This window comes from Cupriavidus neocaledonicus, assembly GCF_000372525.1.
Taxonomy (GTDB): domain Bacteria; phylum Pseudomonadota; class Gammaproteobacteria; order Burkholderiales; family Burkholderiaceae; genus Cupriavidus; species Cupriavidus neocaledonicus.
Window position 1 is genome coordinate 1 of the sequence record NZ_AQUR01000084.1, and the last position, 102,535, is coordinate 102,535.

A 102,535-nucleotide genomic window follows, 5' to 3' on the forward strand; every position below is an offset into this window, starting at 1 on the left:
GTGGACGCCGAGTTCGGTCGTCCAGATCCTCTCGATTCAACCACTTATAACCGGTCTTCCGACTGATGCAGAAGCGGCGGCAAAGCTCCGCAATGTTGGCGTCCGCCTGGCGTGCCAGGCGGACGAACTCTTCTCTTTGCTGCTTCACGGTGGTTTGGCTCCAGGGCAACGTTATCCTCCCGCTGACTAAGCGGGAAAAGTGTTACCCATGTCCTGGCACACCTGTTACCTATGTCCCCGGTCTATACAGCACGCGGGAGAGGGGAGCTACACCGTCAGATTGTGAAAGGCCTCAGCTCGCGAACGGCCTCAGCCATCGTCCACCTCACCTCCGCGCCTATACCGCAACCATGTCGAAATCCGCTTTCGCCATGCCGCAGTCCGGGCAGCTCCATTCCGCCGGGACCGCGCCCCACGGTGTGCCGGGCGCGATGCCGTGCTCGGGCATGCCGAGCGCTTCTTCATAGACGAATCCACAGATGCGGCACTGCCAGATGGTCATGCCGTCCCCCGCAGCGAAGGTGCGCGGGTGGAGACGCCGGCGGCGCGCGCGGTGTCTTCGATCTCCCGCACCAGCGGATCGATGCGAGCCAGCTCGGCACGGTTGTCGTCATCCCACGGATGGAAGCCGGGACGGAAGTAGCTGAGCCACTCCGGAATCATGCGCGGCAGCGCGCCGGGCGATGCCCACAAAAAGCGCAGCGCGGTGCCAAACCCGCTCAGCTTGTTGCGGCAGCCCTTGTCGCCCATCACCAGCGCGATATGGAACACGAACACCATGGCCCAGAACGTCACCGTGGTGGTCAGCATGGTGAAGGTGCGCACGAAATAGCGATAGGGGCCCGGCTTCATCACGGTGTTCCAGACGTCGTAGGCCACCGCCTTGTGCTCGGTTTCCTCCAGCGCGTGCCAGGTCCACACCTGCCGGTAGCCGTCCTGCGAGTCCGCGCCCAGGTGGCGCACGTCCTTCAGCACGCCGCCGGCCAGCATCGCGGTGTAGTGCTCCAGCGCGATGGTGTGCGCCAGCTGCCATGACTTGGGCAGGATCTTGCGCAGCACGTCCAGCAGCTTCCACACCGCGCGGTCCAGCGCCGCGGCGGGCAGGCCGGCGTCTTCCATCAGCCGGTTGTAGAGGATGTGCTCGCGCGTGTGCATCGCTTCCTGGCCGATAAAGCCGGCGATGGCGCGGCTCAGCTCGGGGTCCTTCACCTGGTCGCGGTAGTTGCGCACGCTGTCCATGAAGAAGCGCTCGCCGGCGGGGAAGAAGATCGACAGCGTGTTGAGGAAATGGGTAACGTGGCGGCCCCGCTCGTGCCAGTCGCTGATGCGCTCCGGCGGCAGGTGGGGATGCACGTCGCGGCGGACTGGCATCATGGCGGTCTCCTTGGATGGCAAGCTCATTGCGCTAAAAAGGGCAGCAGGTCTGCGGCCACGCGTTGCGGGTCTTCTTCCATCGGCACGTGGCCCAGCCCCGCGTAGCGGCGCAGCTGCGCGCCGGGGATGCGCCCGGCGAAGGCCTGCGCGTGCGCGGGCGGGATCCAGCGGTCGCGCTCGCCCCACAGCACCAGCGTGGGCGCCCGCACGCTGCCGAGCAGGTGGGTGTCGAGCTGGGCGAAGTCGAGCTTCGGCACCATCTTGCCGACGGCCTCGCGGCTGCCTTCGGCATAGAAGAAGTCCACGTAGCGGCGGAAGGTGGCTTCGGGCACGCGCGAGGCGTCGCCGTAGACGTCGCGCGTGGCGGCGCGGATGATGCACTCGGGCAGCAGCCACGGCGCCGACCAGCGCACCGGCGCATGGCGGAACAGGTCGATATAGACCGGCAGCTTCATCGGGAAGCCGGCGGCGTCGATCAGCACCAGCTTGTCGACCGCGCCCGGCCGGCGCACCGCGAGGTCCCACGCGATCAGCCCGCCCAGCGAGTTGCCGATGACGCTGGCGCGGCGCACGTCCACCGCGGCGAGGAAGGCATCGATGAAGTCGCGGTAGCGGTGCACGTCCATGGTCTCGATGCGCCCGCGCGCATCGCGCAGCGGTCCGGTCAGTCCGAACGGGGCCAGGTCCAGCCGCAGCACGCGATAGCGTTGCGCCAGCGCCGGCACCAGCCCCTGCCACGTATGCAGCGACGCGCCGAAGCCGTGGATCAGCACCACGGTCTCTCCGTCGGCGGGTCCTTCGTCGGTGTAGTGCACCATCGCGTCGCGCACGCGCACCCAGCGCGAGGCCGGCAGCGCATGGCGCTGAGCCAGCGTCGCGCGCGACAGGCTGAACAGCCCCACGCGGCCCTGCCCGAACCAGCGCGTCAGCGTGCCCGGCGGCGCCAGCAGCGCGGCGTCCGCTTCCATCGCGAGGCGGCTCACGGGCGCTCTCCCTGGCCCACCGGGGCGGGCGTGGCCACGTTGCCGAGATCGCGCTTGCGGCGCGTCTCGCGCACCACCAGCGCCTGGTAGGCGGCGGGCAGCAGCCGCGCCATGGCGTCGGCGGCGTAGGCATCGGGCCCGATCAGCACGCGCCGGCGGTTGCGCCGCACGCCTTCCAGGATCACGCGCGCGGCCTTGTCGGGCGAGGTGATGAAGAATTTCTCGAACTCGTCCTTGCCGTGCTGTGCGTCGCGCACCAGGAAGCCGTTGACGCTGGCCGAGACCCGGCTGGCCTGCGCGATATTGGTCTTGATGCCGCCGGGGTGCACGGTGGTGGCCGACACGCCGCAGTCCATCAGGTCCAGCTCCTGCCGCAGCGATTCGGTGAAGCCGCGCACCGCGTACTTGCTGGCGTTGTAGGCGCCCATGCCGGGCTGGGCGAAGATGCCGAAGATGCTCGAGGTATTGACCACGTGGCCCTCGCCGCTGGCCTTCAGGTACGGCAGGAAGGCCTTGGTGCCGTACACCACGCCCCAGAAGTTGATGCCGATGATCCATTCCAGGTCGTCGTAGCTCATGCCCTCGACCGTGCTCGACAGCGCCACGCCGGCGTTGTTGAAGATCAGGTTGACGCGGCCGTGCGCGTCGGCGGCGGCCGCGGCCCACGCGTAGACCGCGGCGCGGTCGGCAACGTCGACGGTGTGCTCGGTGATGCGGGCATACGGTGCCGCGGCCATGGCCTGCGCCACGGTCTGCGCCAGCCCGGCCTCGTTGCGGTCCGACAGCGCCAGCTGGCAGCCCTCGCGCGCCAGCGCCAGCGCCAGCGCGCGGCCGATGCCAGAGCCGGCGCCGGTGATCGCGGCAACCTTGTTGCGGAAGTCCTTCATGTCCGGTCTCCTTCCGGTGTGTGTCGTTGTTCTGGGTGTAAGCAGGGGAAAGGCGCCGGGCCTCATGCACCGGCGGCGCTGGCGAGGTCCGCTTGCCGCGCGGCCTCGTCCGGCACGGCGCGGCGCACCGGGTACAGGTCGTAGTCGGTCATGCGGAAGCTGGCGGTGGCGCGGCGGAACTGCCAGGTGAAACCTGGCCACAGCGTGGTGTTGCGGCCGCTGCGCGGGTCGATGTACCAGCTGGCGCAGCCACCGGCCGACCAGATCGCATGGCCCAGCCGCGCCTGCAGCCGTTCGTTGAAGCGGCGCTGCACCGGCTCGCGCACGTCCACCGCCTGCGCGCCGTCGCGGCGCATCTGGCGCAGCGCGTCGGCGATATAGGCGACCTGCGACTCGATCATGAACACCATCGAGCTGTGGCCCAGGCCGGTGTTGGGGCCGACCACGAAGAAAAGGTTCGGAAACCCCGACACCGTGGTGCCAAGGTAGGCCTGCGCACCGTCGCGCCAGGCATCGACCAGGTCGACGCCGCCGATGCCGGCGATCACGCCGCGCGGCAGCGGGTCGGTGGCATGGAAGCCGGTGCCGAGGATGATGCAGTCCGCCGGCCGGCGCGTGCCGTCGCGCAGCACCACTGCGTCATGCTCGACCCGAGCGATGCCGGTGGTGACCACGTCGACGTTGTCGCGCGTCAGCGCCGGGTAGTAGTCGTTGGAGATCAGCACGCGCTTGCAGCCGATGGTGTAGTCCGGCGTCAGCGTCGCGCGCAGCGCAGGGTCGCGCACCTGCCGCGCCAGGTGGCGGCGCGCGACGCGCTCGACCACCTTCATGATCTTCGGATGCAGCACGAAGCCCAGCACGCGCGACTCCAGCATCCAGTAGATGCCGGTGCGCACCAGCGTCTGCGTGAACGGCAGGCGGCGGAACAGCCAGCGCTCGGCGGCGCTGACCTCGCGGTCGGGCTTGGGCATGATCCACGGCGGGGTGCGCTGGTACAGGTCCAGCTGCGCCACCTGCGGCGCGATCTGCGGCACGAACTGGATCGCGCTGGCGCCGGTGCCGATCACGGCGACGCGCTTGCCGCCCAGCGCATAGGCGTGGTTCCAGTGCTGCGAGTGGAAGCATTCGCCTTCGAATGTGTCCAGCCCCGGGATGTCGGGATACGACGGCCGGCTCAGCCCGCCCATGCCCGACACCAGCACGCGTGCCCGCACCACCTTGCCGTCGGCCATCTGCAGCCGCCACAGCTGCGCGGACTCGTCCCAGGCCGCGTGGCGCAGCTCATGGTGCAGCCGCAGGTGCGGACGCAGGCCGAAGCGGTCGGTGCAGTCCTCCAGGTAGGCGCGGATTTCCGGCTGGGTCGAGAACATGCGCGACCAGTCCGGGTTCGGCGCGAAGGAAAAGGAATACAGGTGCGACTGCACATCGCAGGCGCAGCCGGGGTAATGGTTGTCGCGCCAGGTGCCGCCGACCGAGCCGGCCTTCTCGAACACCAGGAAATCGTGCTCGCCGCGCTCGCGCAGCCGGATCGCCATGCCCAGGCCGGCAAAGCCGCTGCCGATGATGGCAATGTCGGTGTGCTCGGGGGCAGGCGGTGCCTGTGGTGGCCACTGCGGCGACAACGCCGGCGGCAACTCCGCGGGTGCATTCATGCGCGCTCCTCACCTTTACGACAGTGTTTATTGTGACATTGATGGATGTCATCGTAGGAAGCGCGGCGGGGGTGGTCAATGCCGTGAATCGAAGGATGGTTCTAATTTTTGTGGTTTGCCAGCGGCGCCCGGCGCACATCAAACGGCGACAGCGGGCGCCATCGCCCCTCGCAAGGGCAATGGCTACGTGCGTTTGAAACCACAGGATTTTTTTTGGGCTTCGCCGATGACGAAGGCGCCCCCGCCACAGACAGGTCGGGCTAGGAAGTCCGGCCCTTGCGCCAGCCCTGCGGCGTTTCACCGGTCCAGCGCTTGAACGCGTGCGTGAAGGCGCTCTGTTCGGAATAGCCCAGCCGCATCGCGCACTGCGCCAGGCTCAGGTTGGGTTCGGTCAGGTATTGCCGGGCCAGCGCCTGCCGCACGTTATCCACAAGCTGTGAATAACTGATGCCCTGCGCCTGCAGCCGCCGCTGCAGCGTGCGCACCGGCAGGCCCAGGTGCGCGGCGACGTCGGCGATCGGCACGTCGCCCTGCGGCAGCCGCGCGCGGATGCAGGCACGCGCCTGCGCCAGCGCGTCGGCGCCCGCGGGCACGATCCGCTGCAGCTGCGAATCAGCGATGCGCGTCATCTGCGCCTGCATGCCGGCATCGGCCTGCAGCGACGGCAGGTCCAGCAGGGCACGGTCGATATGCATGGCATGGCGCGCGGCGTTGAAGACCACGGGACAGCCGAACACCTCGGCATGCAAACGGGTATCGGCGGGCGCGGCGTGCGGGAATTCGACCTGCGTCGCCACATGCTGGCTGCCGATCAGCCAGCGCGCGAACACCACCCAGGTGGCCATATGCAGCTCATGCGCATGGCGCGACAGCGGCCCATGCCGCGCTTGCCACGTCATGCACGCGGCCTGCGGCGTTTCGATCAGGCGGGTGCCGCCGATGTCGTTGGCCAGCACTTCATAGCGGATGCCCTGCAGGATGGCATCGCGCACGGTGGGCGTGGTCAGCACCACGTAGCCCATCTCGGCATAGTGGCGCGGCGCAAAGGCGGCGCCGGCGCGCAGGCCGACATCGGCATCGCCGGTGGCCTGCTCTAGCCAGTCCAGCAGCGCGAGATAGGCCGCACCGGGAATGCGCGTGGCGGTTTGCGCCTGCGCCCCTGCGTCCAGCAACGCCGGCGGCACGCCGACGGCGCGCAGCTGCTCGGCCGGGGCAATGCCCTGGCGCTCGCCGTGGTCGAGCACGGCGCGAAGGTAGGCGAGCGAGACGGTGCCGGATGTGGTGTCAGACCCGGTGCCGGCCTGTGTACCACCGGCACTGGCACCGCCATCGGGCGGAGTGGCGCGTGGCATCAAATCACCTGTCATGCGGGATCAAGACCGGGCACCGATCTTTATCCAAACTCCGGACAGCGTCAATGCGGGCCTGCCCGCCCGCACAGCGAAGACAAGAGACTGACGCAAGGAGACCCGATGCGCCCCAACCCTCACCACCGCCGCCACGCGGCCGATGCCGATGCGCTGCACGCGCTGACGCGGCGCGGCTTCCTCAAGGTGGGCCTTGGCTTCTCGGCCGCGCTGGCGTGTTCCGCGCTGGTACCGTCGCTGGCCGGCTGCTCGTTCACCGATCCCGCCCCGCAGGCGGGCATGTCGTTCCTGCGCCCGGACGACGTGGCGATGTTCCGCGCGCTGCTGCCGGCCATCGTCACCGAACTGGCCGAAGCGCCGCCGCCGCGCCAGGCCGCGCTGGCGCAAGACGCGCTGCGCAATATCGACGCCACTTGCGCGGCGATGGGCGCGGGCGCGCAGGCCGAGCTGCGCAAGCTGTTCGGCCTGCTCGCCAGCACGCCGCTGCGCTGGGCGCTGGCCGGCATCCGCCAGGACTGGAGCGCCGCCACGCCGGCGCAGGTGCAGGCCTTCCTGGCGCGCTGGCGCGCCAGCCGCCTGGCCACGCTCAATGCCGGCGCGGTGGTGCTGGTCAAGCTCGCCAGCGTGGGCTACTACGCGCTGCCGGCCGCCTGGGCCGGCTGCGGCTATCCCGGCCCAGAAGCGGCCATCTACCGGGCGCTGCACGCCTGACCCCGACATGGCCATCGACAATCTCTACGATGCCGGCATCGCCGCCGGCTGGAAGGTACTGGACGCCTCCACCTTCACCACCACGCGCACGCTCGATGCCGACGTCGTCATCGTCGGCAGCGGCGCGGGCGGCGGCATCAGCGCCGAAGCCCTCAGCCGCGCCGGCCTGCGCGTGGTGCTGCTCGAAGAAGGCGCGCTGCGCACCTCGGACAGCTTCCGCGACATGGACGAGAACCGCGCCTACCGCGAGCTGTACCAGGAAGCCGCGGCGCGCACCACCGCCGACGGCGCCATCGCCATCCTGCAGGGCCGCGCGGTCGGCGGCAGCACCACGGTCAACTGGTCGTCCAGCTTCCGCACGCCGCCGCAGACGCTGGCGCACTGGGCCACGCACCACGCCGTCACCGGCCACGGCGAGGCCGAGATGGCGCCGTGGTTCCGGCAGGTGGAGGCGCGCCTTGGCATCGCGCCGTGGGCGCTGGCGCCCAATCCCAACAACGACGTGCTGCGGCGCGGCTGCGAGACGCTGGGCTGGGAATGGCATGTGATCCCGCGCAACGTGAAGGGCTGCTGGAATTCGGGCTATTGCGGCTTCGGCTGCCCGGTCAACGCCAAGCAGTCGATGCTGGTGTCGACCATTCCCGCCGCGCTGGCCAGCGGCGCCACGCTGGTGCACCGCGTGCGGGTGCGGACGCTGGACCATGACGGCCAACGCGTGCGCTCGGTCACCGGTGAGGCGCTGGGCGCCGACGGGTATACGCCCACGGGGATCGCCGTGGTCGTGCGCGCGCGGCACGTGGTCGCCGCCGGCGGCGCCATCAACACGCCGGCATTGTTGCTGCGCTCGCGCGTACCGGACCCGCATCAGCGGCTGGGCATAAGAACGTTTATCCATCCGGTGAATATCAGCATCGCCAAGATGCCAGAGCGCATTGATCCCTATTATGGCGCGCCGCAGTCTGTCGCCTCTGACCACTTCCAGTGGCAGCACGGCGCGACCGGGCCGATGGGCTACAAGCTGGAGGTGCCGCCGATGTTCCCCGGCATCAGCGCGGGCGTGGTCAATGGCGTGGGCGAGGCACTGCGCCGCGACATGGCACAGCTGCCCAACACCAACGCCATGCTGGCGCTGCTGCGCGACGGCTTCGTGCCGGAAAGTCCGGGCGGACGCGTGCGCCTGGCGCCCGACGGCAGCCCGCTGCTGGACTACGACATGACCGACTACGCCTGGGACGGCGTGCGGCGCGCGTGGCTGAGCATGGCGCAGGCGCAGTTCGCCGCTGGCGCCGAACGCGTGCGGCCCGCGCACGTCGACGCCGCCGAGTACCGCAGCTGGCCCGAGGCCCGCGCGGCCATCGCGCGGCTGCCGCTCAAGCCGTTCCGCACCGCGCTGTTTACCGCGCACCTGATGGGCGGCTGCGGCATGAGCGACGACCCGCGCGGCGGCGTGGTCGACAGTCGCGGCCGCCATCACCAGCTGGCCAACCTGTCGGTGTTCGACGGCTCGGTGTTCCCGACCAGCGTGGGCGCGAATCCGCAGTTGTCGGTGTTCGCGCTGAGCGCGCAGAACGCCGACGCGCTGGCGCAAAACCTCACGTCATGATGCATTCGCGCGCGACCGGCACGACCTTGTCTGGCTGTGCAGGCATGCGGCCAGCATGCCCGCTGCATGGTGCGGCGGACAATGCCGTGCGATGGCGCACACAACATCGGTTTTTAGAATGTCCATTCCAATTCAGCGCTTGTGAAACGCCCGAAGCGGTGGATAGGCTTCGTACAGCTGTTTCAAGCATCCGTATGCCGCCAGAGCAGGGAGCGGACAGCGCAGCAACTTGCAAAGGGGTTTATCGCGGTACAGAAGAGAGAAGCGCCCCCATGAAGACCGGCAAAAGCTCGGCAGGAGACACCAAGGCCCGGATTCTCGACGCCACGGAAAAGCTGTTCACCGAGGTTGGCTACGAAGCCACCTCGCTCAGGCAGGTCACGTCGCGCGCCATCGTCAACCTGGCCGCCGTGAACTACCACTTCCGCAGCAAGGACATCATGATGCACGCCGTGCTGAGCCGGCGCCTGGACCCGCTCAACGCGCGGCGCCTGGCGCTGCTCGATGCCTGCGAAGCGCGCTGGCCCGGCCACGCGATCCGCTGCGAGCACGTGATGGGCGCGCTGTTCGTGCCCGCGCTGCAGATGGCGCGCGACCCGTCGGTGGGCGGGCCGTCATTCCTGCGGCTGCTGGGGCGCGTGTATTCGGATACCTCGCCGTTCATCCAGCAATACCTGCTGGAGCACTACGCGCCGGTGTACGGCCGCTTCTTCGATGCCTTCGCGCGCGCCATCCCGGCGCTGCCGCGGCACGAGCTGGGCTGGCGCCTGCAGTTCGCGCTCAAGGCGCTGGCCGGCGTGCTCGCCGGCGAGGAACTGACCAGCCTGCTGCCCGCCTTCACACAGGGCCGGCAGATGAGCGATGCGCACGTGCTGGCCCAGCTCACCGCGATGGTCGAGGCCGTGCTGAACGTGGCGCAGCCCGGCGCGGACCAGCTCTCGGCGCTGCAGTCGGTGTTCGAGCTGGGCGAGGCGCAGCCGCACGCTGGGCAGCGCGCCGGCAGCCTTGCGGCGCAGTCCGCCAATGATCCGGATGCCAGCGTGGCCGCGATCGCGGCCCCCATGGACGAGGCGGCCAGCCATGCCGCCGCCGCCCTCGGCAAGGCCCGCACCGGCGCACGCATCGTGCGCAATGCGGGCACCAAGCGTGCCGCCGTGACCAGCGTGCCGGTGCGCGCGCGCGAGCACACCGTGAGCTTCCCCAGCAACCCGCTGGATGACTGGATGCGAATGCGCACCAGGACATAGCGGCACGCGCCGCCGCCGGTTACCGCCGGCACGGCGCCGCCGCGCTCACGCAACCTGAACCGTCGATCCACCCGGCGAGGCCGCGCCGCGGCCCCGGTGAACCCGCGCGCCCGCGGCATGCCGCCCGCGCTGCGGTGACCTGTTCGCTTTGCCCGTCTTGAGGAGGAAGCTGCCGTGTCAATCCATGCGCCGATCCGACCATCCAGTCGACCATCCAACCGACCACCGAAAAACCTGCGCCGCCTTGCCGCCATCAGCGGCGCCATCATCGGCCTGCTGGGCGCGCCGCTGGCGTTTCCGCCTGTCGCCATGGCCCAGCCAGCCAGCGCTGCCGCTGTAGCGGGCACGGCCTATGACGGCCTGCCATCGGCGCAGCAGGCCGCGCTGTTCTCGCGCCAGGTCGCCAGCGGCGAGCTCGCGCGCCTGTCCGATGCGCAGGTGCTGGCGGTGTTCCAGGCGCTGCAGCCCGATGCGCTGCTGAAATGGGCACGCGCCGAGATGAACCGCTACCCCGAGTACGAATACTGGATGTCGCGCCAGGAACGGCTCAACGGCCAGTGGCAGGAGCAGCCCGCGAAGATGCAGATCCGCTACCGCCATGCGCCGCGCCAGCTCTATGCCAGGTGGCTGCCCGGCGGCGCGCAGGCGGGCCAGGAAATCCTGTATGACGAGACCCGCCGCAAGGACGAGATGTACGGCCACCTGGGCGGCGTGCTGGGCTTTACCTCGATGTGGATCGCGCTGGACGGCTCGCTGGCGCGTTCGCAGTCCAACCATACCGTGCGCGACCTGGGCTTCCAGTACGTGCTGTCGATGCTCGAGCGCGACGCGAAATCGCTGCGCGCCGCCGGCCTGTCCGAGAAATACGGCAAGGCCGAGATCGTGCAGGAGCAGGGCGTGCGCATGGTGGCGCTGACCTGGGACTTGCCGGCCGGCGCGCCGCAGTACTACGCCAAGCGCGTGCAGCTGATGCTGGACCTGAAGCATCCGTATATCCGCGTCGAAACCGCGTGGGATGCCGACGGCAACATGGTCGAGAAGATCGTGTTCGACAAGCTGGTGCGCAAGACCTTCGAGGCCGCGGCGTTCGACCCGGCCAATCCCGAGTATCGCTTCTGACGCGGCACGCGCCGCGCGCGGCCGCGCCCGTTTGGAACGGCCGCTCTATTGACGCTGAAACCCGTGCGCGGCGACAGTCGCCGCTCACGACAGGATCCGGACGCAGAGCCGGACCACCGATCCGGCAACAGGGGTCGCAGGAAAAACAGGAGACAGGCCATGACCATGTCGAGGCTTTGGCGCAGCACCTTGGTGGTGACAGGAGTGAGCGTGGCCGCCGCGCTGGCCGGCTGCGGTGGCGGCGGCGGCGGCGAAGACACGCCGCGCGCCGGCACGCAGGCGCCGCCGCAGTGCGCGGACACCGGCACGTGCCCGGCGCAGGGGCCGGTCACCATCGGCGGCCCGCCCGGATCGCTGTGCCCGGCGGCGCTGGACTACGGCACCACCTTCACCGGCGGCTCCGGCGCGGGCGAGCTGGTCAGGCTGCGCTTCGATACCACGGCGCGCACGTACCAGCTGGAAATCATCGAGTCGCCGGTGCCGAAGCAGCCCGGCAGCGTCAGCCCGACGCGCGCGGGCGTGACCTTCACCGGCACCTTCGCCAACCTGACCTCGCTGCCCACCGCCGAGCAGAACCGCTGCGCGGTGGCGCTGCAGACCGCCACGGCGTCGGACGGCGTCTCGCAGGCGAATATCGACAGCGCAAAACCGCCGGTGATCTTCCTCGGCAACGGCGTTGCCGGCGGCGGCATCCCGGGCGCCACCATCTCCTATCCGGGCGTGCTCGGACTGGGCGCGATCCCGGCGACCACCTTCCCGTTCTACCCGGTGCTGGCGTTCGCGCAGACCGAGACCGATTTCGCCAGGGTGGCCGGCACCTACAACCTGCTGGGCTACCACCAGGTGCCGTCCGGCGGCACGCTGACCGCCTCGAGCCACTTCACGCCCGCCACCGCGCAGACCACCGAGACGTTGCATGCCGACGGCAGCTGCACCACGGCGAGCGGCAGCTGCCGCAGCACCGGCAACAACTGGAAGCTGCGCAGCGCCGACGGCGCATTCGAAAGCAGCAATGCCGACGGCAGCCGCCGCTATCCCTCGTTCCACAACCAGGCCATCACTGCCAACAACGCCAGCCGCGCCAAGGGGCTGATGGTGGTAGGCAAGCTCAATGGCGCGCTGGTGCCGCTGCTGGTGCGCACCGGCTACGCGCAAATCTCGCTGTTGCCGCTGACGGTCAATGTCGACGATGAATCGGGACTCGCGCTGATGGCGCCGGCCATCACTGTCGCCAGCGGCCGGCTCGACGGCGGCTATATCGGCTCGGGCAGCGACTTTGCCTACACCGCGTCGCTGGTCAGGGGCACGCGCGTCGACCTGCTCGAGCCGATGACGATGAATCAGACCGGCGGCTTCCAGCTCGACTTCACGCAGGCCGCGGCGGGCATGGTGACCACCACCGACAACAGCGGCATCACCGGCGCGCTGATCGCCAGCGGCCGTGTGTTCAGCCACTTGTCAGGCACCAGCGGCAGCAGCCCGACCTTCCGCGTGGGCGTGCTCGCGGCACCCTGAGCGCAGCGCAGACAAAACAACGAGGAGACCAAGCCATGCATCAGATCATCCTTCCGCGCCCATCGACCGCGCCGGCGCGCGCGCTGGCCGTGGCCGCCACCGCCATGCTTGCCGCCTGCGGCGGTGGTGGCGGCGGCGACGACGCCCCCGCCACGCCCACGGCCGCGCAGACGCGGCTGTGCCCGGCCTCGCTGGACTACAACACCACCTTCACCGGCGGCACCGGCTCGGGCGAGCTGGTCAAGGTGCAGATCGACACCACCCGCATGACCTGGCAGGTGACCTTCCTCGATTCCTCGGTGCCGCGCCAGACCGGCACCGTGCAGCCCACGCGCAGCGATCCCACCAATGGCCTGAACGTGATGCGCGGCACGCTCAAGGCCGAGACCGGCCTGCCCACCGAGAAGCTGAACCAGTGCGCGTTCGAGCTGAGCGGCGCCAGCCTCGATCCAAACCGCCCGGCCAAGCTCTTCGTCGGCGAAGGCGTGGCGGGCGGCACCATCCCCGGCGCGCGCATCCAGTTCAACGGCGTGCTCGGCGCCGGGGCGGTGCCCGATACCACCTTCCCGTATTTCCAGTTCATCGGCTTCGCGCAGACCGAGACCGACCTGTCGAAGATCGCCGGCCAATACAACGGCACCGGCTTCCACGAGGTGCCGTCCAAGCAGTTCCAGCTGGTGGCGCAGGACTACCGCATGGCGCTCGCCGCCGACGGCTCGTTCACGGTCTGCGACAACGCCACTGGCACCTGCGAGCGCAAGGGCAACAACTTCGTGCCGCAGCCCAGCGGCGCGCTGCTGTCCACCAACTACAAGGCCGAGAGCCAGCCGCCCACGCTGGGCAGCACGCTGGGCAAGGCCTATCTGATCGTGGGCAAGCTGCGTGGCCAGCTGGTGCCGATCATGATCCGCGTCGGCTATGCCAACGACTCGCTCGCCAATGGGCCCCTGGGCGCCGACGACGAGATCGGCATCGGCATGATGGCCCCCGCCGTGGCGATCACCGAGGGCACGGTCAATGGCGAATACGTCGGCGTCGACAGCAACTTCAACTACCGCGTGACGGCGCTGGTGGGCGCCGCCGCGACCATGATGGACCCGTTCCGGCCGTCCGATGCGTCGCTGGCGATCCCGTACCGGCTGGACTTCGCGCAGCAGGTGCCGGGCGTGGTGCGCACCTCGCGCCGCGAGGCGCCGGCGGGCTCGGCGCCGACCGGCAAGCTGATGTTCACCGGCGGCGTGTTCGGCTTCCTGGAGCAGCGCGACGGCGGCCCGTACTTCACCGTCGGCGCGTTCGTGCAATAAGCCGGCCCCAGGCCCGGGGCCATCGCAGCCCCGGCGCCTTTACCGATGCATCTACCAGTGACTTCACTGCCCCGGGGGACACAACATGAAGACCTTGCACCTCACGCTCGCGCTGGTGCTGGCCGCGCTGGCCAGCATCGCCCTGCCTGCCCACGCCCAGAAGAAGGGCGACAACGTAGTCTCGGCCGGCTGGTTCCATATCCGGACCCACGGCCAGAGCGACCCGCTCACTACCTCGCTGCTGGACGTGCCGATCAACTACCCGCTCGGGCTGCCGTCGACCTTCACCGCGCCGGGCAGCAGCATCTCGTCGTCCAACGCCAATACGCTGGGGCTGACCTTCAGCCACTTCGTCACCGACCATATCGCCATCACCGCGGTGGGCGGCATCCCGCCCGAGTTCAAGCTCTATGGCCATGGCGAGCTGATCCCGCCCGGCCCGGCCGGCGCGCTCGGCCGCCAGAGCCTGGGCGACCCGGCGCTGAACCCGATCATCACCAAGGCGCGCCAGTGGAGCCCGGCGGCGATGGTGCAGTACCACTTCCTGGAGCCGGGCACGCGCTTCCGGCCATTCCTGGGGCTCGGCGTCTCGTACAACTTCTTTACCAACATCGAAGTCAATCCGGCCTTCGCCAGCTCGGTCAACAACAACCTCGGCGCCATCCTGGCCGCCGGCGCGGGCATTCCGGGACCGACCTCGGTCAGCGCCGATGCGTCGTCGTCGTGGGCGCCGGTCTTCAATATCGGCGGCACCTACAACTTCGACGAGCACTGGGGGCTGACCGCGGCGGTGACCTACATCCCGCTGAAGACCACCTCGACGATGACGATCAAGGCGGCCAACGGCACGGTACTGTCGACCTCGAAGACCAGGCTGGAGCCGAATCCGCTGGTGTTTTTTGTGGCGGCTTCGTATAAGTTCTGAGGACGAAAAAAAGCCAGTGGCAAACCACTGGCTTTTGTCGCATGAACCGCTGCCGATGTACTCCCTCTCCCGCTTGCGGGAGAGGGCTGGGGTGAGGGCAGGAGCCTCCACGAAGTACGGCCGTCGCAATTGCCAGCGCCGGCCTTCACCCCCGCCCCTCTCCCGCAAGCGGTAGAGGGGAGCAAACCCGCGAAAAAAAAACGACGCGCCAGGGCGCGTCGTTTTTCGTTACGGCAATAGTCAGGCATGAGCCCTTACTGCGTCACCGTCCCCTGCTGCGCCGGCGTACCCTGCTGCGCTACCGCGCTGTTCTCCTGCAAGCCGCCGCCCAGCGACCGGTACAGGTCGATCGCATTGTTCAGGCGCAGCTGCCGCGCCTGCACCAGCGCCTGCTCCGCGGTGAACAGCTGGCGCTGTGCATCGAGCTCGTCCAGGTAGCTGGCCACGCCGCTGCGGAAGCGCAGGCGCGACAGCTCGTAGCGAGCGGCTTCGGCATTGCGCGCCTGTTCCTGGCCCGCGACCTGGTCTTCCAGCGTGCCGCGCGCCACCAGCGCGTCCGCCACTTCCGCGAAGGCCGTCTGGATGGTCTTCTCGTAGTTGGCGATCTGGATGTTCTTGCGCACGTTGGCCAGGTCCAGGTTCGACAGGTTGCGGCCATAGTCGAAGATCGGCAGCACCAGTTGCGGCGCGAACGACCAGGCGCGCGTGCCGGCATCGAACAGCCCGGAGAACGTCGGGCTGATGGTGCCGCCGCTGGCCGTCAGCGTGATGCGCGGAAAGAACGCCGCGCGCGCCGCGCCGATATTGGCGTTGGCCGACAGCAGCAGCTGCTCGGCCTGGCGGATATCGGGACGCTGCTCGAGCAGGTCCGAAGGCAGCCCCGGCGGGATATCGCTGATGATGCGCTCGTCCGACAGGCGCATCGGCTCGGGCAGGTTCTCGATGGTGCCGATGGGCTTGCCCACCAGCACTTCGAGCGCGTTATGCGCCTGCGCGCGCTGGCGCGCCAGCTGCGCCGCGGCGACGCGGGCCTGCGCCACCAGCGACTCGTTGTCGCGCAGGTCCAGCGCCGAAGTGGCGCCGGCCTCGAAGCGCTGTTTGGCCAACCCGTAGGTGCTTTCGCGCGCCTTCAGGGAGTCGCGCGCCAGTTCGTACTGCTCGGCGTAGGCGCGCTCGGCCAGGTAGGCCTTGGCGACTTCCGAGACCAGCGAGATATGCGCCGAGCGGCGCGCCTCTTCGGTGGCGAAGTACTGCGCCAGCGCGGCATTGGACAGGCTGCGCACGCGCCCGAAGAAATCGAGCTCGTACGACGAGATGCCCAGGCCGACCTGGTACACCTCGGTCACGCCCGGCTGGCCGAGCACCGTCGCCGACTGTGCGGCGGTAGTGCGGGCACGGGTGTAGCTGCCGTTGACGTTTACCGTGGGCAGCAGGTCGGCGCGCTGCACCTGGTACAGCGCGCGCGCTTCCTCGATGCGCAGCGCCGCGGTGCGCAGGTCGCGGTTGTTTTCGAGCGAGGTCGCGATCAGCGCCTGCAGGCGCGGGTCGCGGAAAAACTCGCGCCAGCCGATGTCGGCGGCGCGGCGGGTTTCGCCGCTCTTCACCTCGGCCGTGGCATAGCCTTCGGGCGCGGTCGGGAAGCTGTCTGCCACCGGCGGGGCAGGGCGGTCATAGTGGGGCGCCAGCGTGCACCCCGTCAGAACGCCGGCCACCAGCAGCAGTGTGGTCAGAGTCTTGGTCATGTTCAGATTTCCTCTTGGGGGTCGTGCCACTTCTGGTCCAGCATGCGCTGGCGGGGACTGCCCTTGAAGCGCTTGCGCACCACCACGAAGAACACCGGCACCAGGAAGATCGCCAGCACCGTGGCCGTGATCATCCCGCCCATCACGCCGGTACCGATGGCGCGCTGGCTGCCCGAGCCCGCGCCGGTGGCGATTGCCAGCGGCAGCACGCCCAGGATGAACGCCATCGACGTCATCAGGATCGGACGGAAGCGCAGGTGCACCGCCTCCAGCGTGGCTTCGATCAGGCCCTTGCCCTGCGCCTGCAGGTCCTTGGCGAATTCCACGATCAGGATGGCGTTCTTGGCCGACAGGCCGATGGTGGCGATCAGGCCCACCTTGAAGTACACGTCGTTGGGCATGCCGCGCAGCGTCACGCCCAGCAGCGCGCCGAGCACGCCCAGCGGCACCACCAGCAGCACCGAGAACGGGATCGACCAGCTTTCATACAGCGCGGCCAGGCACAGGAACACGATGATCAGCGACAGCGTGTACAGGATCGGTTCCTGCGAGCCGGCGAGACGCTCTTCGTACGACTGGCCCGACCACTCGAAGCCGAAGCCCGGCGGCAGCTTGGCGAAGTTCTCCTCCATCACGCGCATGGCTTCGCCGGTACTGCGGCCCGGCGCGGCCTGGCCCGCCAGCTTCACCGCCGGCATGCCGTTGTAGCGCTCCAGGCGCGGCGAGCCCATCACCCACTTCGAGGTTGCGAACGCCGCGAACGCCACCATGTCGCCGTTGCTGTTGCGCACGCGCAGCTTGGTCAGGTCGTCCGGCAGCCGGCGATCGGCGCCATCGGCCTGCACGATCACCTTGCGCACGCGGCCTTCGTAGATGAAGTCGTTGACGTAGTTGGAGCCGAAGGCGATCGACAGCGTCGAGTTGATGCTCGCCACCGAGACGCCGAGCGCCTTGGCCTTCTCGCGGTCGATGTCGATCTGCAGCTGCGGCGCGTCTTCCTGGCCTTCGGGGCGCACGCCCATCAGCACCGGGCTCTGCGCGGCCATGCCGAGCATCATGTTGCGCGCTTCCATCAGCTTGGCGTGGCCCTGGCCGGTGCGGTCCTGCAGGCGGAAGTCAAAGCCCGAGGAGTTGCCCAGCTCGGAAATCGCCGGCGGATTGAGCGGGAAGATGATCGCGTCCTTGATGAACGACAGCGCGCCGAAGGCACGGCCGACCAGCGCCTGCGCGGTCTCGCCGTCGCCGGTGCGCTCCTTCCAGTCCTTCAGGCGCACGAACGCGATACCGCCGTTCTGGCCGCGGCCGAAGAAGGAGAAGCCCGCCACCGTGATCATCTTGTCCACCACCTTGCTTTCCTTCTGCAGGTAGTAGTCCTCGATCTGCTTGAGCACGCCGATGGTACGGTCCTGGGTCGCGCCGTTGGGCAGCTGCACCACGGTGATCATGTAGCCCTGGTCTTCATCGGGCAGGAACGACGACGGCAGGCGCTTGAACAGCACCACCACGCCGGCGATGATCAGCGCGTAGATGATCAGGTAGCGGCCGGTGCGCTTGAGGATGCGCGCGACCACGCCCTGGTAGCCCGTCGACGCCGTGGCGAAGGTACGGTTGAACCAGCCGAAGAAGCCCTTCTTCTCATGATGGTGGCCGGCCTGCACCGGCTTGAGCAGCGTCGCGCACAGGGCCGGGGTCAGCGTCAGCGCCAGCAGCGCCGAGAACGCCATCGAGGCGATCAGCGACAGCGAGAACTGGCGGTAGATGTTGCCGACCGAGCCCGAGAAGAACGCCATCGGGATGAACACCGCGGTCAGCACCAGCGTGATGCCGACGATGGCGCCGGTGATCTGGCCCATGGCCTTGCGCGTCGCTTCGCGCGGCGACAGGCCTTCCTCGCTCATGATCCGCTCGACGTTCTCGACCACCACGATGGCATCGTCGACCAGGATACCGATCGCCAGCACCATGCCGAACATGGTCAGCACGTTGATCGAGAAGCCGAACGCCAGCAGCGCGCCGAAGGTGCCCAGCAGCGCGATCGGCACCACCAGCGTCGGGATGATGGTGGCGCGGAAGTTCTGCAGGAACAGGTACATCACCAGGAACACCAGCACCACGGCTTCGAGCAGGGTCTTGATCACTTCCTCGATCGAGATCTTGACGAAGGCCGAGGTGTCGTACGGCACCGAGTACTCGTAGTCCGCCGGGAAGTTCTTCGACAGCTCTTCCATCTTGGCGCGCACCGCGGTGGCGGTGGCGAGCGCGTTGCCGGTCGGGGCCAGCTTGATGGCGATGGCCGCCGACGGCTTGCCGTTGGTGCGGGCCTGGGTCGAGTAGTCGGCGCCGCCCAGTTCCACGCGGCCGACGTCCTTGATGCGCACCGACGACCCGTCCGGGTTGGTGCGCAGCAGGATGTTGCCGAACTGCTCCGGCGTGGTCAGCCGGCTTTCGGTGGTGACGGTGGCGTTGAGCTCGGTGCCCTTGGGCGAGGGCGTGCCGCCCAGCTCGCCCACGGCGACCTGTATGTTCTGCTCGCCCACCGCGGCGGTGACGTCGGTCGGGGTCAGGTTGAAGCCGGTCAGCTTGGCCGGGTCCAGCCAGATCCGCATGGCGTACTCGGTGCCGAACAGGTCGGCCTGGCCCACGCCCGGCACGCGCCGGATCGAGTCGATCACCTGCGCCGAGACGTAGTTGCCGAGCTGGATCGCGCTGGCCGTGCCGGACTTGGACGACACGGTCAGGAACATCATGTAGTTGTTCCCGGCCTTGTCGACGCGCACGCCCTGCTGGCGCACTTCCGCCGGCAGGCGCGCTTCCACGCGCTTGAGGCGGTTCTGCACCTCGACCGAGTTCAGGTCGACGTTCGAACCCGGCGCAAAGGCGATGGTGATGCTGGCCAGGCCGGACGACTCGCTGGTCGAGCTGTAGTAGAGCAGGTTGGGGGCGCCGTTAAGCTCCTGCTCGATCACCGAAGTGACGGAATCCTCCAGCGTCTTGGCCGACGCACCCGGATAGGTGGCGGTGACCGAGATCGTCGGCGGGGCGATGTTCGGATATTGCGCGATCGGCAACTGCAGGATCGACAATATGCCGCCCAGCACGATGATCAGCGCGAGCACCCACGCGAACACCGGCCGGTCGATAAAAAACTTGGCCATAAGACTGGCTCCCTCTTTGTCTAGCCCTGGGTGCCGCGGCGGCTGGCGTCAGCTGCCACGGCCCGGCGGTGTTCAGCCTTGCTTGCCCGCGGCGCTGGCTTGCTGCTTCGCTTCGGTCTTGGGCGCCGAGGCGGGAGCGGCGGAAGCCGCGGCCGGGGTCGCGGCCGGTGCCGAGGCACCGGCCTGCACGAACGGCACTGGCTTGGCGGGCGCGCCCACCTTGACCTTCTGCAGGCCCTCGACGATCACCTTCTCGCCGCCCTTGAGGCCTTCGGTGACGATCCAGCGGTCACCGATCGCCTGCGGCGCCTTGACCGGCACCGCCGCGACGTTGCCGTCGGCACCCACCACCATCACGCTGGCGCCCTGGGCGCCGCGGATCAGCGCGCGCTGCGGCACGGTCAGGGCGTTCTCATCCACGCCCTGCTCGATCTTCACGCGCACGAAGGTGCCCGACAGCAGCTCGCGGTCCGGGTTGGGGAACTGCGCCCGCAGCGTGATCGCGCCGGTGGTCGGGTCGACCGTCATGTCGGAGAACAGCAGCTTGCCGGTCTGCGCATACTCGCGCCCGTCCTCGACGAACAGGTGCACGCGGGCGCCGCCGTTCATGCCCTTGACCGCGCCGGACTCGATGGCACGGCGCAGGCGCGTGACTTCGGAGGCCGGCTGGGTGAAGGTGACCCACATCGGGTCGACCTGCTCCACCAGCGCCAGCTTGGTCGCCTCGCCCTTGCCCACCAGCGCGCCCTCGGTCACCAGCGCGCGGCCGGCGCGGCCGCTGATCGGTGCGGTCACGGTGGTGTAGCCCAGGTTGATCTGGGCGGTGCGCACCGCCGCCTTGGCCGAGGCCACGTCGGCGTTGGCCTGGCCGGCGGCGGCGACGGCGTCGTCGTACTCCTGCTTGCTGACCGCGTTGACCGCCACCAGCGGCTTGTAGCGGTCGGCCTTCAGGCGCGCCGACACGGCGTTGGCTTCGGCGCGCTGCAGCGCGGCCTGGGCCGAGGCCAGCTCGGCCTGGTAGGGCGCGGGGTCGATGCGGAACATGACCTGGCCGGCCTTCACTTCGCCGCCTTCGGTGTAGTTGCGCGACAGCACGATGCCTTCGACGCGCGCCCGCACTTCGGCCGTGCGCACGCCTTCCAGGCGGCCCGGCAATTCATTGACGACGGCGACCGGCGACGGCGTCACGGTGACCACGCCCACTTCAGGCGGCGGCGGGGCGCCGCCCGCGGCCTTCTTGTCGCCGCAGGCGGACAGCGCCACGGCCGACAGTGCCGCTAGTGCGTAGGCTGCAACGCAACGGATACGTTGGGACTTCCTCATCGATAACCCCATGATGGCAATTTGAGATCCGCCGTGCCGCCCTGGCCTGTCATCGGACAAGCGGGAACGACACGGCGCGCCGCTGCTTTGCGGCGGGCAAAAGCGTGATGCTAGCCACAAATCGCGGCGTCGCGGTGACGATTGCGACGAACGGTGGCTTTTGTATGACGACTGGAAACACTGACCGGCTGGCCTGCGGCAGGATTGCCCGTCGTGCTGGGTAGGTCACGGCGGGCGGCTGGCCGGATGCCGGGCAAGCGCGTATTATATATACATTCAAGCATGTATGTTAAGTTGATGTTGCGAAGGGGCCTTTCAGCGCACAACCTGCGCGAAAAGGCACAACGAGACGCAAGACCATGCCGCTCCAACGATCGGATCGGTACGAAATGCGTCCAATCCTCCCAGGATCGCGGCGCAAACCGCCGGCTCGGGTTAGGATGCGCGCCGTCGTGTCGGCTCGCAAGCTCGGCAATGCCATTCAATGTGATGACAACGACCCGCCGGGGGCCCACACCGCCGGCATGTGCGGCTGCCATGGCAGCCGCATCAGGGAGAACGAAACCATGCCGGCCATGCGCGCGCGATCGCGCCATGCCGCCGGCACCAGAGACAATCATGGTCAGACGCACCAAGGAAGAGGCGCTCGAAACGCGCCACCGGATACTCGACGCGGCCGAGGCCGTGTTCCACGCCCGCGGCGTGGCACGCCCGTCGCTGGCCGACATTGCCGAGGCGGCGGGGGTGACCCGCGGCGCGATCTACTGGCACTTCAAGAACAAGAGCGATGTGTTCGCCGCCATGTGCGACCGCGTCCATTTGCCGGTGGAAGCGCTGATCGAGCCGGAGCGGCTGGCGCGCCAGGAAGACCCGCTCGGCGGCATCCGCGACATCTGCGCCTACGTCATGCGCCAGACCGTGATCAACCCGCGCTGGCGCCGGGTCTTCGAGATCATCTTCCACAAGTGCGAAATGGTGCAGGACAACGGCGCCATCTTCGAGCGCCAGCGCCAGTCGCACCAGGAGGGCCTGGTCAAGATGCGCGAGCACCTGCGCCTGGCGGTGGAGCGCGGCCAGCTGCCCGCCGAGCTGGACCTGGACCTGGCCGTCAATGCCTTCCATGCCGCGGTGGGCGGGGTGCTGGCGCACTGGCTGTTCTCGCCGCAGGACTTCAACCTCGACGCCAATGCCGAGCGCCTGTCCGACGCCTTCATCGATACCCTGAAGTTTTCCCCGGCGCTGCGCCACGGCTACGTGCCGCGCCCGATGGCCGAGCTGGACCAGGAGCTGTCCACGCTGTGCCGGCAGGCCTGCGCGGGCGCGCAGAACGGCGGCCTCGATACCCCGGACCTGGTGCCCTGAGCCCCGCTGATTGCGGGCGCCGCGCTAGCCGCGCATGGCCTCGCGCCAGCGCGCCAGGAACGCACGCTTGCGCATCGCGTCCTGCGCCGCCAGCAGGCCCGGGCCGACGCTGATCGGCTTGAGCGCGTAGCCGAGCCGCTCCGACAGCGCCGCGGCCGTGTGCACGCTGTCGGTGTCGGTGCGGATGGTATAGAGCTGCGAGGTCGACTTGGCCAGCAGCGCCTGGCCCTCGCGCGACAGCAGGTAGTCCAGCCACAGCCGCGCCGCATTGGGCCGCGGCGCGCGCCGCGCGATAAAGGCGACGCGCGACATCACCAGGGTGTAGTCGCTCGGGGCGATCACGTCGATGGCCGCGCCGCGCTGCATCAGCGACAGGGCATAGGACCCCAGCAGGTTGTAGCCCATCACCAGCTCGCCGCTGGCGATGCGCTCGATCATCTCAGCGGTCGACGCCGACAGCTGCACCCCGGCCCGGCCAAGCGCCTGCGCCAGGTACCAGAACTCGCTGCCCATGCGCGCGTCCTGCTGCGCCAGCAGGTAGCCGACCCCGGACCGCTCGACGTCGTAGGTCACCACCTTGCCGTGCCAGCGCGGCGCGTGCTCCTGCAGCAACCGCGCCAGCCCGCTGCGGCTGCGCGGCGGGCGCATGCCGGCCAGGTGGTGACGGTTGTAGACGATCACCGCGGGCTCGAAGGTGGTGCCCCAGGCCTCGTCGCGCCACACCGCCCAGCCCGGCAGGCCGGCGCGCTCGGGCGAGGCGTAGCGCTGCGCATGGCCGTCGTTGACCAGCTTGATCTGCAGGTCCATGGCGGTGCTCCACAGCACATCGGCAAAGATGGCCCGCGGCCCCGGCGGCTGGCCGGAGAGCGCCGCGGTCTCGGCCAGGAAGCGCTGGTTGAGCTCGACCGTGTTGAGATCCTGGTAATGCACGCGGATGCCGGGATAGCGCGCTTCGAACGCGGCAATCAGCGGCCGCGCTACCTCCAGGTCGGTCGACGCGTACACCGTGACCATGCCTTCGCGCAGCGCGCCGGCAATGGTGGCGTCATACCCCGACGGATACCCCGGCGGCGCAGCCGGCGGCCTAGACTGGGCATGGAGGGGCCATGCCGCGGGCAGCGCGGCGCCACCCAGCAGCGCGGCGCCCAGCAGGCGGCGGCGCTGTCCCGAAGCGGGCGAAGCGCAGGCGGACCGGCACGGCCGGGAAGGTTGGAACGGCTGGGACGAACGCGGGGACACGGTGCTCGGGACGGAGGGTCTGCCGGTGGTGCCGGGGAAAGCGGCAAGCGCGCCGGGAGCGGCGGGGCGAGGGTATTATAGGCGCCCGCGGCGGGCGCGCTCCATCGGTGCTGCCCCCGGTTTTGCGGGCGCTTGCCATGCCTTGTCCCGGGTGTGCGCGCCGCGACCAACATAAACAACCGGCACAGGAGGAGACCGGCATGCGCATCCTGCTGGTGGAGGATGAAGTCGAACTGGCACGCTGGGTCGCCCGGGCGCTGGAGCAGGGCGGCTTCGTGATCGAGCACGTCGCCGACGGCCTGCAGGCCGAGGCCCGGCTGCAGGCCGAGGAATACGACGCCGTGCTGCTCGACCTGCGGCTGCCCGGCAAGGACGGGCTGGCCGTGCTCAAGTCCATGCGCGGGCGCGACGACCGCACCCCGGTGCTGATCCTGACCGCGCAGGACACCCTGGACGAGCGCGTGCGCGGCCTGAACCTGGGCGCCGACGACTACCTGCCCAAGCCCTTTGCCATTGCCGAGCTGGAAGCGCGCCTGCTGGCGCTGATCCGCCGCAGCCGCGGGCGCGCGCATCCGCGCCTGCAGTGCGGCACGCTGGTGTTCGACGGCGAGACCCGCAGCTTCACGCTGGGCGGCGCGCCGCTGGCGCTGACGCCGCGCGAATCGACCCTGCTGGGCGCGCTGCTGGCGCGCAGCGGCCAGCCGCTGACCAAGGCGCAGCTGCTCGACAAGGTGTTCTCGCTCGACGCCGACGTGTCGCCCGATGCGATCGAGGTGCTGGTCTACCGGCTGCGCAAGAAGCTGGCCGGTCACGGGGTCACCATCGTCACGCTGCGCGGCTTCGGCTACCTGCTGGAGCCGGAGGCGAAGGGCTGAGATGCGGCACCCGGTGCTGCTGTGGCGCCGCGGCAGCCTGCGCCGGCAGCTGCTGTTGCTGCTGCTGCCGGCGCTGGCGGCGATGATGGCGCTCGACACCTGGCTCACCTACGGCACCCTGCGCGACGCCGCCAACACCGCCTACGACCGCTCGCTCTACGGCTCGATCCGCGCCATCGACAATGCCATCGGCATGGCCGGCGACAACGTCCAGCTGACGTTGCCCGACGCCGCCATGGAGATCTTCGAGACCGCGGCGCAGACCCATGTGTTCTACCGCGTCTCGACCGAGCGCGCCGGCCAGGTCGAGACCGTGACCGGCTACAGCGACCTGCCGCTGCCGCGCGGCCCGCTGGTCAACAACCAGCCACGCTTCTACGACGCCGAATACCTGGGCGAGGCGGTGCGCATCGCCGCGATGGCACGCCCGGTGTACCGGCCCGACGCGCGCATGCGCGTGATCATCCAGGTGGCCGAGACCGCCGAGCCGCGCAGCGCGCTGATCGGCTCGGTGTGGCGCAGCGCGCTGGCGCGCGACCTGCTGCTGATCCTGCTGAGCGCCGCCATCCTGGTGGGCGGCGTCACCTACGTGCTGCGCCCGCTGGCGCGCGTGCGCGACGACGTCGAGGCGCGCTCGCCCGAGGACCTGACCCCGCTCGTGTTCGAGCGCGTGCCGGCCGAGGTGCGCCCGCTGGTCGACGCGGTCAACCTGCATGTATCGCGCTCGGCCGCGATGGCGCAGTCGCAGGCGCAGTTCATCGCCGACGCCGCGCACCAGCTGCGCACGCCGCTGGCCATCCTCAAGACCCAGGCCGAGTACGCCCAGCGCCAGCTGAATGCCGCCGACCCCGCCGCCGACCCTGAAGCCGCGCGCGCCGCCGCCGGCGAAGCCGTGGGCGGCATCGTCACCCAGCTGGAGCAGGCCGCGCGCCTGACCAACCAGCTGCTGGCGCTGGCGCGGGTACGCCAGCACCGCGCCGACGCCGCGCAGCAGGGTGAGCCAGGCGAAGGCATCGACGTCATCGATGCCGTCACCGTGGCCGAGCAGGTGGCGCTGGACTACCTGCCGCTGGCGCGCGGCAAGCAGCAGGACTTCGGCTGGGAGCCGGTGCCCGGGCTGGCGCTGCCGGTCCGCGCCGATCCCGCGCTGCTGCGCGAGGCCCTGGCCAACCTGGTCCACAACGCCATCCAGTATTCCCCGCGCGGCAGCCGCATCACGCTGTCGGCAACGCGCTCGGGCGGTCACGCCTGCCTGGTGGTAGAGGACGACGGTCCCGGCATTCCGGCCGAGGAACGCGAGAAGGTATTCGCGCGGTTCTACCGGCGCGTGGGGAATGCCGAGCCGGGCTCCGGGCTGGGGCTGGCGATTTCGCGTGAGATGGCGGCGCGGTTTGGCGGGACGGTGGAACTGGGGGAAGGGGGCAGGGGACTGGGGTGCGGGCGGTGTTGAGGTTGCCGGTGGAAGGTAGCTAGGTTGACGGCGGGGTCCGGGCGGGTGTGGATTGGTCCGACTTCGTGGATGCACCGGCCCTCACCCCCGCCCCTCTCCCGCAGGCGGGAGAGGGAGCAAACCAGCGGCAGGGCAGGTTCGGTAGCCAGGCGAGCGCAGCGATGCGTCCCGTGCCGCGTCCTACGATACTGACCGCGCGCAGCGCAGCCGTAGGCGTTCCAACGACAACGCCCGCAGCAGGGACCACTCCGCGCTCTGGGCTCGTTCAACCATCATTCCAACGCCCCTCCCACGGTGGTGCCCCCTGCGGCAGGCAGTCCGGCTATGTGAGGAAGCCCAGCCCCGTACGAAAGCGCCCGGGCACACTACGATAAGACATGCCGCCCGCAGGGCAGTAAACGCGCTTTTTGGTTACTTTTTGGCGCTCGGCCAAAAAGTGACCCGCCCAGCAGGGCGGAACCACGCGGCTCAACAGCCAACAGCATGTCACCAACATCGACGCACCCAATAACCAAGACCGCCAGCCCTATCCCGGCATGCTGAAAACTATCCAAACAACTCCTCCGCCACCGTAGGATGCACCTGCACCGTCGTCTGCAAATGCGACTCCCGCACCCCCAGCCTTAATGCCACCGCCAGCGCCTGCACGATCTCCGGCGCCGCGTTGTCCATCAGATGCACCCCCAGCACGCGCCCGCTGCGCGCATTGAGCACCAGCTTGAACACCGACTGATGCGGCGTGCCGGCAAAGCGATGCTCCAGCGAGACGAAACGCTTGACCACGGTACGGATGCGCTCGGGCTTGCCGGCAGCCTCGATGGCCTGGGCTTCGGTCAATCCCACCGCGCCGATGGCGGGCTCGCAGAACACCGCGGTGGGCACGAAGTCGAAATCGGCGCGTTCGCCGCGCCGCCCGAACAGCCGGTCGGCCAGCCAGCGGCCCTGGGCGGTGGCCACCGGGGTCAGGTGCAGGCCGTCGATGGCATCGCCCAGCGCATAGACGCTGCGCACGCTGCTGCGGAACTGGCGATCGACGCGGATGCCGCCCCGCTCGCCAAAGTCCACGCCCAGCGCTTCCAGCCCCAGGCCCTGCACATTGGACACGCGCCCGATCGCCGCCAGCGCGGCCTGCGCGCGCACGGCTTCGGTCTGGCCGGCGCGGCTGGGGTCATTGGTAGGCTGGTAGCAGACTTCGACCGCGCCGTTGGCCTGGCTCAACAGGTGCACGCGCGCATTCAGGTGCAGCCGCACGCCGCGCGCGGTGAGCGCGTCGGCCAGCGCCGCGCCGATGTCGTGGTCGAAATGCGGCAGCAAGCGGTCGCCGGCGACGACCAGCTCGACCTTGACGCCGTAGCGCGACAGGATCGAGGCCTGTTCCACGCCGATATAGCCGCCGCCGATCACGGCGACGGACGCGGGCAGGCTCTGCCAGGTAAAGACGTCGTCGGAGCTCGCGGCCAGGTCGCCGCCGGGCACGTCGAGCGTGCGCGGGCGCGCGCCGGTAGCGATCAGGATGCGGCGCGCGTGGATCACCTCGTCGCCGACGCAGACTTCCTCCGGCCCGGTGACGCGCGCCTCGCCGTGCAGCACCTCCACGCCGGAATCGGTCAGGCGCTGGGTGTAGCCCACGTTCAGCCGCGCGACCTCGGCGTTGACGCGCACGATGGCATCGCGCCAGTCCTCGTGCCCGCCGGTGTGCGACAGGCAGCCCGACAGGATCGCCGACCACGATGCGCCGTAGGACAGCATCTTCTTGGGCACGCAGCCGCGGTTGACGCAGGTGCCGCCGATGGCGTCGCGCTCGACCAGGATCACGCGCGCGCCGTGCGCCGCCGCGCGCCGCGCGCACGCCACGCCGGCCGAGCCGCCGCCGATCACCACCAGGTCGGCCGCGCGCGCCTTGTCGTGGCGACGGTTGCGGCGGCTGCCGCCGCTGCGCGCGCGCGGCACCTGCTGCACCGGTGGCGCCGCGCTGACCTCGCGGGCGCGCCGCGGCACGTTGGCCTCTTGCGCGGTGGAAAGCGGTGTCTGGCGTTTGGTCATCCATGTCTCCTGTCGCGGCACGCGGGCCGCATCGACAATCATCAGGCCAGCGCCGGCAACACGGAAACTAGGCAGCGGGCCGCAGTTCGGTATTCAGGATCGACGGCCACTCGCGCAGGAAAGTTTCCCCGTCGCGGCGGCCCAGTTCATAGGCGTGCGTCATGGCGTCGGGCCGGGTGTAGTCCCAGCTCGAGATCGGCACGCGCTGCGAAGGCTGCAGGTACAGGCGGCGCTGGCCGCCTTGCTCCAGCACGAAGCGGCGCGGGCGCGGGTACAGCCGGGTCACCAGCACCAGCACATTGCCGGGCGCGGCATCGAGCGCGTCGACCGGCACGTTGTCGACCAGCCCGCCGTCCAGCACCGGGCGCCCGTCGCGGCGCAGCACGGGCGTGAACGGCGGCGTCGACGCCGACTGCAGCAGCAGGTCGGCCAGCTGCTCGGGCGAGGCGCAGTCCTGCGCGCGCACGAACTCGGGCCGGAAGCCCAGCTTGCGCCCCAGCCGCGGGTGCAGCGTCTTGAGCACGTGCTTGTCGATGTTGTAGGCCAGCAGCCCGGCCGCCACCGCCAGGCGCGGGCCGCTCCAGCGCGGGATATGCGCCACGCCGATGCGAATCTCCGGCGCCTGCCGCAGGTGCGCCAGGCGGCCGTCGGCAAAGATGCTCAGCAGCGCGGTGCGGTAGATGCCGTAATGCGGGAACACGCGCTCGTTGCGCAGCAGGTTGCCCCAGTAGGCATTGCGCCGGTTGTCGGCCAGCACCGCGCGGTAGTAGTCCATGGTCTGGTGCGAGTCATGCGCATAGACCATGCAGGCGGTGGCGGCGCCGGCCGAGATCGCGGCGATCACGCGCGGGCGCAGCTGCAGTTCCGGCGCGACCGTGTCCCACCAGCCCGCCTGCCACCAGCAGCGGTTGCCGCCGCCGGCAAAGACGACCTGGTCGAAGGGAGTGGCGTCGCCGGAAAGCATCGGAGCTCCGCAGCGCGTCAGAGCAGCGCGTAGGTGGTGGTGGCCTGCACCGCGAGCTTGCCGTCGGTGCCGGTCAGCTCGATCTCGCCGAACACCACGGTCTTGCCCAGGCGCAGCACGTTGGCGCGCACCAGCACGTCGCCGTCGATCACCGGGCGCATGAAGTTGGTGGTCAGCGACACCGTGGTCATGGGCCGGAACGCGCCCAGCGCGCTGGCCACGGCGACGATCATGGCGGTATCGGCGGCGGACATCAGCACCTGGCCGCAGACCACGCCGCCCGCATGGCGGAACGATTCGCTGAACGGCAGGCGCAGCGTCACGCCGCGCCCGTCGACGGCTTCGGCGCGCAGGCCGAGCTGGCGTACCCACGGCGCCAGCACGCGCTCGAGCGTGGCGTCGATGTCGGCAAGGGTCAGGGCTTCGGGCATGGTGCTCCTTGTTCTGTCTGGCCGCGCCATGGCGATCCTGTGGCGGACCGCTATTCTGTCTCCTCCGGCGCGACGCGATGTTTGAGGCAATGATACAGGGGCCCGGTAGCCAGCACCACGAACGCCATCCGGATCACGTGGAAGGCGGTCACCAGCGGCACCCCGACCTCGAGCACCTTGGCGGTGATGCACATCTCGGCGATGCCGCCCGGGGTGGTACCCAGGATCACCGTGGCCGGGTGCGCGCCCGACAGCGCCGACAGCCCCCAGCCGAACAGCGCCGACACCACCAGCGCCAGTACGGTGTACAGCGCCACGCCCGACAGGAAGCGCGGCGCGGTATGCAGGAACTCGCGCGAAAACCGCACCCCCAGCGACACCCCGATCAGCAGCTGGCCGGCCCGGCTCATCCAGGTGGGGATGGCCGACAGCTCGATGCCGCAGGCGGTCAGCACCGCCGCCGCCAGCAGCGTGCCGATCACGAACGGGTTGGGCATGTTCAGCCGCTTCACCAGCAAAGCCACGCCCAGCGTGATCGCCACCAGCGCCACCAGCCCCGGCGCGCTGACCACGCGCGGGCCCGGGACATACGGATCGAGCCCGTGGATGCCGCCGTACTGGAAGATCGCCGGCACCGTCACCACCACCATCAGCACGCGCAGCGAATGCGCGGCCGCGACCTGGTCGATGCGCGCGCCGTTGCGCTCGGCCAGGTTGGCCATCTCCGAGGCGCCGCCGATCGCGGTGGAGAAGAACGCGGTCTTGAAGGCGACGCCGGTGGTCCGCCGCAGCAGCAGCGCGCCGCCCGCGCCCAGCGCCAGCGCGAACAGCGAGCCGGCGACGATGTACGGCAGGTACTCCACCAGCCGCGCCACCACGTCAGGCGTGAAGTACAGGCCGAGCGAGGCGCCGATGACCCATTGGCCGGCATTGCGCGCCTGCGCCGGCGCGCGCAGGTCGGCACCCGCCATGCGCGCGGCGGCCACCGCCAGCAGCGGCCCGATCATCCACGGCAGCGGTGTATGCAGGAGGGTGCAGAGCAGGGCGGCGGCCAGCCCGAGCGCCAGCGTGGGCAGCGCGGACAGCCAGCGGTTGGCAGCAAGCGGCATCGGTCAGCGGCCTGGCGCGGGGGCGCCGGCGCTTGTTGTTGTGACGAGAAAAAAACGAAGAGGCCCGCACGCCATGGCGCCGGGCCCCGCAGAGGCTATCGCATGCTAACGCGAATCACGCCGCGTTGTCTGCCTGCGCATGCGCGCTGCCGCGGCTGGCGTGCCAGCGCAGCAGGCGCGGGATCACCACCACCGCCACGGTCAGCGCCAGGATCGAGGCCGAGATCGGCTGGCGCAGGAACAGGCTCCAGTCGCCCTGGCCGATCGACAGCGCATTGCGCAGCTGCTTCTCCGCCATCGGTCCGAGGATCATGCCGACGATCACCGGCGCGGTGGGAAAATCGAAGCGGCGCATCACCATGCCGAGCAGGCCGATCACGAACAGCAGCAGCAGGTCGAACCACGACTGGCGGATGCCGTACGCGCCCAGCCCGGCGAAGATCAGGATGCCGCCGTACAGCAGCGGCGTCGGCACGCGCAGCATGCGCACCCACAGGCCGATCGCCGGCAGGTTCAGCACCAGCAGCATGACGTTGCCGATATACAGCGACGCCAGCAGGCCCCACACCAGGTCGCCCGAGGTCTGGAACAGCATCGGCCCCGGCTGCAGGTTGTAGTTCTGGAACGCGGCCAGCAGGATCGCGGTGGTGTTGGAAGTGGGAATGCCCAGCGTCAGCAGCGGCGCCAGCGTCGCGGTCACGGCCGAGTTGTTGGCGGCCTCGGGCCCGGCCACGCCTTCGATCGCGCCGACCTTGCCGAACTCTTCCTTGTGGTCCGACAGCTTCTTCTCGGTCGCGTACGACAGGAAGGTCGGGATCTCGGCGCCGCCCGCCGGGATCAGGCCGAACGGGAAGCCGATGAAGGTGCCGCGGATCCACGCCGGCAGCGAGCGCTTCCAGTCCGACCGGTTCATGTGGGTCGAGCTGAGCTTGTTGTAGGTGCTGGGCGGCTGCGGGAAGAAGGCGTTGAACAGCGCCTCGCCCACCGCGAACAGGCCCACGGCGACCACCACGATGTCGATGCCGTCATACAGCTCCTGCACGTTCATCGAATAGCGGGTCTGGCCCGACAGCGAATCCATGCCGATCAGGCCGATGCCCAGGCCCAGGAACAGCGCTGTCATGCCGCGCAGCAGCGACGAGCCCAGCACCGCCGAGACCGTGGTGAAGGCCAGCAGCATGATCATGAAGTACTCGCCCGGGCCGAACTGCAGCGCCACGTCGGCCGCCACCGGCGCGAACAGCGACAGCATCACGGTGGCGATGGTGCCGGCCACGAACGAGCCGATCGCCGCGGTCGCCAGCGCCGGGCCGGCGCGACCGTTCTTGGCCATCAGGTTGCCTTCCATGGCGGTGACCATGGTGGAGGACTCGCCCGGCGTGTTCATCAGGATCGAGGTGGTCGAGCCGCCGTACATCGCGCCGTAGTAGATGCCGGCAAACATGATCAGCGCCGCGGTGGGCTCGACCTTGGCGGTCAGCGGCAGCAGCATCGCCACCGTCAGCGCGGGGCCGATGCCGGGCAGCACGCCGATGGCGGTGCCGAGGAAGCAGCCCACCAGGGCCCACATCAGGTTGATCGGCGTGATCGCGACGGCAAAGCCGTGCATCAGCTGGTTCAGGGTATCCATGCGAAGACTCCTTGCGGGACGGGCGGGCTCAGAAGCCGGCGATGGGCAGCAGCGGCAGGTTGATGCCGAGCAGGAACTCGAACAGCGCCCACATCGGCACCGTGATGCACAGCCCGACGATGGCGTCGCGCACGAGGCGGCGGCTGCCGTAGCCGCGCGCCACGCAGACCATCAGCAGCGTCGACGACAACACGAAGCCGAGCGTGCCGATCAGCGCCATGTTCAGCACCAGGCCCGCGGCGACCCAGACGAAGCCGCCGAAGTTGTGCGGCGCGTTGGGCAGCTCGGCGTCCTCTTCCGGCATGTTGCGGAAACCGCCGCGCACGCCCTGCCAGGTCAGCAGCGCGCCGCACACCGCCAGGCCGATCGCCACCAGCGTGGGCACGAAGCGCGGCGACAGGCCGGCATAGCCCTCGTCGCCGGTGATGCCGGACAGCCCGAGGAAGAAGAACAGCGAGATCGCCAGCACGGCGATGCCGATGGCGAGGTGCGAGGGTTTCATGGAGACTCCTTGGCCATGGTCGCCGCGCCGCGGAGGCTGGCATGCGCGACTCTGGCGGATGCTGCCCGCGCGGCGGCGGGGCCCAGTGACAGATGTTGTTGTCTTCGGTATCGCAGGTGGACACCGGGCCCCGCGCCGTGTTTCCGGCCGCCGGGATCACCGGCGGCGTCGGCAGGCACGACAGGTAAAGCGAGAGAGATGCGTTATGGCGACGTTGCAGGGCGCGCTTGCAGGGCGCTGCGTCCCGGCGCGCCAGGACCGTGTTACTTGGCCACGCCCAGTTCACGCAGCGTCGCGCCCAGGCGGGTCGATTCGCTGTCGACGAACTTGCCGAACTCGTCGCCGGTCAGCAGGAACGGGGTCCAGTCGTTCTTCTGCAGCGTCTCCTTCCAGGTCTTGCTCTCGGTGGCCTTGACCACCGCGTCGATCATGGCCTTGCGCTGCTCCGGCGTGATGCCCGGCGCGCCGTACACGCCGCGCCAGTTATAGATCTCGACGTTGACGCCCTGCTCCTTGAGCGTCGGGATATCGGCAACACGGTCCTTGGACGTGACTGCCAGCGCGCGCATCTTGCCGCTCTTGATAAAGGGCAGGAACTCCGACACGCCGGCGATGCCCACCGTCACGTGACCGCCCATGATCGAGGCCGAGGCTTCGCCGCCGCCCTGGAACGGCACGTAGTTGACCTTCTTCGGATCGACGCCGCTTTCCTTGGCGATCAGGCCGGCCAGGATATGGTCGATCGAGCCCTTGGAGCCGCCGCCCCAGCTGACGCTGCCCGGGTTGGCCTTCAGTTGCGTGGTCAGGTCCTTGACCGACTTGATCGGCGAGCTGGCCGGCACGGTGATGACCATGGTGTCGGCGAACAGGCGCGCGATCGGGGTGGCGTTCTTGAGCGTGACCGGCGGCTTGTTGGTCTCGATCGCGCCGACCATCACCGCGCCCACCACCATCAGCGCATTGGGGTTGCCCTTGTCGGTGTTGACGAACTGGGTCAGGGCGATGGTGCCGCCGGCGCCGCCCTTGTTGTCGTACGAAGCGGCCTTGGCCTGGCCTGCGGCGATCATCGCCGCGCCCAGCGAGCGGCCGGTCTGGTCGAAGCCGCCGCCGGGGTTGGCGCCGATCATGACCTTGACGTTGTCCATCGCGAAGGCGGGCGCGGCCGCGGCAGCTGCGGCAAGGGTGGCGGATGCCATCACGGCATGGGCGAAGCGGAAATAGGTACGGCGCATGGCGGTCTCCTTGGTAATACCGGTGATCGCTTGCCAGTCGATGGCGGCCGCGATCCGACCCGGGGGTTCCGGCGGCCACGGCGTTGCGGGACGGGATGCGGGCCGGTGGCGCGCGCAGCAGCGCGGCACCGGGCTTGTCTCCTGTCCGGCGCGGCGAAGGCTGGCCGGGACTGTTCTTGGATTTTGGTGAACATCAGACCGGAACTTCCGGCCTTGGGGCGGATTCTAGGCGGGGGAAACTGTCAAAAGGCTGTCAAATGGGCGGAGATGGGGTTGGGGTTTACGTGGATGGAGGAGGGGTGGGCAGGTGGCAGGACGGCACTTGGTGGAGACGCCGGCCCTGAAACACCACCTCACCCGGCCGGCTTCGCCTGCGGGCAAGGATCCTTGCGCTCGACCGCAGGCACCAGCACCGCCATATCGAACTCGCCCTTGTCCGGCGCGTTTTCCACATAGCCGATGCTCAGCGCCTGCCCCGCTTCACCGCCCAGCCAGCGCGGCACCCCCACATCGCGCCGCACGTGCCCGTTGCCCGCGATCAGCACCGCGCCGCGCCCGGCATAGGGCCGCAACGCCTGCGCCATCACCGCGTCGCGCGCGGCCTGTGCCGCCAGCATGCCGGGCAGCATCGCCCTGGGGAAATTGCCGCAATGCCCGCGGTCGAGCGCCGCGGTCTGCGCGGCCACCAGGTCCGGCGGCAACGCGCCGGTCAGGCCGAGCTGCTGCTGCTCGTCCGCGGAAAACAGCCCGTCCAGCCCGCCGCGCACGATCTTGCCCGCGTCGGCGCGCGACAGGTTGGCGGCGACCAGCGGCAAGTCGTAGTGCAGCGCCAGCGCCACCACGGGCTGGTACAACGGCCACTGCCACGCGCCGCCGCCGGCCTGCGCGATCAGGTAATCAGCGTCGCGCGGGCGCTCGCGCCGGGCCCGCTCGATGTCGGCCTGGCGCTCGCGGTCGAACTGCTCCATGGCGATGGCCGGGCGCCAGCCTTGCGCGACCGCGCGGGTCAGTGCGTCGAGCCGCTGCTGCTGGCCGATGGCGTTGTCGTGGACCTCGCCCAGCAGCACGTAGGGCCTGCCGGCGAAGGCGGCGCCGAGCGCGGCTGGCGCGGGCCCAGGGGCCGCACAGCCGGCGCCCAGCACGGCAGCGGCCAGCATGGCCGCGGCGCGCAGGCGGAATGAGGTCACGCGGTTTCCTTTATCAGTCACCTCGGGGAGCGGTTTCCACCCAACGCCGTCAGTGCTGTCGCACCGCCTCCCCGGGCACCGACTGCGGCAGCTTGTTGCCGTCCGCGTCGATCTGCAGCGGCCCGGTGCCGGAGAACCGGTCCAGCGCCAGGTAGATCACCGGCGTGATGAACAGCGTGATCACCTGCGAGAACAGCAGCCCGCCAACCACCGCCAGGCCCAGCGGCTGGCGCAGCTCGGCGCCGGCGCCCAGGCCCAGTGCCAGCGGCAGCGCGCCCATCACCGCGGCGAAGGTGGTCATCATGATCGGCCGGAAGCGCAGCAGGCACGCCTGCCGGATCGCACGGGCCGGCGTCATCCCCTGCTCGCGCTGCGCCGCCAGCGCGAAGTCGATCATCATGATCGCGTTCTTCTTGACGATGCCGATCAGCATCAGCACGCCGATCACCGCGATCAGCGACAGCTCGACGTTGAAGATGAACAGCGTCAGCAACGCCCCCACCGCCGCCGACGGCAGGCCTGCCAGGATCGTGAGCGGGTGGATGTAGCTTTCGTACAGCACCCCCAGCAGCGTATAGATCACCGCGATCGCCGCCACCAGCAGCACGATCTGGGTCGCCTGCGACGACTGGAACACCGCCGCGTCGCCGCCCCAGCTGGTGAAGATCGAGGTCGGCATGGCGATCTCCTGCTTGTAGCGGTCGATGCGCGCGGAAGCATCGCCCAGCGCCGCACCCGGGGCCAGGTTGAACGACACCGTCACCGACGGCAGCTGCCCCTGGTGGTTGACCGCGATCGGCCCGACCCGGCGCTCGGTGGTGGCGAAGGCGGACACCGGCACCATCTGCCCGGTCTTGCTGCGCACGTAGAGCTTGGAGAACGCGGTTTCGTCGGTGCGGTCGACGTCGGCCGCCTGCAGGATCACGTAGTAGTTGTCGATCGGCGTGTAGATGGTCGATACCTGCCGCTCGCCGAAGGCCGAATAGAGCGCCGTGCGCACGTCCTGCATCTGCACGCCCAGCGCATTGGCCTTGTCGCGGTCGATGGTCAGGTGCGCTTCCAGGCCGGATTGCTGCGAGTCGCTGGTGACGTCGCGGAACAGGCTGTCGGCGCGCATCTTCGCCATCAGCTGGTCGGAGTAGTCCTGCAGCTTCCCGGCCTTCACGCTCTGCAGCGTGTACTGGTAGCGGCTCTTGCTCTGGCGCCCGCCCAGCTGCAGGTTCTGCACCGGCGAGAAATAGACCGCCAGGCCCGGCACACCGGAGACATCGCGCCGCAATGACTCGATCACCTTCGGCATCGCGTCGCGCTCGCCGCGCGGCTTCAGTTCGACGAACATGCGCCCGGTAGTGATCGCCGGCGACGGGCCGCCGCCGATGGCCACCACGATGCTCTTGACCGCCGGGTTGGCGCGCATGCGCTCGGCCGCGTCGCGCAGGCGTTCCGACATGGCGTCGAACGAAATATCCTGCGGCCCTTCGGCATTGACGCGGATCTGGCCGATGTCCTCTTCGGGGAAGAAGCCCTTGGGAATGGCCACGAACAGCACTGCGGTCAGCACGAAGGTCAAACCCGCGGCCACCAGCACCGTGCGCCGGTGCGCCAGGCACCAGTCCAGCCCGCGCGCATAGCGGTGCAGCGTGAATTCGAACAGGTTCTCGAACCACTGCGTCGAGCGCATGCCCAGGGTCTGCCGCTGCGCCACGGCGGGCTGCGCCACCGGCTGGTCGCCATAGGCGTGGTGCGATTCGTCCACCGGCACGTTCTCGGCCGACAGGAAGCGCGCGCACAGCATCGGGATCAGCGTCAGCGACACCAGCGCCGACACCAGGATCGACAGCGACACCACCGCGGCGAATTCGTGGAACAGCAGGCCGATCACGCCCGGCATGAAGAAGATCGGGATGAACACCGCCACCAGCGAGATCGAGATCGACAGGATGGTGAAGCCCATCTCGCGCGAGCCCGCCAGCGCGGCCTTCAGCGGCGCCGCCCCGTCCTCGATATGGCGCACGATGTTCTCGAGCATGACGATGGCATCGTCGACCACCAGCCCCACCGCGAGCGTGATCGCCAGCAGCGAGACGTTGTCCAGGCTGTAGCCGAACGCCTTCATCAGCGCCACCGTGCCGATCAGCGAGATCGGCAGCGACACGGTCGGGATCAGCGTGGCCGCGGCGCGGCGCAGGAACAGGAAGATCACCATCACCACCAGCGCCACCGTCAGCGCCAGCGTGAACTGCACGTCGTGGATCGATTCGCGGATCGAGCGCGAGCGGTCGTTGACCACCGACACGTTGATCGAGCCCGGCATCTGCTGGATCAGGCGGGGCAGGGCGGCATGGACCGCGTCGACCACCGCAACGGTGTTGGCGTCGGGCTGGCGCAGCACCGCCAGCACGATCGAGCGCTCGTTGTTGAGCCAGCTGCCGGTCTTGATGGTCTCGACGCTGTCCTCGACCTCGGCCACGTCGGACAGCCGCACCAGCGCGCCGTTGGGCTGGCTGGCGACGATGATATTGCGGAAGGCATCGGCACTGGTCAGCTGCCGGTTGGCCTGGATCGTCAGGGTCTGGCGCGCGCTGTCGAGCGTGCCCACCGGCGTATTGGCGTTGGCGCGGTTCAGCGCGGTGGCCAGCTCGTCCAGCGTCAGCCCGCGCGCGGCGAGCGCATCGGGGTGGGCGCGCACGCGCACCGCGAAGCGCTTCTGCCCGAAGATCTGCACCTGCGCCACGCCCGGCAGCGTCGCCAGCGTCGGCGAGATCAGGTTGTCGCCGAAGGCGTTCAGGTCGGCCAGGCTCATCGCCGGGGAATTGATCGCCAGCAGCAGCACCGGCGCATCGGCCGGGTTGACCTTGCGGTATGACGGCGGCGTCGTCATCTCGATAGGCAGCGAGCGCTGCGCGCGGAACAGCGCCGCCTGCACGTCGACGGCCGCGTCGTCGATATCGCGGTCGTTGTTGAACTCGATGGTGATGCTGGAGTTGCCGAGCGTGTTCGACGAGCTGATCACCGACACGCCCGGAATCGTCGCGAACTGTTTCTCCAGCTGCGTTGCCACCGACGCGGCCATGGTTTCGGGGCTGGCGCCGGGCAGGGTCGCGGTGACCTGGATCACCGGCGAGTTGAAGCTGGGCAGCGCGGCAATGGGAATGGTCGGATACAGCACGATGCCGCTGACGACCACGGCCAGGCACAGCAGCACCGTCATCACCGGACGGCGGATGCAGAGTTCCGAAAGCGTCATGGCTCAGTGCCCCGCGCTGGCAGGGCGGGCGGCGGCGGCGCCGGAAGCGCCGCGGGCCGCGGCCTCGCGCACCAGCGCGCCGGGGCGCAGGTTCTGCGTGCCTTCCACCACCACGCGGGCACCGGGCTGCACGCCCTCGACCACGGCCGCGGCGGCGGTGGTGGTCACCACCCGCACCGGCACGCGCGCCACCTTGCTGTCGGGCTGCACCACATAGACAAAGCGGCCTTCGGGGCCAGTCACCACCGCCTGCGGCGGCACCGACAGCGCGTCCTTCAGGGTCTGCACCACGGCGCTGACGGTGGCGTAGGTGCCAGGCCACAGCCGCTGCTCGTCATTGTCGAACTGGGCCTTGACGCGGATGGTGCCGTACTGCGGATCGACGGTGTTATCCACAAAGCTGATGCGGCCGGTCACCGGCGCCTGGTTGCCGTCGTTGGGCTGCGCGGTGACCTGCACCGGGCCGGCGCGCAGCGCCTCGCGCAGCGCCGCGAGCTGGCGTTCGGGCAGGCTGAAGGTGACGGCGATCGGCTGCACCTGGGCGATGGTGACCATCGGCTGGGTGCTGTTGGGCAGCACCAGCGAACCCGGGAAGGCGTTGATCACGCCGGTGCGGCCGCTGATGGTGGCGCGGATGGCACCGTAGCTGACCGCAACGCGGCTGGCCTCGATCGCGGCCTGGTCGGCGCGCACGGTGGCGGCCAGGCCGTCGGCCCGGGCCTGCGCGGTATCGACCGCGCTCTTCGAGATGAAATTGCGCTGCAGCAGCTCCTGGCTGCGCGCCAGGGCGCGGCGGGCATCGGCCAGGTCGGCCTGGTCGCGCAGCAACTGCGCCTGCGCCTTGGCCAGGTTGGCCTCGTCCATGCGGGTATCGAGCGAGAACAGCAGGTCGCCGGGCTTGACGGTCTGGCCTTCCTTGATATGGACGGTGCGCACGGTGCTGGACACCTGCGGGCGCACCTCCACCGTGGACAGCGCCGTGACATTGCCGTTGGCCGAAACCTGCAGCGGCACGTCGCCCTGCTGCACCGGCGCGGTCGACACCACCGCCGCCGCAGGCGGCTTGGGCGCGGGCCTGGGTGCCAGCCAGGTGCGCCACGCCAACCAGCCCAGGCCGGCGACGGCCAGCACCACCACCACCGCCAGCCACGGCGACACGCGGCCGCGACCGGTCCCGGCGGCCGCCCTCCAGTTGCTGTCGACAAAGCCCTTGGGCTGGTCGATCCTGTCAGATTTCATGTTATGTGGACCCTTGCCCTGCGTTTTCAGCGCCACTCCCCGTGTATCGCCCGGCATGTTGTACGCAGATGTTGCCGGTGCGTGTCGCGCAAAGACTCTACTAGTACCGCGCTTCGCCCGCCGGAGCCAGCGCCGCGTATTACAGTCCGTTACAGGGGTGCAAGGGTCTGGTAATGCCCGGCGCCGGCAAACGCCGCCCGGGCCACAGGGGAGGCCGGTGATGTGTTTAGCGGGGCGCTTGTATGGTTAGACAAACATTATCAGAAAAGCTGCCGCCGGCCATCGCGGCGCCACTGATTTACGCTGTCGACCGACAATTCCCGTGGTCCGGCCTGCACAATCACGGCATCGCCGGCACGCACTTCGCCCTTCAGCACCACGCTGAGATAGACCCCGGAGTAGCCGCTCTGCACCATGTCGCGCACCGCGTGGCGGTAGCCCAGCGCGGCGTTGAACTTGTAGCAGGGCTGGCGCGGGGCTTCCACCCGCAACAGCGCGGTGCCGACCCGCACCAGGTCGCCGATCCATAGCGCGGACTCCAGCAAACCCTCCAGCGTCAGGTTTTCCCCCATCGCGCCGTAGGGCAGCGGCGGACCGGAGTCCGGCTGGGCGCAGGCGCGGCGGCGGGCGTTCCACCAGGCGTAGTGCTCCGAGGGGTAGGCGTAGACCGCCTTGTCGAGTCCGCCGTGCACGGTCAGGTCGCCCTGTTCGTCGCCCGCCAGGCCCAGTTGCTGCACCTGGACACGCAAGGGGTGCAGCAGCGTGCTGACCGGATGCTTGCGGATGCCCGACAGCACCACCGCCTCGGTGCCCGCGCCCGCCACCACCAGCGGGATGGCCTTGCCCAGGCTGACCGCCAGCACGCGCGCAAGGCCCGGCCAAGGTCTCGAATCGCTCACGTGCGCCCCCGCTTCGTGGTTGTGGAAAGGGATGTGGATAAGCTGCGGATATCCCTGAGGATAACGGGGCGGATAAGGCTGTGGACAAGTGCTTGGTGCGGTCCCTCACAAGGCGCCGGCGCGGGGCCGCGGCGCCCGTTTCAGACCGGAATCAGAGCTGCCGGGCCGCTGGCGCGGGCTGCCGGCGGCAGCCCAGCAGACGCGCCCGCTGCGACACCGCCAGCGCCGCCAGCATCAGCGCCGCCGCGCCCCAGTGCAGCGTGCCGGGACCGGCCAGGGTATAGATTGCCGCGCCGGCCATGGCGCCGGCGGCCTGGCCCAGGTAGATGGAAGAAGAGTTCAGCGAGATCGACACCGAAGCCCGCTCCGGCGCCAGCAGCACCAGCCGTGCCTGCTGGGCGCTGTTGGTGGCAAAGCCGCCCACGCCCCACAGCATGAACAGCGCCACCAGCGCCACGCTGCCGAGCCCGGCCAGCGGCCACAGCACCATTGCCGTGATCGACGTCAACAAGGTCACCTGCACGATCCGGCTGGGCGTGACCCGGTCCATGCGCGACGCCGCCATGGCATTGCCGAACACCCCGCAGGCACCGTAGGCGAGGAACATCAGGCTGAGCGCGCCGCCGCTGATGCCATAGACGTCGCGCATCAGCGGCGCGATATACGTAAACAGCGTAAACATGCCCGCCGACGAGATCATGGTGGTCAGCACCACCAGCATCACCGGCTTGTGGCGCAGCACCGCGCCCCAGGCCTCGCGCCCGGCCGGCGGCACCATCAGCCCGCGCGGCAGCGCGCGCCATACCGCCGCCGCCACCAGCAGCGCCATCCCGCCCACCAGCGCCATGCTGACGCGCCAGCCGAGCGTGCTGGAAATCCATGTGCCCAGCGGCACGCCTACCACGCTGGCAATGCTCCAGCCCAGGAACACGAAGCTGATGGCGCGCCCGCGGGTCTGCGCATTGACCAGCAGCGGCAGCGTGGCCGCGGTCTGCGGCGTATAGATGGCCGCCCCGATCGCGGTCAGGAAGCGGATCGCCATCAGCGCCGCAAAGCTCGGCGCCAGCGCCGCGGCCACGTGCATCACCCCATAGACCAGCAGCGAGCCCGCCAGCAGCAGCCGGCGATCGAGGCGCGAGCCCAGCGTGGCGAACAGCGGCGCGCCCACGCAGGTGGCGAGCGCGAACACCGAGATCAGCTGCCCCGCGCTGGCCGCGCCCAGCGCGAAATCGCCGGCAATGTCGTTCAACATGCCGGTGACGATCATCGCGCCGGTGCCGATGACGAAATTGCCGACGCAGAGCGTCACGAGCCTGGGGTCCATGCCGGCCTTGCGCAGAGGGATCGGCGCGGAGGGCGCCTTGTTGTTGTCAGGGCTGCCGCGGGCCATGGCAGGCCGGGCGGTAAGGGAAGTCCCGAGTGTAGCGGTTTCGGGAAATTCGCGTTCGCGGGGGGATGGACAGCCGCCAGCCGCAGCCGACACCGTCCGAACAACGCTCCCCTCGCCCGCTTGCGGGAGAGGGGAGAATACCGGCGGGCGCCGAAGCGCCTCAGAGCCTCAGCGCGTCAGCGCGTCAGCACCGGCGCCAGCGCCTTCGGGTTGACGATGCAATCATGCTTGCCGTCCAGCACGTCCAGGATGTTCTGGAACGCCGTGCGGAAATACAGCTCGTAGCTGTCGCGCTCCACGTAGCCCAGGTGCGGCGTGCAGATGCAGTTTTCCATGCGCAGCAGGGCGTGGCCCTGCAGGATCGGCTCGGATTCGAAGACGTCGACCGCCGCCATGCCCGGGCGGCCGCGATTCAGCGCGGTGACCAGGGCGTTCTCTTCCAGCAGCTCGGCGCGGCTGGTGTTGACGAACAGCGCGGTCGGCTTCATCGCGGTCAGGTCGGCCTGCTTGACGATGCCGCGGGTGTCGTCGTTCAGGCGCAGGTGCAGCGACAGCACATCGCTGTCGACGAACAGTTGTTCCTTGGATGCCGCCACCTCCAGGCCGTCGGCGCGCGCGGCTTGCTGTGACGCCTCGCGGCCCCAGACCAGCACCTTCATGCCGAAGGCGCGGCCATAGCCGGCCAGCAGCCGGCCGATCTTGCCATAGCCCCAGATCCCCAGGGTCTGGCCGCGCAGCACCTGGCCCAGGCCGAAGTTGGGCGGCATCGTGGTCGATTTCAGCCCCGACTGCTGCCACGCGCCATGCTTCAGGCTGGCCACGTACTGCGGAATGCGGCGCTGGGCGGCCATGATCAGGGCCCAGGTCAGCTCGGCCGGCGCCACCGGCGAGCCCACGCCTTCCAGCACGGCCACGCCGCGGTCGGTGGCGGCATCCAGGTCGATGTGGCTGCCGGGACCCGCGCCGACCCGGCCGGTCTGGCTGATCAGCTTGAGCTTGGGCAATTTTTCCAGCAGTTGGCGGGTGATGCGGGTGCGTTCGCGGATCAGCACCACGGCTTCCACGTCCGACAGGCGCGCCGCCAGCTGGCCCACGCCCTTGACGGTGTTGTTGAACACCTTGACGTCATGCCCCTCCAGCAGGCTGAAGCAAGGCAGCTTGCGCACGGCATCCTGGTAATCGTCGAGTACGGCAATCTTCATCGGCAACCCTGGTTATCTTCGGGAGGTTGTGCCAGTTGGTGCGCGCGCCCACCGAGGCGCGCGCCGGCCAACAGTATTGTTGTGAAACGTTTGCGAACCCGCACCGGCGTGCCGCCACCCCGTCGTCGCGCGGTGCAAATACCACGCCGGCCGGCGCCGGCAATTGTTGCGCAGCAAAAAACAGGGGGGTGCGCCAGTGGTATCCTTGCCCGCTCCGGTGCCGCCGCGGATTGTCGGTCGAGCGTTGCTCCCGTCACGCGGCTGCTTCCGGACAAAGCCCGGCCGGCATCCGCAGGCCACCCAGCGCGGGCGAAGCGCCACTGTAGCGCAGCCGCGGCGACCGCCGCGACCTTTTGCGCAAACCGGGCCGCCGCGGAGTTGTAACGGGATGTGACGCTCCTGCGGCGGCACCTGCGGTGGCCAGCGCCAGTGGCGGCTACGGCGCCCGGCGCGCCTGATCACCGCCGGCCAGGCTTGGTACGGATTCCTTCCCTTCCTTCCCTTTACAAACCTGGAGTTTGCAGTATGAACCACCCCTCGATGCAAGGTACGGCAGCCGTCAATGCGCCGGCCTGGGTCAAGCACCCCAAGCTGATCGCCTGGGTCGCGGAAATCGCCGCGCTGACCAAGCCCGACCAAATCTACTGGTGCGACGGCTCGCAGGAAGAATATGACCGCCTGTGCGAACAGATGGTCGCCGCCGGCACCATGAAGCGGCTGAACCCGGCCAAGCGCAAGAACTCCTTCCTGGCACTGTCGGACCCGTCGGACGTGGCCCGCGTCGAAGACCGTACCTTCATCTGCTCCGAGAAGCAGGAAGATGCCGGCCCGACCAACAACTGGACCCCGCCGGCCGAGATGCGCCAGACCCTGGCCGGCCTGTTCGACGGCTGCATGCGCGGCCGCACCCTGTATGTGGTGCCGTTCTCGATGGGGCCGCTGGGTTCGCCGATCGCCCATATCGGCGTGGAACTGTCCGATTCGCCGTACGTGGCGGTCAACATGCGCATCATGACCCGCATGGGCAAGGCCGTGTACGAGGTGCTGGGCAGCGACGGCGCCTTCGTGCCGTGCGTGCACACCGTGGGCAAGCCGCTGGCCGCCGGCGAGCAGGACGCGGCGTGGCCGTGCAACCCGACCAAGTACATCGTGCATTTCCCGGAAACGCGCGAGATCTGGTCGTTCGGCTCGGGCTACGGCGGCAATGCGCTGCTGGGCAAGAAGTGCTTTGCGCTGCGTATTGCCTCGACCATGGGCCGCGACGAAGGCTGGCTCGCCGAGCACATGCTGATCCTCGGCGTGACCTCGCCCGAAGGCAAGAAATACCATGTCGCCGCCGCCTTCCCGTCGGCCTGCGGCAAGACCAACTTCGCCATGCTGATCCCGCCCAAGGGCTTCGAGGGCTGGAAGGTCACCACCATCGGCGACGACATCGCCTGGATCAAGCCGGGCAAGGACGGCCGCCTGTACGCGATCAACCCGGAAGCCGGCTACTTCGGCGTGGCGCCGGGCACCAGCGAGAAGACCAACTACAACGCGATGGCGACGCTCAAGGAGAACGTCATCTTCACCAACGTGGCGCTGACCGACGATGGCGACGTGTGGTGGGAAGGCATGACCAGGGAAGCGCCCGCGCACCTGATCGACTGGCAGGGCAAGGACTGGACCCCGGAGCTTGCCAAGGCCACCGGCGCCAAGGCCGCGCACCCGAACGCGCGCTTCACCGCGCCCGCGTCGCAATGCCCGTCGATCGACGACAACTGGGACAACCCGGCCGGCGTACCCATCGATGCGTTCATCTTCGGCGGCCGCCGCTCGACCACGGTGCCGCTGGTGACCGAGGCACGCGACTGGACCGAAGGCGTGTACATGGCCGCCACCATGGGCTCGGAAACCACCGCGGCGGCCGCCGGCCAGCAAGGCGTGGTGCGCCGCGACCCGTTCGCCATGCTGCCGTTCTGCGGCTACAACATGAGCGACTACTTCGGCCACTGGCTCGAACTGGGCAAGAAGCTCGAAGCCGCGGGGGCGAAGCTGCCGAAGATCTACTGCGTCAACTGGTTCCGCAAGGATGCCGACGGCAACTTCGTGTGGCCGGGCTTTGGCGAGAACATGCGCGTGCTGTCGTGGATGATCGACCGCGTCGAAGGCAAGGGGCAGGGCGCCGAGCATGTGTTCGGCACCTCGCCGCGCTACCAGGACCTGAACTGGAACGGCGTCGAGTTCTCGCCGGCGCAGTTCGAGCAGGTGACCTCGATCGACCGTGACGCCTGGCAGAAGGAACTGGCGCTGCACGACGAGCTGTTCACGCAGCTGAAGCACCACCTGCCGCAGGCCCTGGCGCAGACGCGCGCGGCGCTCGGCAAGCGACTGGACGGCTAAACAGGCCGCATCGCGCCGGTTTGCTCCCCTCCCGCGCGCGGGAGAGGGGCCGGGGTGAGGGCAGGAGCGTCAAAGACTGAGGCCTGCGGGTTTTAACCGTTGGCTCCGCTTGATGTGGTTCCTTGTCAGACCACCCCTCACCCCGGTCCCTCTCCCCATGAGGGGAGAGGGAGAACACCTTGCTTAGGCAAGTTCAGGCGGTTTGGGAGCACCCAAAACCGCTCTCCTCGTTTGCGTCGTGGCGTCCTCAGCCGCCCTCGCTGTCCCCCAGCGTCTCCACCGCATACTTCACCAGCCCGGCGCGCCCCTCGATCCCCAGCTTGCGCTTCAGGTTCAGCCGGTGGGTCTCGACGGTGCGCACCGACACCCCCAGCTGCGCCGCGATCTCCTTGTTGGCCAGGCCGCGGCCGATGCCGCGCAGGATATCGCGCTCGCGCGGCGTGAGCGCGTCGAGCGGGCCCGCCGCGGGGCTTTGCTCGGCGATGCCGCGCGCGATGCGGGCACTGTAGAACACGCGCCCCGCCAGCACCGAGCGGATCGCCGCGATCAGTTCGTCGGCCGGGGCGTCCTTGAGCACATAGCCGCGTGCGCCGGCGCGCACGGCCTGGCGCACGTACTCGAGGTTGTCGTGCATCGACACGATCAGCACCGCCAGTTCGGGATAGCGGTCATGCAGCGCCGCCGCCAGTGCAATGCCGCCCATGCCGCGCATGCCGATATCGGTGATCACCAGGTCCGGCATCTCGGCCGCGCCGGCGCGCTCCAGCCACGCCAGCGCGGCTTCGCCGTCGTCGGCTTCGCCGACCACGCGCAGCCCGGGCTGCAGCGCCAGGTGCATGCGCATGCCGTCGCGCACCAGCGCGTGGTCGTCGATCAGCAGCACGCGCGCGGGTGCTTCGTTGGCTTCGCTATCTTGGGCAAGAAACTGGATCATGACTGCGAGGGTCCTGCGGAAACAGCTTCGCGCGCGGCGGCCGCGGGGCTGGCCAGCGGCAGCGAGGCGATGATCTGGGTGCCGCCCAGGCCGGAACGGATGTCGAACTGCCCGCACAGCGCGGCGATGCGCTCGCGCAGGTTGCGCAGGCCAATGCCGCGCTGCGGGTCGGCCTGCATGCGCGCGACGTCGAAGCCGTGGCCGTCGTCGCGCACGGCCAGGCGCGTGGCATCGGCATCGAAGGCGAGCGACACCGACACGCGCTGCGCGCCGGCGTGGCGCTCGACGTTGGTCAGCGCTTCCTGGGCAATGCGGAACAGCGCCGTGGCCTGCTCGTCGGGCAGTTCGCGCGGGGTGCCGCTTTGCGTCACCATGATCTCGAGGCCGCTGCCGCCCTGCATCTCGCGCGCCAGGTGCTGGAGCGCGGCGAACAGCCCCAGGTCGTCGAGCAGCGCCGGGCGCAGGTTGCGCGCCACGCGCCGCACTTCATTGAAGACCGTGTCGAGCCGGTTCAGCGCCATGCCCAGCACCGGCGCCACCGCCGCGCCTTCGGCCGGGGCCAGGCGCAGCCGGTTGGCGGCGGTTTCCAGCACCAGCTTGACCGAGACCAGCAACTGGCTGATGCCGTCGTGCAGCTCGCGCGACAGCCGCGCGCGCTCTTCTTCCTGCGACTGCACCACGCGCTGCGCCAGCTGGCGCAGCTTGGCGTCGGCCTCGCGGTGTTCGCTGACGTTCAGCGCCAGGCCGCTGGCCGCCACCAGCAGGATGCTGATGCCGGCGATCACGCCGATCCACGCCATGGTCTCGCGGATATCGGTCTCGGCGCGCGCGTCGAGCTGGCGCAGCGTGCTTTCGACGTCATCCAGGTAGATGCCGGTGCCGAGCATCCAGCCCCATTCGGGCACCGCCACCACGTAGCCGAGCTTGGGCGCCAGCTGCTGCGACGAGGGCTTGCGCCACTGGTAGCGCACCGCGCCGCCCCCGCCCCTGGCCGCGGCGATCAGCTGCTGGATGGTGGGCGCGCCCTGCGGGTCGCGCAGCGCCCACAGATCCTGGCCCACCAGCTCGGGCTGGCGCGGATGCATCAGGTTGCGGCCCTGCAGGTCGTACAGGAAGAAGTAGCCGTCGGGGCCGTAGTCGAGCCGGGCCAGCGCTTGCATCGCCGCCTGGCGCGTGGCGTCGTCGTTGCGGCCGGAGCGCACCAGCGGCGCGATCGCGCTCTGCGCCAGTTCCACGTAGTGGCGCAGCTCGGTCTCCTTGCTCTGCAGGTAGGCGGCCTCGACCAGCGCCCGTTCATGCTGCGCCAGCTGGGTGGCCTGGAAGCGCACCGCCAGCGCGATGCCGAGCATCGCCACCGCGAGCGGCGCCACGGCGAGCAACAGGATTTTCTGGCGGAGTTTCATACAGGACCGGGGAACGGGGGTAAACACCGATGCCGCGCAGGCGGCATGCCACCGTCGACTTGCGTAGTACTACGCAGAAGTGCTGCGTAGTTACGCGCTTGTGCCGGGTTTGGCGGCTGTCAATACTACACGCCGGACGCGCAAGCCGCCCCAACATGCGGCGCGGGTCCACGCAGTTGGTGCACCGCCTACCCGGTTGGTGCATCGCCTGCCTGCCAGACGAGACCCGGAAACGACACGAACCGGGCGCGCAGCAATTCATTCCAGCAGCCCAGGAGACCCCTCACCGCCGGATTGCCGTCGCTGCCCGCCTCAGGCGCCCGCCGCCGACCCGCCCGTTGCCAGTTGCCAGTCCTTCGCCGCCGCAGGCTTTCCAAATCCCGGTCTGAGGAGACCTTCACTATGAATCGCATCGGAGAACACCTGGTGTGGCTGGCCGTCGCCATCCTTGGCGCGTTTGCCTTCGGCACCGTCGCGCTCGCGCGCGGCGAAGCCGTCAGCGCGCTGTGGATCGTGGTTGCCGCGCTCTGCATCTACCTGATCGCCTATCGGTACTACAGCCGCTTCATCGCCGACAAGGTGATGCAGCTCGATCCCAAGCGCATGACGCCCGCGTGGCGCCATAACGATGGCCTGGACTACGTGCCGACCAACAAGGCGGTGCTGTTCGGCCACCACTTCGCCGCGATTGCCGGCGCCGGCCCGCTGGTGGGCCCGGTGCTGGCCGCGCAGATGGGCTATATGCCCGGCATGCTGTGGCTGCTGGCCGGCGTGGTGTTCGCCGGTGCGGTGCAGGACTTCATGGTGCTGTTCATCTCGACGCGCCGCGACGGCCGCTCGCTGGGCGACCTGGTCAAGTCCGAGATGGGCACGGTGCCGGGCATGATCGCGCTGTTCGGGTGCTTCATGATCATGATCATCATCCTGGCGGTGCTGGCGCTGATCGTGGTGAAGGCCCTGGCGGACTCGCCGTGGGGCACCTTCACCGTGGCGGTGACCATCCCCATCGCCATCTTCATGGGCATCTATACCCGCTATATCCGCCCGGGCCGCATCGGCGAGGTCTCGGTGATCGGCTTCGTGCTGCTGATGCTGGCCATCATCGGCGGCCAGTACGTGCATGAAAGCGCGACCCTGGCGCCGCTGTTCACCTACGACGGCAAGGCGCTGACCTGGATGCTGATCATCTACGGCTTTGTCGCCGCGGTGCTGCCGGTGTGGCTGCTGCTGGCCCCGCGCGACTACCTGTCGACCTTCCTGAAGATCGGCACCATCATCGCGCTCGCGGTAGGCATCCTGATCGTCGCGCCGGAACTGAAGATGCCGGCCTTCACGCAGTTCGCCGCGGGCGGCGGGCCGGTGTGGTCGGGCAACCTGTTCCCGTTCCTGTTCATCACCATCGCCTGCGGCGCGGTGTCGGGCTTCCACGCGCTGATCTCGTCGGGCACCACGCCCAAGCTGCTCGAGAACGAGACCCACGCGCGCTTCATCGGCTACGGCGCGATGCTGGCCGAGTCCTTCGTCGCCATCATGGCGCTGGTGGCCGCCGCGGTGATCGAGCCGGGCGTGTACTTCGCCATGAACAGCCCCGCGGCCGTGATCGGCACCACGCCGGAAGCGGTGGCGCAGGCGGTCTCGACCTGGGGCTTCGTGATCACGCCGGACGTGCTGGTGCAGACCGCCAGGGACGTCGGCGAGAACACCATCATCTCGCGCGCCGGCGGCGCCCCGACGCTGGCCGTCGGCATCGCCCACATCCTGCACCAGGTGGTCGGCGGCCAGGCCATGATGGCGTTCTGGTACCACTTCGCCATCCTGTTCGAGGCGCTCTTCATCCTGACCGCCGTCGACGCGGGCACCCGCGCCGGCCGCTTCATGCTGCAGGACCTGCTGGGCAGCTTCGTGCCGTCGATGAAGCGCACCGACTCGCTGCCGGCCAACCTGATCGCCACCGCGCTGACGGTGGCCGCGTGGGGCTACTTCCTGTACCAGGGCGTGGTCGATCCGCTCGGCGGCATCAACACGCTGTGGCCGCTGTTCGGTATCTCCAACCAGATGCTGGCCGCGGTGGCGCTGGTGCTGGGCACCTGCGTGCTGGTCAAGATGAAGCGCGGCCAGTACGCCTGGGTCACGCTGGTCCCGACGGTCTGGCTGCTGATCTGCACGCTGACCGCCGGCTGGCAGAAGCTGTTCCACGCGGACCCGAAGGTCAGCTTCCTGACCCATGCCGCCAAGTTCAGCGCAGCCATCGCCGAAGGCAAGGTGCTGGCACCCGCCAAGTCGATGGAGCAGATGCACCGCATCGTCTTCAACGACTACCTGGACGCCGGCCTGTGCGCGCTGTTCATGGTGGTGGTGCTGTCGATCGTGTGCTACGGCTTCAAGACCGCGCTGCAGGCGCGCGCCGTGAACCGCCCGACCGACAAGGAAACGCCGTTCGAGCCGCTGCCCGGCGCCGCGTCGGCCCAGTCCTGACTCTCCCCTCGACAAGGAGCCGCCATGCTGGAACAACTAGGCACCATGGGCCGGTACCTCGGGCAATCGCTGCGGCTGATGGTCGGGCTGCCCGACTACCAGACCTACGTGGCGCATATGGAAAGCACGCACCCCGACCGTGCGCCGATGAGCTACGAGGAATTTTTCCGCGAGCGCCAGGAAGCGCGCTACGGCGGCGGCCAGGGCAAGTGCTGCTGAGGCCCCGTTGAGCCGCGCCGCCGGACCTTGCCCGGCGGCAGACAATGCAGACAGGCGATCACATGATCGCCTGTCTTTTTATTAAGTGTTGTATTTTCACCGCGCCGTTGTCATGGCCCGATACCGTTTCTGCAGGGGGTTACAGGGCTTTACAGGTGGTTACAGCAAGGCTGCGGCACCTTATCTACACTTGCGACACATCATGGCAATTCGAGGAAAAAACATATGACTCGCCATCCCGTTCGCAACCTGACCGTTGCCCTTGCCCTGGCGGCCTGCGCGCTGCCGGCCATCGCGGGCGACATGAACAATGCCCTCGGCGGGGCGCTCGGCGGTGTCGCCGGTGCCGCTGTCGGCGGCGCGCTGGGCGGCAGCACCGGCGCGGTGATCGGCGGTGCGGTGGGTGGCGGCGCGGGTGGCGCGGTCACGTCCAACCGCCGCGAGCGCACCGGCGCCATTATCGGCGGCGCGCTCGGCGGTGGTGCCGGCACCGCGGCCGGCAACGCCATGGGCGGGCGCACCGGCGGCCTGATCGGCGCCGGCCTGGGCGGCGGCGCGGGCGCGGCGCTGGGCGGGAATATCTCGCGCAACAACTCGTACGACGACGATCGCCGCTACTACAACAACAGCCATTACAAGCGCAAGAAGCACAAGCACCATCATCGCCACCACTACGACGATTAAGTCGCAGCGGGGTCAGCAAAACGGGCCATGATGGCCCGTTTTTCTTTGGGCTTCGGCGCCCCGCCCGAACCGCGTTGCATTGCGGCGTCTGGCATAATCGACCACAGTCCGAGCCCGCTGCGCCGGCGCCAGAAACAAAGAAGCCCGCTACCGGTGCCGGTAGCGGGCTTCTTCCCAATAAAGCGGGAGAGGCGCGGGGCGCTCTCCTAAAGACCTGTGGAGACCAGGTGCAAGCGGGCGGATCGCGCTGGCTCAGAGCGGCGCGCGATCGGTCGTGGTGTCGTACTTCGCGCCTTCCGAGAAGGTGTCGAACTTGCCAGTGCGTGCGCCGCCGGTGAAGGTGTCGAACTTGCCGGCCTTGGCACCGTCCGTGTACGGGTCGAACTTGCCGGCCCGGGCGCCATCGGCATAGACGTCGAAGCCGGCTACCTTGGCGCCGTCGGTGAAGACGTCGAACTGGCCGTTCTTGGCAAAGGCGGGCGCGGCGCAGAGGGCGGCAGCGACAGTGGCGACAGCGATGAGGGCGTAACGGTTGCTTTTCATGATTCAGGCCTTTCCTATAGCGTGGATGCCTGATCCGGCACCTTCAGAGAAGGGGCATGTTGCATTGCGGCATCCGATGGCTAGATATTAGGCATTTCCCTCATATCAATAAATATCAGGATCCACAATGATTAGTTTTGATTCGGACAATAAAATAAGCTGATTGCGTAAGAATTCAGCAAAGAAACCGGAGACTATGTCATGGATCGCTTGCAGTCGATGCGTGTGTTTTCCAAAGTGGTGGAACTCGGCAGCTTCGCGCGTGCAGCGCAGCAGCTGGAAATGTCCAACGCGGTGGTCACGCGCTACGTGGCCGATCTGGAAAGCCACCTCGGCACGCGCCTGCTCAACCGCACCACGCGCAGCCTCTCGCTGACCGATGCCGGCGAGACCTACCTGCAGCGCTGCCAGCAGATCCTGGAAGACGTGGAGGAAGCCGAAAGCGTGGTCACGGCCCGCAGCCAGTCGCTGTCCGGCACGCTGCGCCTGGTGACGCCGGTAATGTTCGGCCTGCACCTGCTGCCCGAGTTGCTGTCGCGCTTCCAGCAGCTTTATCCCGAGGTGGTATTCGACGTAATCCTGTCGGACCGCAATGTCGACATCGTCGAGGAAGGCCGCGACGTGGCGGTGATGCTGTCGGACCTGGGACTGGGCTCGCACCTGGTGGCGCGGCCGCTGCTGTCGGCCGAGGTGATCCTGTGCGCCTCGCCCGGCTATGTCGCCGCGCATGCGCCGATCCGCCATGCCCATGAGCTCAGCCACCATCGCTGCATCGCCATGCGCCTGCCCAACGCCGAGCACGAATGGACGCTGCTCGGGCCCGAAGGCGAGGTGACCGTGCCGATCCGCCCGGGCCTGCTGTGCAGCAACGCCGAGCTGGCGCACCAGGCCGCGCTGGCCGACATGGGCGTGGCCATGCTTTCGTCCTACCTGGCGCGGCCCAATATCGAAGCGGGCCGGCTGGTGCACGTGCTGCCGCAGTACCAGCTGCCGCGGCGCGATGTCAGCGTGGTCTATCCGAGCCGCAAGTTCCTGCCCACCAAGGTGCGCGCCTTTATCGACTTCCTGCTGGAAGAAGGGCACGTGCGGGGCAAGGAAGAGCGGTCCGCCGTCAGCCTGGGCACCCACGCCTTGCGTACCTGAACCAGCGCACGGGGGCGTCCCCGGAAAGCCAATCGCCCGGCGATGCCGGGCGTTTGGCATGGGGCGAGCGCGCTTACTCGCCCGCCGCTGCCGCGCGCGTCTTCTTTGCCGCAGCGGTCTTGGCGGGTGCCTTCTTTGCCGCGGCCTTCTTCGCCGGCGCCTTGGCAGCGGCGGTCTTGGTCGCAGCCTTGGTCGCCGGCGCCGCCTCGGCTTCCGCCGTGCCGCGCGATGCCGCCTTGGCCGGGGCCTTGGCAGCGGTCTTGGCGCCCGCCTTGGGCTCGCGCGCCTCGAACTCGAAGCCGATCTTGCCGTCCGGCTGCTTGACCAGGAAGGCCTTGAAGTTGCGGCCGGTGCGCGACGATTTGAAGCCGGTCAGCAGATCGGTCTTGCCTTCGTTGAGCAGCTTGCCGATCTGCTCGCGGCTGATTTCCTGCTGCAGGATGATCTTGCCGGTGGTGAAGTCGCAGCTCTTGGGGCTGGTCGTGCTGTTCTCGCAGACGTACTTCATGCCGTGCTCGAACACCGAACCGCCACACTTCGGGCAGGTTCCCACCGGCTCCTGGCCGCTGAAGTCGACCGGCTCGCCGTCGTTGTCGTCGTCATTCTGGCCGAAATCGAACTCCATCTTGTAATGGCCTTCGTCGTCCTTGCCCAGCTTGAGGATGGCGGCGAACGGACGGCCCATCTTGCTGCGGAAACCCTGCAGCGGGCCGATCTCTTTCTTCTGCAGCAGTTCCTCGACTTCCTCGATCTCGAACTGCCGGCCACCCGGGATCTTGCTGATCGAGAATTCGCACGCGGTGCAGGCAAAGCGGCGGTAGTTCTCCTTGACCTGGCCGCCGCACTGCGGGCACGGCGTGTCCAGCGTGGCGTAGTCGCCCGGGATGGTGTCGCTGTCGTATTCCTTGGCGCGCTTGACGATCTGCTGCGTCATCTGCGCGATCTCGCGCATGAACTCGTCGCGCTTGAGGCGGCCGCGCTCGATCTGTGACAGCTTGTGCTCCCACTCGCCGGTCAGTTCCGCCTGGGTCAGTTCCTGCACGCCCAGGCCGCGCAGCAGCGTCATCAGCTGGAACGCCTTGGCGGTGGGGATCAGCTCGCGGCCTTCGCGCACCAGGTATTTCTCGGTCAGCAGCCCTTCGATGATGGCCGCGCGCGTGGCCGGCGTGCCCAGGCCCTTGCCGGCCATGGCTTCGCGCAGCGCGTCGTCGTCGACCAGCTTGCCGGCGCCTTCCATCGCCGACAGCAGCGTGGCTTCGTTGTAGCGCGCCGGCGGCTTGGTGGTCAGGCCGACGCCCTCGACCTTGTCGGTCTTGACCTTCTCGTCCTTGGCCACCGGCACCAGGTTGGCGGCATCCTTGTCGCCCTGCGCTTCGCGACCGTAGATCACCAGCCAGCCCGGGTTGACCAGCACCTTGCCTTCGGTCTTGAAGTGGTGGCCGGCGACTTCGGTAATGCGCGTGGTGACCTGGAATTCGGCCGCCGGGAAGAACACCGCCAGGAAGCGGCGCACCACCAGGTCGTACAGCTTCTGCTCCGGCTCCGACAGGTTCTTGGGCGCCTGCAGCGTCGGGATGATGGCGAAGTGGTCGCTGATCTTGCTGTTGTCGAAGATCCGCTTGTTCGGCTTGACCCAGCCCTGCGCCAGGATTTTCTTGGCGTGCGGCAGGTAGTTGGGCGAGCTGTCGGCGAGCATGTCCATGGTCTGCCTGACCGTGTCCATGTAGTCCTCAGGCAGCGCGCGCGCATCGGTACGCGGGTAGGTCAGGACCTTGTGCTTTTCATACAGGGCCTGCGCCAGGCCGAGCGTGTTCTTGGCCGAGAAGCCGAAGCGCGAGTTGGCCTCGCGCTGCAGCGTGGTGAGGTCGAACAGCGCCGGCGACTGCTGCGTCGACGGCTTGGATTCCTCGGTAACCGTACCCGGCTTGTCGCGGCAGGCGGCGACGATGCTCTTGGCCTCGGCCTCGCTCCACAGGCGCGAATCGCGCGCCTCGGGGTCGAACTCGTTCTTCTTGAACTTGGGATCAAACCAGCGGCCTTCATACAGGCCGGCGGCGGCGATGAATTCGGCGCGCACCTCCCAGTAGTCGCGCGGCACGAAGTGCTTGATCTTCTCTTCGCGCTCGACCACGATCGACAGCGTCGGCGTCTGCACGCGGCCCACGGTGGTCAGGAAGAAACCGCCGCCCTTGCTGTTGAACGCGGTCATGGCGCGCGTGCCGTTGATGCCGACCAGCCAGTCGGCCTCGGAGCGGCAGCGCGCGGCGTCGGCCAGCGGCAGCATGTCTTCGTCTTCGCGCAGCGCGGCAAAGCCGTCGCGGATCGCCTGTGGCGTCATCGATTGCAGCCACAGCCGGCGCACCGGCTGCCTGGCCTTGGCCTGCTGCGCGATCAGGCGAAAGATCAGTTCCCCTTCGCGCCCCGCGTCGCAGGCGTTGATCAGCGCGGTCACGTCCTTGCGCTTGATCAGCCGGTTCAGCACCTTCAGCCGCGACTCGGTCTTGGCGATCGGGCGCAGGTCGAAATGCGGCGGGATCACCGGCAGATTGGCGAAGCTCCACTTGCCGCGCTTGACCTCGTATTCGTCCGGCGCGGCGATCTCGACCAGGTGGCCGACGGCGGAGGACAGCACGTAGTCATCGCTCTCGAAATACTCGTCGTGCTTGGTAAACCCCCCGAGGGCACGGGCGATATCCGCCGCGACCGACGGTTTTTCCGCGATGATGAGGGCTTTTGACATGGGAAGGGTCCTTGCGGGCTGCATCCGGCAACCCGCTAATTGCACTGCAAACGTAGTAATCAGAACGCCGGGGGGCTATGAGGCGCCAATAATAAGCGCGGTTTCGACGGCGGTGCAAGCCAGCCTCATGGCGGCTCGCCTGCCGTCGCGCGCGCCGACTAGGCGCCGCCGCGCCCCCCACCAAGCAACCAGTCCAGCACCTCGGGCACGTCTTCCGCAGGCATCGGCATGGCCGCGCCGCGCGTAAGCATGCGCTCGAGCACCTCGATATGCGGCAGCAGGGTGCCATAGAACTGCGGCGTGCCACCCACGGCCGGCTGCACCAGCACGGTCGGGAAATTCTCGATATCGATATCGCCGAGCGCATCCGCATGGGTCTCGATATCGATCCAGACAAAGCAATCGTCCGGATGGCGCCCGGCCAGCGCCGTCAGCGCCACCAGGTAGTCCCGGCACGTGCCGCACCACTGCGCGCACAGGCAGGCCACCAGGCGGCCCTGCGGCCGCGCCGCCAGGCGGTCGGCGATGGCGCCGGCATCACGTTCAGGAAAGTAAACGGTCATGGCATCGGAAACATGAGGTGCCCGCGACACACGGACAGCCGGCGATTGTATCGGTATTGCCCACGCCGCCCCGGCGCGGCCGTTACGCGAGGCGTCGGAACAGGTTTCCCGGTAGACGCTCGGCATGCCCGGCCAGTTCCAGTTCCAGCAGGCGTGCCGCGGCGGCGTCCGGCGGCTGGCCGCTGCGCTCGCACAGCGCATCCAGCGTAACCGGATCGTAGCCGAGGGCGGCCAGCAGGGGGTCGGCGGGATCGGCAAATTCAGACTGCTCCGAAGCCGGAGCTGGCGCGGCAGGCTCGCAACGCACCGGTGGGGCTGGCCCCAGGTTGATTTCCTCGAGCACGTCCTCGGTGCGCTCCACCAGCTTGGCCCCCTGGCGCAGCAGCAGGTGGCAGCCTTGCGACAGCGGCGCGTGGATCGATCCCGGCACCGCGAACACCTCGCGCCCGAGTTCCGCGGCCAGCCGCGCGGTGATCAGCGAGCCCGAGCGCGCCGCGGCCTCCACTACCAGCACGCCGTGCGCCAGCGCCGCGATGATGCGGTTGCGGCGCGGGAAGTTGGCCGGCAGGCCCTGCATGCCGAGCGGGAATTCGGTGACCACGGCGCCCCGCTGGGCGACCTCATGGGCCAGGGCCAGGTTGTCGGCGGGATAGACTCGGTCGGCCCCCGTCCCGGTGATCGCGATGGTGCCGCCGCAGCCAAGCAGGCCGCCGGCATGGGCGGCGGCGTCGATCCCCAGCGCCAGGCCGGAGATCACCGTCAGGCCCGCCTCGGACAGCTCGCGCCCGAACGCCTGCGCATCGCGCTTGCCCTGCGCGGTGGCATTGCGCGCGCCGACGATCGCCACCGCGGGCCGGGCCAGCAGCGCGGGATCGCCTTTGATATATAGCAGCGGCGGCGGATCGTGCAGGTCGAACAGGCGGCGCGGGTAGGCGTCGTCGGCCAGCGTCACCAGGTGGTTGCCGGGCGTACCGAGCCACGCCAGCGTGCGTTCGACCAGCTCCGGCAGCGCGGCCCCGGGCCGGGCCAGCACCGCGCGGGCGAGCTTGGCCGGGACCACGGCGGACAGCGCCGTCACGCTCTGCGCCAACACCTGCCGCGGCAGCCCGAACGCCGCCAGCAGCAGGCGCACCGCAACCGGGCCGACACCGGGGGCACAGGCCAGCTGCAGCCAGGCCTGCAGGTCGTCGGCATCGCGGATGGCGCCCGGCGCGCCGGCGCCGGCAGGGCAAAGGGATGCGGCGCCGACAGGCGCCGCCGGAGATGTCGCCAAGAGCGGCTCAGCGCGGCGAGGTGGCGCGGTCGCCGACCGCGATCACGTTGGAAGCGTCGGTGACCAGCGCATACGAGACGCCGGGAAACACGCGGAAGACGAAGGCCAGCCCGTAGCGCTCGTCCGGCAGCCGGATGGCGCGGTTGCTGTCGGTCTTGTCGGTCACGGTTTCGCCGGTGCGCGACAGGGCCAGCACATGGCCTGGCTCGACCCCCGCCTGGCTGCCGAGGTTGAGCACCACCACCTGCCTGGCGCCGCCGAACTCCACCCCGCCATAGACCTTGGCGACGCGGCCGTCGAGCTGCGCATCGGGCGCGTGCGGTACGTAGCGCAAGGCTTCGCGCGCGGGCTGCGGCATCAGCAGCGTGCCGACGCCCATTTCCTGCCTGGCCTGCGTGACCTGCATGGTCGAGACCGCGTCCGGACCCTGCGCCCCGCGCGCCAGGCGCACATTGCCTTCATATTCGGCCTCGTAGCCGAGCACGGCCTGGGTCACGGGATCGCGCACCGGGGTGAGCGGGCGGTAGGCCTGCCAGTCGCTGTCCTGCGGCGCGTCCGCGGGGATGCCGCGTGCGTAGCCGGTGTCGTCGCGGCCCAGGATCACGCGCGACTCCGACACCGCCACGATGCGCGCCGAGGTGTCCAGCGTGTCCTGGTCGACCACCAGCGGCCGGATCAGGAAAGGCTCGATCTCGGCGGCCGGGATGCTCAGGATGGCGGCGCTGTCGGCGGCACCGCTGCGCATTTGCGGCGACAGGCGCACGGTGTCGCCGCCGCCCGGCACGGTCGACAGCCAGGCCCGCCCGTCGCGCTGGATCAGGTACAGGATCTGGCCCGGGTAGATCAGGTGCGGATTGCGGATCTGCTGCCGGTTCATGCCCCACAGCTCGGGCCAGCGCCACGGCTGGCGCAGGAAGCGACCCGAGATGCCCCACAGCGTGTCGCCGGCGCGCACCGTATATTGCGATGGCGCGTTGGCGGCAAGGTCGGCCACGGGTATGCCGTGCCGGGCGCTGCGCTGGGCTTCGGCCTGCTGGGCCGGGCTGACCGTCAGGTCAGCCGCCAGCGCGGGCAGCGCGGCCGCGGCGGTGAAGGCCGCGGCACTCAATAACGGACAAGCAAGAAATCTGTGGATGGACGCGTGCAGCCTGCGGCCCGACGCCGCCTGGTGTTCTTTGGTAAGATCGCGCATTTTCCTGACCGGCCGGTGGTTCGGCCGGATTGACCCGGGAGAGCGTGCCTGTTGCGGCGCGCCTTGAATTTTTGTACTTGCGCCCCGATTCTGCATGTAAACATCCGCCGCCGCAACGCGGCCCGGTTGCCGGCAGCAGCCGGCGTTGCGCCCCAGCATCATGGCAAAACTCGACATCCTGACCTACCCCGATCCCCGCCTGCACACCGTCGCCAAACCCGTGGCCGCGGTGGACGACCGCATCCGCCAGCTGGTCAAGGACATGGCGGAAACCATGTACGAGGCGCCCGGCATCGGCCTTGCCGCGACCCAGGTCAACGTGCACGAGCAGGTGGTGGTGATCGACGTCTCCGAAACGCGCGACCAGCTCCAGGTCTTCATCAACCCGGAGATCGTCTGGGCCAGCGACAACCGCAAGGTGTGGGAAGAGGGCTGCCTGTCGGTGCCCGAGGTCTATGACCGGGTCGAGCGCCCCGACCGCGTGCGCGTGCGCGCGCTCAACGAGAAGGGCGAGAGCTTCGAGCTCGATGCCGACGACCTGCTCGCGGTCTGCATCCAGCACGAGATCGATCACCTGCGCGGCAAGGTCTTCGTCGAGTACCTGTCGCCGCTCAAGCTCAACCGCATCAAGAGCAAGCTGCAGAAGCGCGAACGCACCCGCATGTAAGCCGCCGCGGCGGCAATAAAGATGTAACAGCGCGCCGGAATCCGGCCACCCGCGTGCGGCAGCGGCGCGGGGTCTGTTATCTTTATGACTTCCGAAGAACCACGATACCGGCCGCTATAGCGGCCGGTGCCATTTCCGGCCACGGAAACCTGCCATGTCCCAAGCCAGCCCCTTGCGTGTCGCCTTTGCCGGCACGCCCGAGTTTGCGCGCGTCGCGCTGGAAGCCATCCACGCCGCCGGCTTTCCGGTGGTCGCGGTGCTGACCCAGCCTGATCGGCCCGCCGGCCGCGGCATGCAGCTGCAGGCCAGTCCGGTCAAGCAGTTCGCCATCGCCACCGGCCTGGCGCCGGTGCTGCAGCCGCGTTCGCTGCGCCGCCAGGGCAAGTATCCGGAAGAGGCGGCCGCGGCCATCGAAACGCTGGCCGGCATCGCCCCGGATGTCATGGTGGTGGCGGCCTACGGCCTGATCCTGCCGGCCGAGGTGCTGGCGCTGCCGCGGCTCGGCTGTCTGAATATCCACGGCTCGCTGCTGCCGCGCTGGCGCGGCGCGGCGCCGATCCACCGCGCCATCGAGGCGGGCGACGCCGAGACCGGCATCACGCTGATGCAGATGGACGAGGGCCTGGATACCGGCGACATGCTCACGCGCGAGGCGGTGCCGATCGGCGCGGACGACACCACCGGCACGCTGCACGATACGCTGGCCGCGCTCGGCGCGCGCATGATCGTCGACGCGCTGCGGCAGCTGGACACCGGCCGGCCGCTGGCGGCCACGCCGCAACCCGCCCAGGGCGTCACCTACGCCGAAAAGATCGCCAAGGACGAAGCGCCGCTGGACCTGCGCCGCCCGGCCGCCCAACTGGCCAACCAGGTGCGCGCCTTCAACCCGTTCCCGGGCGCCACCGTGCAGGTGGGCGACACCGTGATCAAGTGCTGGCAGGCCGTGCCGCTGGCGGCGGCCAGCAGCCTGCCGCATCCGCCCGGCACGGTGCTGGCGGCCGATGCCGCCGGCATCCTGATCGCGTGCGGGGAGGGCAGCGCGCTGCAGGTCACCGAGCTGCAGAAGCCGGGCGGCCGCCGCCAGCCGGCGCAGCAGTTCCTGCAGGCCTTGCCGCTGCCGCCGGGCACGCGCTGCGTGGTGCCCGGCAACGGCGCCGCGGGGACTTGAGCAGGCTGCCCTTTGCCGCACATGACGCTTGATGTGCCGCGCACGGCGCCCCCCTGCGTGCGGGCGGGCAACATTGCAAGGGCCGTTGGACGGCTGTTGAATTTTCTGCGATCGGCCCCTATCTAACGGGCATCGCGCCAGCTTTTCCGGGGCGCGTCACGATTACACGGAGATCACCGCAATGTTCAACTGGGTCAAGACCTTCATGCTGATGGCGGCCATCACGGCGCTGTTCATCGTCATCGGCGGCATGATCGGCGGGCGCAGCGGCATGATGTTCGCGCTGCTGATCGCGCTGGGCATGAACTTCTTCTCCTACTGGTTCTCGGACAAGATGGTCCTGCGCATGTACAACGCGCAGGAAGTCGATGCCGGCAGCGCGCCGCAGTTCTACGGCATGGTGCAGGACCTGGCGCAGCGCGCCGGCCTGCCGATGCCGCGCGTCTACCTGATCAACGAAGACGCCCCCAACGCCTTTGCCACCGGGCGCAATCCCGAACACGCCGCGGTGGCCGCCACCACAGGCATCCTGCGCGTGCTGTCCGAGCGCGAGCTGCGCGGCGTGATGGCGCACGAGCTGGCGCACGTGCGCCATCGCGACATCCTGACCTCGACCATCGCCGCCACCATGGCCGGCGCGATCTCGGCACTGGCCAATATGGCGATGTTCTTCGGCGGGCGCGACGAGAACGGCAATCGCACCAACCCGATCGCCGGCATCGCCGTGGCGATCCTGGCGCCGCTGGCGGCCTCGCTGATCCAGATGGCAATCTCGCGCGCGCGCGAATTCGAAGCCGACCGCGGCGGTGCCGAGATCAGCGGCGATCCGCAGGCGCTGGCCAGCGCATTGGACAAGATCCATCGCTACGCGCAGGGCATCCCGTTCCAGGCGGCCGAGGAACACCCGGCCACGGCGCAGATGATGATCATGAACCCGCTGTCCGGCGGCGGCATCGCCAACCTGTTCTCGACCCATCCGGCCACCGAGGAACGCATCGCGCGCCTGATGCAGATGGCCCAGACTGGCACCTATCCCGCCTGAGCCGCCGGAAATCCGGGGCGCGGCCCCGGCACAAGGTAAACTGCCCGCTGTTCCGCGTGGACCGGCGGGCTTTTTTTGGCCCGCGCCCGCGATTTCCGATTCACCGCCTGACCCGCTGCCTGACCCGCCGCCTGACCGATATGCGCCTGCCTCCCGATTCGCTTGCCTTCCAGATGCTTGGTGCCGCCACCGCGGTGCGCGCCGTCAGCGAAGGCACGGCCTTGCCCCAGGCGATCGAGGACGCCGCCGCGCAACTGCGGCTGGACCGCGTGCGCGACGCCGCCACGCGCGGCGCGCTGCAGGACATCGCCTACCGCACCATGCGCCAGTTCGGCACCGCGCGCGCGCTGGTGACCAAGCTGGTGACGCGGCCGCCCGGTGCGCAGGTCGATTCGCTGCTGGCGGTGGCGCTGGCCCTGTTGCTGGAACACGGGCCGGGCCCGCGCGAGCGGCACGAAGGCGCCGACCCGGCGCGCCACGATGCCGACGCCGGCCGTCCGGGCTACAGCACCTTCACGGTGGTCGACCAGGCCGTCAGCGCGGCCGCCTCCGAACCCAAGACCGCGCACGCGCGCGGACTGGTCAACGCGGTGCTGCGCCGTTTCCTGCGCGAGCGCAAGTCGTTGCTGGCCGAAGTCAACCGCGACGAGCAGGCACGCTGGAACCTGCCGCCGTGGTGGCTGCGCCTGCTGCGCGAAGCCTATCCCGACCGGTGGATGGCGCTGGCCGCCAGCGCCAACGTGCGCCCGCCGATGACGGTACGCGTCAACACCGCGCGCGTGTCGGTGCAGCAGTACCGCACCGACCTGGCCAACGCCGGCCTGGCCGGCCACGTCGTCGGTCCGCAGGCCGTGCGCCTAGTGCGCGCGGTGCCGGTGAACCAGCTGCCGGGCTTTGCCGAAGGCGTGGTCTCGGTGCAGGACGCCGGCGCGCAACTGGCCGCGCCGCTGCTCGAGGTGGCCGACGGCATGCGCGTGCTCGATGCCTGCGCGGCGCCCGGCGGCAAGACCGGGCATCTGCTGGAGCTGGCCGATATCGAAGTGACCGCGGTCGAAAGCGACGCGCAGCGCGCCACCCGCATCGGCGAGAACCTGGCGCGGCTGGGCAAGTCGGCGAAGATCGTGGTCGGCGATGCCAGCCGGCCCCCCGACTGGTGGGACGGACAGCCGTTCGACCGCATCCTCGCCGACGTGCCGTGCTCGGCCTCGGGCATCGTGCGGCGCCATCCCGATATCCGCTGGCTGCGCCGCGAAACCGATATCGCCAAGCTCATCACCGAGCAGCGCCGCATCGTCTCGCAGCTGTGGCCGCTGCTCAAGCCGGGCGGCATCCTGGTCTATGTCACCTGTTCTATTTTCCCAACGGAGGGCGAGGAGCAGGCGCGCTGGTTTGGTGAGCACCTGGCAGATGCGATACGATTGCAGGCGCCGGGACAGCTGCTGCCCGGCACCCATGCAACGCTTGCCGCGGGCGCGGACGGTGACAAGGCCACCCTTGACAGCACCGGCCGCACCGAAGGTACCAGCCTGCCATCCGATCACGATGGCTTCTTCTACGCCCGCTTCCAGAAACGCGCCTGATCTGATCCGATGCCGAGCACGCCGCACCTGTCAGGCTTTCGCGTTGAAGTGGACCGCCACCGCAGACGGCTGGCGCGCCGGGCACTCGCGCTGCTGCTGGCGCTGGCCGCCGTGCTGTGGCTGCCCGGCGCCGCGCAGGCACAGGTCATCGAAGCCACCGAGGCCCGCGTCGAATACCAGGACGGCGGCTTCGAGCTTGCCGCCAGCTTCGACTTCGACCTGCCGCCCGCGCTCGAGGACGCGCTGCACAAGGGCATCTCGCTGTATTTCGCGGTCGACTTCCAGCTGTCGCGCTCGCGCTGGTACTGGTTCGACGACAAGCCGGTCAACACCACCCGCAGCGTGCGGCTGTCGTACCAGCCGCTGACGCGCCAGTACCGCATCTCCACCGGCGGCCTGCAGCTGCCGTTCACGCGCCTGAAGAGCGCGCTGCAGTTTATCCAGCGCGTGCGCGGCTGGCGCGTGTTCGAGCGCAACGCGGTCAAGCCCGGCGAGACCTACAGCGCCGAAGTACGCATGCGGCTGGACCTGTCGCAATTGCCCAAGCCGTTCCAGATCAACGCCGTCAACACGCGCGACTGGAACCTGGCGTCCGACTGGCGGCGCTTCACCTATACCGTGCCGACCGACCTGAGCGCACCGCCCGCGCCACCGCCGCAGCCGCCGGCACCGCCCCCCGCGTTGCCCGCATCGCCCGCGCTGCCGGCCCCGCCGACACTGCCCGCGCCGGCACCGTCTCCGGCCTCGATGCCTGCCGCGGCCAATGAGCGCGGCCTGATGGAAGGACGCGGCCTGTATCTGCAGGCCGCGTCGTACGCGCTGTCGCCGGCGATGCTGGCGCAGCCCGCGCCGGGCCAGCCATGAGCAACCCGTTGTGGGACAGCCGCTTCCGGCGCGTGCTGTACCGCGTCGTGGCCGGCATCATCGTGTTCCTGGCGCTGGTGCTGGTGGGCCTGCTGGCCGGCGCCTCGGCCAATACCGAATTCTTCGATCGCTATTTCACGCTGCTGTTCAAGGTGAACCTGGTGATCGGCGCGCTGCTGGTGCTGACCGTCGGCGCGCTCGCGGTCACGCTATGGCTGCGCTATCGCCGCGGCAAGTTCGGCACGCGGCTGATGACCAAGCTCGCGGTGTTCTTCGGCGTGGTAGGCGTGCTGCCCGGCGTGCTGATCTACCTGGTGTCGCTGCAGTTTGTCTCGCGCAGCATCGAGTCCTGGTTCGACGTGCGGGTGGAAACCGCGCTCGAGGCCGGACTGAACCTGGGACGCTCCACCATCGACAGCTCGCTGGCCGACCTGCAGGTCAAGGCAAGGCTGATGTCCGAGCAGCTGGCCGGCGCTTCGGGCGTGGCCACCTCGCTGCAGCTGAACCGGCTGCGCGAGCAGTACGGCGTGCAGGAAGCCGCCATCTTCACCGGCAGCGGCCGCGTGCTGGCATCCGCTTCCAGCAACTATGCCTCGCTGGTGCCGGACCTGCCTTCCGGCGTGCTCGCGGAACAGGCGCGGCTGGCGGGCGGCTATGCCGCGGTGGAGGGCGGCACCGATCCGTCGAGCGATATCGGCCAGGCGCCCGAGCGTATCGACAGCAGCCACCTGTACCGCCTGCGCGTGATCATCCCGCTGGGCGCGGCGCCTGGGCCCGCGCAGGATACGGTCAGCGCGGCCAGCGCTCCGCGTGCGCTGGCGCGCTCGCCGCGCTGGGCCGGCTCCGGCCTGTCGGTGGAGCGCAGCCCGGAAGACTCGCCGTCGAGCGGCTTCGGCCTGGTCGGCGAGACCGTGCGCGAAGAGCGCTACCTGCAGGTGCTGCACCCGGTGCCGGCGGTGCTCGCGCGCAATGCCGACGAGGTCCAGCGCGCGTACCAGGAGTACCAGGAAAAGGCGCTGGGCCGCACCGGCCTGCGCAAGATGTATATCGGCACGCTGACGCTGACGCTGTTCCTGGCGGTGTTCATCGCGGTGATGCTGGCGCTGCTGCTCGGCGGCCAGCTGGCGCGGCCGCTGCTGATGCTGTTGCAGGGAACCAAGGAAGTGGCCGAGGGCGATCTGTCGCCCAAGCGCGAGCTGAAGAGCCGCGACGAACTGGGCATGCTCACGCAGCAGTTCAACCAGATGACGCGCCAGCTGGCCGAGGCGCGGCTGGCGGTGGAGGAAAACCGCGCTGCGCTGGAGCAGTCGAAGGCCTACCTCGAAAGCGTGTTGCAGAACCTCACCGCGGGCGTGCTGGTATTCGACCGCCGCTTCGTGCTGATCACCGCCAACCCCGGCGCGGAGCGCATCTTCCGCCAGCCGTTCGGCGCGGTGATGGGCCTGCCGATGGAACAGATCCCCGGCATGGGCACGTTCGGCGAGATCGTGCGGCAAGCCTTCTCGGACCAGAACACCAGCGAGGTGCTGGGCGGCGCCGAGCACTGGCAGAAGCAGATCGAGCTGCCGCAGGGCGAGGAGCAGCCGCTCACGCTGCTGGTGCGCGGCGCGCGCCTGCCCGGCGGCGAGCGCGACGAGCCCGGCTATGTGATCGTCTTCGACGATATTTCCGATGTGATTTCCGCTCAACGCTCGGTGGCATGGGGCGAGGTGGCCCGGCGCCTGGCGCACGAGATCAAGAACCCGCTCACGCCGATCCAGCTCTCGGCCGAGCGCCTGCAGATGAAGCTCTCGCCCAAGCTCGAGGGCACCGATGCCGACGTGCTCAAGCGCGGCGCCGCCACCATCGTCAACCAGGTGGCCGCGATGAAGCGCATGGTCGATGATTTCCGCGACTACGCGCGCACGCCGCCGGCGGTGCTGCAATCGCTGCAGCTCAACAGCCTGGTGGCCGAGGTGCTGCACCTGTACGGCATCGACGATCCGGCGGTGCATGAGCACCCGGTGATCCATCCGACGCTGGGCAGTGGGCTGCCCGAGATCAAGGGCGACCCGACGCAACTGCGCCAGGTCATCCACAACCTGCTGCAGAACGCGCAGGACGCTGCCGCCGAGAACGTCGCGGCCGGTAGGGCGGCGCCCCATATCACTCTGCACACCGAGACTGTAGAATACAAAGATTCTGCCGGCGAGAACCGGCAGGCCGTCAAGCTCACCATTGCGGACAATGGTCCCGGTTTTGCACCACGCATCCTGAGCCGTGCGTTCGAGCCTTATGTGACCACCAAAGCCAAGGGCACGGGTCTCGGGCTTGCGATGGTAAAGAAGATCATTGACGAACACGGCGCGCGCATCGAACTGCGCAATCGCATGGAAGGTGCCGAGATCGTCGGTGCGCAGATCTCGATCCTGTTCGTTAAACTGGCATAGTCAACATTGGCGTCCGGTCCCGGAACGCTGCGGTGGGGTTAAGAGGGGAAGTATGGCAACCATCCTCGTAGTCGATGACGAAATGGGAATCCGGGAGCTGCTCTCGGAGATCCTCAGCGACGAAGGCCATGTGGTCGAACTCGCGGAAAACGCGCAACAGGCGCGCGATTACCGTGCGGCGGGCACGCCCGATCTCGTGCTGCTCGATATCTGGATGCCCGATACCGATGGCGTCACGCTGCTCAAGGAGTGGTCCGCACAGGGACAGCTGACCATGCCCGTGATCATGATGTCGGGCCACGCCACCATCGATACCGCGGTCGAGGCCACCAAGATCGGCGCGCTCAATTTCCTGGAAAAACCGATCGCGCTGCAGAAGCTGCTGTCCGCGGTGGAACAGGGACTGGCCCGTGGCATCGAACGCCCGCGCAGCAGCGCCACGGCCGCCGCCGCACCGGCCACCGCGCCGACCGCGGAGCCCGGCACCGCCGCCGCCACGCCCGAGGCCACCGCAGAAGCCGCACCCAACGGCAGCCCGGCGCGCGTGCCGGAAGCGGAGATGCAGTTCTCGTTCGACATGCCGCTGCGCGAAGCACGCGACCTGTTCGAGCGCGCCTATTTCGAATATCACCTGCTGCGCGAACACGGCAGCATGACCCGCGTGGCCGAGAAGACCGGGCTGGAGCGCACGCACCTGTACCGCAAGCTCAAGCAGCTCGGCGTGGAGCTGGGCCGCAACAAGCCGGAGCCGGCCGAACACTGAGGCAGTGCCCTATATGACGCTTGACTGGCCCAAAAAGACCAGTTATAGTTTCGCTTCTTTGGCCCGGTAGCTCAGTCGGTAGAGCAGAGGATTGAAAATCCTTGTGTCGGCGGTTCGATTCCGTCCCAGGCCACCAGAACAGGAAAAGCCCGGCTCTTGCAGCCGGGCTTTTTGCATTGGGCGGCTCACTCTGGTGAGCCGTGCCAGACCTTCCGCGCCGCCCGGCGGCACATCTGCATCCCACCCACGTCGCCTTTCTCCGAACCGCTCGACACGGCTGAGCGAAGTCAAGGTTGACTTGAGCGTGCCGGCGCATCGTGACGCTCTCGTCAGCGGGAAACTGCTGCCTGCGTGACGCTGAACATGCGTTGCGACCGCGATGTCGTCGAAGCCTTCAAGGCCACTGGCGATGGCTGGCAGACGCGCATCAACGATGTGCTGCGTGCCTATGCCGGGTCGCACCGCATGCTGCCCGGCCGCTGACGCGGCGTTCGTTTTGCCCGGCGCGCAACACCCAATCCAGAAGTAAAAATCTTCTACTTGGCAGCCGATCCATGTCTCTCTAGGATGCCCTGACGCACCGCCATCAGGCGGGGCGGCCCAGGCCGGCCAAGCCGCATTGCCATGTGCACCCATCACGCGGATACCCCGGCCCGGGGCCGATACTTTGTTAGCGGGGGTTGGATGGACACATTGACCGGAACCGACAAGCACTGGCCACCGCAAGCCGCGTCCGGCGAGCGCGGCTTGTGGCAAAGCACCATGGCCGCGGCAAGCCAGGCGCTGGGTGCGGCGGGGCGGATGCAGCAGGCGGTGTCGCAGACGCTGAAGCTACAGCACAAGATCCGTGCACTGCGCGACGAACTGCATCAGCTGGAAGCCGAGCGCGATGTCTACCGCGAGCTGCACGCGCGCACGGTGGAAGAGCTGCACCAGGCCATCGACCGCAGCCCGGCGGAAATCAAGCGGCTGCGCGCCGAAACCGAAGCCATGCAGGTTCGCCATCGCGCCTACAAGCTGCTGGTGCAGCACTACATGCGCATAGGCACGCCGATCGATCCCGCCGTGTTTGCCGAACAGCGCAGCCGTGTACAGCAGCACATCCTGTTCCAGCGCCGCAAGGGCATCCCGGTGGCGAATATCGTGGTCGAGGATATTGCCTTCCTGTTGCGCTGAATGGCGCTGAACGGCGCGATTCGAAACCCGGCGTCAGCTCACAACATCGCCAGCGCGCATTGACGCACCGGGGCCGCGGCGGAACACTGTCGCGACCGCGCGCGCAGCCGCTGCGCCGCGGCGTTGCCTGCACGGGCAACGACCTGCCACTGTTCGAGGCGTCGTCTCAGGCGACGTTGTCCATCTTGTTGCTGCGCGCTATCCCCATCGTTTTCGTCACCGGCCCTGACACCACGCGGCAGGCCGGCCTTGCTCCCAGCCATGCTTCGCGCCACTGCCCCGGCGCAGCGCAGCGATGAGTACGCTGGCGCGCCGCCTGGTGGCGGAAGGACTTGGCACCGCGCTGCTGGTGGCAATCGTGGTCGGCTCGGGCATTCGTGCCGAGCGCCTGGCCGCCGGCGATACCGCGCTCGCGTTGCTGGCGAACTCGCTCGCCACCGGCGCCGGGCTGGTGGCCTTGCTGGTGTCGCTGGGGCCGGTCTCGGGCGGGCATTTCAATCCGGTGGTGAGCCTGTCGGCACTGGTGCAGGGCGCGCTGGCGCCGCGCGATGCGCTGCGCTATGCGCTGGTGCAGCTGGCGGGCGGCGTCTGCGGCGTGCTCGCGGCGCATGCCATGTTTGGCGAGCCGGCACTGGCGTGGTCGGCGCAGAGTCGCACCGGCGCGTCGATGTGGTGGAGCGAGTTCGTGGCCACCTTCGGCCTGGTCGGCGTGGGCATCGGCACGCTGCGCAGCCGCCCGCAGCTGGTGCCGTTCGTGGTGGCCGGCTATATCACCGCGGGCTACTGGTTCACGTCATCGACCTCGTTCGCCAATCCCGCGCTGACGCTGGCCTGCGCACTGACCGATACCTTTACCGGGATCCGGCCGCAGGACGTGCCGGGTTTCGTGCTGGCGCAGACCGGCGGCGGACTGGCGGCCACGCTGCTGTTCCACTGGCTGTTGCGCAAACCCGCCGCGGTGGCACCGGCGCCGGTCAGTACCGGGGGCGGCGCGACTGCAAGCGCGACCGCCAGCGCAATTACCAGCGCCGATTGAGCTGCACGCCGAAGATCGAGCCGCTCGGCTGCGACGCCCACGCGTCCGCCGGCGCGGTGTAGCCGATGCCATCCACATCGCTGGCGCGGCTGTAGGTATAGAAGGCGCGCAGGTTGGCATTGCCGGCCGACTTGCCCAGCGTCAGCGTCGGCGCCACCGTCAGCGCGGTGCGCTGGCCGCTGACGCCGAAGCCTGACGAGATCTGGTCGTGCGACACCTCGAAATTCAGCCGGAACTGGCTGCTGGCCACGTACGCGGGACGCAGGCGCGTGGTGGTCCATTGCAGCGTGCCGACCGGCGAACGGTCGAACTGCAGGCTCTGCTCCACGGCACCGCTCAGCCCCCAGCGGCTCTTCCATTCGATCGAATCGGCCACGCGCGTGCGCGACAGCGACGGTCCCATGCCGGTATAGCCGGTCATGGCGTTGCGCGAACCCGAGCCGAACTGCACCCCCAGCCGGTTGGTGCCGAACAGCACGCCTTTCTGCTCGTGCAACGCCGACGCCCACCACGCCCCGCCCGAGTCCTCCACCAGCGGCTGGGCTTCCACCCGCGTGAAGCCGAGCTGGACCGAGCCCTGTTCATTGGTGGGGATCGGCGCGGTGCGCAGCGAGTGGTAGCTGGGCAGGTTCTGGCCGTTCTGATCGGCGCGCGCGGTGTACTGGTAGCTCAGGCCGATATCGCCAATCAGCTTGGCGTTGTCCACGCCAAGGCGCATCGCTGTCGAATTGGGCGGCAGCAGGCCGGACGACATCAGGAACGGCGCGTTGTCGCGCCGGCCGGCCCACATGGTGGCGCCGTCCAGCACCGGCAGCCCGCTGACCGCCGTATAGAACTGCGGCACCAGCGCATAGGGATCGATCGCCGCGGGGCGGCCATTGACGGTGGTGGCATCGGTGCCACGCGCCTGCGCGATCAACATTACCTGGGCGCCGCCGTCGAGGTCCAGCACCGACTCGCGGATCCGGACTTCGCCCGTACTGCGGCAGGCCAGCCCGCTGCCGATGCCGGTGGACAGCGCGCCGCCGGGGCAGGCGCGCATGGTGGACGGACGATCCTCGACCGCGGCGCGGCCGCTGTAGCTCAGTCGCCACACCGACTCGCCCGCCGGATCATCGGCGGGCAGCTGGGAATGCAGCACCGGCGGCGCCTCCGACGGGGTGCCGGCGTCCGCGCCAGCGCGTTGCGCCGGGGCAGGAGGCGCTTCGGCCTGGAACTCGCCAAGCCTGGGCGGGAACAGCACCAGCGGCGGTGGCGGCGGGGCCGGGGGTTCGGGCGGGCCGACGAAGTCGGGATCCGGCGGCGGCGTGGCCGCGGCGACACTGGTGTCCGCCGAAGCCGGTACGGTGACATCCGCCGCGGGCGCCGCTTCGCCGGCGATCAGCGCGGCGAGCGGGTCGTCTGTCGCGGCCGGCGGGGCCGATGTCGCTGCTGCGGCGGCCGCCGCTACCGCCGGTGTGCCCGGCGTCGCCACGGTCGCGGTGACGCTTGCCGGCACCGCCGGCCGCGGCCCGATGCGCGGCGGCTGCGGGGCAGCCGCGGATTCGTCAGCGCCCGTGGCCGGAACGCCGGTCTGCGCGCATGCCGCCAGGCCCCAGGCGGCCAGCACGGCAAAGCCGAGGCGGCGCAGCGGCACGCGCCGGCCTGCGCAAGGGCCGGGCGGCTTCAGGGGGAGTCGACGAGTACAAGCTGGCAATTGGAACGGCAACGGGGCGATTCAGCGGGCAACCACGATATCCGGTAGGCAGGGCCCCGGAAGCGGGACTGTTTTTTATCAGCCGAGACCATTTGACCGCAAGCCGGGTTACAAAATCCATCACACCGTGCGGCGTCTCACAATACGAAAAACAGCGGAAATGGCGCAATCGACTAGCGAAAACCCGCACTTGCGCGGGGCCCCGTGCCGAAAGGGCCACCGCTATAATCGGCTGGCTTGTCTTTCGGGTAAGACAGCCCTCGGCCGTGGGCGCGGTTACAGCGTCGGGCATGCAGGGCACGCCGCCGTGCCCGTTCGCCACAGGCACTGCGCTGCGCAGGCCGCCGTACCCCGGCGGCCGGTGCGTCACGGTCCGGCGCGCGGCCTCATGCAAGCCGGCGCCCGCATCCGAATCAATATCTATAAGAGGAGAAGTGGAGATGGAACGTCGTTCCTTTCTGTTGAAAGCGTCGGCCGTGGCTGCCACCGGGGCACTGGCCGCGTGCGGCAAGGGTGAAGAGAAGGCAGCGCCTGTTGCAGCCAGCGGCCCGGCCGCGCCGGCCGTAGTGGGCAGCAACCCCGCCGTGGAATGGCGCCTGGCCTCGAGCTTTCCCAAGTCGCTCGACACCATCTACGGCGGTGCCGAGCTGCTGTCGGCCCGCGTCAAGGAACTGACCGACGGCAAATTCAACATCAAGGTCTTTGCCGCCGGCGAAATCGTGCCGGGCCTGCAGGTGCTGGACGCGGTGCAGAACAACACCGTGCAGATCGGCCACACCGCCGGCTACTACTACTTCGGCAAGAACCCGACGCTTTGCTTTGACACCACCATCCCGTTCGGCCTGACCGCACGCCAGCAGAACGCCTGGATGATGCAGGGCAACGGCATGAAGCTGATGCGCGAGTTCTTCAAGGAATACAACGTCGTCAACTTCCTGGGCGGCAACACCAACGCGCAGATGGGCGGCTGGTTCCGCAAGGAAATCAAGACCGTGGCCGACCTGCAGGGCCTGAAGTACCGCATCGCCGGATTTGCCGGCGTGGTGCTGTCGCGCCTGGGCGTGGTGCCGCAGCAGATTGCCGGCGGCGACATCTACCCCGCGCTGGAGAAAGGCACCATCGACGCGGCCGAGTGGGTGGGCCCCTACGATGACGAGAAGCTGGGCTTCTACAAGGTGGCGCCGTTCTACTACTACCCGGGCTGGTGGGAAGGCAGCGCGCAGCTGTCGTTCTACGCCTCGGCCAGCGAGTTCGAGAAGCTGCCGGCGCTGTACAAGCGCGCGCTGGAAACCGCCACCATCGAGGCGCACACCAACATGATGGCCAAGTACGACACCGTCAACCCGCAGGCCCTGGCGCGCCTGCTGGAAAACGGCGTCAAGCTGCGACCGTTCTCCAAGGAGATCATGGAGGCCTGCTTCAAGGCGACCCAGGAGTCCTACGCCGACGAAACCGCGAAGAACCCGTCGTTCAAGAAGATCTACGACGACTGGCGCGTGTTCCGCAACAACCAGGCAGCCTGGTTCAACGTGGCCGAGCAGGGCTACGCCCAGTTCAGCTTCGCGCGCAAGCTGTAAGCCGCGTGGCGCCCGGGCAACCGGGCCCGCCGCAAAACCCCATGGTCCCCCGGGAGCATGGGGTTTTTTTGTTGGCGGCGGCCGCGCGCGGCGGGGCGCCGGCGGGGATCACGCGGCCCCGGTAGAATCGCCGGCATCGATCGGAAAACCCTATGCAACTCGGCATTCTCTACGCCCTGCTGGCGTACCTCATCTGGGGCCTGCTCCCGCTCTACATCAAGTCGCTGCCCGGCATCGCGCCGGTGGAGATCCTGCTGCACCGGATGGTGTGGTCGCTGGTCTTCCTGGGGCTGGTCCTGGCCTGGCGCCGCCAGTGGGCGTGGCTGGGCCAGGTGGGCCGGGACCGGCGCCTGTTGCTGTCGTTTGCCGCCAGTGCGGCGCTGCTGTGCGCCAACTGGTTCCTCTATATCTGGGCGGTGTCGGCCAACCGCGTGGTCGACGCCAGCCTGGGGTATTTCATCAACCCGCTGTTCAGCGTGCTGCTCGGCGTGGTGTTCCTGCACGAGCGCCTGCGCCGGGTGCAATGGCTGGCGATCGCGGTGGCGGCGGCCGGCGTTGCCTGGCTGACGGTGGCGGCGGGGCAGCTGCCATGGATTGCGCTGGGCCTGGCCGCAAGCTTTGGCGGCTACGGGCTGCTGCGCAAGACCGGTGCACTGGGCGCGCTGGAAGGGCTGTCGCTGGAAACGCTGCTGCTGTTCCCGCTCGCCGCGGCGGCGCTGGGCTGGCTGTTCGCCACCGGCCAGGACAGCTTCACCCACGCAGCGCCGGGTACGCAGTGGCTGCTGTTGCTGGCCGGGCCGGTGACGGCGGTGCCGCTGCTGTTCTTCGCCGCCGGCGCGCGACGCATTCCGCTGTCGCTGCTGGGCCTGCTGCAGTACACCGGTCCGACGCTGCAACTGCTGCTCGGCGTGTGGCTGTGGCACGAGCCGTTCCCGGCGCAGAAGCAGGTCGGGTACGCGCTGATCTGGCTGTCCCTGGCCTTGTATGCGGCCGAAGGGCTGTGGATGAATGCGCGGCAGAAGACCGCCGGCATCCAATCGATCAATGAGACAACGTGAAAATCGACATCAGTCATTCATCCCGCTGATAATCATTACATAGCCGTTCCGCATCCCGGCCCCCATGTCCGCCCCGCCTGACGCCAGTGCCGCGGTCCAGCGCAAGATCATCCATTGCGACTGCGACTGCTTCTACGCCTCGGTCGAAATGCGCGACGACCCGTCGCTGCGCGGCCGGCCGATGGCCGTGGGCGGCGCGCCCGACCGGCGCGGGGTGATCGCCACCTGCAACTACGAGGCGCGCGCCTACGGCGTGCGCTCGGCAATGGCCTCGGCGCAGGCGCTCAAGCGCTGTCCGGACCTGCTGATCGTGCGCCCCGCGATGGACAAGTATCGCGAGGTCTCGCGCCGCATCTTCGCGATCTACCGCGAATACACCGCGCTGGTCGAGCCGCTGTCGCTGGACGAGGCCTATCTCGATGTCAGCCTGTGCAGCCACCATGCCGGCAGCGCCACCCGCATCGCCGAAGAAATCCGCCAACGCGTGCGGGATGAGGTGGGGGTGACCGTGTCGGCCGGCGTCGGCCCCAGCAAGTTCGTCGCCAAGATCGCCAGCGACTGGAACAAGCCCGACGGCCTGTTCGTGGTCAGGCCGGCCGCGGTCGATGCCTTTGTCGCCGCGCTGCCGGTGGAACGCATCCATGGCGTGGGCAAGGTCACCGCGGCCAAGCTGCGCCGGCTGGGGGCCGAGACTTGCGGCGACCTGCGGCAGTGGTCGCCGGACCACCTGCAGCGCGAGTTCGGCGTGTTCGGGGCGCGGCTGTACAAGCTGTGCCGCGGCGTCGATGAGCGCGCGGTCACGCCCGAACGCGAGCGCAAGTCGATCAGCGTGGAAGAGACCTATGCCGACGACCTGCCCGACCTGCAGGCCTGCCTGGCCGAGCTGGAACCGCTGATCGCCATGCTGGAGGCACGCATTGCGCGCGCCCAGGCGCACGACACCATCGACAAGCTCACGGTCAAGCTGCGCTTCTCGGACTTCCGGCAGACCACCGTGGAATGCCGCGGCCACGCCCCGGACCGCAGCGTCTATGCCCGGCTGCTGGCGCAGGGCCATGCGCGCCGTGGCTTGCCGGTACGGCTGCTGGGGGTAGGGGTGGGCACGAGCGACCGGGATACCGCGCAGCTGGCGTTGTTCGACTGATCGCTGGTTTATTTACACGATTTATCGGCAAAGCACAGCTTGTCGCTCGATGATAAATCGCATCGATAAACTGGCCTACTGCTACTGCAGGTCGTTGCGCATCACCAGCAGCCATGGCATGTGCGAGTTGGTGACCCCGTCGAGCCGGCCCGAATCGCCCAGTTCGATCTCTTCCATCGATACCGATTGCTGGACGTTGCCGCCGATGGCGCGCACCACGCGCGCGGACGGATCTACCGCGACCACGATGTCGCAATGCATCGGCGTGGTGCCGAAACCGATCTCGGCGATGTCCTCGAGATAGCGGTCACGGCCGCGGCCGGCGCAGATGATGTCGCCGGGGCGGGGCATCGCCGGCACGGGCTCTATGCGGAACGCGGGGCGGGGCAGGATGCCGTCGCGGGCATCGACCACGTACATCGAGTGCGACTGGCCGGTCAGGAACTGGCGGTCGTCCAGCCCCGCCTTGCGCAACACCCATGACACAAAGACCGCCGACCATGCCCAGGCGCCCTGCGTGACTTGCCTGCAGCTGGGCGCTTCGCCGACGATGCCCCAGTAACGGCGCGCCAGCGTGCAGCCCAGCGGCGTGGCCTCCATGCCGGTGCCGTCCGGGAAAGAAAGACAGCTGGCGGCTGGCGGCGGGTTGCCGTTGGTCTTGGCCTCGGTATCGGTGGTGGCCACGGCAGGCGCCGCGGCGTCGGCCGGGGATGCCAGCGGCAGCTCGGGTGGCAACTCCGGCGCCGGCACCGGGCTGTAGGTCACGCAAGAGGTGTCGTCGCGGCCCAGCCGCACCATCTGTCCGCCCCAGCGGACCCACTCCTGGGTAGCGATCTCGACGATACGCTCGCGCGGCGTGGCACCCGGGCTGGTCACCGGCCGCTCGGCGTCCGGCAGCGCCCGCGCCTGCGGCCGGGCCGTTTCGATGACCGTGGTGCAGGCGCTCAGCAGCGCCAGCACCACGGCCGCGCAGGCGCTGCGCAGCGGTATGCGCGCCTGTGGAGAACGCTGTGGAATCGGCTGTGGAAAGCGTTGTGCATAACGCTGTGGAGATCTGTGGCGCTGCGGACGGGCAAACATGTTGGCCCCACATGGCACGGCGCCCGGCATGGCGAGTTCTGGCCAAGGCTGGACGCCTGTTGGAAGACTTGGCGCGCCATCGCCCAGGCGCGAAGCGGGCGATGCGGCGGATACTGCAGGGATATTCAGATCACGACTGTGGATAACGTCCCCCGCCTGGCGCGCGCCTGCGCCCTCGGGCACCGGGGCAGCGGCATGGCGGGGTCAGGCAATACCGGGCTCTGCAGTGCAGCCCGTCAGGATCACTGGTTGACAGCGTCCTTGAACTTCTGGCCAGCCTTGAACTTCACGGTCTTGGCGGCTTCGACCTTGATTTCTTCACCGGTACGCGGGTTGCGCGCCATGCGCTCGCCACGCTCGCCCTTGCTGAACGTGCCAAAGCCGATGAGGCTCAGCGTGTCACCCTTGGCCACTGCGTCCATGATGGCCGACAGGGTCACGTTCAGTGCCTGTTCCGCCTTGGCCTTGGTCAGACCGTCCACCCCGGCTGCGATAGCGTCGATCAGTTCGGTTTTCGTCATGCTTCACTCCGTATCGAGTTGATAAAACACAGGCGTCCGCGGCCGGGCGGCCAGGCTGGCACCGCTCCGGCAAAGACGCCGCGGGCCACATGATACCGTGTCGGACAAGGCGCACCGGGAACAGATTGTTACCTGGCAGTTTCCGCGAGGCCGCGCCAGTACGGGGCTGGAGGCAAATCGAGGGGTTCGCATGCGGGCCCGCCACCGGCGCGATAGCGGCGTAAACGGCAAATGGCGAACGTCAGGCGACTGCGCCGCCGCCCGCTGGGAGACAGGTATACCCACATGCCAGAAGCCTTCAGAAGCCCGCTGACAGCCTCAAGATTCGCTCCGGGGGTCTGGGCACCCTCTGGCGGTTGAACGGACTGGAGGCGCTGTAAGGGCCGGCAGGAATCCAGCTGCACTATGGTGCATGCTCGGATCCGCGCAACAGCAAGCGCCGTTCCGCATTATTCAGCGTATGCATGAGCGCTCAGCCTCCGCACTGAACCGTCGCCGGCAGGCCGGCGCGTATACCGCAGCGATTGCCGTCTTGCCGCAGGGTATACGCCGCGTCGCCGGTATACGCACCGCTCCGCCGACGGACAAACAGAAAGTCTCCCGCAAACCCAGACGTTTACGCTTGTCGGCTTTGGGATGAGGCCTTGGCCGCGGGCTCGTTCTTTCGGTTTACCTTTTTCTTTCATGTATACAGATAGTAGTAGTAGGTAAACACCCGCAGCCGCTGTGGAAAACCCCGTAAACATCTTTGCCTTCAAAGGTTTACGTAAACGAGAAGTGGTCTCGTCGAATGTTGGCCGAAGTGGAAGACTCCGACCAATGGATGAGGTGCGAGCCGGACCCCCTCCGACTTATGCCCGAGGCATCCCCATGCCAGCCCCAGGCAGCCCACACCCAATCCGCGTGCTTTTCCACAGATCGGGGCGGGGTTATCCACATGCGGGGTGGTAAACGGTAGCGGCGTATACCGGGTGCGGCGACACGGCGGGGGGGTGTGTATACGTCTTATGTGCCGGCTGCGGGCACGCTCGGCAGAGTTGCCACGTATACGTGTTGCGGTCGCCCCGGTATCATCCCCGATCGCGACGGGCGGCCGGCGCCGGTCACCCAGGCACAACAGGCGAAAGCACGGACAGGCAAATGGCGGACAAGGCAAAGCGCAAGGCAGCGGGCGAGGGCAGCAAGAAAACAGCGAGCGACCGGATCGAGGTTCGCCAGTCAGGCGTGCACGGCAAGGGCGTCTATGCCATCGCGCCGATTGCCGAGGGCGAGCGCGTAATCGAGTACAAGGGCGAGCACATTTCGTGGAAGAAGGCGCTGGAGCGTCATCCGCACGATCCCAGCGATCCCAACCACACCTTCTACTTCAGCCTGGACGACGGCAGCGTCATCGATGCCAAGTACGGCGGCAACCGCGCGCGCTGGATCAACCACGCCTGCGAGCCCAACTGCGAGGCGCGCGAAAAGAAGGGCCGGGTCTTCATCCACGCGCTGCGCGACATTGCCCAGGGCGAGGAGCTGTTCTATGACTACGGCCTGGTGATCGACGCGCGCTATACCGCCAAGCTGAAGAAGGAATTCGAGTGCCGCTGCGGCAGCCCGCAATGCCGCGGCACCATGCTGGCGCCGAAGGAAAAGAAGAAGAAGGCCAAATAAGGCCACCGCCCGCGCGGCAGCGGTTTCAGGCCACCGACCCTGCCGGCTCGCACGGGATCCGGATCACGAAGCGCATCACCGCGCGCCGCTCGGGCGTACTGTCCGTGGCGGAGGCTTGGGTCGCCGCGCCCGGCGCGGGCGGCACGTCCTCGATGCGGATGGTGCCGTGGTGCAGGGTCACGATCTCATGCACGATGGCCAGCCCCAGGCCGGCACCGCCCGCCTGGTCGGCGCGGCCGCCGCCCGGCTCGGGCGCGCGGTCGCCGCGGAAGAAGCGCTTGAACACTTCCTCGCGCCGCTGCGGCGGGATGCCGGGGCCGTTGTCTTCCACCATCACCACCGCCATGCCGCGGTGACCCATGGCCTCGCCGCCGGCGCGCACCGTGATGCGCCCGCCCGACGGCACGTATTTCACCGCATTGTCGATCAGGTTGGACAGCGCCTCGCGCATCAGCAGCCGGTTGCCGCGCACCACCGCCGGCGCGCCGCCGGTGAAGGTGGGGCCGGGCAGGATCTCGAAGCCCAGGTCGATGCGGCGCGCCAGCGCCTGCGGCACCCATTCGGCGCCGATCTCGAAGGCCAGCTCGGCCAGGTCGAAGTGTTCGACCGGCCCCAGCCGTTCCAGCGACAGCCCCGGCTCGGCCCGCGCCAGCGACAGCAGCTGATTGGACAGCCGCACCGCACGGTCGGCCGCGGTCTGCACCTCGCGCAGCGCATGGCGCGCCACTTCCAGCGAGTCGGCGCTCTGCGCGCGGTCGGCATGCAGCTTGACCGCCGTCAGCGGCGTGCGCAGCTGGTGCGCGGCATCGGCAATGAACTTGCGCTGCGCGTCGAGCGCGTCGCGCAGCCGCGCCAGCAGGGCGTTCAGGCCGCGGATCAGCGGCGCGACTTCGGCCGGCACCTGGGTTTCATCGAGCGCCGCGAGCGAGCGCGCGGTCTGGCGGTTGAGCTTGTCGGCCAGGATCTGCAATGGCACCAGCTCTTCCTTGAGCACGTGCGACAGGATCAGGCTGCCGACCAGCAGCAGCAGGATCAGCGGCACCGACACCGACAGCAGGATCTCGTTGGCGGCGGTCTCGCGCCGGTCCAGCAGTTCCGCTACCTCGACCACGATGGGCCCGCGCGCGGGCTTGCCGGCCTCGCTGGTGCCCAGCTCGTCGACCGCGGCGCTGGGCAGCATCACCGGCAGCCGCACCGCGCGCACCTGGCGTCCGCTGAACCAGGCGTAGAACAGCCGCGCGTCATGCAGCGTGGTCTGGCCGGTGCCGTAGCCCAGCCAGGTGTCCATGCCGCCGATCAGGCCATCGGGCCCGTGGATGCGCCAGTAGATGCGATCGGTGCCCTCGGCCTCGACCAGCGTCTGCGCGATCATCGGGATGTCCTGCTCCAGCCGCGGCCCGGCAATGCGGATCTGCTGGGCGATGTTGTTGGCCACGCCGTACAGCGCGCGGTCGAACACCTGCGTGGTGTAGTGCGCCGCCAGCCAGTAAGACAGCGAGCCGCTGGTCAGCACCAGCGCGAACAGCGGCGTGGCCAGCGCGCGCAGCAGGTGCACGCGCAGGCTGGGGTTGGAACCGGGACGCGTGGCCTGGCGCATGGCGTCGGCGCCGGGCGCGGCCGCGCCGCCGCCGCTGGCATCAGCGGCAGTGGTGGGGTTGGCGGCGGAACGCGCGTTGCGGGATCTGGGCCACATGGCCTAGGCCAGGGAGCGCTGGGGCCTGCCGTGGCTCATTGTCCGGCGCGGATCTGCAGCAGGTAGCCGAAGCCGCGCACGGTGACGATCTCGACGTCGCTGTCCTCGAGCTTCTTGCGCACGCGGTGCACGTAGACCTCGATCGCGGTGTCGCCGACGGTATCGCCGCCCTCGCCGGCCGGGTGGGCAAAGGTGGCCAGGTGGTCCTGCAGCTGGGCCTTGCTGACCACGCGGCCCTGGCGCTGCAGCAGCAGCTCCAGCACAGCGAACTCGCGCGGCGACAGCTCCAGCGGGCGCGCGTCGATAAACATGCGGCGGTCGTTGCCGGACAGCCGCAGCCGGCCCAGGCGCACGTCGCGCTCGGGCGCGGCCTCGCCATGCTGGCTGCGGCGCAGCAGCACGCGCACGCGCGCTTCCAGCTCGGGCAGGGCGAAGGGTTTGATCAGGTAGTCGTCGGCGCCGGCGTTCAGGCCCGAGAGCTTGTCTTCGAGCTCGTCGCGCGCGGTCAGGATGATGACGGGAGTGGTGCGGTTGCGGGCGCGGTAGCGCGCCAGCAGGGTCATGCCGTCGATGCCGGGCAGGCCCAGGTCGAGGATGACCAGGTCGTGCTGCTCGCGCAGCAGGTGTTCGGTGGCATAGACGCCGTCATGGACGACGCGTACCTGGTGGCCGGCGCGGGACAGGCCGGCTTCGACGCCGCTGGCAATCTGGCGGTCGTCCTCGATCAGCAGGATACGCATGGCGGCAGCTCGGGAAGGACGTTGGGCATGGCAGGCAGACAGGGCAAGGGGCCCACGGCGCACCCGGCGGTGCGGGCCTGCCGCCGATTGTACTAGGCGCCGCCCCGCGTTTCCTTACGGTTAGCCTACAGCCGCCCGCCAGTGCGGCCGCGCCGTCAGTTGGTCACCGCGTCGGCGGCGCGCTCGATGAAGTGGGCCAGGTCGATGTCGCGCTGGGTCAGGCCGTTGGCATCGTGCGTGGACAGCGTGATGTCGACCCGGTTGTAGACGTTGAACCATTCCGGGTGGTGGTCGGCCTTCTCGGCCTGGATCGCCACGCGCGTCATGAAGCCGAAGGCGGCGTTGAAGTCATGGAAGGTAAAGCGCTTGAAGATCGCATCGCGGTCGGCGACGGTGGTCCAGCCGGGCAGTTCGGCGAGCAGCGTGGCACGGGCTTGCGGAGACAGAGGGGTCATGGTGGGCTCGATCTGGTTCTTGAAGAAAAGAAGGTCGCGCGGTGCGGAGCATGCGCACCATGCGGACAGCCGGCCCGCCCGCGCCGGGGCGGCGGGCATGCCGGCATTGTTTCACAAAGCGGGGAACGAGGCAGGGGGCGCGCCGGCGTCGAGCGCGCGCGCCGGCTCAGATGTCTTCGGTATCGGCCCAGCCTTCGCGCGTGCCGGCGTTGAGCACCAGGTCGCCCTCGGCGATATCGCCCGCGCCCAGCGTCGGCTGCGCGCGCAGGGCTTCGTACAGCGGCGCGAAATCGGGGCGGGTGGCGTCGAACAATTGCTCGAAGCTGTCGATCACGAAGTAGGTCTTCTGGAAGGTGTCGATGCGGTAGCGTGTGCGCATGATGCGGCGCACCTCGAAGCCGATCCGGTTGGGACTGGCCGAATCCAGGCTGTAGATCGACTCGCCCTGGCTCGACACGATGCCGGCACCATAGATGCGCAGCCCTTGCGGGGTGCGGATCAGGCCGAATTCGACCGTGTACCAGTACAGACGCGACAGCATGTCGAGCGCGCCCAGCCCCGCCGCCTTCAGGCCGCCCTTGCCGTACGCTTCCATATAGTCGGCAAAGACCGGGTTGATCAGCAGCGGCACATGGCCGAACACATCGTGGAAGCAGTCGGGCTCCTGCAGGTAGTCGAGCTGCTCGGGCTTGCGCATCCACCAGCTGGCCGGGAAGCGGCGGTTGGCCAGGTGCTCGAAGAAGACCTCGTCGGGCACCAGCCCGGGCACGGCCACGACCTGCCAGCCGGTGGCGCGCATCAGGGTCTCGTTGAGCTGGTCGAAGTCCGGCACGCGGTCCTTTTCCATGCCGAGCGTGGCCAGGCCCTGCAGGAATTCGTCACTGACGCGGCCGCGCAGCATCTCGGCCTGGCGCTCGTACAGCTTGCGCCAGATCGCGTGGTCGATGCTGGTGTAGCGGTGCACCGGCTGGGCGATGGTGAAGTCAGGGCGCAGTTCCTGGCCGGACAGCAGGCCGGCATCGAACTGTTCCTTGAGTTTGTCGGTCAGGGTGCCCTGGAAGGCGCCGGGGGCTTCGTTGGCCATGGCGATGGACATAGTGCTGGTGTCTCCTGGAATGCGCGCTGGCTGCGTTGGCGCCAGCAGGGATGCGGATTTACTGCGTAGTTTAGGCGTCGGACGCCGCAATCTGTCCGCATAGTCCGCTTGATTTCCGTGCATCGTGCATATAATGCGCATTCCTGGACCGAGATATGCGGGGTTTGTGCATGGCTGCCCACAGTGTTTCCCTCGATGCGTACGACCTGGCCCTGCTGAGCGCGCTGCAGGCCGACGGCCGCACCACGCACCAGCAGCTGGCCGAGCGCGTGCACCTGTCACCCAGCCAGGTGGGGCGCCGGCTGGCGCGGCTGGAAGCCGACGGCGTCATCACCGGGTACCGCGTCAGCCTGTCCTCGCAGGCGCTGGGTCTGGGCGTGGTGGTCTTTGTCAGCGTCAAGCTGGCGCATCACGGCGATACCATCATCGAGCGCTTCCGCGAAGAAATCCTGCTGCTGGAAGAAGTGCAGGAGTGCTATTCCGTCGCCGGCGAGGCCGACTACCTGATCCGCGTGGTGGTGCCCGACCTGCCCACGCTGGCCGAATTCACCATGAAGCGGCTGATGCGCGTGCCCGGCGTCGAAAGCGTGCGGTCCAACATCGTCCTGACTGCGATCAAGTGCGAGGGGCCGTTGCCGCTGTCGCACCTGCGCTGAAATCGTTCCCGCAGCGCTTCGCGGGCACGCGCCGGCCTTGCACTCCTGTGGCGTGCGTGTCACCCTCGCCGGGTGCCGCAAACGTGGCGGGAACGGAGGATGGCAGGATGAAGGGAATCGTCGCCCGAGCCGATCGAGGTCTTGGCAGTTCGCTACAGCAATCACACCTGGCGCGGGCATCCGCGGCGGTCGCCGTGGCGGCCGCGCTGGCCAGCCTGGCCGGCGGCGCGCTGGCGGCGCAGGTGAGCCGTTTCTCGCCGGAAGGCACGGTGGGCCAGGTGCGCCAGGTGGCGATCCGCTTCGACGAAGCCATGGTGCCGATGGGCGATGTCCAGGCCACGGCGCCCGCGGCGGTTTCCTGTACCGGCGCCAGCACCAGCGGCCAGGCGCGCTGGATCGACGCCAAAAACTGGGTTTACGACTTCGCCAGCGACCTGCCGCCCGGGGTACGCTGCAGCGTGCGCATGCGCGCCGGGCTACGCAGCGAGGCCGGCAATGCCTATGCCGGCAAGGCCGAATACCGCTTCGAGACCGGCGGCCCGACCGTGGTCTCGAGCCGGCCCTCCGGCGGCGAGATCGAGGAAGACCAGGTCTTCGCGCTGCGCTTCAACGGCGCCGCCACCGCGGCCTCGGTGCGCGAGCACGCCTGGTGCCAGGCGCAGGGGCTGGGCGAGCGCATCCCGGTGCGGCTGCTGGCGGGCAAGGAGCGCGAGGCCGTGCTCGAGGCGATCCGCTGGGATCGCCTGGCCAAGCCGGCGCCCGATGCGGTGCACCTGCTGGCCTGCCAGCAGCGGCTGCCGGCGGCGGCGCGGGTGCAGCTGGTGCTGGGCGCGGGCATTGCCACGCCGTCCGGTGTTGCCACGCGTGAGGAACGCCGCTTCGACTACACCGTGCGCGAGCCGTTTACCGCCAGCTTCAGCTGCGAACGCGAACACGCGCAGTCGCCCTGCACGCCGCTGCGGCCGATGTCGGTGACCTTCTCCGCGCCGGTGCCGCGCAAGCTGGCCGAGGCCGTGGTGCTGAAGACCCCGTCGGGCCCGCGCGCGCCGCAGTTCGATCCTGACCTCGCGCCCGACGCCAGCGTCAGCGCGCTTACCTTTGCCGCGCCGTTCGCCGAGAAGGCGCAGTTCACCATCGAGGTACCGCGCAAGCTGCAGGACGACAGCGGCCGCGCGCTCGCCAATGCCGACCTGTTCCCGCTCAAGGTGGCCACGGCCGCGATGCCGCCGCTGGCCAAGTTTGCCGCGGCGCCGTTCGGCGTGGTCGAGCGCTTCGGCGAACTGCCGCGCGGCAAGTCGGCGCAAGACTACCCGCCGCTGCTGCCGGTGACGCTGCGCAATGTCGAGGCCGACCTTGCCGTGCGCGGCGTGCAGGCCCGTGCCGGCACCGTGATGAAGCTGCGCGTCGACGACGACGCCGCCGTGATGCAGTGGCTGGGCCTGGTGCGCCGCCTGCACGAGGCCAGCTATACGCGCGGCGAACTCGATGCCGTGCTGTCGGGCCGCTCGCCGTACCGCGTCAACAATCCGCGCAACGCGGTGTCGATCGAGACCCGCTCGGTATCGCTGCTCGAGCGCGCGGCGGGCGTGCAGAAGCTGGCGGTGCCCAAGCCTTCGGGCGATGCGCCGCGGCCGTTCGAGGTGGTCGGCATCCCGTTGCCGGAGCCCGGCTTCCATGTGGTCGAGATCGCCTCGCCGATGCTGGGCGAGGCGCTGCTGGGCAAGCGCGCGCCGATGTACGTGCGCACCGCGGCGCTGGTGACCAACCTGGGCGTGCATTTCAAGCTCGGCCGCAGCAGCGGCAACGAAGACGACGGCAGCCGCAGCGGGCTGGCCTGGGTCACCGCGCTGGACGACGGCAAGCCGGTGCGCGACGCCGCGGTGGCGGTGCGCGACTGCAGCGGGCGCCTGCTGGGCGAGGGCCGTACCGATGCCAGCGGCGTGGCGCGCTTTGCCAGGCTGGCCGCGGCACCGGAGGGCGCGTGCGACCAGAACGGGCTGTCGGGCTATTTCGTCTCCGCCCGCATCGCCGCCACGCACCCGCAGGCGCGCGGCAAGGCCGACATGGCCTTCGTGATGTCGGACTGGAACCGCGGCATCGAGAGCTGGCGCTTCAACGTGCCGACCGACACCAGCGCCACGCCCACCGTGCGCGCCCACACCATCTTCGACCGCACCCTGCTGCGCGCCGGCGAAACCGTGTCGATGAAGCACCTGATCCGCGCCGAGACCGCGCAGGGCTTTGCCTTGCCGCCGGCGAGCCGTCCGCTGCCCACGCGCGTGACCATCCGCCATGAAGGCAGCGGCCAGAGCTACGAGCTGCCGCTGCAATGGCGTCAGACCGCGACCGGCGGGCGCAGCGCGGAAAGCAGCTTCCAGGTGCCGACGGCGGCCAAGCTCGGCGTCTATACGGTCGAGCTGGAGACGCAGAAGGGCGAGGGCACGCAGAACGACGGCGGCGCGCGCAGCTACCCCAGCGGCAGCTTCCGGGTCGAGGCGTTCCGCCTGCCGGTGCTGGCCGGCACGCTGCAGGTGGCAGGCAAGGCCGGGTCCGTGGTGGCACCGGCCGAACTGCCGCTCGGGGTCGAGATCCACTACTTGTCCGGCGGCGGTGCCGCCGGGCTGCCGGTGCGGGTGTCCGCGCTGCTGCGCGACAAATACGTGAGCTTCCCCGGCTACGACGAGTTCTCGTTCAACCCGCCGCGCGCGCAGCGCGAAAGCGGCGGCGACGAAGAGATGGACGAGGACCAGCAGGGCGACGCCAGTGCCGACGGCCAGAAGCTGGTCGCCGACAAGCTGCCGCTGACGCTGGACAAGAACGGCAATGGCAGCGTAACGCTGCGCAAGCTGCCCAAGACCGACGCGCCGCGCGACCTGGTGCTCGAGGCCGGCTTTGCCGATCCCAACGGCGAGATCCAGACCCTGCGCCAGACCGTGCCGGTCTGGCCGGCTGCGGTGGTGGCCGGCATCCGCACCGACGACTGGGTCTCGGTGAAGCAGAAGCTGGCGGTGCATGGCGTAGTGCTCGACGTCAACGGCAAGCCGGTGGCGGACGCGCCGGTCAAGGTCAATGCGCGCGCGCGCATCACCACCTCGGCGCGCAAGCGCGTGGTGGGCGGCTTCTACCGCTATGACAACCGCACCGAGACGCGCGACCTTGGCACCGTATGCGAAACCCGTACCGATGCGCAGGGCCGCGCGCGCTGCGAGGTGGCGCTGGAGCAGGCCGGACAGATCGAACTGGTCGCGAGCGCGCGCGACAAGGACGGCCGTACCGCGCAGGCCGCCACGACGGTGTGGGTCACGCGCCAGGGCGAGCTGTGGTTCGGCGGCGAGAACCATGACCGCATCGACCTGCTGCCGGAGAAGAAGTCCTACGCACCGGGCGACACCGCGGTGTTCCAGGTGCGCATGCCGTTCCGCCACGCCACCGCGCTGGTGGCGGTGGAGCGTGAAGGCATCTACCAGACCCAGGTGGTGGAACTGCACGGCAGCGACCCGACCGTGCGCGTGCAGGTCAAGCCGGAGTGGGGGCCCAATGTGTACGTGTCGGTGCTGGCCCTGCGCGGGCGCCTGCACGAGGTGCCGTGGTATTCGTTCTTCACCTGGGGCTGGCGCCAGCCGGGCGAGTGGTGGCGCGCGTTCCGCAGCGAAGGGCGCGAGTACGCGGCGCCGACCGCGCTGGTCGACCTGTCCAAGCCGGCCTTCCGGCTGGGGCTGGCGGAGATTCGCGTCGGCAATGCCGGCCACCGGCTCGACGTCGCCGTGACCCCGGACAAGACCAGCTACCCGGTGCGCGGCAAGGCGCGCGTGGCGATCCAGGTCAGGCTGCCCGACGGCAAGCCAGCCGCCAACGGCGAAGTGGCGCTGGCCGCGGTGGACCAGGCGCTGCTGGAACTGATGCCCAACACCAGCTGGGACCTGCTCGACGCGATGCTGCAGCGGCGCGGCTACGGTGTCGAGACCTCGACCGCGCAGATGGAGATCATCGGGCGCCGCCACTACGGGCGCAAGGCGGTGCCGGCGGGCGGCGGTGGCGGCAAGAGCCCCACGCGCGAGCTGTTCGACACGCTGCTGGTGTGGAACCCGCGCGTGCAGCTCGACGCCGAGGGCCGTGCCAGCGTCGAGGTGCCGCTCAACGATTCGCTGACCAGCTTCCGCATCGTCGCGGTGGCGGACCTGGGCCTGGGCCGTTTCGGCACCGGCAGCGCCACCATCGCCGCGACGCAGGACCTGCAGGTGATTTCCGGCCTGCCGCCGCTGGTGCGCGAGGACGATCGCTACCGCGCCATGTTCACGCTGCGCAATACCACCAGGCGTGCCATGACGGTGCAGGCCAGCGCGCGCGGCACGCTGCTCGGCAACGAGGCCGGCCTGCCGGCGCAGACCGTGCAGATTCCCGCGGGCGAAGCGCGCGAGATCGGCTGGGACGTGACCGCGCCCGCGCTGCTGGCCTATGCGCGCACCGGCACCGTGATGTGGGAAGTGCAGGCCAGCGAGCAAGGTACCGGTGGCGCCGCCGACCGCATCAAGGTGTCGCAGCAGATCGTGCCGGCGGTGCCGGTCACGGTGCAGCAGGCCACGCTGGCACAGGTGGCGCCGTCGCTGTCGATCCCGGTCAAGGCGCCGCCGGGCGCGCTCGCCGACCCCGCCGGCAAGGTGCGCGGCGGGGTGCAGGTCAACTTCCAGTCATCGCTGGCGGGCGGCATGCCGGGCGTGCGCGAGTGGTTCCGCAACTACCCGTTCACCTGCCTGGAGCAGCGCGCCTCGAAAGCCATCGGCCTGAACGACGGCGCCGCGTGGGACGCGCTGATGGCGCAGCTGCCGTCCTACCTCGATGCCAACGGCCTGGCCTCGTACTTCCCGCTGAGCAGCGACAGCGACTACGGCAGCGAAGTGCTGACCGCCTACCTGCTGGCGGTGACCGACGAGGCCGCGCGCGCCGGGCTGGCGCTGCGCATTCCCGATGCGCAGCGCGCCCAGATGGAGCGCGGCCTGACCGACTTCGTCGAAGGCCGCATCCGCCGCGACGGCTGGTCGCCGGTAGCCGGCACGCAGTACCTGGAGGTGCGCAAGCTGGCCGCGCTCGAGGCGCTGTCGCGCAGCGGCCATGCGCAGGCGCGCATGCTGGGGTCGATCCAGATCCTGCCGGCGCAGTGGCCGACCTCCGCGCTGCTGGACTGGACCCTGCTGCTGACGCGCGTGCAGGACATCCCGCAGCGCGAGCAGCGCCTGGCCGAGGCCCAGCAGCTGCTGCGCTCGCGCCTGACGGTGCAGGGCACGCGCCTGGCGTTCTCCACCGAGCGCAACGACAACTGGTGGTGGATGATGGCAGGCGGCGACGTCAACGCCGCGCGCCTGCTGGCGCTGGCGTCGGAACTGCCGGGCTGGAAGGAAGATGCGCCGCAACTGGCCACCGGGCTGCTGGGACGCCAGGTGCATGGCGCCTGGGGCACCACCACCGCCAATGCCTGGGGCATGCTGGCGGTGACGCGCTTTGCGCAGGCGTTCGAGAAGACGCCGGTGGCCGGCACTGCCCGCGCGAGCATCAGCCATGCCGCCGACGCCACGCGCAGTTTCGACTGGGCGCGCGCGCAGCGCAGCGACGGCGTGGCGCAAGGCAGTGTCGAGCTGCCGTGGCCGGCTGGTGCCGAGGGTGGCACGCTGCTGGTGGAGCAGGCCGGCGCGGGCCAGCCGTGGGCCACGGTGCGCGCCATGGCGGCGGTGCCGGTGACCGCGCCGCTGGCCGCCGGCTACCGTATTCAGCGCAGCGTGACGCCGCAGGAGCAGGCGGTGCCCGGCAAGTGGTCGCGCGGCGACGTCTACCGCGTCAAGCTGGAGATCGATGCGCAGGCCGACATGACCTGGGTGGTGGTCAGCGACCCGGTACCCGCCGGCGTCACCATCCTCGGCAGCGGTTTGGGCCGCGACTCGGCCATCGCCACGCGCGGCGAGCGGCGCCAGGGCGCGGCGTGGCCGGCCTATGTCGAGCGCACGCCGCAGGCCTATCGCGAGTACTTCGGCTACCTGCCCAAGGGCAAGGTCTCGGTCGAATACACGGTGCGGCTGAACAACGCCGGCGACTTCGCGCTGCCGCCCACGCGCGTCGAAGCGATGTACGCGCCCGACGTGTTCGGCGTGGCGCCCAATGCGCGGCTGGCGGTCGGGGCGCGCCCATGAGCTGGCTTTCGGCGATGATGCCGGCGCGCGTGCGCGAGTGGTGGCTCGCGGGCACCATGGCCGGCCTCATCTACGGTGCGCTGCTGGTGCAGGTGGCGCTGGACCTGCCCGAGGGCGCGCCGCTGACCGGGCATATCGCCATGCAGCCGGCATGGAAGACGGCGATGGCGGTGCTGCTGGCGCGCGCCGCGTGGTTCCATCGCGTCCCCGGCGAGCGCCGCTGGCTGGTCACGGCGCTGCTGTGCTCGGCGCTGGGCGATTTCCTGCTGGCGCTGCCGACGCTGTCGTTTTCGTTCGTGGGCGGGCTCGGCGCCTTCCTGCTGGCGCACCTGGCCTACCTGCGCCTGCTGGTGCCGCTGGCGGGCGACACCCGCCCGCACCGGCTGATTGCCTGCGGCGCCATGCTTGGCGTGGCGGGCACCATGCTGGGCCGCTTCTGGCCCAACCTCGGCACGCTGGCCGTGCCGGTGACGCTGTACGTGGGCGTGCTCGCCGCCATGGTGTGCAGCGCGCTGGTGGCGCGCCTGCCGACGCCGCTGGCGGCGCTGGGGGCGCTGTGCTTTGCCGCGTCGGACCTGATGATCGGCATCGCGCGCTTCCTGGTGCCGTTCGAATCGTTCCAGCTGGGCATCTGGTGGACCTACGCCGCGGCGCAGGTGCTGCTGGTCGCCGGCCTGGTAGCGGGACGCACGCAGCCATGACGCGGCGCCTGGCATGGGTTGCGATGGCGGCGGCGCTGGCCTGGCCGGCGCCGGCCGCGGCCTTGCCCACCTTCGCCCAGGTGCGCGCCGACTGGCGCAGCGCCGACGTGGTGGTGCTGGACCGCGACGGCGAGCCGGTCGGCCGCGTGCGCGACGACTTCCGCGCGCGCCGCGGCGACTGGGTGGCGCTGGCCGACACCTCGCCCGCGCTGCGCACCGCCATCGTGCTGTCGGAGGACCGGCGCTTCTATGCGCATAGCGGCGTCGACTGGCACGGCGTGGCCGCGGCGGCCTGGGCCAATTTGTGGAACACGCGCACGCGCGGGGCTTCCACGCTGACCATGCAGCTGGCCGGCCTGCTCGACGAAGACCTGCGCCGCCCGGGCGCGCCGGGGCAGGGGCGCAGCCTGACGCAGAAGCTGGGACAGGCGGCCGGCGCCGCGGTGCTGGAGCGCAGCTGGAGCAAGGACCAGATCCTCGAGGCCTACCTGAACCTGGTGCCGTTCCGCGGCGAACTGGTGGGCCTGTCGGCGATGTCGCAGGTGCTGTTCGGCAAATATCCCGAGGGTCTCGATGCGCGCGAATCGGCGCTGGCGGTGGCGCTGGTGCGCGCGCCCAATGCGCGCGCCGCGCAGGTGGCCAGCCGCGCCTGCGGCATCCTGCGCGAGATGCGGCTGCCGCGCGAGTGCGACGGCCTCGAAGGCTTTGCGCAACTGGCGCTGCTGCGCACCGGCCCGGTGGCGCAGCGCACCGCGGCTGCCGCGCCGTCGGCGGGGTTCAGGCAGCTGGCGCCGCACCTGTCGCGGCACCTGGTCAGCGAGACGCGCGCGCAGCTGCCAGCCGGCGCCGCCATGCCCGCGCGCATCGTGTCGACGCTCGACGCCCGCCTGCAACGCGCTGCCGTGGCCAGCCTGGACCGCCACCTGCGCGAACTGGCCGGGCGCAACGTCGAGGACGGCGCGGTGGTGGTGATCGACAACGCCAGCGGCGACGTGCTGGCCTACGTGGGCTCGTCCGGCGCGCTGTCCGGCGCCGCGCAGGTGGACCACGCGGCGGCGCTGCGCCAGGCGGGATCGACGCTCAAGCCGTTCCTGTACGCGCAGGCGCTGGAAGAGAAGCGGCTGACCGCGGCCTCGCTGCTCGACGACCGGCCGGTGAACCTGCCGGTCGGCGGCGGGCTCTACGTGCCGCAGAACTACGACCACCGCTATGCCGGCTGGGTCAGCCTGCGCGCGTCGCTGGCCGCATCGCTGAACGTGCCGGCGGTGCGCACGCTGGTAATGGTGACCCCCCACCGCTTCCACAAGCGCCTGGTGGCGCTGGGGCTGCCGCTGACCGAGGCGGGCGACTACTACGGCTACAGCCTGGCGCTGGGCAGCGCGGATGTGTCGCTGCTGGCGCTGACCAATGCCTACCGCGCGCTCGCCAATGGCGGCAGCTACGCGCCGCCACGGCTGCGGCAGGGCGCGCCAGCGGCGGCGCCGAAGGCCGTGCTGCAGCCGGGCGCGAGCTACGTGATCGCCGACATCCTGTCCGACCGCCACGCCCGTGCCCGCACCTTCGGCCTCGACAGCCCGCTTACCACGCGCTTCTGGACCGCGGTGAAGACCGGCACCAGCAAAGACATGCGCGACAACTGGTGCATCGGCTGGTCGCAGCACTACACCGTGGGGGTGTGGGTCGGCAATGCCAGCGGCGCCAGCATGCGCGACGTCTCCGGCGTGTCGGGCGCGGCCCCGGTGTGGCACGACGTGATGGAGGCGCTGCACCGCACGCGCCCCAGCCAGGCGCCCGCGATGCCCGCCGGGGTGGAGCGCGTTGCGCTGCGCTTCGACGATGGGCTGGAACCGTCGCGCGACGAAGTGTTCCTCGCCGGCACCGCGGTCCGGCGCGTCAGCGTGGCCGCACCGGCGGCGCGCCCGAGTGCGCCCATGATCGCCACGCCGGCGGACGGCACCGTGTTTGCGCTGGATCCCGACATGCCGCCGGCGGCGCAGCGGGTGTGGTTCCATGCGCAGGGCGCGGCCGGCCAGGCGGCGCGCGCGGTCAGCTGGCGCATGGACGGCAAGCCGCTCGGGCGGGGCGGCGAGGTGGCGTGGCTGCCCTGGCCGGGCCGGCACCAGGTGGAGCTGCTCGATGCCGCCGGCAAGGTAGTGGACCGCATCGGCATCGAAGTGCGCGGCGCTTCGGTGCGCGCGCCCGTGCCCACGGCCCGGCGCTGAGGCCCGTAGCGAAGTGTTCGGACCCGCGCCGCGGCCGGCGCCGCTGGCCGTGGGCAATAATGGCGCTTCGCCATATCCCGCAGGAACCCGCGCATGTCCCTCGTTGCCCTCGATGCCGCCGCCACCGCGGCGCGCCTGCCGTATCCCGAACTGGCGCAAGCCATTGCCGACATGCTGGCCGAGCTGCGCGACGGCACCGCCATGGCGCCGCCGCGCATCGCGCTGCCGGTCGGCGACGGGCAGGGCGCGGGCACGCTGCTGGTGATGCCGGCGCGCAACCGCGAGCTGGTGATGACCAAGAACATCACCGTGCATCCCGGCAACCCGCAGCGCGGCCTGCCCAGCATCCTCGGCGAAGTGGTGGTGGCCGATGCGCATACCGGGGCGCGCATCGCCATGCTCGACGGCCCCACCGTGACGGGGCGGCGCACCGCGGCGGTGTCGCTGCTGGCGGCGCAGCGCTTTGCCGCGCGCCCGGACGGCGAGCTGCTGATCGTCGGCGCGGGGGTGCAGGCGCTGACGCACCTGGAGGCCTTCGTCGCCGGGCTGGGCGTGCGCCGGCTGTGGCTGCATTCGCGCACGCGCGACAAGGCCGAGGCGCTCGCCGCGCATGCGCGCACGCTGGGGGTGGACGCGCATGTGGCCGAGTCGGTCGCGGCGGTATTGCCGCGCGTGTCGATGGTGGTCACGGTGACGTCGAGCCGCAGCCCGGTGCTGCCGGACCTGGACAGCGGGCTCTGGCGCGACCATCACTTCATTGCCGCGGTCGGCGCGTTCCGGCCCGACATGTGCGAGCTGCCGCCGGCACTGTGCCATGCCGCCGCGGACCATGGCCGCCTGCTGGCCGATACCCTGTTCGGCATCGAGGACGAGGCCGGCGACCTGCTGCAGGCCGGCATCGACTGGGCCGAGGTGCAGCCGTTCGAGACCGCGATCCTGCAGGCCGACGCGATCCGCGCGCGCGCCGGCAGCCCGCTGGTGTTCAAGAGCGTGGGCTATGCGCTGTGGGACCTGGCCGCGTGCGTGCTCGCCAGCCGCGCCTGATCAGCGGTCGCGCTCGCGCAGCCAGTCGGCGAACAGTTCGCGCGCCGGCGCCAGGAAGGCGGCGATCGGTTCGCGGCGGTCGCTGGCGTACCAGTGGCAGTAGCAGCCGTGGATGGTGGCAACCATCAGGCGCGCCATCGGCGCGGGCAGCGGACGGCCGGGGGCCGACAATGCCGCGACCAGGTCCTGCACGTGGCTGTCCCAGCTGCGGCGGATTTCCTCGCGCACGCTGGCCGGCACGCTGCCGGAGAACAGCAGCGCCAGCACCACGCCCTTGGCCTCGGGATTGGCGGTGAGGTAGTCAGCGACCCGGTCGAAGCTGTTCTCGAGCCGGCGCGCCGCCGTCCTGCCCTGGTGCGGTTCGGCGCCCAGCGTTTCGCCGATCTGCCGGAACAGGCTGGTGGCGGCCTCGGCCAGCAGCATCTCCTTGCTGCCGAAATGCCAGAGCAGGCTGCTCTTGGCCACGCCGGCCTCGGCGGAAATCTGGTCCAGCGTCACCTCGGCGTAGCCATGTGCGCTGATCAGCCCGCGCGTGACCGCGAGCACGCGTTCGCGCGTTTCCAGCCCGCGCCGGTTCTTGGCGACGGGGGCGGAGGAGACGGGCGTTGCAGGCTCGGCGGACTGGCGGATCGGGGGCATGGTGGGATGGCAACAGGGCGCGATATGGCATTGCGGCCGCCTGGATGGGCGGCTGGGCTCTATTTGACAGTAGACGAGGTCTGCCAGCAAACTCCGGAATTGTACTGAACGTTCAGCACAATGACACAAGTGTTGTCGGCCGCACCACTGCGTCCGGCGCAGGATCCAGGAGACCAGGATGCCGTATCCGACTGCCTTTGCCGCCGCCGCCGCCGCGCTGGCCGCCGCTTTCAGCCTTGCCGGGACCGCCGCTGCCGCCACCGCCGCGGCCAGCGCCAGCAAGCCCGCCACCGATGCCACCGCGCGCGCCAACGCCGCGGTGCTGCAGCAACTGCCGTTCCAGGACCAGCGCGACTTCGACGCGGCCCGCCGCGGCTTCATCGGCACGCTCGACAACACCGAGATCCGCGACGCGAAAGGCAACGTGGTGTGGGCGCTGGCCCCCTACGATTTCCTCAAGCCGGAAGCAGCGCCTGCCACGGTCAATCCCAGCCTGTGGCGCCAGGCCCGGCTCAACCTGCACCACGGCCTGTTCCAGGTGACGGAGCGCATCTACCAGGTGCGCGGCTTCGATATCGCCAACATGACCATCATCGAGGGCGACTCCGGCCTGATCGTGATCGACCCGCTGACCGCGATGGAAACCGCGCGCGCCGGCCTCGAGCTTTACTTCCGGCACCGGCCGAGGAAGCCGGTGGTGGCGGTGATCTACACCCACAGCCATGGCGACCACTTCGGCGGCGTCAAGGGCGTCATCAGCGAGGACGACGTCAAGGCCGGCCGGGTCAAGGTGCTGGCGCCGGAAGGCTTCATGGAAGAAGCCGTCAGCGAGAACGTCTTCGCCGGCACCGCCATGAGCCGCCGCGCGCAGTACATGTACGGCTTCAACCTGCCGCGCTCGGCCACCGGCCAGGTCGATGCGGGCCTGGGCAAGGCCGTCGCGCACGGCACGCTGACGCTGATCGCGCCGACCGACCTGATCCACCAGACCGGCGAGACCCGCACCATCGACGGCGTGCAGATCGAGTTCCTGATGGCGCCAGGCACCGAGGCGCCGGCCGAGATGCTGATGTACTTCCCGCAGTGGCAGGCCTTGTGCGCGGCCGAGGACGCCACCCACAACCTGCACAACCTCTACACCATCCGCGGCGCCCAGGTGCGCGATGCCAACCAGTGGTGGCGCGCGCTGGACCAGACCATCGACCGCTTCGGCGCCCGCACCGAGGTGCTGTTCGCACAGCACCACTGGCCCACCTGGGGCCGCCAGGAGATCGTTACCTACCTGGGCAAGCAGCGCGACGGCTACAAGTACATCCACGACCAGTCGCTGCGGCTGGCCAACCTGGGCTACGTGCCCGCCGAGATCGCCGAGCGCGTGAAGCTGCCGCCGTCGCTGGCGAGCGAGTGGCACCTGCGCGACTACTACGGCACCGTCAGCCACAACGCCAAGGCGGTGTACCAGCGCTACCTGGGCTGGTATGACGCCAACCCCGCCAACCTGAACCCGCTGCCGCCGGAAGAGGCGGGCAAGCGCTATGTCGAATTCATGGGTGGCGCGGCGCGCGTGCTGGAGCAGGCCCGCGCCGCCTACGCGCGCGGCGAGTACCGCTGGGTCGCCGAGGTGGTCAAGCACGTGGTCTTTGCAGACCCGTCCAACCAGGCGGCGCGCCAGGTCGAGGCCGATGCGCTGGAGCAGCTTGGCTACCAGGCGGAATCGTCGACCTGGCGCAACGCCTACCTGAGCGGTGCCGCCGAACTGCGCAGCGGCCCGCCCAAGAGCGGCCGCCGCGCCGGCAGCCCGGACGTGCTGCGCGCGCTGACGGACACCATGTTCCTGGACTACCTGGCGATCAGCCTGAATGGCGACCGTGCCGCCGGCAAGACGCTGGCGCTGAACTGGGTACAGCCGGACACCGGCAAGCGCTTCGCGCTGACCGTGGAAAACGGCGTGTTCCGCTACAAGGCCGACACGCAGCACGCCGCGCCGCAGGCCACGCTGACCATGCCGCGTGCCGTGCTGATGGGTGTGCTGGCCGGACAAAGCACGCTGCAGGCCGAGACCCAGGCCGGCCGCGCGCGCGTCGAGGGCGATCCGCAGGCACTGGCGGCGTGGACGGCGCTGATGGACAAGGCCGAGCCGAATTTCGCCATCGTCACGCCCTGACGGCATTCGCGACGTCCCAGCGCGCCGCCGCTGTTGCGCGCCTACCGCTTAAAACCGCTTCCATGTGAGGGTTTTCTCCGCCGCCCGGCATAAACCGTTGCGCGGATGCAGCGGACGGCGGCCTGACGAGCCGCTGCCGCCCCTTTTCTTCATGGTTAACCCTCCCTTTAGGGGGCTCCCTCTACGAATCCGTGTCATTGATGAAACAACCCCGTGCGGGCTGGCCGGATAATGCACGCGGCAGTAACCGAAAGAGGAGTAAGAGGATTATGAAATCGACCTATAAGAAGATGCTGGCCGCGGGCGCAGTGATAGCACTGACCGGAGCCGCACACGCGCAGTCCGCGGGCAGCAATATCGTCAGCATGGGCTGGTTCCGCGTGATGCCGAACAGCTCCGCCGACCCGCTGACCGTCGACAGCATCAGCGGCCGCCCGGTAGGCATCACCCGGCCGAACACCGGCGCGGAAATCGAGGCCGCCGACACCCTCGGCCTGGCCTACACCCGCTTCTTTACCGACAACATTTCCGGCGAGATCGTCGTGGGCATTCCGCCGAAGCATGATGTCAAGGGCACCGGCAACTATGCCCAGTACGGCAAGCTCGGCTCGGTCAAGCAGTGGAGCCCGGCGCTGGTGGTCAAGTACCACTTCTTCGATGCCAAGACCAAGTTCCGGCCCTATGTCGGCCTTGGCGTGAACTACACCTGGTTCACCGACGAGACCATCACCAACCAGAACTTCGTCAACCGCGAGTTCGCGCCGGGCGCGCGCATGACCGCCAGCGCCAAGCCGTCGTGGAACCCCGTGTTCAATATCGGCGCCAACTACGCCATCAACGACAAGTGGTTCGTCGGGCTGTCGGTGTCCTACGTGCCGCTGTCGACCCGCGCATCGTTCACCACCCAGGCGGGGCCGGTGACGATCCAGTCGCACACCAAGATCAAGATCGATCCGGTGGTGACGTATCTGAACGTCGGCTACCGCTTCTGAGCACGGCAAACGCCGCGCCAGAACAAAAAAGGGCGCCCGGAGGCGCCCTTTTTGCTGGCGGGGCGACGGCTCAGGCCACCGACCTGACCGGATAGCCGGCTTCCTCGATGGCCTCGCGCAATGCCTGCGTGTCGACGCCGCTGTCGACGCGCACGGACTGGGCCGGCACATCCGCGCTGACGCGCGCGGCAGGGTCGACGGCGAGCACGGCACGCGTAATGGCGCCGACGCAGTGGTTGCACGTCATGCCTTCTACCTGGAACTGGATCATGTTGGAACGCTCCTGAACGGGATGGAAACACGGCATCGGGCCGCGACAGACATAGTGTGAACCTTGCCACGATGGGAAGCGCAAGGGGAATTTTCTGCCGGGGACATGGCGCTGGCGCCATCTGCAGCGGCCCTTGACCTTCCAATGATGGTAAGGTCCATGATGCTGACATCGACACTGTGGATGACTAAGAACCATGCCAGATTCCAGCGCCGTGCTTGCTTCCCGGGCGGTCCTTACGGACCGCAGCCCGCCCGCCGACGCCATGCCCGAGTGGCGGCTGCCGGTCGAAGGCATGACCTGCGCCTCGTGCGTGGGACGCGTCGAAAAAGCCCTGGCCAGGGTGCCGGGCGTGCGCGACGTGGCCGTCAACCTGGCCACCGAGGCCGCCACGCTGCGCGCGCCGTCCGCCGCGGTGCTGCCCGCCGCCGCGCGCGCCGTGGCCGACGCCGGCTACACCGTGCCCCACGACACCATCGATCTGGATATCGCCGACATGACCTGCGCCTCGTGCGTGGCCCGGGTCGAAAAGGCGCTGCGTGCCGTGCCGGGCGTGGTCGAGGCCACCGTCAACCTGGCCAGCGAGCGCGCCAGCGTGACGCTGCTGCGCGGCGCCGCCGATGCCGCGGCGCTGGTCGGCGCGGTCGCGCGCGCGGGCTATGGCGCGACGCCGGTGGCCGAGGCGGCGCAGGCGGGCGCCGTGGCCCAGCCCGGCCAGCCGGGGCCGGCCACGCGCGCTGCCTTCTGGGACGGCCCGTGGCCGGTGGCGATCTCTGCGGCGCTGTCGCTGCCGCTGGTGGCGCCGATGGCGCTGGAATGGTTCGGCGTGCACTGGATGCTGCCGGCGTGGCTGCAGTGGCTGCTGGCCACGCCGGTGCAGTTCGTGTTCGGCTGGCGCTTCTACAAGGCGGGCTGGAAGGCGGTGCGCGCCGGCGCGGGCAATATGGACCTGCTGGTGGCGCTCGGCACCACCGCTGCCTACGGGCTGTCGCTGTGGCTGATGTGGCGCACCCCGGCCGACGCCATGCCGCACCTGTATTTCGAGAGCGCGGCGGTGGTGATCACGCTGGTGCGCCTGGGCAAGTGGCTGGAGACGCGCGCCAAGCGCCAGACCGCCGACGCCATCCGCGCGCTGGCGGCGTTGCGCCCCGACACCGCGCGGGTGCGGCGCGGCGGCGTCGAGCAGAGCGTGCCGCTGGCGGCCGTCAGCGTCGGCGATGAAATCGTGGTGCGCCCCGGCGAGCGTATCCCGGTGGACGCCGAGGTGGTCGAAGGCACCAGCCATGCCGATGAATCGATGCTGACCGGCGAAAGCCTGCCGGTGCCCAAGCAGCCCGGCGACCGCATCACCGGCGGCGCCATCAATTTCGAAGGCCTGCTGGTGGCGCGCACCGTGGCGGTGGGCGCCGAGACCGTGCTGGCGCGCATCATCCGCATGGTCGAGCACGCGCAGGCGGCCAAGGCGCCGATCCAGCGCCTGGTCGACCGCGTCAGCGCGGTGTTCGTGCCGGTGGTGCTGGTCATTGCGCTGGTCACCGTGCTGGGCTGGGGCCTCCTTGCCGGCGACTGGGAAGCCGCGCTGCTCAATGCCGTGGCGGTGCTGGTGATTGCCTGCCCGTGCGCGCTGGGGCTGGCCACGCCCACCGCGATCATGGCCGGCACCGGCGCCGGCGCGCGCGCCGGCATCCTGATCAAGGACGCCGAGGCGCTGGAAGTGGCGCACCGGGTCGGCGTGGTCGCCTTCGACAAGACCGGCACGCTGACGGTGGGCAGGCCCGAAGTGGTGGCGCTGCATGCGGCCGATCCTGCCGACACCGACGGCAGCGCGTTGCTGGCGCAGCTGGCCGCGTTGCAGGCCGGCAGCGAGCATCCGCTGGCGCGCGCCGTGCTGGCCGCGGCGCAGGCGCGCGGCATCGCCGTGCCGCCCGCCAGCGGCGTGCAGGCCCTGCCGGGCCGTGGCATTGCCGGTGTGGTCGACGGCCAGGCGCTGCAACTGGGCAGCGAGCGCCTGCGCGAATCGCTGGGTGCGCCGGCCGGCGCGCTGGCCGCGGTGGCGCAGCAGTTGCAGGCGGAAGGCCGCACCGTGTCGTGGCTGGTGCAGGCCACGCCGGCGCGCGTGGCCGGGCTGGTCGCGTTCGGCGATGCCATCAAGCCGGGCGCGCCGGCCGCGATCGCCAGGCTGCGCGCCGCCGGCGTGCGCACGGTGATGCTGACCGGCGACAACGCCGGCGCCGCGGCGCGGGTGGCGCAGGCGCTGGGGCTGGACGACGTGCAGGCCGAGGTGCTGCCCGAAGACAAGGCCGCGCGGGTGCAGGCGCTGGGCCGCGATGGCGCGGTGGTGGCGATGGTGGGCGACGGCATCAACGATGCGCCGGCGCTGGCCGCGGCCGACGTGGGCATTGCCATGTCGACCGGCACCGACGTCGCCATGCACGCCGCCGGCATCACGCTGATGCGCGGCGACCCGGCGCTGGTGGCCGATGCGCTGGCGGTCTCGCACCGCACCGTGCGCAAGATCCGCCAGAACCTGTTCTGGGCCTTTTTCTATAACGTGGTGGGGATTCCGCTGGCCGCGGCCGGCATGCTCAATCCGGTGGTGGCGGGCGCGGCGATGGCGTTCTCCAGCGTCAGCGTGGTCGGCAATGCGCTGCTGCTGCGCCGCTGGCGGGCCCAGGCCGGCGCCGCGCCGGGCGCATCCACCCCAGCCCAGGGAGGCGAGTGATGAATATCGGCGAAGCGGCACAGGCCTCGGGCGTATCGGCCAAGATGATCCGCCACTATGAGTCGATCGGGCTGGTGGCGACACCGCCGCGCAGCGACGGTGGCTACCGCCGCTATGACGAACGCGCGGTGCATACCTTGCGCTTCGTGCGGCGGGCCCGTAATCTGGGATTTTCGCTCGACGAGATCCGCAACCTGCTGTCGCTGTGGCACGACCGCGATCGCGCCAGCGCCGACGTCAAGGCGCTGACGCTGCGGCACGTGGCCGACCTTGAGCAGCGCATCGCCGAACTGGCGGCGATGCGCGACACGCTGCGAGAGCTGGCGCAGCACTGCAGCGGCGACGACCGGCCGGACTGCCCGATCCTGGCCGACATGGCGCAGCCGGAGGCGCCGGCCCGGCCGGCCTGCCACGGCTGAAGGGCGCCTGGCGCCACGCTTGCAGCCCTGGCAGGGCCGGCGCACGCCGGCGCGGCGGACTCCATAACAACAACGATAGCTGGCGCCGCGCCTGGCCCGTGCGCGCCGGCAGGAGACCTGTGCAAATGGAACAGCCGATGACGGACGATCCGGCCCTGGCCGGCGTTGCCAGCACCCCCGCCGCGAGCCCGGCGGGTACCCATGCGCCGGTGCAGAGCCGCCAGCGCATGCGCGACGGCACCGAACTGTTGCTGCGGACCTGGCAACCCGATCCGGCACGCTTTGCCGAACCGCTCGGCTCGGTGCTGCTGGTGCACGGGCTTGCCGAACACGCCGGCCGCTACCAGCATGTCGCCGACCTGCTGTGCGGCCTGGGACTGCGCGTGCGAGCCTTTGATTTGCGCGGCCACGGCGCCAGCGGCGGCGCGCGCATGGTGGCGGACCACCCGGACGCCTACCTGAACGACCTGGCCGAGGTCTACGATGCCGCGGTGCCGGGCTGGCACGAATTGCCGATCCTGCTCGGCCACAGCATGGGCGGCCTGATCGCGGCGCGCTTTGCCACCGCGCGGGTGCGGCCGGTGCGCGCGCTGGTGCTGTCGTCGCCGGCGCTGGCGCTGCGGCTGTCCCGGCCGGCGCTGGCGCTGCACCGCGTGCTGCTGGCGCTGGCGCCGCGACTGCGCGTGCCCAATCCGATCGATGCGCGGCATTTGTCGCACGACCCCGCGGTGGTCGCCGCGTACCGCGCCGATCCGCTGGTGCAGACCACCATCACCGCCGGCGTGCTCGAAGGATTTATCCGCGGCATGGCGCAGGCCCAGGCCGACGCGGCGCTGCTGGAGGCGCCCATGCTGATGCTGGTCGGCGGCGCCGACCGCGTGGTAGACCCGGCCGGCAGCCGCACCTTCTTCGACAATGCGCCGCCCGACCTGCGCGAACAAGTCTGGTTCGACCATGGCTACCACGAGATCTTCAATGAAGCGCAGCCGCTGCGCGGCGAAGTGTTCGCGGCACTGACCGGCTGGCTGCAGCGCCGGCTGGACAGCCAGCAGCGCTAGGTACGGAACACGGACTCGGCCACGCCGAACGCGGCCGCGACCACCGGGTCGTCGCGGCGCGCGGCCAGGCAGACCAGGGTCAGCTCGGTCTGCACCGTGACGCCCTCGACAATCACCAGCCCGTGCGCATGCGACTCGCGCAGCGCAATCGCATCGCGCACCAGCGACAGTCCCACGCCGGAGCGCACCAGGTCCCGCATCGACGCCTCCTGGTCGACGTGCGCGACCTTGGGCACGCTCGCGGGGTCCACGCCCGCCTGGGCGAAGTGCGCCGACAGCAGCCGGTTGTGCGCCGACTCCGGCGGGGTCCAGATCCACGGCAGCGTGGCCAGCTGCGCCCACGAGCGCAGCGCGGTGCGCTCCTTCCAGCCCTTGGGCGCGACCACGTAATAAGAGAACGGCGTCAGCGTCAACGCATGGAAGCCGGGTTCGGACGGCTGGCCCAGGTAGAAGCCGACGTCGAGCGCGCCACTGCGTACCTGCTGCAGCACCCAGCCCGACATGCCGTGGCGCAGTTCCGTGCCGATCTGCGGATGGCGCTCGACCAGCGTGCGCAGCATCGGGCCCAGCCGCGTGAATTCCGGATCGAGGATGGTGCCGATCGCCAGCCGCCCGCGCACGGTGTGATGCATGGCGTTAACGGTGTGCTGCAGGTCGCCCACGCCATCGAGGATGCGCTCGGCCAGCGGCAACAGCGCGGCGCCATCGGCGGTCAGCGTCAGGCCCGCCGCGGTGCGCTCGAACAGCCGGATGCGCCACGCCGACTGCAGTGCCTTCAGCTGCAGGCTGACCGCTGGCTGCGTCAGGTGCAGGCGCTGCGCGGCGCGGGTCAGGTTGCCTTCGCGCGCGACGGCGACAAAGGCGCGCAAGTGATGGAGGTCCAAGGGCGCGGAAGCAGTAGGGTGTTGCGACGCAATATTTTGCGCGGCTTATATTGCGATTGAAGATAAATCATTGGACGGGGCGGTGCAACTGCACCAAGCTTGCGCTCAACCCTGGCCCAACGTCTTGTGCCGCACGGCATACGTGCTGCGGCCGGTGTGCGGCGCTGCGTGGCAGCGTCTTCACCGGACGCAAAGATGGACCGGGCTGATCGAGCGGGCCGCAGCGCCCGGGGAACCAGCATTCAGGAGCGGAAGTGGAAGACATCCTTGCAGAGGCCAGCGCGGTGCAGGCCATCATCGGTCATAGCATCGCGGGCCGGCAGACACGCGGCGCCTCGCAGCGCCAGGCCGACGTATTCAACCCCGCCACCGGCGAAGTGGCCGCGCGCGTCGCGCTCGGCACGGCGCAGGACGTGGCCGATGCCGTCGCCGCCGCCAGGGCCGCCTTCCCGGCATGGGCCGACACCCCGCCGCTGCGCCGCGCGCGCATCCTGTTCAAGTTCAAGGAGCTGCTGGACCAGCACCACGACGACCTCGCCGCGCTGATCACGCGCGAGCACGGCAAGGTGTTCTCGGATGCGAAGGGCGAGGTCACGCGCGGCATCGAGGTGGTGGAGTTTGCCTGCGGCATCCCCAACCTGCTCAAGACCGATTTCACCGACAACATCGGCGGCGGCATCGACA

At 69.4% G+C, this 102,535-nt stretch carries 79 protein-coding genes, 1 tRNA gene and 2 pseudogenes; 41 read left to right on the plus strand and 41 right to left on the minus strand.

Annotated elements, in window-relative coordinates:
- The 7 genes from A3AG_RS33940 to A3AG_RS0108385 form a co-directional block, all read right to left on the minus strand.
- Positions 1–169: helix-turn-helix domain-containing protein (locus A3AG_RS33940; protein ID WP_209437566.1), on the minus strand; the 169-nt coding region annotated here is incomplete at its 3' end.
- 168 nt (positions 170–337) lie between these two features.
- Entirely contained in the window at positions 338–502 is a 165-nt protein-coding gene (locus A3AG_RS0108360) for a rubredoxin (protein ID WP_018004963.1), read from the minus strand.
- Positions 499–1,374 carry a metal-dependent hydrolase gene (locus A3AG_RS0108365; protein WP_026164040.1) on the minus strand — a complete coding sequence of 292 codons (876 nt, stop codon included), beginning with the start codon at positions 1,372–1,374 and terminating at the stop codon, positions 499–501. The genes A3AG_RS0108360 and A3AG_RS0108365 overlap by 4 nt, the downstream gene beginning before the upstream one ends.
- A 23-nt stretch (positions 1,375–1,397) precedes the next feature.
- Positions 1,398–2,357 carry an alpha/beta fold hydrolase gene (locus tag A3AG_RS0108370; RefSeq protein ID WP_018004965.1) on the minus strand — a complete coding sequence of 320 codons (960 nt, stop codon included), beginning with the start codon at positions 2,355–2,357 and terminating at the stop codon, positions 1,398–1,400.
- Positions 2,354–3,244, minus strand: a complete 891-nt coding sequence (locus A3AG_RS0108375; RefSeq protein ID WP_018004966.1) for an SDR family NAD(P)-dependent oxidoreductase — start codon at positions 3,242–3,244, stop codon at positions 2,354–2,356. The genes A3AG_RS0108370 and A3AG_RS0108375 overlap by 4 nt, the downstream gene beginning before the upstream one ends.
- A gap of 62 nt (positions 3,245–3,306) precedes the next feature.
- On the minus strand, positions 3,307–4,896 hold the full coding sequence (locus tag A3AG_RS0108380) for a flavin-containing monooxygenase (RefSeq protein ID WP_018004967.1): 1,590 nt from the start codon (positions 4,894–4,896) through the stop codon (positions 3,307–3,309).
- A 260-nt stretch (positions 4,897–5,156) separates the two neighbouring features.
- Positions 5,157–6,248, minus strand: coding sequence for an AraC family transcriptional regulator (locus A3AG_RS0108385; protein ID WP_026164041.1), 1,092 nt, complete (start codon positions 6,246–6,248; stop codon positions 5,157–5,159).
- A 120-nt stretch (positions 6,249–6,368) separates the two neighbouring features.
- On the opposite strand from A3AG_RS0108385, the gene A3AG_RS0108390 reads away from it, so the two are divergent.
- The 7 genes from A3AG_RS0108390 to A3AG_RS0108420 all read left to right on the plus strand — a co-directional run bounded on the left by A3AG_RS0108390 (position 6,369) and on the right by A3AG_RS0108420 (position 14,687).
- Complete coding sequence (locus A3AG_RS0108390) at positions 6,369–6,974, plus strand: hypothetical protein (protein ID WP_018004969.1); 606 nt, start codon at positions 6,369–6,371, stop codon at positions 6,972–6,974.
- A 7-nt stretch (positions 6,975–6,981) separates the two neighbouring features.
- Complete coding sequence (locus A3AG_RS0108395) at positions 6,982–8,577, plus strand: GMC family oxidoreductase (protein WP_018004970.1); 1,596 nt, start codon at positions 6,982–6,984, stop codon at positions 8,575–8,577.
- A gap of 272 nt (positions 8,578–8,849) precedes the next feature.
- A complete protein-coding gene (locus tag A3AG_RS0108400; protein WP_018004971.1) occupies positions 8,850–9,824 on the plus strand; it encodes a TetR/AcrR family transcriptional regulator in 975 nt (324 codons plus the stop codon).
- 234 nt (positions 9,825–10,058) lie between these two features.
- Entirely contained in the window at positions 10,059–10,943 is an 885-nt protein-coding gene (locus A3AG_RS0108405) for a DUF1571 domain-containing protein (RefSeq protein WP_026164042.1), read from the plus strand.
- A 159-nt stretch (positions 10,944–11,102) separates the two neighbouring features.
- The gene (locus tag A3AG_RS0108410) at positions 11,103–12,458 is read left to right on the plus strand and encodes a DUF2957 domain-containing protein (RefSeq protein WP_018004973.1); all 1,356 of its coding nucleotides are present in this window, start codon (positions 11,103–11,105) and stop codon (positions 12,456–12,458) included.
- Positions 12,459–12,493: 35 nt separating this feature from the next.
- Positions 12,494–13,762: a DUF2957 domain-containing protein gene (locus A3AG_RS0108415; RefSeq protein WP_018004974.1), complete on the plus strand. Its 1,269-nt coding sequence runs from the start codon at positions 12,494–12,496 to the stop codon at positions 13,760–13,762.
- 85 nt (positions 13,763–13,847) lie between these two features.
- Positions 13,848–14,687: an OmpW/AlkL family protein gene (locus tag A3AG_RS0108420; protein ID WP_018004975.1), complete on the plus strand. Its 840-nt coding sequence runs from the start codon at positions 13,848–13,850 to the stop codon at positions 14,685–14,687.
- Between the two features lie 254 nt (positions 14,688–14,941).
- Here A3AG_RS0108420 and A3AG_RS0108425 read toward each other — a convergent pair whose 3' ends face one another.
- The 3 genes from A3AG_RS0108425 to A3AG_RS0108435 form a co-directional block, all read right to left on the minus strand.
- Positions 14,942–16,429, minus strand: coding sequence for an efflux transporter outer membrane subunit (locus tag A3AG_RS0108425; protein WP_018004976.1), 1,488 nt, complete (start codon positions 16,427–16,429; stop codon positions 14,942–14,944).
- A gap of 2 nt (positions 16,430–16,431) precedes the next feature.
- Positions 16,432–19,584, minus strand: a complete 3,153-nt coding sequence (locus A3AG_RS0108430) for an efflux RND transporter permease subunit (RefSeq protein ID WP_018004977.1) — start codon at positions 19,582–19,584, stop codon at positions 16,432–16,434.
- A 72-nt stretch (positions 19,585–19,656) separates the two neighbouring features.
- Positions 19,657–20,907: an efflux RND transporter periplasmic adaptor subunit gene (locus A3AG_RS0108435; RefSeq protein ID WP_018004978.1), complete on the minus strand. Its 1,251-nt coding sequence runs from the start codon at positions 20,905–20,907 to the stop codon at positions 19,657–19,659.
- Between the two features lie 618 nt (positions 20,908–21,525).
- Between A3AG_RS0108435 and A3AG_RS0108440 the strand changes: the two genes are divergently transcribed.
- On the plus strand, positions 21,526–22,269 hold the full coding sequence (locus tag A3AG_RS0108440; RefSeq protein ID WP_026164044.1) for a TetR family transcriptional regulator: 744 nt from the start codon (positions 21,526–21,528) through the stop codon (positions 22,267–22,269).
- Between the two features lie 24 nt (positions 22,270–22,293).
- Here the strand turns inward: A3AG_RS0108440 and A3AG_RS0108445 are convergent, their stop codons facing one another.
- Complete coding sequence (locus tag A3AG_RS0108445) at positions 22,294–23,388, minus strand: ABC transporter substrate-binding protein (RefSeq protein WP_026164045.1); 1,095 nt, start codon at positions 23,386–23,388, stop codon at positions 22,294–22,296.
- A gap of 320 nt (positions 23,389–23,708) precedes the next feature.
- Between A3AG_RS0108445 and A3AG_RS0108450 the strand changes: the two genes are divergently transcribed.
- Together A3AG_RS0108450 and A3AG_RS31515 are read left to right on the plus strand one after the other, a co-directional pair.
- Positions 23,709–24,383, plus strand: a complete 675-nt coding sequence (locus A3AG_RS0108450; RefSeq protein ID WP_012354366.1) for a response regulator — start codon at positions 23,709–23,711, stop codon at positions 24,381–24,383.
- Position 24,384: 1 nt separating this feature from the next.
- Positions 24,385–25,856 (plus strand): annotated as a pseudogene (locus A3AG_RS31515) (sensor histidine kinase).
- Between the two features lie 523 nt (positions 25,857–26,379).
- Here A3AG_RS31515 and A3AG_RS0108460 read toward each other — a convergent pair.
- The 13 genes from A3AG_RS0108460 to A3AG_RS0108520 all read right to left on the minus strand — a co-directional run bounded on the left by A3AG_RS0108460 (position 26,380) and on the right by A3AG_RS0108520 (position 42,908).
- Entirely contained in the window at positions 26,380–27,876 is a 1,497-nt protein-coding gene (locus tag A3AG_RS0108460) for a dihydrolipoyl dehydrogenase family protein (RefSeq protein ID WP_018004981.1), read from the minus strand.
- A gap of 67 nt (positions 27,877–27,943) precedes the next feature.
- Entirely contained in the window at positions 27,944–28,840 is an 897-nt protein-coding gene (locus A3AG_RS0108465) for a patatin-like phospholipase family protein (RefSeq protein WP_018004982.1), read from the minus strand.
- A 17-nt stretch (positions 28,841–28,857) separates the two neighbouring features.
- Entirely contained in the window at positions 28,858–29,271 is a 414-nt protein-coding gene (locus A3AG_RS0108470) for a PaaI family thioesterase (protein WP_018004983.1), read from the minus strand.
- 50 nt (positions 29,272–29,321) lie between these two features.
- Positions 29,322–30,380, minus strand: coding sequence for an AbrB family transcriptional regulator (locus A3AG_RS0108475; RefSeq protein WP_018004984.1), 1,059 nt, complete (start codon positions 30,378–30,380; stop codon positions 29,322–29,324).
- 115 nt (positions 30,381–30,495) lie between these two features.
- The gene (locus A3AG_RS0108480) at positions 30,496–32,010 is read right to left on the minus strand and encodes a tripartite tricarboxylate transporter permease (RefSeq protein ID WP_018004985.1); all 1,515 of its coding nucleotides are present in this window, start codon (positions 32,008–32,010) and stop codon (positions 30,496–30,498) included.
- A 28-nt stretch (positions 32,011–32,038) separates the two neighbouring features.
- Positions 32,039–32,512: a tripartite tricarboxylate transporter TctB family protein gene (locus A3AG_RS0108485; RefSeq protein ID WP_018004986.1), complete on the minus strand. Its 474-nt coding sequence runs from the start codon at positions 32,510–32,512 to the stop codon at positions 32,039–32,041.
- A 263-nt stretch (positions 32,513–32,775) separates the two neighbouring features.
- Entirely contained in the window at positions 32,776–33,744 is a 969-nt protein-coding gene (locus tag A3AG_RS0108490; RefSeq protein WP_018004987.1) for a Bug family tripartite tricarboxylate transporter substrate binding protein, read from the minus strand.
- A gap of 353 nt (positions 33,745–34,097) precedes the next feature.
- Entirely contained in the window at positions 34,098–34,901 is an 804-nt protein-coding gene (locus A3AG_RS0108495) for a ChaN family lipoprotein (protein ID WP_035848233.1), read from the minus strand.
- A 79-nt stretch (positions 34,902–34,980) separates the two neighbouring features.
- Positions 34,981–38,178, minus strand: a complete 3,198-nt coding sequence (locus A3AG_RS0108500; RefSeq protein ID WP_018004989.1) for an efflux RND transporter permease subunit — start codon at positions 38,176–38,178, stop codon at positions 34,981–34,983.
- 3 nt (positions 38,179–38,181) lie between these two features.
- Positions 38,182–39,417, minus strand: coding sequence for an efflux RND transporter periplasmic adaptor subunit (locus tag A3AG_RS0108505; protein ID WP_018004990.1), 1,236 nt, complete (start codon positions 39,415–39,417; stop codon positions 38,182–38,184).
- A 260-nt stretch (positions 39,418–39,677) separates the two neighbouring features.
- Entirely contained in the window at positions 39,678–40,316 is a 639-nt protein-coding gene (locus A3AG_RS0108510; RefSeq protein WP_018004991.1) for an MOSC domain-containing protein, read from the minus strand.
- A gap of 151 nt (positions 40,317–40,467) precedes the next feature.
- Complete coding sequence (locus A3AG_RS0108515; RefSeq protein WP_026164046.1) at positions 40,468–41,640, minus strand: MFS transporter; 1,173 nt, start codon at positions 41,638–41,640, stop codon at positions 40,468–40,470.
- 242 nt (positions 41,641–41,882) lie between these two features.
- Complete coding sequence (locus tag A3AG_RS0108520; protein WP_018004992.1) at positions 41,883–42,908, minus strand: D-2-hydroxyacid dehydrogenase family protein; 1,026 nt, start codon at positions 42,906–42,908, stop codon at positions 41,883–41,885.
- 525 nt (positions 42,909–43,433) lie between these two features.
- Here A3AG_RS0108520 and A3AG_RS0108525 point away from each other — a divergent pair.
- Complete coding sequence (locus A3AG_RS0108525) at positions 43,434–45,290, plus strand: phosphoenolpyruvate carboxykinase (GTP) (RefSeq protein WP_018004993.1); 1,857 nt, start codon at positions 43,434–43,436, stop codon at positions 45,288–45,290.
- A gap of 247 nt (positions 45,291–45,537) precedes the next feature.
- On the opposite strand, the gene A3AG_RS0108530 is transcribed toward A3AG_RS0108525, so the two are convergent.
- Together A3AG_RS0108530 and A3AG_RS0108535 are read right to left on the minus strand one after the other, a co-directional pair.
- Positions 45,538–46,224, minus strand: a complete 687-nt coding sequence (locus A3AG_RS0108530) for a response regulator (RefSeq protein ID WP_018004994.1) — start codon at positions 46,222–46,224, stop codon at positions 45,538–45,540.
- A complete protein-coding gene (locus A3AG_RS0108535; protein WP_018004995.1) occupies positions 46,221–47,627 on the minus strand; it encodes a cache domain-containing protein in 1,407 nt (468 codons plus the stop codon). The genes A3AG_RS0108530 and A3AG_RS0108535 overlap by 4 nt, the downstream gene beginning before the upstream one ends.
- 402 nt (positions 47,628–48,029) lie before the next feature.
- Between A3AG_RS0108535 and A3AG_RS0108540 the strand changes: the two genes are divergently transcribed.
- From A3AG_RS0108540 to A3AG_RS0108550, 3 genes are all read left to right on the plus strand, one after another.
- Complete coding sequence (locus A3AG_RS0108540) at positions 48,030–50,102, plus strand: carbon starvation CstA family protein (protein WP_018004996.1); 2,073 nt, start codon at positions 48,030–48,032, stop codon at positions 50,100–50,102.
- Positions 50,103–50,126: 24 nt separating this feature from the next.
- Entirely contained in the window at positions 50,127–50,321 is a 195-nt protein-coding gene (locus tag A3AG_RS0108545; protein ID WP_012354346.1) for a YbdD/YjiX family protein, read from the plus strand.
- Between the two features lie 225 nt (positions 50,322–50,546).
- Complete coding sequence (locus tag A3AG_RS0108550) at positions 50,547–51,005, plus strand: hypothetical protein (protein ID WP_018004997.1); 459 nt, start codon at positions 50,547–50,549, stop codon at positions 51,003–51,005.
- 252 nt (positions 51,006–51,257) lie between these two features.
- Here A3AG_RS0108550 and A3AG_RS0108555 read toward each other — a convergent pair whose 3' ends face one another.
- Positions 51,258–51,548, minus strand: coding sequence for a hypothetical protein (locus A3AG_RS0108555; protein WP_018004998.1), 291 nt, complete (start codon positions 51,546–51,548; stop codon positions 51,258–51,260).
- Between the two features lie 201 nt (positions 51,549–51,749).
- Between A3AG_RS0108555 and A3AG_RS0108560 the strand changes: the two genes are divergently transcribed.
- Positions 51,750–52,691, plus strand: a complete 942-nt coding sequence (locus A3AG_RS0108560; RefSeq protein ID WP_018004999.1) for a LysR family transcriptional regulator — start codon at positions 51,750–51,752, stop codon at positions 52,689–52,691.
- Between the two features lie 73 nt (positions 52,692–52,764).
- Here the strand turns inward: A3AG_RS0108560 and A3AG_RS0108565 are convergent, their stop codons facing one another.
- The 4 genes from A3AG_RS0108565 to A3AG_RS0108580 form a co-directional block, all read right to left on the minus strand.
- Positions 52,765–55,431 carry a DNA topoisomerase III gene (locus A3AG_RS0108565; protein ID WP_018005000.1) on the minus strand — a complete coding sequence of 889 codons (2,667 nt, stop codon included), beginning with the start codon at positions 55,429–55,431 and terminating at the stop codon, positions 52,765–52,767.
- A 158-nt stretch (positions 55,432–55,589) separates the two neighbouring features.
- On the minus strand, positions 55,590–55,994 hold the full coding sequence (locus A3AG_RS0108570; RefSeq protein WP_018005001.1) for a thioredoxin family protein: 405 nt from the start codon (positions 55,992–55,994) through the stop codon (positions 55,590–55,592).
- An 82-nt stretch (positions 55,995–56,076) separates the two neighbouring features.
- On the minus strand, positions 56,077–57,267 hold the full coding sequence (dprA, locus tag A3AG_RS0108575; RefSeq protein ID WP_018005002.1) for a DNA-processing protein DprA: 1,191 nt from the start codon (positions 57,265–57,267) through the stop codon (positions 56,077–56,079).
- Between the two features lie 7 nt (positions 57,268–57,274).
- Positions 57,275–58,459, minus strand: a complete 1,185-nt coding sequence (locus tag A3AG_RS0108580; RefSeq protein ID WP_026164047.1) for a LysM peptidoglycan-binding domain-containing protein — start codon at positions 58,457–58,459, stop codon at positions 57,275–57,277.
- Positions 58,460–58,619: 160 nt separating this feature from the next.
- On the opposite strand from A3AG_RS0108580, the gene def reads away from it, so the two are divergent.
- The 11 genes and pseudogenes from def (at position 58,620) to A3AG_RS0108635 (ending at position 69,184) form a co-directional block, all read left to right on the plus strand.
- On the plus strand, positions 58,620–59,126 hold the full coding sequence (gene def / locus A3AG_RS0108585; protein WP_018005004.1) for a peptide deformylase: 507 nt from the start codon (positions 58,620–58,622) through the stop codon (positions 59,124–59,126).
- A gap of 154 nt (positions 59,127–59,280) precedes the next feature.
- Positions 59,281–60,294, plus strand: coding sequence for a methionyl-tRNA formyltransferase (gene fmt, locus A3AG_RS0108590; protein ID WP_018005005.1), 1,014 nt, complete (start codon positions 59,281–59,283; stop codon positions 60,292–60,294).
- Positions 60,295–60,475: 181 nt separating this feature from the next.
- Entirely contained in the window at positions 60,476–61,336 is an 861-nt protein-coding gene (gene htpX / locus A3AG_RS0108595; protein WP_018005006.1) for a zinc metalloprotease HtpX, read from the plus strand.
- A 140-nt stretch (positions 61,337–61,476) separates the two neighbouring features.
- Positions 61,477–62,916 carry a 16S rRNA (cytosine(967)-C(5))-methyltransferase RsmB gene (rsmB, locus tag A3AG_RS0108600; RefSeq protein ID WP_026164048.1) on the plus strand — a complete coding sequence of 480 codons (1,440 nt, stop codon included), beginning with the start codon at positions 61,477–61,479 and terminating at the stop codon, positions 62,914–62,916.
- A gap of 9 nt (positions 62,917–62,925) precedes the next feature.
- Positions 62,926–63,780, plus strand: coding sequence for a DUF4390 domain-containing protein (locus tag A3AG_RS0108605; protein ID WP_018005008.1), 855 nt, complete (start codon positions 62,926–62,928; stop codon positions 63,778–63,780).
- The gene (locus A3AG_RS0108610; RefSeq protein WP_018005009.1) at positions 63,777–66,209 is read left to right on the plus strand and encodes a sensor histidine kinase; all 2,433 of its coding nucleotides are present in this window, start codon (positions 63,777–63,779) and stop codon (positions 66,207–66,209) included. Before A3AG_RS0108605 ends, A3AG_RS0108610 begins: the two co-directional genes overlap by 4 nt.
- 52 nt (positions 66,210–66,261) lie before the next feature.
- On the plus strand, positions 66,262–66,972 hold the full coding sequence (locus A3AG_RS0108615) for a response regulator (RefSeq protein WP_018005010.1): 711 nt from the start codon (positions 66,262–66,264) through the stop codon (positions 66,970–66,972).
- Positions 66,973–67,032: 60 nt separating this feature from the next.
- Positions 67,033–67,108: transfer RNA gene (locus A3AG_RS0108620), tRNA-Phe, on the plus strand.
- Between the two features lie 215 nt (positions 67,109–67,323).
- A pseudogene (locus A3AG_RS33250) lies at positions 67,324–67,455 on the plus strand (BrnA antitoxin family protein); the annotation flags it as partial.
- Positions 67,456–67,656: 201 nt separating this feature from the next.
- A complete protein-coding gene (locus tag A3AG_RS0108630) occupies positions 67,657–68,148 on the plus strand; it encodes a hypothetical protein (protein WP_018005012.1) in 492 nt (163 codons plus the stop codon).
- Positions 68,149–68,443: 295 nt separating this feature from the next.
- A complete protein-coding gene (locus A3AG_RS0108635; protein ID WP_018005013.1) occupies positions 68,444–69,184 on the plus strand; it encodes an aquaporin in 741 nt (246 codons plus the stop codon).
- On the opposite strand, the gene A3AG_RS0108640 is transcribed toward A3AG_RS0108635, so the two are convergent.
- Positions 69,168–70,820 (minus strand): carbohydrate porin, encoded by a 1,653-nt coding sequence (locus A3AG_RS0108640; RefSeq protein WP_018005014.1) that lies wholly within the window; start codon positions 70,818–70,820, stop codon positions 69,168–69,170. The genes A3AG_RS0108635 and A3AG_RS0108640 overlap by 17 nt on opposite strands.
- Before the next feature lie 500 nt (positions 70,821–71,320).
- Here A3AG_RS0108640 and A3AG_RS0108645 point away from each other — a divergent pair, with 500 nt between their 5' ends.
- The 3 genes from A3AG_RS0108645 (at position 71,321) to dinB (ending at position 74,659) form a co-directional block, all read left to right on the plus strand.
- The gene (locus A3AG_RS0108645; RefSeq protein WP_018005015.1) at positions 71,321–72,457 is read left to right on the plus strand and encodes a TRAP transporter substrate-binding protein; all 1,137 of its coding nucleotides are present in this window, start codon (positions 71,321–71,323) and stop codon (positions 72,455–72,457) included.
- 152 nt (positions 72,458–72,609) lie between these two features.
- Positions 72,610–73,515 (plus strand): EamA family transporter RarD, encoded by a 906-nt coding sequence (gene rarD, locus A3AG_RS0108650; RefSeq protein ID WP_018005016.1) that lies wholly within the window; start codon positions 72,610–72,612, stop codon positions 73,513–73,515.
- Between the two features lie 64 nt (positions 73,516–73,579).
- Positions 73,580–74,659: a DNA polymerase IV gene (dinB, locus tag A3AG_RS0108655; RefSeq protein WP_018005017.1), complete on the plus strand. Its 1,080-nt coding sequence runs from the start codon at positions 73,580–73,582 to the stop codon at positions 74,657–74,659.
- 81 nt (positions 74,660–74,740) lie between these two features.
- Here dinB and A3AG_RS0108660 read toward each other — a convergent pair whose 3' ends face one another.
- Positions 74,741–75,739 carry a DUF2272 domain-containing protein gene (locus A3AG_RS0108660; RefSeq protein ID WP_018005018.1) on the minus strand — a complete coding sequence of 333 codons (999 nt, stop codon included), beginning with the start codon at positions 75,737–75,739 and terminating at the stop codon, positions 74,741–74,743.
- Positions 75,740–75,981: 242 nt separating this feature from the next.
- A complete protein-coding gene (locus A3AG_RS0108665; RefSeq protein WP_012354324.1) occupies positions 75,982–76,260 on the minus strand; it encodes an HU family DNA-binding protein in 279 nt (92 codons plus the stop codon).
- Positions 76,261–77,400: 1,140 nt separating this feature from the next.
- Here A3AG_RS0108665 and A3AG_RS0108670 point away from each other — a divergent pair.
- Positions 77,401–77,916 carry an SET domain-containing protein gene (locus A3AG_RS0108670; RefSeq protein ID WP_012354323.1) on the plus strand — a complete coding sequence of 172 codons (516 nt, stop codon included), beginning with the start codon at positions 77,401–77,403 and terminating at the stop codon, positions 77,914–77,916.
- Positions 77,917–77,941: 25 nt separating this feature from the next.
- Here the strand turns inward: A3AG_RS0108670 and A3AG_RS0108675 are convergent, their stop codons facing one another.
- The 4 genes from A3AG_RS0108675 to phhA all read right to left on the minus strand — a co-directional run bounded on the left by A3AG_RS0108675 (position 77,942) and on the right by phhA (position 81,900).
- Positions 77,942–79,513 (minus strand): sensor histidine kinase N-terminal domain-containing protein, encoded by a 1,572-nt coding sequence (locus tag A3AG_RS0108675; RefSeq protein ID WP_370866989.1) that lies wholly within the window; start codon positions 79,511–79,513, stop codon positions 77,942–77,944.
- A 131-nt stretch (positions 79,514–79,644) separates the two neighbouring features.
- Complete coding sequence (locus tag A3AG_RS0108680) at positions 79,645–80,349, minus strand: response regulator transcription factor (protein WP_012354320.1); 705 nt, start codon at positions 80,347–80,349, stop codon at positions 79,645–79,647.
- Between the two features lie 155 nt (positions 80,350–80,504).
- Positions 80,505–80,804: a 4a-hydroxytetrahydrobiopterin dehydratase gene (locus tag A3AG_RS0108685; RefSeq protein ID WP_026164049.1), complete on the minus strand. Its 300-nt coding sequence runs from the start codon at positions 80,802–80,804 to the stop codon at positions 80,505–80,507.
- A 166-nt stretch (positions 80,805–80,970) separates the two neighbouring features.
- Positions 80,971–81,900 carry a phenylalanine 4-monooxygenase gene (phhA, locus tag A3AG_RS0108690; RefSeq protein ID WP_018005021.1) on the minus strand — a complete coding sequence of 310 codons (930 nt, stop codon included), beginning with the start codon at positions 81,898–81,900 and terminating at the stop codon, positions 80,971–80,973.
- A gap of 170 nt (positions 81,901–82,070) precedes the next feature.
- On the opposite strand from phhA, the gene A3AG_RS0108695 reads away from it, so the two are divergent.
- From A3AG_RS0108695 to A3AG_RS0108715, 5 genes are all read left to right on the plus strand, one after another.
- A complete protein-coding gene (locus A3AG_RS0108695) occupies positions 82,071–82,556 on the plus strand; it encodes an Lrp/AsnC family transcriptional regulator (protein WP_018005022.1) in 486 nt (161 codons plus the stop codon).
- Between the two features lie 107 nt (positions 82,557–82,663).
- Complete coding sequence (locus A3AG_RS0108700; protein ID WP_018005023.1) at positions 82,664–88,735, plus strand: alpha-2-macroglobulin family protein; 6,072 nt, start codon at positions 82,664–82,666, stop codon at positions 88,733–88,735.
- Entirely contained in the window at positions 88,732–89,436 is a 705-nt protein-coding gene (locus tag A3AG_RS0108705; RefSeq protein ID WP_018005024.1) for a lysoplasmalogenase, read from the plus strand. Before A3AG_RS0108700 ends, A3AG_RS0108705 begins: the two co-directional genes overlap by 4 nt.
- Complete coding sequence (gene pbpC, locus A3AG_RS0108710; RefSeq protein WP_018005025.1) at positions 89,433–91,658, plus strand: penicillin-binding protein 1C; 2,226 nt, start codon at positions 89,433–89,435, stop codon at positions 91,656–91,658. The genes A3AG_RS0108705 and pbpC overlap by 4 nt, the downstream gene beginning before the upstream one ends.
- 93 nt (positions 91,659–91,751) lie before the next feature.
- Positions 91,752–92,702, plus strand: a complete 951-nt coding sequence (locus tag A3AG_RS0108715; RefSeq protein ID WP_018005026.1) for a delta(1)-pyrroline-2-carboxylate reductase family protein — start codon at positions 91,752–91,754, stop codon at positions 92,700–92,702.
- On the opposite strand, the gene A3AG_RS0108720 is transcribed toward A3AG_RS0108715, so the two are convergent.
- Positions 92,703–93,341 carry a TetR/AcrR family transcriptional regulator gene (locus A3AG_RS0108720; RefSeq protein ID WP_018005027.1) on the minus strand — a complete coding sequence of 213 codons (639 nt, stop codon included), beginning with the start codon at positions 93,339–93,341 and terminating at the stop codon, positions 92,703–92,705.
- Positions 93,342–93,519: 178 nt separating this feature from the next.
- Here A3AG_RS0108720 and A3AG_RS0108725 point away from each other — a divergent pair, with 178 nt between their 5' ends.
- Both A3AG_RS0108725 and A3AG_RS0108730 read left to right on the plus strand, forming a co-directional pair.
- Positions 93,520–95,505, plus strand: a complete 1,986-nt coding sequence (locus A3AG_RS0108725; RefSeq protein WP_018005028.1) for an alkyl/aryl-sulfatase — start codon at positions 93,520–93,522, stop codon at positions 95,503–95,505.
- 269 nt (positions 95,506–95,774) lie between these two features.
- On the plus strand, positions 95,775–96,497 hold the full coding sequence (locus A3AG_RS0108730; RefSeq protein ID WP_018005029.1) for an OmpW/AlkL family protein: 723 nt from the start codon (positions 95,775–95,777) through the stop codon (positions 96,495–96,497).
- Between the two features lie 70 nt (positions 96,498–96,567).
- On the opposite strand, the gene A3AG_RS0108735 is transcribed toward A3AG_RS0108730, so the two are convergent.
- The gene (locus tag A3AG_RS0108735) at positions 96,568–96,768 is read right to left on the minus strand and encodes a heavy-metal-associated domain-containing protein (protein ID WP_026164050.1); all 201 of its coding nucleotides are present in this window, start codon (positions 96,766–96,768) and stop codon (positions 96,568–96,570) included.
- A 196-nt stretch (positions 96,769–96,964) separates the two neighbouring features.
- On the opposite strand from A3AG_RS0108735, the gene A3AG_RS0108740 reads away from it, so the two are divergent.
- The 3 genes from A3AG_RS0108740 to A3AG_RS0108750 all read left to right on the plus strand — a co-directional run bounded on the left by A3AG_RS0108740 (position 96,965) and on the right by A3AG_RS0108750 (position 100,967).
- Positions 96,965–99,490 carry a heavy metal translocating P-type ATPase gene (locus A3AG_RS0108740; RefSeq protein ID WP_018005030.1) on the plus strand — a complete coding sequence of 842 codons (2,526 nt, stop codon included), beginning with the start codon at positions 96,965–96,967 and terminating at the stop codon, positions 99,488–99,490.
- Positions 99,490–99,909, plus strand: a complete 420-nt coding sequence (gene cueR, locus A3AG_RS0108745; protein ID WP_018005031.1) for a Cu(I)-responsive transcriptional regulator — start codon at positions 99,490–99,492, stop codon at positions 99,907–99,909. Before A3AG_RS0108740 ends, cueR begins: the two co-directional genes overlap by 1 nt.
- Positions 99,910–100,034: 125 nt before the next feature.
- Positions 100,035–100,967: an alpha/beta hydrolase gene (locus A3AG_RS0108750; RefSeq protein WP_018005032.1), complete on the plus strand. Its 933-nt coding sequence runs from the start codon at positions 100,035–100,037 to the stop codon at positions 100,965–100,967.
- Here A3AG_RS0108750 and A3AG_RS0108755 read toward each other — a convergent pair.
- On the minus strand, positions 100,964–101,851 hold the full coding sequence (locus tag A3AG_RS0108755; RefSeq protein WP_018005033.1) for a LysR family transcriptional regulator: 888 nt from the start codon (positions 101,849–101,851) through the stop codon (positions 100,964–100,966). The two genes, A3AG_RS0108750 and A3AG_RS0108755, sit on opposite strands and share 4 nt — an antisense overlap.
- A 284-nt stretch (positions 101,852–102,135) precedes the next feature.
- Between A3AG_RS0108755 and A3AG_RS31520 the strand changes: the two genes are divergently transcribed.
- A partial coding sequence (locus A3AG_RS31520; RefSeq protein WP_420866467.1) for an aldehyde dehydrogenase family protein occupies positions 102,136–102,535 on the plus strand: 400 nt, incomplete at its 3' end.

Excerpts from the sequence above, each read along its gene's own strand:
- pbpC (WP_018005025.1), top strand. The coding sequence starts at position 89,433 with ATGACGCGGCGCCTGGCATGGGTTGCGATGGCGGCGGCGCTGGCCTGG.
- A3AG_RS0108475 (WP_018004984.1), bottom strand. The coding sequence starts at position 30,380 with ATGCCGCTTGCTGCCAACCGCTGGCTGTCCGCGCTGCCCACGCTGGCG.
- A3AG_RS0108500 (WP_018004989.1), bottom strand. The coding sequence starts at position 38,178 with ATGACGCTTTCGGAACTCTGCATCCGCCGTCCGGTGATGACGGTGCTG.
- A3AG_RS0108550 (WP_018004997.1), top strand. The coding sequence starts at position 50,547 with ATGACTCGCCATCCCGTTCGCAACCTGACCGTTGCCCTTGCCCTGGCG.
- A3AG_RS0108540 (WP_018004996.1), top strand. The coding sequence starts at position 48,030 with ATGAATCGCATCGGAGAACACCTGGTGTGGCTGGCCGTCGCCATCCTT.
- A3AG_RS0108460 (WP_018004981.1), bottom strand. The coding sequence starts at position 27,876 with ATGACCAAACGCCAGACACCGCTTTCCACCGCGCAAGAGGCCAACGTG.
- A3AG_RS0108525 (WP_018004993.1), top strand. The coding sequence starts at position 43,434 with ATGAACCACCCCTCGATGCAAGGTACGGCAGCCGTCAATGCGCCGGCC.
- A3AG_RS0108530 (WP_018004994.1), bottom strand. The coding sequence starts at position 46,224 with ATGATCCAGTTTCTTGCCCAAGATAGCGAAGCCAACGAAGCACCCGCG.
- A3AG_RS0108610 (WP_018005009.1), top strand. The coding sequence starts at position 63,777 with ATGAGCAACCCGTTGTGGGACAGCCGCTTCCGGCGCGTGCTGTACCGC.
- A3AG_RS0108520 (WP_018004992.1), bottom strand. The coding sequence starts at position 42,908 with ATGAAGATTGCCGTACTCGACGATTACCAGGATGCCGTGCGCAAGCTG.
- dinB (WP_018005017.1), top strand. The coding sequence starts at position 73,580 with ATGTCCGCCCCGCCTGACGCCAGTGCCGCGGTCCAGCGCAAGATCATC.
- A3AG_RS0108420 (WP_018004975.1), top strand. The coding sequence starts at position 13,848 with ATGAAGACCTTGCACCTCACGCTCGCGCTGGTGCTGGCCGCGCTGGCC.
- A3AG_RS0108440 (WP_026164044.1), top strand. The coding sequence starts at position 21,526 with ATGGTCAGACGCACCAAGGAAGAGGCGCTCGAAACGCGCCACCGGATA.
- htpX (WP_018005006.1), top strand. The coding sequence starts at position 60,476 with ATGTTCAACTGGGTCAAGACCTTCATGCTGATGGCGGCCATCACGGCG.
- A3AG_RS0108395 (WP_018004970.1), top strand. The coding sequence starts at position 6,982 with ATGGCCATCGACAATCTCTACGATGCCGGCATCGCCGCCGGCTGGAAG.
- A3AG_RS0108740 (WP_018005030.1), top strand. The coding sequence starts at position 96,965 with ATGCCAGATTCCAGCGCCGTGCTTGCTTCCCGGGCGGTCCTTACGGAC.
- A3AG_RS0108480 (WP_018004985.1), bottom strand. The coding sequence starts at position 32,010 with ATGGATACCCTGAACCAGCTGATGCACGGCTTTGCCGTCGCGATCACG.
- phhA (WP_018005021.1), bottom strand. The coding sequence starts at position 81,900 with ATGTCCATCGCCATGGCCAACGAAGCCCCCGGCGCCTTCCAGGGCACC.
- rsmB (WP_026164048.1), top strand. The coding sequence starts at position 61,477 with ATGCGCCTGCCTCCCGATTCGCTTGCCTTCCAGATGCTTGGTGCCGCC.
- A3AG_RS0108570 (WP_018005001.1), bottom strand. The coding sequence starts at position 55,994 with ATGACCGTTTACTTTCCTGAACGTGATGCCGGCGCCATCGCCGACCGC.
- A3AG_RS0108720 (WP_018005027.1), bottom strand. The coding sequence starts at position 93,341 with ATGCCCCCGATCCGCCAGTCCGCCGAGCCTGCAACGCCCGTCTCCTCC.
- A3AG_RS0108730 (WP_018005029.1), top strand. The coding sequence starts at position 95,775 with ATGAAATCGACCTATAAGAAGATGCTGGCCGCGGGCGCAGTGATAGCA.
- A3AG_RS0108685 (WP_026164049.1), bottom strand. The coding sequence starts at position 80,804 with ATGACCCCTCTGTCTCCGCAAGCCCGTGCCACGCTGCTCGCCGAACTG.
- fmt (WP_018005005.1), top strand. The coding sequence starts at position 59,281 with ATGTCCCAAGCCAGCCCCTTGCGTGTCGCCTTTGCCGGCACGCCCGAG.
- A3AG_RS0108560 (WP_018004999.1), top strand. The coding sequence starts at position 51,750 with ATGGATCGCTTGCAGTCGATGCGTGTGTTTTCCAAAGTGGTGGAACTC.
- A3AG_RS0108385 (WP_026164041.1), bottom strand. The coding sequence starts at position 6,248 with ATGCCACGCGCCACTCCGCCCGATGGCGGTGCCAGTGCCGGTGGTACA.
- A3AG_RS0108400 (WP_018004971.1), top strand. The coding sequence starts at position 8,850 with ATGAAGACCGGCAAAAGCTCGGCAGGAGACACCAAGGCCCGGATTCTC.
- A3AG_RS0108365 (WP_026164040.1), bottom strand. The coding sequence starts at position 1,374 with ATGATGCCAGTCCGCCGCGACGTGCATCCCCACCTGCCGCCGGAGCGC.
- A3AG_RS0108375 (WP_018004966.1), bottom strand. The coding sequence starts at position 3,244 with ATGAAGGACTTCCGCAACAAGGTTGCCGCGATCACCGGCGCCGGCTCT.
- A3AG_RS0108680 (WP_012354320.1), bottom strand. The coding sequence starts at position 80,349 with ATGCGTATCCTGCTGATCGAGGACGACCGCCAGATTGCCAGCGGCGTC.
- A3AG_RS0108695 (WP_018005022.1), top strand. The coding sequence starts at position 82,071 with ATGGCTGCCCACAGTGTTTCCCTCGATGCGTACGACCTGGCCCTGCTG.
- A3AG_RS0108630 (WP_018005012.1), top strand. The coding sequence starts at position 67,657 with ATGGACACATTGACCGGAACCGACAAGCACTGGCCACCGCAAGCCGCG.
- A3AG_RS0108505 (WP_018004990.1), bottom strand. The coding sequence starts at position 39,417 with ATGAAATCTGACAGGATCGACCAGCCCAAGGGCTTTGTCGACAGCAAC.
- A3AG_RS0108580 (WP_026164047.1), bottom strand. The coding sequence starts at position 58,459 with ATGCGCGATCTTACCAAAGAACACCAGGCGGCGTCGGGCCGCAGGCTG.
- A3AG_RS0108535 (WP_018004995.1), bottom strand. The coding sequence starts at position 47,627 with ATGAAACTCCGCCAGAAAATCCTGTTGCTCGCCGTGGCGCCGCTCGCG.
- A3AG_RS0108410 (WP_018004973.1), top strand. The coding sequence starts at position 11,103 with ATGACCATGTCGAGGCTTTGGCGCAGCACCTTGGTGGTGACAGGAGTG.
- A3AG_RS0108665 (WP_012354324.1), bottom strand. The coding sequence starts at position 76,260 with ATGACGAAAACCGAACTGATCGACGCTATCGCAGCCGGGGTGGACGGT.
- A3AG_RS0108565 (WP_018005000.1), bottom strand. The coding sequence starts at position 55,431 with ATGTCAAAAGCCCTCATCATCGCGGAAAAACCGTCGGTCGCGGCGGAT.
- cueR (WP_018005031.1), top strand. The coding sequence starts at position 99,490 with ATGAATATCGGCGAAGCGGCACAGGCCTCGGGCGTATCGGCCAAGATG.
- A3AG_RS0108735 (WP_026164050.1), bottom strand. The coding sequence starts at position 96,768 with ATGATCCAGTTCCAGGTAGAAGGCATGACGTGCAACCACTGCGTCGGC.
- A3AG_RS0108705 (WP_018005024.1), top strand. The coding sequence starts at position 88,732 with ATGAGCTGGCTTTCGGCGATGATGCCGGCGCGCGTGCGCGAGTGGTGG.
- A3AG_RS0108605 (WP_018005008.1), top strand. The coding sequence starts at position 62,926 with ATGCCGAGCACGCCGCACCTGTCAGGCTTTCGCGTTGAAGTGGACCGC.
- A3AG_RS0108715 (WP_018005026.1), top strand. The coding sequence starts at position 91,752 with ATGTCCCTCGTTGCCCTCGATGCCGCCGCCACCGCGGCGCGCCTGCCG.
- A3AG_RS0108380 (WP_018004967.1), bottom strand. The coding sequence starts at position 4,896 with ATGAATGCACCCGCGGAGTTGCCGCCGGCGTTGTCGCCGCAGTGGCCA.
- A3AG_RS0108660 (WP_018005018.1), bottom strand. The coding sequence starts at position 75,739 with ATGTTTGCCCGTCCGCAGCGCCACAGATCTCCACAGCGTTATGCACAA.
- A3AG_RS0108700 (WP_018005023.1), top strand. The coding sequence starts at position 82,664 with ATGAAGGGAATCGTCGCCCGAGCCGATCGAGGTCTTGGCAGTTCGCTA.
- A3AG_RS0108515 (WP_026164046.1), bottom strand. The coding sequence starts at position 41,640 with ATGGACCCCAGGCTCGTGACGCTCTGCGTCGGCAATTTCGTCATCGGC.
- A3AG_RS0108675 (WP_370866989.1), bottom strand. The coding sequence starts at position 79,513 with ATGCGCCAGGCCACGCGTCCCGGTTCCAACCCCAGCCTGCGCGTGCAC.
- A3AG_RS0108615 (WP_018005010.1), top strand. The coding sequence starts at position 66,262 with ATGGCAACCATCCTCGTAGTCGATGACGAAATGGGAATCCGGGAGCTG.
- A3AG_RS0108435 (WP_018004978.1), bottom strand. The coding sequence starts at position 20,907 with ATGAGGAAGTCCCAACGTATCCGTTGCGTTGCAGCCTACGCACTAGCG.
- A3AG_RS0108390 (WP_018004969.1), top strand. The coding sequence starts at position 6,369 with ATGCGCCCCAACCCTCACCACCGCCGCCACGCGGCCGATGCCGATGCG.
- A3AG_RS0108425 (WP_018004976.1), bottom strand. The coding sequence starts at position 16,429 with ATGACCAAGACTCTGACCACACTGCTGCTGGTGGCCGGCGTTCTGACG.
- rarD (WP_018005016.1), top strand. The coding sequence starts at position 72,610 with ATGCAACTCGGCATTCTCTACGCCCTGCTGGCGTACCTCATCTGGGGC.
- A3AG_RS0108470 (WP_018004983.1), bottom strand. The coding sequence starts at position 29,271 with ATGCCCGAAGCCCTGACCCTTGCCGACATCGACGCCACGCTCGAGCGC.
- A3AG_RS0108495 (WP_035848233.1), bottom strand. The coding sequence starts at position 34,901 with ATGCTGGCCGCTGCCGTGCTGGGCGCCGGCTGTGCGGCCCCTGGGCCC.
- A3AG_RS0108725 (WP_018005028.1), top strand. The coding sequence starts at position 93,520 with ATGCCGTATCCGACTGCCTTTGCCGCCGCCGCCGCCGCGCTGGCCGCC.
- A3AG_RS0108360 (WP_018004963.1), bottom strand. The coding sequence starts at position 502 with ATGACCATCTGGCAGTGCCGCATCTGTGGATTCGTCTATGAAGAAGCG.
- A3AG_RS0108485 (WP_018004986.1), bottom strand. The coding sequence starts at position 32,512 with ATGAAACCCTCGCACCTCGCCATCGGCATCGCCGTGCTGGCGATCTCG.
- A3AG_RS0108670 (WP_012354323.1), top strand. The coding sequence starts at position 77,401 with ATGGCGGACAAGGCAAAGCGCAAGGCAGCGGGCGAGGGCAGCAAGAAA.
- A3AG_RS0108415 (WP_018004974.1), top strand. The coding sequence starts at position 12,494 with ATGCATCAGATCATCCTTCCGCGCCCATCGACCGCGCCGGCGCGCGCG.
- A3AG_RS0108645 (WP_018005015.1), top strand. The coding sequence starts at position 71,321 with ATGGAACGTCGTTCCTTTCTGTTGAAAGCGTCGGCCGTGGCTGCCACC.
- A3AG_RS0108490 (WP_018004987.1), bottom strand. The coding sequence starts at position 33,744 with ATGCGCCGTACCTATTTCCGCTTCGCCCATGCCGTGATGGCATCCGCC.
- A3AG_RS0108450 (WP_012354366.1), top strand. The coding sequence starts at position 23,709 with ATGCGCATCCTGCTGGTGGAGGATGAAGTCGAACTGGCACGCTGGGTC.
- A3AG_RS0108555 (WP_018004998.1), bottom strand. The coding sequence starts at position 51,548 with ATGAAAAGCAACCGTTACGCCCTCATCGCTGTCGCCACTGTCGCTGCC.
- def (WP_018005004.1), top strand. The coding sequence starts at position 58,620 with ATGGCAAAACTCGACATCCTGACCTACCCCGATCCCCGCCTGCACACC.
- A3AG_RS0108465 (WP_018004982.1), bottom strand. The coding sequence starts at position 28,840 with ATGCTTTCCGGCGACGCCACTCCCTTCGACCAGGTCGTCTTTGCCGGC.
- A3AG_RS0108545 (WP_012354346.1), top strand. The coding sequence starts at position 50,127 with ATGCTGGAACAACTAGGCACCATGGGCCGGTACCTCGGGCAATCGCTG.
- A3AG_RS0108750 (WP_018005032.1), top strand. The coding sequence starts at position 100,035 with ATGGAACAGCCGATGACGGACGATCCGGCCCTGGCCGGCGTTGCCAGC.
- A3AG_RS0108430 (WP_018004977.1), bottom strand. The coding sequence starts at position 19,584 with ATGGCCAAGTTTTTTATCGACCGGCCGGTGTTCGCGTGGGTGCTCGCG.
- A3AG_RS0108635 (WP_018005013.1), top strand. The coding sequence starts at position 68,444 with ATGAGTACGCTGGCGCGCCGCCTGGTGGCGGAAGGACTTGGCACCGCG.